Genomic DNA, 108,138 nt, shown 5'->3' with positions numbered 1-108,138 from the left:
CCGTCCGCTATCACCCCGCCGTGGTGGCGCAGAAGGCCGCCACGATGCAGCTGCTCTCCGAGGGCCGCTTCCGGCTCGGACTCGGCTCGGGCGAGAACCTCAACGAGCACGTGGTCGGCGCCGGCTGGCCGTCGCCGCAGGTCCGCCTGGAGATGCTCGAAGAGGCGGTGGACATCATCCGGGCGCTGTTCACCGGCGACAACGTCAACCATCAGGGCACCCACTTCGACGTGGCCAACGCCCGTCTGTGGGATGTGCCCGACGAGCTGCCGCCCATTGGAGTGGCGGTTTCCGGCGGACGGTCCTGCGCACTGGCCGGGCGCCTCGCCGACCTGGTCATCGCCACCGAACCCAAGGCCGATCTGATCGAGGCCTTCGACCGGCACGGCGGCAGCGGAAAACCGCGCGTCGGCCAGCTGCCCGTCTGCTACGACACCGACAAGGACGCGGCGATCGCCCGCGCGCGCGACCAGTTCCGCTGGTCGGTCGGCGGCTGGCCCGTCAACGCCGAACTGCCCGGTCCCTCCGGCTTCGCGGGCGCCACCCAGTTCGTCACCCGCGAGGACATCGCCAAGCAGATCCCGTGCGGCGACGACGTCGACGCCTTCGTGGACGCCGTACGCCCCTTCGTCGAGGCGGGCTTCACGGAGGTCGCCCTCGTCCAGGTGGGCGGCGACCAGCAACGCCCCTTCATCGACTGGGCGGAGAAGAAGCTGCTGCCCGCGCTGCGCGACCTCTGAGCGCCTCCGGGCACTTCAGACACCGCTTCCGGCAAACCACATCAGATAGCTGCCCGCACATCGGGTACCCGTGACCGCAGACCGCACGTCAGTTACCCGCGACCCCACTGGAGCACAGCGTGAACGACACACCCGACCCGGCTTCTCCCATCGCGCAGTCCGACTCACCGGACCTGGTGCAGGTGGTCCTCGGCGAGTGCTCCGCGGCCGACGCGGACGCCGTCTTCGGGGTGCTGCGGACCCACTTCCCGTCCGACCGCGGCGAGGACGCGCCCCACCGGACGGAGCAGCCACGCCCCGCCGTCTGGACCGGCGGCTTCCTCGCTTCCGGCAGTCCGGGGCCCGTCCGGGGCGTGCTGCTCGCGGGACCCGTCACCGCCGACCTGCAAGGCAGTCCGGTGGCGGTGAGCCGACTGCGTGCCACGCTCGAATCGGCCTTCGTCGTCTCGGCCAGGGGCACCGCATCCGGCGACCAGGAGGTACAGCTCCAGCTGCGCCTGACGGGCGCCGAACACGGCGAGCCGCCGCTACCGGGCCACTGAGTCAGGCCGGATCGGACGGGCCGTACCAGACCGTCGTGGCGTTGCAGAACTCGCGGATGCCGTGGCCCGCCAGCTCGCGTCCGTAGCCCGAGCGTTTGATGCCGCCGAAGGGCAGGCCGGGGTGGGAGGCGGTCATGCCGTTGAAGAAGACGCCGCCCGCCTGGAGGTCCCGTACGCAGCGTTCGATGTCGGCGTCGTCGCGCGTCCACACGTTCGAGCTGAGCCCGAACGGCGAGTCGTTGGCCAGGGTCACGGCCTCGTCCAGGTTCGCCACGCGGTAGAGCGTGGCGACCGGGCCGAACGCCTCCTCCCGGTGGATGCGCATCTGCTCGGTCACGTCGGCGAGGACGGTGGGGGAGTAGTACCAGCCGCGCTCCTGCTCCTTGGGGCGCTGGCCGCCGCACAGCGCGGTGGCGCCGCGGGCGAGCGCGTCGTCGACGAGCTCCTCCAGATCGCTGCGGCCCTGCTCGGTGGAGAGCGGACCCACGTCGGTGTCCTCGCTCGCCGGGTCGCCGACGGTCAACTCCCTCATGCCCGCGACGAATCGGTCACGGAAGGCGTCATAGACGTCCGCATGCACGATGAAGCGTTTGGCGGCGATGCAGGACTGCCCGTTGTTCTGCACGCGGGCGGTCACCGCGGTCGCGGCGGCACGCTCGATGTCGGCGCTCGGCAGCACGAGGTAGGGATCGCTGCCGCCCAGTTCCAGGACGGTCTTCTTGATCTCGTCGCCGGCGGTGGACGCCACCGAGCGTCCCGCCGGTTCGCTGCCGGTGAGGGTCGCCGCGACCACCCGCTCGTCGCGCAGGATGCCATCGACGGCGTCCGAGCCCACCAGGAGCGTCTGGAAGCAGCCCTCGGGGAACCCGGCGCGGCGGAAGAGGTCATCGAGGTAGAGGGCGGTCTGCGGCACGTTCGACGCGTGCTTGAGCAGACCGACGTTGCCCGCCATCAGGGCGGGGGCCGCGAACCGCACGACCTGCCAGAGCGGGAAGTTCCAGGGCATTACGGCGAGCACGACGCCCAGCGGGCGGTAGCGGACGATCGCACGGGCCGCGCCGGAATCCGCCACGTCGGCCTGCGCGGGCTGTTCGTCCGCGAGCAGCTCTTCGGCCCGCTCGGCGTACCAGCGCATGGCCTTGACGCACTTGGCCGCTTCGGCCCTGGCCGCCTTGACGGGCTTGCCCATCTCGGTGGTCATGGTCCGGGCGATGAACGCGGTGTCCTCTTCCAGCAGGTCGGCCGCCCGGTTCAGGAACTGGGCACGCTCGGCGAAGGTGCTGGTGCGGTACTTGCCGAACGCGGTGTGGGCCGCCGCCACACGGCGCTTGACCTCCGCTTCCTCAAGCGGCTCGAAGGTTTCGAGCGTCTCACCGGTGGCGGGATTGACCGTGGCGATGGGCATGCCGTTCCTCCTCGGGACGCCTAGCGCGACTGCGGAGGGCCGTCGTGGGGCTCCTCCCAGGAATCGGCGCGCGGCTGGGGCTGCTGCGGTGGGTTGGGACGTCGGGTGACCTGTCGCCGTCCGAAGAAGAAGAGGGCGAGCAGTACGGCGACGATCACCACGCCGATGATGAGCATCAGCGACGAGGTTCCGCTTGCGGCGAGGGGCATGTACGGCCTCCAGTAGGGCCCGAAGCCAGTGGCTCCGGGCATAGCGGACCCCGCGATTCACCCTAGAGCGACATACGCGGGGAAGCATGCGCAGGGACCTTGCGGGTGCCCGGACACGCGCGACGCACACCTCGCCGGAGGATCTTCAGCCGTCAGAGGATCTCCAGCGGCTCCTTGCGGACCGGCGCGGGGAACGCGGCGTCCAGCGCCTTGAGGTCCTCGTCGGTGAGGCTGACTTCGAGGGCGCGGTGGTTCTCCTCCACGTGGGCCGGGGTGGAGGCCTTCGGGATGGCGATGACGTCCTCGTGCCGCAGCACCCAGGCGAGCGCCACCTGAAGCGGTGTGCACCCGTGCGCCGCCGCCACGGACTCCAGGGCCTGGTTGCCGAGGAGACGTCCCTGCTCCAGCGGCGAGTAGGCCATTAGAGGCACCGAGCGTTCGCGGCACCAGGGGAAGAGGTCGTACTCGGGGCCGCGGCGGGTGAGGTTGTAGAGCACCTGGTCCGTCTGCGGGCGGGCGCCCTCGGGGAGTTCCGCCAGGTCGTCGACATCGAGGTTGCTCACGCCCCAGGTGCCGATGCTGCCGCGGCTCACCAGGCCTTCGAGGGCCTCGACGGTCTCGGAGAGCGGCACACCGCCCCGCCAGTGCAGCAGGTACAGGTCGATCCGGTCGGTGCCGAGGCGGCGCAGGCTCGCGTGACAGGCATCGACGGTGCCGCGGGCGTCGGCGTTCGACGGCAGCACCTTGCTCACCAGGAACACGTCGTCGCGGCGCCCGCGAATCGCCTCGCCGACCAGCTCCTCCGACGCGCCGCTCCCGTACATCTCGGCCGTGTCGATCAGCGTCATGCCCAGGTCCATGCCCCTGCGCAGGGCGGCGAGCTCCTCGGCGCGGCGGGCAGGATCGTCGCCCATGCGCCAGGTGCCCTGGCCCAGGGCGGGCACGCTCACGCCGGAGGGGAACGTCACCGTCTTTGCCGCTGCCATCGCGTATCCCTTCTCGTATCCCTGCGTGTGCAGGCTCGTCACGCTCGAACTTCACACGTCACGGCGCCGTCGCACAACCGATCACCACCAGTACGCGGGATAGCGCGGCGCGCTGGGACGGGCGTACGAGGCGGCCCACCCCGCGAGGACGACCACGACGACCGCCCCGGCGAGCAGGGGCACGAAGGTCGCGGGCCGGGGATGGTGCAGGACGATGACGACGGCGGTGGCGCAGGCCGGCGAGTGCGGGGTGCGCGCCACGGTCATCACGGCGAGGCCGATGCCCGCGGCCAGCGCCGCGGCCCACGGGGCGCTGCCCAGCGCGGCGAGGACCGCGTAACCCACACCGGCGCACAGCAGATGGCCCGCGATCACGCTGCGCGGCTGGGCCAGCGGCAGCCGGGGGACGCTGTGCACGATCGCCGCGGATGCCGCGAGCGGGGGTATCAGGACCGGCTCGTGAACGATGGAACCGACCGCGACCAAGGCAAGCAGCACGGCGGTGACGGCACTGACGTTGTGCAGGGCGGTGCCCGTCGGCGGCGGGGCGGGGGCGCGGCCCACGAGGCGGGGCAGGATGCGGGGACGGGCACGGGGACGTGGGCGCGGGTGGGCAGGCGCGGGCGGCGCCTCGATGATTTCGTCGGTGCTCAAGATTTCGTCGGTGCTCAAGAAAAGGGGCGTTCCGGGCTTCGGCCGGCGGGAGACCCGGACGGCAGGGTGGCAGACTCACCAAGATCCTACGAAGCCCTGTGGCACGGGTCCGTCCGGGGGCAGGGCGACGCAGGTCCTGATTCCGCGGCGGCCTACTTGAGCCTCGGCGGCCAGTCCTGGAGGGCCGCCTTCACTCCATGCGTGGCTCCGGCGAGCCGGGCGCCCACGGAAGGGCCGCTGTTGCGCTGCCGGAACGCCGTGTCCAGCTCCAGGACCGAGGCGGCGAGCACCTCCAGCCGCCGCAGCTGGGTGAGCAGTTGGGCGTGGGCCTGCTCGCCCCGGCCGGCGGCAGTCACCAGGGCACGCCACCGCAGCGTGTCCAGCTTCAGGTCCAGATCCGACTTGTCGACGAAGTCACCGTCCCCGATCGCGCGGGAGCGACGGATCGCGTCGCATCCGTGCAGCACCTGGATCGCCAGCTCGCCCTCCGGGCTGTCCAGGTCCCGCCGGGTCACGTAGCTGCGGTGCAGGCGGCGCAGCACCTGCGCCTTGGACGACATGCCGCGCACCACCGCCTTCCCCCGGCTGGGCACGGGGTCGTTCCACAGCGGCGCGTCCTCGAAGGGGGTGCCGCGCCCGTACTTGAGTCGGTGCAGATGGTTCCACCGTTCGTAGGGCAGCTCCGGGTCGGTCATCACCGGGTCCTCGTCCAGCACCCGCTCGTAGTTCGGCAGATACAGCTCCACCAGCTCGGCGAGTGCCGCCCCGGACTCGGTGGCCGCGCTCGCCGCCGACGGCACGGCGTCCTGCACCTCTGGCTCGCTCCGGTGCGCCGAGGTGTCCTCGACGGCTTCCTTGTCCAGCCGCGTCAGTACGTCGTTCGTCAGCACCTTGGCCGCCGCCGACAACTCCCGTGCCCGTACGGCATCCGGATGCTCGGCCGCCGCCCCCAGCAGGCCCGCGGTCATGCGCCGCAGCCCGCGGGTCAACTCCTCGACCTGTGCCTCGACATCACGCTCGTTCATGTGTTCCCCCTGTGTACGGCTGGGAGCAGTGTGCCAGGGGGCGACAGGGCGCCCCGCACTTCCCCGGGCTGATCGTGGGGAGGCCCTTGGCCGTCAACGCACCAGACAGGGGCGCTTGTTGTCGAACTGCCAGTCGGGGATGAGGTAGCGCATGCCGGTGGCGTCGTCGCGTGCGCCCAGGGCCTTCTGCCGGTAGAGGTCGTGGGCCGCCAGGAGACGGTCCATGTCGAGCTCGACGCCCAGGCCGGGGGCATTGGGTACGGCGATCTCCCCGCCGACGATGCGGGGCGGGGCGGTGGTGAGGCGTTCCAGGCCCTCCTGCCAGATCCAGTGGGTGTCCAGGGCGTTGTAGTCGCCGGGGGCCGCGGCCCCGCAGTGGGTGACCATGGCCAGGGAGATGTCGAAGTGGTTGTTCGAGTGGCATCCCCAGGTGAGCCCCATGGCGTCGCACAGCTGCGCCACGCGTACGGAGCCCTGCATGGTCCAGAAGTGCGGGTCCGCCAGGGGTATGGAGACCGACTGCAGGGCCAGGGCGTGGGTCAGCTGCCGCCAGTCGGTGGCGACCATGTTGGTGGCGGTCGGCAGTCCTGTGGCGCGGCGGAACTCCGCGAGGACCTCGCGGCCCGAGTAGCCGCCCTCGGCGCCGCAGGGGTCCTCGGCGTAGGCGAGCGTGCCGGTCAGGGGGGCGCACAGCTCGATCGCCTCGCGCAGGGACCAGGCACCGTTGGGGTCGAGGGTGATGCGGGCCTGGGGGAAGCGGTCCTTCAGGGCGCGTACGGCCGCTACCTCCTCCGCGCCTTCCAGGACCCCGCCCTTGAGCTTGAAGTCCCGGAATCCGTAGTGGTCGTAGGCGGCTTCGGCCTGGCGGACGATCGCCTCGGGGGAGAGGGCCTCTTCGTGCCGGATGCGGTGCCAGTCGACGGGCGATCCGGGTTCGCGGACGTAGTCGAGATCGGTGCGGTCGGGGTTGCCGACGTAGAAGAGGTAGCCGAGGACGCGGACGGAGTCGCGCTGCTGTCCGTCACCGAGCAGCGCCGCGACGGGCACCTCCAGGTGTTTGCCGAGGAGGTCGAGCAGTGCGGACTCGACGGCAGTGACGGCGTGGACGGCGGTGCGCAGGTCGAAGGTCTGGGCGCCGCGCCCGCCCGCGTCACGGTCGGCGAAACGGTCGCCGATCTCGCGCAGGACGCGCTTGTAGTCACCGATGCGGGCGCCGACGACGAGTGACTCGGCGTCGCGCAGGGTCTGCGTGATCTTCTCGCCGCCCGGCACCTCACCCAGGCCCGTGCGGCCCTCGGAGTCCTGGAGGACCACGATGTTGCGGGTGAAGTAGGGGCCGTGTGCGCCGGAGAGGTTGAGCTCCATGCAGTCCCGGCCGGCGACCGGGTAGACGCTGAACGCGGTGACGGTCGGCTGCCTGTTCATGATCAAGAATTCCTCAGGTGTGGGATGGAGGGGATGGGCGGGGTGTTTGCCGGGCGGGTCAGAGGCTGAGGACGTCCAGGGCCCACTCCGCCGCGAGGACGCCGCCGAGGCCGAGGATCGCGAGCACCGTCGTATAGGTGGTGCGGACCTTGATCGCCTCGATGACCGAGAGGTTGAAGTACTCCTTGAACAGCCAGAATCCGGGGTCGTTGACGTGGGAGAAGGCGATCGATCCGCAGGAGACGGCGAGCACGAGGATCTCGGGGTGTACGCCGCCGTCCGCCAGGAGCGGCAGTACGACGCCGGAGGCGGTGACGACGGCGACCGTGGCGGAGCCGAGGGCGATGCGCAGGATCACCGCGATCAGCCACGCGAGGATGAGCGGCGAGATGGACCAGCTGTCGGTGGTGTCCTTGATGTGGTCGGAGATGCCCCCTTCGACGAGGACGTTCTTGAAGGCGCCGCCCGCTCCGATCACCAGGAGGATCATGGCCATGGCCTGCGCAGCCGACGTACAGGAAGCGCTGACGTCGGACAGGCTGCGGCCGATGCGCGGCCCGAACGCCCAGATCGCAAGGAGGAGGGTCAGGAGCAGGGCGATGGGTGCCGAGCCGATGAAGGTGACGAAGTGCAGGAACGGGCTCGCGCCGGACGTGGCCATCTCGGTGACCGATGCACCGGCGATCAGTACGACGGGGAAGAGGGCCACGGTCAGTGACCACCCCATGCCGGGCATCTCCTCGTCGGTGAACTCGCGTTCGCTGACAAGGCCCTTGGGGATGGAGGGGTTCATCGCCCTGATGAACGGAAGCCGCGGCCACGCCAGCGCGATCAGCGCTCCGGCGGGTATCGCGATGAACAGGCCGTAGACCAGCGTCAGACCGACGGAGGCGTGGAACGTCGCGGCCACGGCGGTGGGGCCGGGATGCGGCGGCAGGAAGCTGTGCATCGTGGAGAGCGTGATGGACATCGGAAGGCCGATCCACAGCAGCTTCGCCCCGGTGACGCGTACGAGGGTGAACGCGATGGGCACGATGATGATGAAGGCGACTTCGTAGAACATGGTGACGCCGATGAGCATGGACGTGACCACCATGGCCACTTGGACCCAGCGCGGTCCGAACGCGTCCAGCATCTTGTTGGCGATGCGCTGGGCGGCACCGGAGTCCCCCATGACGCGCCCGACCATGGCGCCGAGCCCGATGACCAGCATCGTGTCGCCGATCTGGCCGCCGATGCCCTCCGAGAGGACGTCCGGGATCGTGGCCACCGGAATTCCCTGCACCAGCGCGACGCCGACGGCCACGAGGAGGAGGGCGGCGAAGCCGTTCAGTTTCAGGCGGGTCATGAGGAACAGCAGGATCAAGACGCTGACCCCGACTACGACGAGCGGCATTTCAGTTCCCCTTTGAACTGTTGGGCAAAGGCGGTGCGTCGAGCGTTCAGGCCCTGTGCCGGGCGGCCGAGACCAGATCGAGTCCGGCGTCCAGGACCTTCTCCAGGTCGGCGATGTCGTCCGGGCCGGGGTCGGTGAGGGGCGCGCGCACCGGGCCGACCGGGAGGCCGCGCAGCCGGGCGGCGGCCTTGACCAGCGAGACGGCGTATCCCGGCGCCCGGTCGCGCAGTTCGACCAGCGGGACGTAGAAGTCCCTCAGGAGCCGGTCCACCGCCGCGTCGTCCCGCTCCCGCAGCGCGGCGAAGAAGGCGTCGGCGATCTCGGGGGCGAAGGCGTGGACGGCGGAGGAGTAGGCGGGGACGCCGACGGTGGCGTAGGCGCGGGCTTGGATCTCCGCGGTGGCGGCGCCGTTGAAGAAGAGGAAGCCGTCGGGGGCGGCGAGGGTCAGGCGCTGCAGCCGGTCGAGGTCGCTGTGCCCGTCCTTGAGACCGATGACGGTGGGGATGTCGGCGACGCGGCGCAGGGCGCCGGCGCTGAAGGTGACCTGGCCGCGCTGGTAGGCGATGAGGGGCAGCCGGGTGCCGGCGGCGATGCGGCGCAGCTGTTCCACCAGGCCGTCCTGCGAGGCCTCGACCAGGTAATGGGGCATCACCAACAGGGCGTCCGCGCCCTCTTCCTCGGCGATCCGGGCGAACCGCAGCGACTGGGCCCACCCGTATCCGGTGCCCGCCACCACCGGCAGACGGCTGTCGGCGACCTCGACCGTGACCCTGACGACCGCGCGGTACTCCTCCTCGTCGAGTGAGAAGAACTCGCCGGTCCCGCAGGCGGGGAACACCGCGCCCGGCTCCGTCGCCAACTGGGCCGTCAGATATGCCCGGTAGGCCTCCACGTTGAGGCTGCCGTCACTCCCCATGCTCGTGAGCGGGAAGGACAGCACGCCGCGCGCCATGCCCTCTCGCAGCCGCTGGGCGACGTCCTGGGGCGTCGTACTGAGCTTGTTCGTGCTGAGCGCGTTCACGAATCTCATCTCTATATGCAGATGGCGTCCACGTATGAGAATGGAGGCTAGAGTCATGAACGATCAGGGGTCAATGGGTCGGCGCCGCGGATCTACGATGGGCGCATGTCGGAGAGCGGAACGGGCCGCGGGGCGGACGCGGGTGTCCGTGGGGTGAAGTCGGCGCTGCGCACCGTGGCGCTCCTCGAACTGCTCGCCGAGCGCGCCGACCGGCCCGCCCGTCTGGACGAGCTCGCCGAGGAGTTGGACGTACCGCGCAGCAGCATGTATCAGCTGCTGCGGACCCTGACCGACTGCGGCTGGGTGCGTACCGACACCACCGGATCCCTCTACGGCATCGGGATCCGCACGCTGCTGACGGGCACGAGTTACCTGGACGCCGACGTACGGGTGCGCGCCATCCGCCCGTATCTGGACGAGGCGTCGGACGCCCTGGGCGAGACGATCCACCTGGCGCGGCTCGACGGCCCGCACGTCGTCTACCTCGCGACCCGTGAGTCGCACGAGTACCTGCGCACCATCAGCCGCGTCGGCCGCCGCGTCCCCGCGCACGCCGGAGCCCTGGGAAAGGCACTGCTCGCCGAGCGCCCGGACGACGAACTCCCGCTCCCCGAAGGCGTGTTGACCGCCCGCACGCCGAGTACGCACACCGACCGCGCCGCCCTGCTCGCCGACCTGGGGCGAGTGCGTGAACGCGGCTACGCCATCGACCGCGAGGAGACGGTGACCGGGATCGCGGGCTTCGGTTTCGCCCTGCGGTACGACGCCCCGGCCGTCGACGCCATCAGCTGCTCGGTGCCCGTGGCCCGGCTCACCGATGAACACCAGGGCCGCGTCGTGTCCGTCATGCGGGAGATCCAGGCGAAGATCGAAAGCCTCCTGTCGCCCGTCTCGGGCGCTCCCGACTGGCGCTGACCGGGTCCGTCGGCTGCCTCGGTCGGTTGTCTTGACCGGCTGCCCTGACCGGCTGTCCTGACCGGTCGCCTTGATAGGTAAGCCGCCACTTGCCTATGGTGGGGGTCATGTCGGAGGATGTTTTCAAGGCGCTGGCCGACCCCACCCGTCGGCGCATCCTTGACGAGCTGGTGGAACGGGACGGGCAGACCCTGTTCGAGATATGCGCCAGGCTCGTGAGCAAGCACGGACTGGGGCTGTCACGCCAGGCCATCAGCCAGCACCTGGCGGTGCTGGAAACCGCCGGCCTCGTCCATTCGCGACGCGAAGGCCGCTACAAGTTCCACGACCTGAACACCGAACCGCTCGAGCTCATCGTGACCCGATGGCTCAGGCCCCAAGCACCGGAGCGACCCCATGAGGATCCACCTGACCAGCGTTTTCGTCGATGACCAGGAGAAGGCCCTGCGCTTCTACACCGACGTGCTCGGCTTCGTGAAGAAGCACGACGTCCCCCTCGGCGACGACCGGTGGCTGACCGTGGTCTCACCGGAGGACCCCGAAGGGACCGAGCTGCTCCTGGAGCCCTCCCACCATCCCGCGGTGCGGCCGTACACGACGGCGCTGGTCGAGGACGGCATCCCGGTGACCGCCTTCGCAGTGGACGACGTGGCCGCGGAGTTCGAGCGGCTGCGTGCGCTCGGGGTGAAGTTCACCCAGGAGCCGGTGGAGATGGGCCCGGTCACCACCGCGGTCCTCGACGACACCTGCGGCAACCTCATCCAGATCCAGCACTGAGCCGCGTCATGCGCGCGTAATTCGGTAGCGCACCGGGTCCTCGCGGACGACCATGTGCCGCATGAGCGACCGACCCGATCGATGGAGCCGGGCAACCACCTACCCCGACATGTGGGTGGACCCGGACGACGACCCCCGCAACAGCGACGGAGTCAGTCCGGACGGAGAGCTGGCGACGCTGGAGGACTTCCTGGCGGGCTACCGCATGACCCTGAAGATGAAGTGCGAGGGCCTGGACGCGGAGCAACTCGCCCGTCGGTCGGTTCCGCCGTCGACGCTGTCCCTGCTCGGCCTGCTGCGGCACCTCGCCGAGGTGGAACGGGACTGGCGCAACTGGATCAGGGACGGCGAGCCGCTGCCGAAGCTGTACGGCGAGCGCGACGCGGACTTCAACGGGGCCGTCGGCGAGCAGGATGTGGTCGACGCCGCATACGCCGACCTCGCGCGCGAACAGGCGGCATTGGACGCCGAACTGGCCGAACACCCGGACCTGGGCGAGCGTTTGGGCGAGGAAGGCTTCGCGGTCCGGGAGCTGATGGTGCACAGGATCGAGGAGTACGCCCGTCACTGCGGGCAGGCCGACCTGTTGCGGGAGTGCATCGACGGCAGGGTGGGCCAGTGACGAGCTCCGGGGGAAGCGGGCTCGGGGTGGCGGAGGCGCACCACTCGTAAACCCTTGCGGTACGCGCCCCTTGTGGGTGTCCCCGCCCACGTCCGTTGCTCGGTCGCGGCCCGTCGCATTGACGGTCGGCTACCGAGCGGTGTGTGCGTTGTGCGAAGATCCGGAGACCGTTCGACGGTTGCCGCGGCAGGCTCGCCGCGGAGGCCGACCGTCGGCAACGGCCGCATGGCCAGGCGGACTTACCGGGTGGGGAAGGCGGGAACACAGCGGTGGCCTCACAGCCATGGACTTCCGGCGTACGCGCGGCCGGCGAGAGCGGCACCGCAGCAGCCCGGGAGTTGTCGCAGCCATCGGTCCTACTGGTCGAGGACGATCCGGGCGACGCGCTCCTGGTCGAGGAACTCGTCGCCGACAGTGCTTTGAAGATGCGTCTGCATTGGGTGCGTTCCATGGCCGAGGCGCGTGAGGCAATGACCTTCGAAGTGCCGGACTGCGTGCTGCTCGACCTGCATCTGCCGGACGCCCAGGGGCTGGAAGCCGTGTCCATGGTCCGGTCCCGGGCCGATCAGGTCGCGGTCGTCGTGCTCACGGGTCTCGCCGAGGAGGAGACCGGTTCCGCCGCCGTGGCCGCCGGGGCCCAGGACTACCTCGTCAAGGGCCGCGTCGAACCGGAGCTGTTCGGCCGGGCCGTGCGCTACGCGATCCAGCGCAAGCAGGCCGAGCAGGCGGCCGTCGCGCTGCAGGCCAGCCAGATGCAGGCACAGGAGAACACCAGGCTGGAGCGCGGACTGCTGCCCAGACCGCTCCTCAACAGCGCGGGCGTGGACGTCGTCGCCCGCTACCGGCCCGGCCGCGCCCAGGCTCTGCTGGGTGGCGACTTCTACGACATCGTCCAGAGCGCGGACGGCACCGTGCACGCGCTCATAGGGGACGTCTCCGGCCATGGCCCCGATGAGGCGGCCCTCGGCGTGGCCCTGCGCATCGCCTGGCGCACGCTGGTGCTCAGCGGCGTCACCGGCTCCGAACAGGTGGGCCGGCTCGAAGAGATCATGCTGGCCGAGCGGGTGAAGCCGTACGTCTTCGCCACGCTGACGAGCCTCTCCGTGCCCGCCGGGGCACCGCACGCGCGGCTGACGCGCGCGGGCCACCCCGGGATGCTGCTGCGCACCGCGGAGGGCGGCGTCGAGTGGGTGGAGGTGGCAGGCGGTCCCGCCCTGGGCGTCGCGCCCGGTGTTCCGCTCTGGCCGGTCGAGGAGGTGACCCTGCCCCCAGGGTCGGCGCTCGTGCTGTTCACCGACGGCCTCTTCGAAGGACACATCGGCGAGGGAGGCGAGCGTCTCGGCGAACAGGGACTGCTGCACCTCGCCCGGGAGTTGGGCGCGCTGAGACCGGCGGCATTCGTCGACACGCTGATCCAGCGGGCCGAGAACCTCGCGGAGGCGCGGGGCGGCCTCGCCGACGACGTGGCCGTGGTGCACCTGCACTGGCACGGTGACGGCGAAGGGCCGACGAGAGCCGTGGCCGAAGGCCGTTACAAGAGCAGTAGCGGCGAACGCAGTATCGGAGAACAACGCCGTGGTTGAGACGACGAGCAGAGCATGGATCGGCCGCCGGCTGACCGTGCAGGGCTGGTTCCAGCTGGTCCTCGCCTTGATGGTGCTCCTGGTGGTGGCGGGCACCGTGGTCGGCGCCCGTCTGCTGGGCACGACCGCGGACGTGACCGACCAGCTGGTCGACCGCCTGGAGCCGGCCCGCACGCAGACCTACCGTCTGCAGGCCGCGCTGGTGAGCCAGGAGTCCGGCGTCCGGGGCTACGCCATCACTGCCGACCGCCAGTTCCTTGAGCCCTACGCGCGGGGCAAGCGGGACGAGGCCCGCGCCGCCGCTCAACTGCGCGAACTCATCGGGGACCAGCCCCGGCTGATGGCGGACCTCAAGGCGGTCCAGCGGGAGGCGGCGGACTGGCGGCGCGCGTACGCCGATCCGCTGGTGGACGAGGTCACGCCCGGTGAGCCGCGCGACGTAGCCGAGACGAGCGCCGAGCGCGGCAAGGAGGTCTTCGACCAGATCCGCACCGTATGGGCCGCGCAGAACGCCGACCTGGCCCAGGCCGTCGCCGACGGCAAGGCCGAGCTTGACAGCTCCCGTACGGCGCGCACCGTGATCCTCGGTGCCATGGTGGCGGTCTTCCTGCTGGCCGGTGTCGCCCTGGCGTTCCTGGTGCGCGCGCTTGTGGCCCGGCCCCTGGAAGCGCTGCGTGTCTCATCCCGACAAGTGGCGCGCGGCGATTTCGACCACGTCATCACGGTCGACGGCCCCGCGGACCTCAGGGCGGTGGCAGCAGACGTAGAGGGCATGCGGCAGCAGATCGTCGAGGAACTGGGAGCCTCGCGGCGGCAGCGGGACGCGTTGACTCAGCAGGCGGATGAACTGGACGCCCAGGCCGTGGAACTCCGCCGCTCGAACGCCGAACTGGAGCAGTTCGCCTACGTCGCATCCCACGATCTTCAGGAGCCCCTGCGCAAGGTCGCCTCCTTCTGCCAGCTCCTCGAGAAGCGGTACGGAGACACACTCGACGACCGCGCGAAGCAGTACATCGACTTCGCCGTCGACGGCGCCAAGCGCATGCAGGTCCTCATCAATGACCTGCTCACCTTCTCCCGCGTCGGGCGCCTCAACGACGCCCGGGTGCCCGTCGATCTCGACCAGGCCCTCACGAAGGCGCTCGCCAACCTGGACACCTCTGTCCGGGACACCGGCGCCCTCATCGAACGTCCTGAGGATCTCCCCGAGATCGTCGGCGATCCGACGCTCCTGACGATGCTCTGGCAGAACCTCGTCGGCAACGCCGTCAAGTTCCACCATCCCGAACGCACCCCGCGGATCCAGATCACCTGCGAGGCGGACGAGAGTTCGGGCACCTGGAGCTTCAGCGTCACCGACAACGGCATCGGCATCCCCGAGGAGTTCGCGGAGAAGGTCTTCGTGATCTTCCAGCGCCTGCACGGCCGGGATGCCTACGGGGGCACCGGCATCGGCCTGGCCCTGTGCAAGAAGATCGTCGAGCATCACGGCGGCCACATCTGGATCGACAGCGGCCATGCCGGGGGAGCTCGTCTCTGCTTCACCCTGCCGTCCGATGCCGATGCCGGTCTCGATGCCGATGCCGACACCGCCGAGGACACCGCGTCCCGTACCGAAGAGAAGGCCCTGACATGACCACCCCTTCCACCGCGCCGATCGACGTGCTCCTCGTGGAGGACGACCCGGGCGACGAGCTGATGACGCGCGAGGCGTTCGAGGACAACAAGATCAGCAACACGCTGCACGTGGTCCGGGACGGCGAGGAAGCGCTCGATTTCCTGTACCAGCGCGGCGGGCACACGGCGGCACGGCGTCCCGATCTCATCCTGCTCGACCTCAACCTCCCCAAGTACGACGGGCGTCAGGTCCTGGAAAAGATCAAGTCGGACCCGGATCTTCAGGACATACCGGTGGTGGTACTGACCACGTCGGCAGCGGAGGAGGACATCCTGCGCAGCTACCGGCTGCACGCGAACGCCTACGTCACCAAGCCGGTGGACCTGGACCAGTTCATCGCCGCCGTACGCCAGATCGACGACTTCTTCGTCCAGGTGGTACGCCTGCCGCGACGCCACGGCTGAGCGGGTGGGGCGGCGTCGAGGGGGGGAGGGGGCCTCGGTGCCAGTGTCATGGGCACCCACTAGATTCCTCGGCTGTGACTGATACTTCCTCCTACCTCGATACGACAGCGGACGCCTACGACGCCATCGCCGACGTCTACGCCGAACTCGCCCGCAACGCGTACGACGCACTGCCGCTGGACCGTGCGCTGCTCGCCGCGTTCGCCGAGCTCGCGTCGGCCAACGACGGAGGTCCCGTAGCCGAGTTGGGATGCGGCCCTGGACAGACGACGGCGCTCCTGCGGGACCTGGGTCTCGACGTCCTCGGCATCGATCTGTCGCCGGTGATGATCGATCTCGCCCGCGAGAGCTACCCTGACCTGCGGTTCGAGGTCGGTTCCATGGACGCCCTCGACCTGCCCGACGGCAAGCTGAGCGGCATCCTGTCCTGGTACTCGGTCATCCACACACCGCCCCAGGAACTGCCTCCGTACTTCGCCGAGTTCCGGCGGGTCATCGCGACGGGCGGCCATCTCCTGCTCGGCTTCTTCGAGTCGGAGGGCCTCCCGGTCACGCCGTTCGACCACAAGGTGACGACGGCCTACCGCTGGCCGATCGAGGGCCTTGCGGAGCTTGCCCGCGAGGCCGGGTTCGTCGAAGTCGGCCGGATGCTGCGTGAGCCGATCGAGGGTGAACGGTTCCGCCGCGGCCATCTCCTGATGCGCGCAGGCTCTTGATGCGCTAAGGCTCAGGCGTCGGCCGGGCGGCGCGGCTCGCGGCGCATCGACCACAAGGTCGGTCCGCCGCCCGGCAGTTGCACCTCGCCGAGCACCGTGAAGCCGAAGTGCTCGTAGACGGGGAGGTTCGAGGGCTTGGAGGATTCCAGGTAGACGGGCAGACCGTCCGCGTCGGCCTTGGCGAGGCCCGAGCGGAGGAGGGCCGCTCCGTGGCCCTGGCCCTGGGCGGCCGGGTCCGCGCCGACCACGGCCAGGTACCAGTGCGGCTCCTGCGGTCCGTGCTCGGCGGCCGCCGCCGCGGCCTCCTGGAACAGCGAAGCCCGGTCGCCGAGAATCTCCACGAGCTCCTGGATGGTCTCCGCGTCGGGAACGGCTTTGTCCTGCGCGCCCGGCGGCACCCAGTAGGCCGCGGCCGACGCGGTGTGCTCGCAGACGCCGTGGTGGACGTACTGCCGGGTGAAGAGCGTGGCGAAGTAGCGGCCGAGCCCCGCCTCGCGCGTGGTGTCGTCGGGGAAGAACCAGCGCATCATCGGGTCGTCGCCGAAAGCACGGGCCAGGTTGCGGCCGATCTGCGAGGCATCGCCGATCGTGGCCGTCTTGGGAGTGTTCGTTATCGACATACGCGTCATTCTGCACCCGATGATCTTCGACGATCGGGCAGGGGTCCTCTTGGCGCACGCGGGCAATGGGAAGCTCCGGGCGGGCAGTTCAGGGAGCGGCCGAGCGGATGTCTCGGTCGCCCAGGTCGCTCCCGATCACCGCCTCGCCGAACGCGGCGGTCAGCGCCTGCGCCATCAGGTCCGGCAGCGCGGACCGCCCGCCGTCCTCGGCCCAGCGCACCAACGCTGTATCGCCATCGGTGGCCTCGCCCCCAGGCCGTCGACGGTCGGGCAGGGGTCCTCTTGGCGCGCGGGCCAACACGCGGGCCGATGGGGCGTTCTGGGCGGGTAGTTCAGGGAGCGGCCGAGCGGTGTCTCGTGCGCCCGGGTCGCTGCCGATCACGGCCTCGCGGAACGCGGCGGTCAGCGCCTGCGCGATCAGGTCCGGGAGCGCGGACCGACCGTCGTCTTCGGCGCAGCGCACCAACGCCGTATCGCCATCGGTGGCCTCGCCCCCAGGCATTCGACGGTCGGGCAGGGGTCCTCTTGGCGCGCGGGCCAACACGCGGGCCGATGGGGTGTTCTGGGCGGGTAGTTCAGGGAGCGGCCGAGCGGGTGTCTCGCGCGCCCGGGTCGCTCCCGATCACCGCCTCGCCGAACGCGGCGGTCAGCGTCTGCGCGATCAGGTCCGGCAGCGCGGACCGCCCGTCGTCTTCGGCGCAGCGCACCAACGCCGTATCGCCATCGGTGGCCTCGCCCCCGGCCGTCGACGATCACGGGCCGGCGGGAACCGCTCGTTCGTCGTCAGGACCTCTCCCTGACCGGGGGCCGCCGCGTCCTGACCCAGGCCGCCGACGCCCGGGCGTTCGGTCCGCGGCGATAATGAACTCGCCCCCGCCCGGCGCTGTCCTTATGCTCGGCTGAGCGGGATCGCGCGGTCCCGCAGGTTGCGGAGCCGTGGCAGAGCGGCCCATTGCGATCGGCGTGGGGGAAGCCCCTCTCACGCCGACTGACGGGAGCCGGGCGGGCCTTGCCCTTCCCTGTCCGCGGGTTCGAATCCCGCCGGCGCCGCAGCCGACCCGCGCCCCTGCATGCGCGCATGGCCACCGTCTCCGCCTCCGCTGACTGGAGTTCGCATGAGCACGCCCGCCCCCGCCGCCACGGTCTTCGTCGGACCGGAACAGACCGCGGCCGTCGGGCGAGGGCAGATCAGCGTCCTGTGGTCGCTCGGCGACCGCACGAGGGATCTGGACGCCGATGTCGTCCGGCTGGCCCCGGGCGCGGGCATCGGCGAGCACACGGAGGAGGAGTTCGGGGTACTGCTCACCGTGCTGGCCGGCGCCGGTGAACTCCGCACCCCGGACACGACCTGGCAGCTCGCACCCGGCGCCCTCGCCTGGCTTCCCGCGGGCGCCCCCCGCTGCGTGGACGCGGGGGAGGAGGGGCTCGTCTACACGACCGCCCACCGCCGCCTGCCAGCCCCCGGCACCGGTCCGGCCGACGGCTCCGAAGCGGGAGAGCCGGTGTGCCTGCTCGGCCTCGTCTGCCGCGAGTGCGGGCGGCTCGCCGCCGAACGCGACGCCCGATACTGCGCCCGCTGCGGAACGCCGTTGGACGACTGACGAGTACGGGCCCACGCCCGGCGGTGGCTGTGACTTTCCGGTGGTTCTCGGCGTAAGACAGGAGCTCCTCACGATGTCCGAAACTCAGGCGGGTCACCCCGGTGCCCAGGACGTCCTGTCCGGAGACCACCGCTCCGCGCACCTCATCGCCGAGAACGTGCACTGCGTGCTCGGGGACCGGATGGTGCTCCGCGATGTCTCGCTCAAGGTGTCCCGCGGTGAGCGGGTAGGCCTGATCGGCGAGAACGGCCGGGGCAAGTCGACGCTGCTGCGCGCCCTCGCCGGTGAACTGCCGCTACAGCGGGGCCAGGTCGTACGAGCGGTCGCGGGCCAGGTGGGCTTCCTGCCGCAGCAGCCAGGGTTCCCTGCCGGAGCGACCATCGAGACCGTGCTCGCGCGGGCGACCGCCGAGTTCGCCGACATGGCCGAACGGATGCGGGACGCCGAGGAGTTGATGTCGTCGGGCGAGGACGACCTGAGCGAGGTGCTCAGCGAGTACGGCAGGCTCCAGGACGAGTTCGCGCGACGCGGCGGCTGGGAACTCGACGCCCGCGTCGGCGAGGTCCTCGACGTCTTCGGCCTCGGCGGCCTGGACCGGCGCCGACCCACGGAGACGCTCTCGGGAGGCGAGCGCTCCCGCCTGGCGCTCGCCGAGCTTGTCCTCACCGAACCCGCCGGGCTGCTCCTCGACGAGCCGACGAACCACCTCGACGACCGTGCGGTGGACTGGCTCGTCCAGTGGCTGGACCGGTACCAGGGGCCGTGCCTCATCGCCTCGCACGACCGGCAGCTGCTCGACACCGCCGTCACGGCCATCGTCGACCTGGACGGATCCCGCGGCTCGACCGTGCGCTACGGCGGCGGCTACCGCGACTACCTCGACGAGCGCGCCGCGGCCCAAGCGCGTTGGTGGCAGCAGTACCGCGACTGGCGCCAGGAACTGGCCGAGGCGCGGCGGCGGCTCGACAGGGCCGGCAGATCCGGCCGCACCTTCGGTGCGATGCGGGACAGCGACAAGCTGTCCTACAACCTCGCAGGGGGCGGCGCCCAGGCCGCCGCGTCCCGCGCGACCCGCGCGGCCCGGCAGCAATTGGCGCGGCTCCTCGACGAGGAAGTACAGCGCCCGCCCGAGCCGCTGGCCTTCCAGCCGCCTCTCCAGGCGTCGGAGAGCGCGGAGCCGCCCGACGGGGTGCTGCTCCGGGCCGAGGGCCTGGTCGTCGGCGATGTGGTGCGGGGCGTGGACCTGGAGCTCGCCCCCGGTTCGCTGCACGTGATCACCGGAGTGAACGGCGCGGGCAAATCCACGCTCCTGGCCGCCCTGGCAGGCCTACGGTCGCCCGACGCGGGGGTGGTCGTACGTGAACCGGGGCTGCGCGTCGGCTACTTGCCGCAGGAGAGCCACTACTCCCAGGAGCGGCGCGGCGTCCTTGCCACCTTCGCCGCGCACCGCGCCGTCTATGCCGACGACGCCGCGAGGGAGCTGACCCGGTTCGGCCTGTTCGGGCCCTCGGACTTCGATGTGCCGGTGAACCGTCTTTCCGTGGGCCAGTTGCGGCGCCTCGAACTCGCGCTGCTGTTCTCGCGGCGCCCGCACCTGCTGCTGCTCGACGAGCCGAGCAACCACCTCAGTCTGGCTCTCGTCGAGCAACTGCAGGAAGCGGTGGAGCAGTTCACCGGCCCGGTCGTGATGGTCACCCACGACCGGGCCCTGCGCGAACGCCATCAGAGCAGGCTGTTGGAGCTGTCCGAGGGGCGGCTGGTCCAGCGGGCCTGAGGGCGGCGCGTCCGACGTCAGCCGTCCACATCTCCGTACGTCGTGCCGACCTTTAGCCCGTCGATCCAGTTGATGACGCGCTTGTCCTTGACCTCGGCGCCGTAGGTCCCGAAGCGCGTGTCATTGCCCAGGTCGTCCCAGGTGCGGCCGGAGAACTCGGCGACCTTGGTGCCGTTGTAGAAGGCCGCCACCCACCCGGCGGAAGCGTCGGACGAGGTGTGGATGCCGAGCACGATCCGCTTGTACTTACTGGTCGTGACGGGCGTGGACCACTTCAGGGTCCACTTCTCGCCGACCTCGATGTGGAACAGCTTGAGGACCCCGCCCTCGACCTTCATCAACACCGGGTAGTTCTGCTGGTGTTGGTCGTTGGTGCCGTACGACTTCCACTGGAAGATCGTGCCCGCGTCCGGGGTGTTGGTGGAGGTGTCCCAGCCGATCCAGTACGTCGAGTTGTTCTTGAAGGTGTACCGCGAACCGCCGACGCTGATCCCATGGGCTTCGCAACGCTCAAGACCGAGCGGCTTGTTGAACTTGAAGACCTGGCCGCGGCCGTCGTCGTTGTCCTGCGCGGAGACGCCGCCGGGGGAGTCGCACAGCGTCGAGGAGAACACGCCGGTCCCGCCGGACGCGTCCCCGTCCCAGATGACGGAGGCATCGGCGGGTGCGGCGGTGAGCAGGACCAGGGAGGAGGCGGCGGCCGTGAGCGTGCCGGTTCGTTTGCGCATGTGGGGGCTCCTTGCGAGTGGGGGGGAGGGGCTCGCGGGGCTGTGTGTCACCCGTGCTACGGGTGGAGAGTAAGCGGTTTCTAGCACGGGCTCGGCTGAACGCTCAAGGGGGAAGCGTCAGTTGAGCGCTTCGACGTAGAAACCGGTATCTGTCGCAAGCCGGTCCGTCGGGGGTGGTGACGCCACGCCATCGCGCATCTAACATCCGATGTACCCGCCCCCATCCCTCCCTCATGTCACGAAATGCGCCCGTGTGGGCTCTGGAGGTCGGATGAATCAACAGGGGCAGTCGTAGAGGAGATTCGTGATGCGCAAGGTGATCGGCGTCATGCTCGCACTCCTGCTCGCCGTCGCCGCCGACGTCGGAGCAGCCGCCGCAAGCCCTCCCACAGCGGTCGCCACACAGGCGGACCGGCCAGGCGGGCCCCGCACCCAAGGCATTCCCGGCGAGATCGAGCCCAGTGACGACAAGGACCTCGCGGCCTGGCAGCGGCTCCAGTACGGGATGTTCATCCACTGGGGCCTGTTCTCCGAACTGGGAGGCGTGTGGCAGGGCAAACCGGTCACCAAGGGCTACAGCGAACAGATCCAGATGTGGGCCGACATCTCCGAGGAGGAGTACCTCGAAGTGGCCAAGCGGTTCAGGCCCGACCGGTTCGACCCCGCGGAGATCTGCTCCCTCGCGAAGCAGGCCGGGATGCGCTACGTGGTCATCACCAGCAAGCATCATGACGGCTTCTCCATGTTCGACACCGACACCACCGGCTACGACGTCGTCGACGCGACCCCGTACGGCAAGGACCCGCTGAAGGCGCTTGCCCACGAATGCCGCAGCCAGGGACTGAAGTTCGGCTTCTACTTCTCACTCGTCGACTGGCACCAGGGCCACGACTTCGACGGCAACAACAACAATCCCATCCCCGCATCGATGGAACCCGTCATCGAGGGGCAGCTCCGCGAGCTGATGACCGGGTACGGGGACATCGCCGAGGTGTGGTTCGACATGTCCTCGCCCACCGCCGCCCAGAGCGAGAAATTCGCCGGAATCGTCCGCGAACTCCAGCCGAAGGCCGCGGTCAACAGCCGCGTGTGGAACAACAAGGGCGACTTCCGAACCCTCGGCGACAACGAAATCCCCGCGGTCGCGCTCGACGGCGCCTGGCAGACACCCGCGTCGATCTACCACGAGACCTGGGGCTACCGCAGCTGGCAGAAGCGCGAGGATCTGCCCGGCAAGATCAGGGACTTGGTCGGCGGTCTTACCGGCGTGCGCGCCCGCGGCGGCAACTACCTCCTCAACATCGGCCCGCGCGGCGACGGTTCGGTCGTGGAGTTCGAGGCCGACGTCCTGCGCGGTATGGGCGACTGGCTCAGGCGCCACCCGGGCGCCGTACTCGGGGCGTCGGCCACGCGCTTCGGCGGGCAGCCGTGGGGCGAGGTCACCGTCAACGGCCGCGACCTGTTCCTGCACGTGACCCAGTGGCCGAAGTCCGGTGAACTCCGGCTGCCGGGCCTGGCCACCTCCGTACGCGATGTCCGCGAGGACGGCTCGAAGGACCGGCTCGACCGGCGCTGGGACGGGGGCGACCTCGTCGTGACGCTGCCCGACCGCCCGCACGACGACGTGCTCCCCGTAGTGAAGGTCGAACTCGGCGGTGAACTCCGGATCATCCCGGAGCGCACGGTCGCCCTCGGCCAAGACGCGGCCGCCGTCCTGGACCCCGCCGACATCGAGCACGGCTACAGCTACGCCGACAGCGGCAGCTACTACAGCACCCGCAGGACCACAGTGCGGCACACCGCCCACCTCACCGCCGACCGCGCCGAAAGGCTGACGGTGGAGGTCCGCGGAGAGGCGCGGCCCGAGGCGCTCTACCGGGTCCAGGTCGGCAAGCACTCCCGGCTGGTGAAGGGCGCGGAACTGACCCGCCGCGCCGTGGGCCCCTTCTCCGTACCCGGCGACAAGGTGTCCCCCGTGACCATCACGCTGGCTGCCCCGGAGCACGCGGGGGAGGAACTGGGCCTGCGCATCGATGAGTTGCGGGTCGCGCCCAGGTGAGGATCAGCCGAGGACGAGCGGGAGTTTCGCGGCCAAGCCGCCCAGTTCGCCCTTCTCCGCGTCGGTCGGGGCGCGCCGCCCGGTGCCGACCAGCAGCGCGTCCGTGTCGGAGAACGACGCGGGGAAGGCGGCGCCGGCGATCTTCTCCAGCATCTCCCGGCTCCGGGCGAGCCCCTCGGCGGGCGGTCCGGCCACGTCCGGGAGGTGCGCGATCAGGTCGAGGTGGTGCAGCGTCCATTCCATGACGTACGTGGTGAGGTAGTCGCCCGTGGTGAGGACCTCGTCGCGGGTGCTTACCCGGGCGCCGGGGTCGGCGAGTCCGGCGGCGCGGCCCGCGGCCGAACCGACGTCGTCGAGGTGGAACTTGAGCAGCCACGGCTCCTCGTACGCGGCGGCGAGCCGGACGGTCAGCGCGTCGAGCGGGTCCTCGCCGGTCGGCGGCGCCGCGGTGACGTCCCAGTAGGTCAGCGCGTCGCGGGTCGGCTCCGCGTCGGCGGGGGTCGCGAGGGTGATCAGGACGTCCTGGGAGTCGATGACCAGGTGGCACACCAGGTCCCGTACAAGCCAGCCGGTGCAGCCGGACGGCTGCGCGAAGGCCTCGTCGGGGAGTTCGGCGACCGCCGTGCGCAAGGCCGTCCAAGAGTGTGAGAAGAGATCCACAGCGCCAAGGTAGTGCGGTGCCGCTAAGGGGGACAAGCACACAGGAGGGTCTGCTGGTCCCGCCGACTACGGCACCAGCTTCCGGGGGCGGGCAGCACCAGCTCCCGCCGCGCGGCCCTGCGCCGAGTGCTACTCCAGCGCCGTGGCCCGGATCGCGGAGATGTCGAACTGCAGCCGGACCTTCTCGCTCACCATGGCGCCGCCCGTCTCCAGACGCTGGTTGTAGACCAGGCCCCAGTCGGTGCGGTCGATGGTGGTGGTGCCGTCGAAGCCGGCCCTCTCGAAGCCGAACGGGTCCACGACCGAGCCGAGGTAGTCGAGCTGGAGCTCCACGGGTCGGGCGACGCCGCGGATGGTCAGCTCCCCGGCCATCCGGAAGGTCTCCCCGCCCTCATGGACCGTGGAGGTGCTGCGGAACGACATCTCCGGGTGGCGGCGCGCGTCGAAGAAGTCGCCGCCGACGAGGTGGGCGTCCCGCTGTTCCACGCCCGTGTCGACGCTGTCGACCCGGATGACGATCTCGGCCCGCGATTCGGAGGGCCGGGCACCGTCGAAGTACAGCGTGCTGTCGTAGTCCCCGAAGGCACCTCGCACCGTCGTGACCATCGCGTGCCGCACGGAGAATCCGATGCGGCTGTGCGGGCGGTCGATGGTCCACTCCCCGGTCAGCGCGCGGAGTGCCGGGTCGAGTGCGGCACCGGCGGCTGCCGAGAAGGGCGTGCTGCGGCCGACCGCCGGTATCGGCTCGAGGGTCGGGGTCTGGCGACGGCTGAAGATACCCATGATGTCGCGTCGTCTCCTTCGGATTTGATCACTCCGTGTTATCACGCCGACGGCAGGCGCCACCCAGCAAGATGGGCGGTCTCGTCCGGGTTCGACGCCGCGGACTGCAAAGATGCACAAGATCGGCACGGATGTGGATGCACGGTTGGGTCGCCTGGCATCACGCACCGTCACCTCAGTGCCCGAATTGCGCGCCGGTCGGATATTGCCGGGCCGCTCGACGGGACTCAAGGGAACTCAACGGGCTCAACGGGACTGGCGGCTGAGGCTGGCGTCGGCATTCAAAAGGCGCATACTTGAAATAATTCTGAGGGTCGGAGGCGAAATGATCGCACTCGGAATCATCCTGCTCATCATCGGCCTATTGGCCGGGATCTCCATCCTGTGGACCATCGGCGTCATCCTCGTCGTCGTAGGCGTGGTCCTGTGGCTTCTCGGTTCTGTCGGTCACGCGGTGGGCGGGCGAAAGCATTACTGGTAGGCGCAAGGGCGTCGGCCGCCCCTCGCAAGCGCGATCATCCTGGCGTTTGCACGGGTAACGGCTTTCCTTGACGTGCCCCCCCGGGTCCCCGGGCCCTCTCGCGGCCCGAGGTCCGCATGCGGACGGCTCCTCCGGGTAGCAGGCTGAACTCGATCACCTGCTGGACGGAACGGAGTCGGTGCATGGCCGGCAAGGGCGGAGGGCAGCGGACGGAAACCGCGGCCCAGGGGTGGTTCGACCGTGTGCGCCAATGGTGGCGGCGGGCCTGGGAAACACCGGGCTACGAGCGCCACACCCTGCTTCTGGTCCTCAAGAGCACGTTGGCGGCGACTCTGGCCTGGGTGGTGTCGTACTACGCGCTCGACGCGCCGTCACCGGCGTTCGCGCCGTTCTCCGCGGTGCTCATCATGCAGGTGACGGTGTACCAGTCGCTGCTGCAGTCGCTGCGCTACCTGGGGGCGGTGGCGGTCGGCGTGGCCATGGTGGCGGGCCTGGGGTTCCTGGGCGGCCCCGACCTGCTCACCTTCGTACTGGTCGCGCTGGTGGGTCTGTCCATCGGACGGTGGCCCCCGCTCGGTGCGCAAGGACCGCAGGTCGCCACCGCGGCGTTCTTCGCCTTCTCCACCTATGCCGCCGCCACCTCCGCCACCGAGAAGATCACGCAGCTCGGGCAGATCATCCTGCTGGTCCTCATCGGCTGCGCCATCGGCGTCGTCGTCAACATCACGGTGGCCCCGCCGATGCGCTACCGCAGCGCCGAGTACGGGATCCGCTCGCTGTCCACCGCTCTGGGCGAGCTGGTGAGCGACATGCATCCGGTGCTGCGCGAGGGCGAGTTGGACGAGGAGCGCTGCCGGCAGTGGCGCAGGCGTGCCGAGCAGACCGGAGGCCTGATCACGCAGGCGCGGGAGGGTTTCCGTACGGCCGAGGAGAGCCTCTACTTCAACCCTCGCCGACTGCTGGGCAGGCACCGGGGCCGGGCCTCGTTCGAGGGGTACGGAGCGGTGCTCGGAGCCCTCGAACGCTCGCTGTACCAAGTGGCGTCACTGACGCGGAGCCTGCACCAGTGGCAGGAAGAGGAAGGGAGCCGGCACGACGACCGGGCCTTCCTCGAAAGCTACGCCGACTTCCTCGAATCCCTCGCGAACATCGGCCAGGTGCTCGGCGAGCTGGACGAGGACTCCCTCACCGAGCAGGCCCGCCAGCTGTGCCGGCTGGCCGATGAGGCCCAGGGCTGCTGCCGGAACGTGACCGACGGAGTGAGCCGGGCCGGCCTTCCGCTGGCCGACCCGGCCCGTCCGTACGGGGTCCTTGTCGTGGAGTCCACGCGGCTCATGGAGGAGTTCCAGCACGCCTGCGACGTGCTCCAACGGCACGTCGACCAAGAGGCGTGACTGGGCCCTGCGGTCAGTGGTGGCCGTGGGCGCTTGAGGAAGCCCCGCCGAAGAGCCGCGCGAGGGCGCGGAAGGGAAGCGTGACCACCGTGGCAATGGCTCCACCGATGGCTCGGAGTACATCTGCAATGGCCTTCAGCATGACGGACCTCCTGAGAACGTCTTCACTTGCTTACTTGCTCACTTGCTCGTCGTCAGTAGTTCGTTAACTGCTGCACAGCTTGTCGACTACCGGTTTCCCTGTGAGCGGCGACGAAAACATGGAGCCCTTGCACGCGATTCCGTATCGCAGGTGCTTGATTAGGTTTGATCCAATCGGGAACGCCTCCCAGGGGATACGCCCCCCGCCGCTGACGAATGGAGCTCACGTATGCGCGCGCTGTCCTTGGTATGCACCCTGAATTCCTCGCCCACCTCATCCAGCAGCCACACACTCTCCGATCAGGTCATGGCCGAATTCGAAAAGCTGGGCGTCGAGGTCGAGACGGTCCGGGTGGCCGACCACGACATCCACGCCGGTGTCGCCGTCGACCTGGGCAGTGGTGACGCCTGGCCCGCCCTGCGCGAGAAAGTGCTTGGCGCCGACATCCTGCTGCTGGCCACGCCGATCTGGCTGGGCCACCCGTCGAGCGTCTGCCAGCGGGTTCTTGAGCGTCTGAACGCGGACATGTCGGAGACCGACGACGCGGGCCGGCCCCTGATGTACGGGAAGGTCGCGGCGGTGGCCGTGGTCGGCAACGAGGACGGCGCGCACAACGTGAGCGCGGACGTCTTCCAGGCCTGCAACGACCTCGGCTTCTCGCTGGCGCCCCACGCGGTCACGTACTGGGTGGGAGAGGCGAAACAGGGCACCGACTACCAGGACCTGGACGAGACCCCCGAGGCCGTCGCCTCCGCCACGCACGCCCTCGCCGTCAACGCCTTCCACCTGGCCGAGCTGCTCGGCCGACAGCCCTACCCGGCACCCTGACGTCCTTCACCGGACGACGGACGACATACGGCATACGGCAAGGCCCAAGTGGGGCAGGCGTCGGAGGGACAGGAGATGACCACGAGGACGGGTGCCCGTAGATGGACGTGAGTGCTGCGGACGTCGGCTACGCCTGCATGGGGATCGGCGCCCTGCTCGCCGCGGTGCTGCCCAGACTGGTGGCGCGACAGCCGATGTCGATGCCGATGGTCTTCCTGGCCGTCGGCTTCCTCGTCTACCTGCTGCCGACCGGGCTTCCCGACCTCGACCCCTATCAGCACAGGGCGTGGCTGGAGCACCTCACCGAGGTCTGCGTCATCGTGGCCCTGATGGGCGCGGGTCTCGCGATCAACCGGCCGTTCGGCCGACGCTCCTGGGCCACCGCATGGCGCCTCCTGGGCATCACGATGCCCCTCACTGTCGTGGTCACCGCCCTCGTCGCCTGGGGCCTCGTGGGCTGGCCGCCGGCCGTCGCCCTGCTCCTGGGCGCCGTGCTCGCCCCCACCGACCCCGTGCTGGCGGCGGAGGTACGGGTCGGTGAGCCGACCGACGCCGAGAACGACGAGGACGAGGTGCGCTTCGCCCTCACCGGGGAAGCAGGCCTCAACGACGGACTCGCCTTCCCGCTGGTCCTGGCTGCCCTCGCCATGTTCGCGGCCTCGGAGACGGGCTGGTCCGGCGCCTGGGTGGGCCACTGGCTGTGGAGCGACGTGATCGTACGCGTCACGGTCGGGGTGGCGGTCGGCCTGCTGGTCGGCCGACTGCTCGGCTGGATGTTCTTCCGGGCCGGCTGGGAAGCGCTCCGGCTTTCCGAGCACAGGGAAGGGTTCGTCGCGCTTGCGGCGACCTTCATCTCGTACGGCCTCACGGAAGTGCTGCACGGCTACGGCTTCCTCGCCGTGTTCACGACGGCCTGCGCGATCCGGGCCGCCGAACGCGCTCACGGCTACCAACGGGTGATGCACGCCTTCATGGAGCAGGTGGAGAGGCTCCTCACGGCCGGTGTGCTGCTCCTCATCGGCGGGTTCATCGCCTGCGGCGGGCTTTCCGCACTCTCCTGGGGCAGCGCGGTGACGGCTGTCCTGGTGCTGCTCGTGATCCGCCCGCTCACCGGCTGGATCGCCCAGCTGCGGGGGAGGACGACGCCGAGGGAACGCGTGGTGACCTCCTTCTTCGGCATCAGGGGGATCGGGTCCGTCTTCTACCTCGCGTACGCGCTGGGAGAGGGGGATCTCAAGGCGTTCCAGGAGGAGTTGTGGGCGGTGGTGACGTTCATCGTCCTGCTCTCGGTGATGCTGCACGGGGCCGCGGCCTCGCCCGTGCTCAGACGCCTGGACAGAGTGGGCTACCGCTGACGCCGTGGCGTGACGTGGTGGGGCGTGGCGGGGGAGCGGTGCCTATTCGCCCTGCCCACGGGCACTCGGGTGGCGACAGGATGCCGACCAAGGGGAAATCATGGAGATTTCGGGCCTCATCAGTGCTGTGGTGATCGGAATTGTCATCGGGATTCTGGGGCGAATCGTCGTTCCCGGACGACAGCGCATCGGCATTCTCTGGACACTCGTCGTCGGCATTGTGGCGGCGTTGGTCGGGACGGCCATCGCGGCGGGTCTGGACGTGGCGAACACCGACGGCGTGGACTGGATCGAATGGCTCATCCAGATCGCCCTCGCGGCGCTGGGCGTTGCCGCGCTGAGCAAGGTGAAGCTGCGCTGAGCAGGGGAAGGTGCGCTGAGCAAGGTGAGGCTGCGCCGAGCGTCGATGCGGAGCAGGTCGGCATGCTTCTTCCCGTTCAGGCCTCGACGCCCGCTCCCTCCCAGGGGCTTGGGCCGGTGCCATCGAGCCAGGCGTGCAGGTCTTCGCCGTTCACGCACACGATGCCGCACTGTTGCGCGTACTCGAGGGCGGGAGTGGTGAAGTCGCTCGTCGTGACGAGCGCCGCGATGTCGGCGTCGTGGACGGTGAAGCATGTCCCGCCGAAGCGCTGGAGGTCCTGTGAGCCGACCTTGTTGTCGTCACCGTAACGCTTGCACTGGATGACGACGCGGAGCCCCTCGGAGGTGACCGCCATGACGTCCGCGCCCAAGTCGCGGGCGCCTCCCACCACTTCCACCTCCCGGCAGTCGTCGCGGGCGCACAGGTCGGCTATGGCGTGCTCGAAACCGTAGGGGTCGAGTTCGGCGTAGTCGTCCGCAGTGTCGAGGACGGCGGTGGCCTCCTCACCCTCCTCACCTTCTTCGCCGTCCAACTCCCGTGCGGCGGAGGCCCTTTCGGCGGCCTCTTCCAGCGCCTCGGCGGCACGACGCGCGTACCTCGCGGCGGAGAAGCGGCGCCATCTGGCGCGGCACAGGGGCGCGGCCGCGATGCCCACCACGATGAGGGAGCCGGCCCACACCGGGCGGCTTTCGACGATGCTCGCCGCGGTGCGGACCACGAACACCAGGACGCACAGGATGATCGCCAGCAGGGCGAAGAACAAGGCGGTCGCGCGCAGATCGAAGCGCCGCCCATGGTCCATGCGTCGAACCGGGCGCGAAGGTGCGGTCATTGGACTCCCTTACGGAGGGCGACTACGAAGATCACTTGTCTCCGGGTGCCCAAGATCAACGACCTCAAGATCGCTCACCGTAATGACTTCGGGTGCGCTCCGCATGCCGTCGGCAGGAGTCACTCCTAGTCTGGTGTTCTCGGGGCTGTCACGGAGGTACCGCATGCCCCGACCCGTCTGGTCCGGCGCGATCTCTTTCGGCCTGGTCACGATCCCGATCAAGGTTCTGCCTGCCACCGAGAACCACAGCATCAGCTTTCACCAGTACCACCTCGAGGACATGGGCCGGGTCCGCACGCGGAAGATCTGTGACCTTGACGGCAAGCAGCTCACGAACGCCGAGATCGGCAAGGGCTTCGAGGTCAGCAAGGACACGATCGTCGCGGTCACCGACGACGAGCTCGACGAGATGCCGCTCCCGACCGCGAAGGCGATTGAGATCGCCGGATTCGTGCCCTATGAATCGATCGATCCGATCCGGATCGGCGAGGGGTACTACCTCCAGGCCGACGGGCAGGTGGCGAACAAGCCCTACACGCTCCTTCGCAAGGCCCTCGAACGGAACAGCAAGGCCGCCGTCGCCAAGTTCGCGTGGCACGGGCGTGAGCGGCTCGGCCTGCTGCGCGTGCAGGACGACGTGATCCTGCTGCACGCCATGAAGTGGGACGACGAAGTCCGTGATCCCGAGGAGCTGGCTCCCAAGGCGATGGACCTGGACGACGACGAGATCGACCGGGCGATCCTCCTCATCGATTCCATGACCACGGACGGCATCGCCGACCAGGACTGGGCCACGGACCGCTACACCGCAGCCCTTGAGCAGGTCATCGAGGCGAAGGCTGAGGGGAAGCAGCCGCCCAAGCCGGACGAGGAGGAGGCGCGGGGCGGGCAGGTTCTCGACCTGATGGACGCGCTGCAGGAGTCCGTACAGAAGGCCAAGTCGGCCCGCGGCGAGACCGGCAAGGACGCCACCGTCCACGAGATGCCGCGGAAGAAGACGGCGGCCAAAAAGGCCGCGAAGAAGACGACGGCCAAGACGTCCGCGGCGAAGAAGACCGCGGGCAAGAAGACGGCCGGTACAAAGTCGACTGCCAAGAAGACGGCCGAAAAGAAGACAGCCGCGAGGAAGCCGCGGCGCACCGCCTGAGTCGTCCGGCCGGGAACCCGAGAGGCCGCGCGTCGCGGCTTGCTGCGCCTGTGGAGTTGCCCGCCCCGATGGTTGCGGATCCGCAATTTTTATTGCAAGGGGGCAAGGCGCTGCTGATGCTGTCGGTACATCACCGGCGTCGAATCGCGCATCGAAGCACGCATCGAAGAGCGCATCGAATCGCGCTCGGCACGCCGGCCGACGAAGGGGCAACCCCGATGGATTCCACCCGAAGCCCACGACCCATGGCCGATGCCGCAGACGCGGGCGCAGATGCGGACGCGGAGCTGTTCTGGGAGCGGCACTACCGCTCCCGGCGCCCCGGCGCCGCACGCGTCAACCCGCTGCTCGCCGAGACCGCCTCACCTCTGTTCCCCGGCGCCGCGCTGGATCTGGGCTGCGGCGCGGGCGGCGACGCCATCTGGCTCGCCCAGCGGGGCTGGCAGGTCACCGCCGTGGACATCTCTACCACCGCCGTCGAACGGGTACGGGAACGCGCCGGTGAGCTCGGCCTCGCGGAACGGGTCTCCACCGAACAGCACGATCTGGCCGACAGCTTCCCGGCAGGGCACTTCGATCTCGTATCCGCCCAGTACTTCCACACCCCGCTCCGGCTGTCCCGCAGCCGAGTCCTGCGCACCGCGGCGAAGGCCCTGCGGCCCGGTGGTCTCCTGCTGATCGTCGACCACGGCTCCACCGCGCCCTGGTCCTGGAACCAGGACCCCGACGTCCACTACCCCACACCCACCGAGACCGCCGCCGAGCTCGATCTCGACCCGGCGCACTGGTCCGTCCTGCGCGCCGACATGCCGCACCGCCGGGCGACCGGCCCCGCCGGTGAGACCGCCGTCATCGACAACGTCCTGCTCGTCCAGCTGACCTCCGGGACCGCCGGATGACCGCCGGACGTCGCGACACCGGGCCTCCGCGGACCGGCGCCGACGAGAAGGCCACCTTGCGGGGTTTCCTCGACTATCTGCGGCACTCGGTCGCGGACAAGGTCGTGGGCGTGCCGGAACCGGAGGTCCGGGCCGGCGGAGTGCCCTCGGGCACCAGCCTTCTCGGGCTGGTCAAGCATCTGGCGTGCGTCGAACGGTTCTACTTCCTTGGTGAGGAGGTCGGCGACTGGCCGGCGAGCATGCGGCCGTCCGCGGAGGACTCCGTGGACCGCGTGCTCGCCGACTACCGGACGACGGTCGAGCGAGCGAACCACGTCATCGACGCCTGCGCGGACCTGGCACTTCCCGCCCCGCGAGCTCCCCGCCGAGGAGCCGCGCCATCGATGCGATGGGTCCTGGTGCACATGATTGAAGAGACCGGCCGGCACGCCGGCCACGCCGACATCCTCCGCGAGCGGATCGACGGATCCACCGGCCGCTGACTCCTCAGACCATCTCCGGTTGGGGTTCCGGTTGCTGCGCAGGAGCGGCCTTCGGCTCCCACAGTTTGGTCGTCCGCACATAGCCCTGGACCACGGAGATCATCGCCAGGACGAGAAGCGGTCCGAACACCCACGGGTGTTTGGCCATGTGCATCGGCAAAAAGCGGTACGACACGAGGAGAAGCGCGAAAACCGTCGTGCCGTAAGCGACCAGCTGGATTCCCGCCCGGTCCCAGCCGCGGTCGAGCGAGCGCAGCGCCGCGTCGATCGTGAACGCGAAGACCACACCGGCGATGATGTCCACGCCGTAGTGGTAGCCGAATCCAAGCGTCGCGCCGAGCGTGGCTATCAGCCAGAAGACGCCCGCGTATCGCAGAAGCCGTGGGCCCTTGCGGGAATGAATGAAGATCGTGGTCGCCCACGCCGTGTGCAGGCTCGGCATGCAGTTGCGCGGCGTGATCTCGTCGAACGGCATCGACTGCGGGGTGCTGATCGGCGGCACCGTGTGCGGCCAGAGGTTGGCCAGCGCCCACTGCTCGCCACCGGTACCGAAGGCGCCGTCCCCGTAGGTGAAGATCGGTCCGACCACCGGGAAGATCATGTAGATGGCAGGACCCAGCAGGCCGATGACCAGAAACGTACGCACCAGATGGTGGCCGGGGAAGCGGCGCTCGACCGCCACATTGCGCAACTGGTACAGCGCGACGATGACCGCGGCCACCGCGAGCTGGATGTAGACGTAGTCGAGAACATGCGCGCCGACCGGGCCGGTCGCCGAGACCATCCTCCCCACCAGCCACGAGGGGTTGCCCAGCGCGTGATCGGCGGTGGCCACGTACTGATCGAGCACCGCGGGGCGGGTCTTGGACGTGATGAGCAGCCAGGTGTCGCCCGTCTTGCGGCCGGCCACGAGGAGCAGACTGAGCCCGACGCCCTTCAGCAGCAGGACACGTTCCTTGCCGGTGCGGCGTGTGATGGCTATGACCGCACAGCCCAAGATCACCCACAACGCGCCGTTGCCGAACATCATGTCGGCGTCGAGGGCCCACCGCACCAGGAAGAAGACGACGTCGATCCCGACCGCGACCCCCACCGCGATGAACCGTTGCCGCCAGGTGAACACCACCATCATCAACGCCATGCCGGCGTACAGCAGCGGCCCCGACTTAGGGGCGAAGATCACCTCGCGCGCCTGGTTGGTGATGGGCCCGGCCACGCCGTAGTGGCGCGCGGCCATCTCCAGCGCGACGAGGAATCCGAGGCCCACCACGGCCGCCGCGGTCCACAGCATCGCCCGTGGCCGTCGCCATGCCGTGAGTACCGCTCTGAAGTTTATTCGCGAAGAATTTCGTGACGCTATAGGTATCAATTGTTTTGGCCGATTTGTTAGTTGTGGTTAATAGCTCACTCTTCGTGCTAGATGGCGCGGTTTTCAGGTGATGTATGAGCGATCAGGGCACTCGTCGTGAGTTCGATCATGTTAGCGGAGCGTTGCGGATGAGTTTCGCCCCGCGGAACACTTCGTCGGCTCTGGCTACAAGTACACAAAGCTGGGCGGCGTCTTGGTCTATACCAGCAACCCCGGCCCCAGTATCCTCATGCGTGGCCAGTAGCACACCGCTCCCACCCAGGCTTTGCCGCCTCCAGGAGGATCACGGTGAAAGTTCGCACGAGAAGCTCGGCGATCATCGGCACCCTCTGCCTCGTCGCTTCCCTCGCCTTGGCCACCGCGTCCGCCGACGAGCCCGCCTCCCCGCGGCAGGCTCCGGCGGTCGCGCTCAAGAAGGTGACCACGGCCACGAATCCGACCGCCGGGACCGCAGGACCCGGCGGCACGGTCTGGTTGGCCGAACGAGCGGGAACCGTACGGGTCTTGGACCGCCACGGGCTCGGCAAGCCCGTCCTCGACATATCCAAAGAGACCAACACCGACGGCGAACGCGGGCTGTTGGGCATCGCGTTCGACAAGAAGTTCGCGCACTTCTACATCTCGTACACGAACCTCGAAGGCACCAGCACCGTGGACGAGTTCGCCGTGCGGCACGGCAAGATCCGGCCCGACAGCCGGCGCACCGTCCTCACCCAGACGCAGCCCTATCCGAACCACAACGGCGGCGACATCAAGATCGGCCCCGACGGCTACCTCTACATCGCGTTCGGCGACGGCGGCGCGGGCGGTGACCCGCACGGCAACGGTCAGAACCTCGACACACTGCTCGGCAAGCTGCTGCGGATCGACCCGAGAGGCGGCAAGCCGTACGCGATCCCGCCGGACAACCCGTTCGTGGGCGACCCGAAGGCGAAGGACGAGATCTGGGCGTACGGGCTGCGCAACCCGTGGCGGTTCTCCTTCGACGCGGGCACGGGCGACCTGCTGATCGGTGACGTCGGGCAGAGCGCCTGGGAGGAGATCGACTGGGCCCCGGCGAACAGCAAGGGCGGCGAGAACTACGGCTGGTCCCAGATGGAGGGCACCCACCCCTTCCGGGACGGCACGGAGCCCGCGAACCACGTGCCGCCTGTCCACGAGTACGACCGCAACGGCCTGGGCTGCTCGGTGACCGGCGGATACGTCTACCGAGGCAAGGCGATCCCGGACCTCAAGGGCCAGTACGTGTTCAGCGACTACTGCGACGGCACCGTCCGCGCCCTGCGGATGCAGAACGGCAAGGTGACCGGCGTGAGCGACCTCGGCGTCAACGGCGGCGAGGTCGTCTCCTTCGTGCAGGGCGGCAATGACGAGCTGTACGTGCTCGACATAGGCGGCAGCGTCTACCGCATCGCCCCGGCGTAACGACTGCCGGTGTCGGCGGGGCCGCGGCCCCACCGACACCATGCACGCGAGGCGATGAGTGAGGTCCCCCGGCTGACCGTGCGCTGCGGCCGTGGCACTGGTGGCAGAGTGGAAGAGATTGTTCCGTCGCCGCCCAGGGAAGGTAGTCCCCCGCATGCGCCTGCTGCTCATACGCCATGGCCAGACCCCGTCCAACCTCAAGCACCTCCTGGACACCGGGGTACCGGGCCCGGGGCTGACGCCGCTGGGGCAGGACCAGGCGGCCGCGGTGCCGGAGGCATTGGCGGCGGAGAAGATCGATGCCCTGTACGTCTCCACCCTGCTGCGCACCCAGTTGACCGCCGCGCCCCTGGCCGCCGCGACCGGCCTGGAGGCCCGGATCCGGGACGGGATCCGCGAGCTGGCCGCCGGGGACCTGGAGATGCGGGGCGACGAGGAGGCCGCCGCCGTCTACATGGGCACCGCCTTCGCCTGGGCCGGGGGCGAGACCGAACGCCGGATGCCCGGGGGCGAGAATGGCGTGGAGGCCCTGGGCCGCTTCGACGCCGTCGTCGCCGAGGCGGCCGCGACGGGAGCGGAGACGGTGGCGATGGTCAGCCACGGCGCCGTGATCCGTACATGGGTGGCGGCCCGCGCGGACAACGTCGACGTGGCGTACGCGTCGGGTCACCCGCTGCGCAACACGGGCGTGGTGATCCTCGACGGCTCGCCCGACGAGGGCTGGCGGGCCCTGGTGTGGGAGGGGCGCCCGCTCGGCCCGGAGGGGGAGTCGCCCGAGGACAGCGGTCCGGCGGGAGAGGTCACCGTTCCGGTGGCGTGAGGCACATAGGAGCCTCGCGAACGAGGCGTCCTGCCGTTCAGACGATTGCCGGTGCGGGAGCGGGCAGGTACGGAGTGATGTTGCGCCAGGCGCGCTCGACGTACTCCTCCTTCTCGCCGACCGGGGCGACGTAGTGCAGCGCGCTCTCGGCGGCGTCGTTGCCCTCGAGGCGGGCGATGATCCAGGCCGCGAGGTAGTGCGAGGCCAGACAGCCGCCGGCGGTGGCGATGTTGTCCTTGGCGTAGAAGGGCTGGTTGAGCACCTCGACGCCCGCGGCGACGACCCAGGGCTTGGTGGTCAGGTCGGTGCAGGCGGGGACGTCGTCGAGCAGGCCGAGCTTGGCCAGTACGAGCGCGCCGGAGCACTGTGCCGCGATGAGTTGGCGCGAGGGGTCCAGGCGGCGAAGGACGTTCATGATCGCCGGGTCTTCGACCACCTCGCGGGTGGCGATGCCGCTGCCGACGATGACGGCATCGGCGGCGCACGCCTCCTCAAGGGAGGACATCTGCTCGATGACCACCCCGTTCATCGAGGTCACCTTGGCGCTGGGGGTGGCGATGGTGACGCGCCAGTCGTCGGTCTTGATGCGGTTGAGCACACCGAGCGCGATCAGGGAGTCGAGTTCGTTGTAGCCCTCGAAAGTGAGGATGGCGATGTGCACGGCGGCTGTCCTTCCGGTGAGTGGATCCGGGCGAGTGGGGCCGGTTTAGTGGATCTTGACCGTAAGGACCCGTGAACAGGACAGTCAAAGAATTGTCATGCATACAATCCGGTGCATGGCAGCCTCGCGATACAAAAAGCTGGTCGACGCGCTCGCGTCCGACATCCGGACCGGGCGGCTCGCCGCGGGCGCGCGTCTGCCGACACACCGCGCCCTCGCCGCCCGTGAGGGCATCGCCCTGGTGACCGCGACTCGGGTGTACGCCGAGCTGGAAACGATGGGTCTGGTGAGCCGGGAACAGGGTCGCGGGACGTTCGTGCGCGACATCGCGGTTCCCGCCGGTCACGGCATCGATCAGCAGGTCGTCGCCACGGACGCGGTCGACCTCAACTTCAACTACCCATCGCTGCCCGGGCAAGCCGATCTCCTGCGGCAGGCCCTGCGAGAGGTGGCCACCTCGGGGGATCTCGACTCGCTGCTGCGCTACCAACCACACCGAGGGCGCCCCCAGGACCGAGCCTCGATCGCACGGCACCTGAGGCGCCGGGGAATCACCACCGATGCGGAGCGGGTCCTCGTCGTCAACGGTGCGCAGCACGGCCTGGCCATCAGCGTCATGGCCGCGCTCGACGCCGGCGACGTCGTCGCGGTCGACGCACTCACCTACCCGGGTTTCAAGGTCCTCGCGCATGCCTCTCATCTCGACCTGGCGCCCATCCCCGTAACCGCCGACGGGCCGGATCTCGATGCCCTCGAGAAGCTGTGCGCCACCCGCCCCGTGCGCGCGATCTACACCATGCCCACCTTGCACAACCCTCTGGGCTGGGTCATGCCGGCGACGGACCGGACGCGCCTGATCGAGATCGCTCGACAGCACGGCCCGCTCATCATCGAGGACGCCTCCTACGCCTACCTGGCCGAGGACCCTCCACCACCTCTGGTCGCGAGCGCGCCGGACATCACTGTCTACGTCTCGGGACTGTCCAAGAGCGTTGCCACCGGCCTGCGGGTCGGCTTCGTCGTCGCTCCGCCATCCGCGGTGCCCTCGCTCGAACGCGCCATCAGGGCGACCACCTGGAACACCCCGGCCCTCACCACCGCGATCGCCTGCCGCTGGCTCGACGACGGCACGGTGGACCACTTGGAAGCGCAGAAGCGAGAGGACGCCAAGGCCCGCCAAGCACTCGCCCGACGAGAGCTGGCGGGCCTGCCGCTCGTCGGCCACCCCTCGTCCTACTTCACCTGGCTGTCGCTGCCCGACGACGCACGCGCCGATCGCCTGACCGCCACGCTCGCGCGTCAGCACATCTCGGTGTCCACGGCCGAACCGTTCACCACCTCGGTGCACACACCGCAGGCGATCCGCCTCGCTCTGGGCTCGACCGATATGGACAGTCTCCGGTCGACGCTGCGAACAGTGCGACGCGTCGCTGTCGAGGACGCCTACATGTGAACTCCTCCCCGATCAGCCGTGCTCACGCGGCCGACGCGGACCGGCTGACGTCAGAATCGCCGCGCGGCCCATACGGAGCGTTCGGTGCGGACCGCCAGGTCGCCGCGGCGCAGGATGCTGAGCGGGCTCTCGGTGTCGAGCAGTTGGTCGAGCGAGCCGAGGTCCTCGGCGGGAAGGGCGTGGGCGGCGCCGGCGCGAAGCCGCTTCAGGCTGCTGAGCGCGTAGCGGCCGACCGCCGTGCTGCGGGAGCCGTCGACGTTCACGGTGATGAGGCGCTCGCCCTCGACGGCGAACCCGGCGGCTGCCAGCTTGGGGCCCCAGTCGGCGCCGCGGTGCGACACGTGCTCGGCTTCGTGGTGCGCGAGGGCGGCGTGGCAGCGCTCCTCGAGGCCGGGCCGGTCCGCCGGAGCGTCGGCGGGCAGGAAGCGCGGGAAGCCGGCCAGCTCGACGACGGCGAACAGGCCGCCGGGCGCGAGCAATTCGTGGACCTTGCGCAGGGCGCGGTCGGGGTCGGCCATGTGGTGCATCGACGCCGACGCCCACACCAGCTCGGGCCGACCGAGGTCGGGCCAGTCCGCGTCGAGATCGGCCGACACCGCGCGCACCCGGTCGGCCACCCCGAGCTCTTCGGCCTTCGCCCGGAGGCGGTGCAGGTGGTCGGCCGACGCGTCCACGGCGGTGACCTGTGCCTCGGGGAAGCGCGCGAGTAGGGCGAACGTACCCGCCCCGGTCCCGCATCCCAGGTCCACGACGTGGCGCGGCGCCTTCTCGACGGGCAGCCATGCGGTGATGGACGCGATGTGCTCGGAGAGCACCTCCGCGTCCAGATCGAGGAGCTCCGCCTGGTTGCCGGCGTCCGGCTCATGGCGGGGGTGGTGGTCGGTGTCGTGGTGGCCTGTGTGCGAGGAAGCGTGGGTCATGCCGGCGACGCTAGGTCGGTCATGGTGCCGCGGCACCATGAATCCCGGGGCGCGCAAGAAGATGGCCCGCTGCACTGCCGCAGGCGCAACCAACGGCTCTGCCGCGGGCCCAGTCGACTGGAGGTCGCATCACCTCACTGGCTTGCCTGGCCGCTCTCGTCCTTGCCCTCGCGCTGATGTCCGCGGCGGGCGTCGCGGTCGAAGATGCCGAGGATCTCGCACGGCCCGCCCTCGGCGCCGATGGCGTGCGGGAGCATCGTGGGGAACTCCGCGGCCTGGTTGGTCTCCACGCGCAAGCGCCGGTTGCCCAGCAGCAGGACCGCGGTGCCGGACAGCACGACGAGCCATTCGCGGCCGGGGTGCGCGCGCATGCGTGAGGGGCTGTCGGGCGGCGGGTTCGTCATCCGCTGGCGTACGACGCTCATGCCGGGCTCCGCCTTGATCGGCCAGCGCATGAGTCCATGGGCCGCGTCGATCGCCGGGCTGGTGATGACATCGTCGGTGGCCGTCTCGACGAGCTGGTCCAGGGAGGTGTCCAGGGCCCGGGCGAGGGTGACGAGCTGGTCCAGAGCCAGGCGGCGCCGGCCGTTCTCGATGCGGCTGAGCGTGGACTGGCTGAGCGAGGCGCGGGTGGCCAGTTCTTCCAGGGACCAGCCCTGCGCCACCCGCAGGGCCCGGATCCGTTTGCGTACCAGGCTGTCCATCTCGCCATTGTCTTGCGTCATAGGCAACATCGTATGCCTTGCTCGCAAAGCGTGCCTATCGTCGTGAACGCATCCCCGAACCGATGGGGACTCGCGTGAAGGACATGAAGGAAAGGGTGCGACGCCATGACTGAGACCTCTGTGGCCCCCATGGGCACTGCGACTTCCGTGGCCGGTGCCGCGTACGCGACCGACGAACTGCCGGGGGAGACCGTCGATGCCGTGGTGATCGGCGGCGGCGCCGCGGGCCTGAACGGCGCGCTGATGCTCGCCCGCTCCCGCCGCGCGGTCGTCGTGATCGACAGCGGCACCCCGCGCAACGCCCCCGCCGACGGCGTGCACGGCCTGCTCGGCCTGGACGGCACCCCGCCGGCCGAACTGCTGCGGAGGGGGCGCGAAGAGGTGCGCCGCTACGGCGGCCTCGTCGTGAACGGGGAAGTGGCCTCCGCCGCCCCGGCCGCCCCCTCCGCCGAGGGAGATCCGCGCTTCACGGTCACTCTCACCGACGGCAGCGCTCTGTCGGCGCGCCGCCTGCTCGTTGCCACCGGACTGCGCGACGTCCTGCCCGACGTCCGCGGGCTCGCCGAGCACTGGGGGCACGGGGTGGTGCACTGCCCGTACTGCCACGGCTGGGAGGTGCGCGACGAGCCCATCGGGATCCTCGCCGTCGGCCCCGCCTCCGTCCACCACGCGTTGCTGTTCCGTCAGTTGACCGACGACCTCGTCTACTTCACCCGCGGCACCGATCTCGACGAGGACACCCGCGCGCGCTTCACCGCTCGCGGCATCCGCGTCGTCGACACCCCGGTGACCGAGGTCGTCACCGCGGAGGAGGGCGGCATCGCGGGCGTACGCCTGAGCGACGGACGGCTGGAACCCCGGAGTGTCCTGGCCGTCGCCACCTCCATGCAGGCCCGCACCGAAGGCCTGGAGCAACTGCGGCTGCCGATGCGGGACTTGCCCGGCGGGATGGGCCGCCACTTCGCCACCGGCATGGCGGGCACCACCGAAGTGCCGGGGGTGTGGGTGGCCGGCAACGCCACCGACCTGGCCGCCCAGGTCGGCGCCTCCGCCGCGGCCGGGGCGCTCGCGGGCGCCCGCATGAACGCCGACCTGGCCGCCGCCGACACCGAGGCGGCCCTCGCCGCCGGGCCTGGGGCGCACAGCGGCGGACAAAGCGGAGAAAGGGCCGGGGTGTTGAGGCGGGTCAACATGGCGCCGCAGTAAAGAGCACAAGACAGGGAGCGGGGCTCCACCGTAGGAAATCCCAACTGAAGGAGTGATCTATGTGCTCGCAGGAGTGACGCTCCTTGCTGGGGCGCCGGGAGTGTTGTGACCATCGCCGGATGAACGGACAGAAGCGGAAGGCCGAGTTGGATGGCGTCGCCGAGACGACGCTATGGACGTTGCACCACCGCGCTCTGGCCGCGAAGGACCCTGGCTCGGCACTGCGGGACCCGAAGGCGATCGAGGTGATCGACGCCGTCGATTACCCCTTCGAGGGGCGGTTCGGCACCGGCAACTGGGGCTACGCCCAAGGGATGGCGGTACGGGCGCGCTGTTACGACCGCGAGGTGCGACGTTTCCTCAGGGACCATCCGGACGGCACGGTCGTCTCGCTCGGGGAGGGTCTGGAGACGCAGTTCTGGCGGGTGGACAACGGCAGGGTGCGCTGGCTCGGGGTCGACCTGCCCGAGGTCGCGGCGCTGCGCCGGCGGCTGCTGCCGGACGCGCCACGCCACCGCACACTGCCCTGTTCGGCCACCGACACACGGTGGATGGACGAGGTCGACGCCTCGCGCGGGGTGCTGATCATCGCCCAGGGGATGCTGATGTATCTCCCGCGCGATGTGGTGCACCGCCTCATCGAGGGGTGCGCCGCCCGATTCCCCGGAGCGGAGCTGGTCTTCGACACCCCGCCTGCCTGGATGGCCGCCCGCACCGTGCGGGGTCGGTGGAAGTACCCCGCGGGGTACCGTCCGCCGCCGATGCTCTGGGGGATGACACCGGCGGAACAGCGGAAGCTGCGCGCGGTGCACCCGAACATCTCCGCCGTGCGAGCGGTTCGCGAACCACGGGGCCGGGGCTTCCTCTGCGGGTGGGTCCTGCCCCTGGCCAACTTTCTTCCTGCGATCCGTGCGCGGAAACCACTCTGGGTCACGCGCGTGTCGTTCGGCCTGACGAAACATCACCAAGGAGTCAACAGATGACGGATCGCCTGGAAGCCGAGCGGGAGACGGCCCACCTGTGGCCTCCGCGAGAATCGCGGGCGCGGGTCGACGAGCGGCCGCCGCGCGTGTCGGAGCAGCGTGCGGTTCTCATCGAAGGCACCACGCTGCGACTGCGGGAGTTCCTGCCCAGCGATGTCGAGGGGGTGCTCGGCATCTTCGGCGACCCCCGTACGACCCGCGAGTTCGGCATGCCGCCCTTTCGGCGCTCCGACGCCGCGGCGCTGGTCGAGCAGGCCAGGGCGGGTGCCCGGCGAACTCCTCGAACGCACTACCGCCTTGGCGTCAGCGAGATCGCCACGGGCGAGCTGATCGGCTCGGCGAAGCTGATCGTCGAGGACCAGTCCGGCGAGGGCGGGATGGTACGCGTCGGCTACCGCAGCGCGGAGGTGGGGCTGGCTCTGCGCGCCGACCGGGTGAGCGTCGGCCACAGCGTCGAGATCGGCTTCCTGCTCGGCATCCTGGGCTTCGACCGGCTCGGCCTGCACCGCGTCTGGTCGGGATTCATGCCGTCGAACGTCGCCGCGCAGCGGGCCATCGAGAAGGCCGGAATGGTGCGGGAGGGGCGGCTGCGCCACTACGGCCATGTGGACGGGGTGTGGCACGACATCGTTCAGTACTCGATTCTCGAGGACGACTGGAAGGCTCTGCGCGGCCGCTGAACGCGGCGCACCGAGCGGTCGCCGCACGGCGTCGACGACCGCCCGTTCGTACGCCGCGACGAGTTCCTCTGCCCAGCTTGTGTCCCCGTACGAACGTCGGTGATAGTCACCCTCTTAGCCTGAGGTGGTGATCAGTGACGTGCCGATGAACCTTCGCACCAGTCTTGCCCGTGTTCTCGAGGACTTCAGCCCTGCCTTGCTCGATCTCGTACACGGCAGCCCCGAGCTGACCGAGCCGGGTGAGCTGACCGACGAGGTCGGCGGGGTCGGCGGGGTCGTCATCCACGACCCGGGGGACGTGGTCGCGTACCCGCCGCGTGCCATGGTGCTCGGCGTCGGTGTCTACGGGACGGCGGAGACCGCCCGGCTCATGCGTGAGCTGGGCGAGCACGGTGCGGCCGCCCTGGTGGTGCGCGGCCCGGTGGAGCGGGACGAGGCGCTGGCCGCGGCGTCGGAGGCCTCGGGGGTGGCCCTGATCAGCTTGACGCGGGGCGCGTCGTGGTCGCAGCTGACGGAGCTCCTGCGGACGCTGCTCACCGAGGGGGATGTCGGTGACGCGGGGGTGGAGTCGCTCGGAGGTGTCCCTTCCGGTGATCTGTTCGCGCTGGCCAACGCCGTCGCGACGCTGCTGGACGCGCCGATCACGATCGAGGACCGTCGCCAGCGCATCCTGGCCTTCTCGGGCCGTCAGGACGAGGCGGACCAGTCGCGCGTCGCCACGATCCTGGCCCGCCAGGTGCCGGACGGGTATCTGCGGATCCTGGAGAGCCGCGGAGTCTTCAGCGAGCTGTACCGCAGCGACCGCCCCGTGCACATCGCCCCGGCCACGGTCGAGGAAGGGGAGACGGCGATCCCGCGGGTGGCCGTCGCGGTGCGCGCCGGGGACGAGTTCCTGGGTTCGGTGTGGGCCGCGGTCGAGGAGCCGTTGACCCCCGATCGTGAGCAAGCGTTCCAGGACGCGGCGAAGCTCGTCGCACTGCACCTGCTGCGACACCGGGCGGGCGCCGACGCACGGAACCGGCTCAGGGCCGATCTCGTGAGCACGGTCCTCGAGGGCGGTACGGGCGCGGTGGACGCCCTGGACCGGCTCGGCCTGGTGAAGGAGCCCACGGTGGTGATGGCCATGGGCCTCGCCGGGGAGAAGGGGGATCATGCCCAGCTGACGGCGGAACGGCAGCGGCTGACCAGCGCCCTGGGTATCCACCTCAACGCGGTGCAGCCACGGTCGGCTCTCGCGCTCCTCGGCGACGTGGCCTACGCCGTCGTTCCGGTGCCCGCGGACCCGGTGGCAGGGCGCGAACGGGCGGTGCAGATCGCGGCCAACTTCCTGGAGCGGGCCGGCAAGCGGGCGCAGGTGGCGATCGGCATCGGGTCGGTGGCGACCGACCCGTCGGCGCTCGGCCGCTCACGCACCAGGGCGGACCGCGCGCTGCGTGTCCTGATGAGCGACCTGGGCAGCAGGCGGGTGGCCTCGATCGGCGACGTATACATCGACGCGCTGCTCCTGGACCTGCGCGACCTGGCCGCGGTGCAGGGGGACGAGCTGCTCAGCCCGGTGGCCCGCCTCGTCGAGTACGACACCAGGCATCGCTCACACCTGGTCGAGACGCTGCGCGCGTGGCTCGACGCGTTCGGCGACATCATCGCCGCGTCGGCGAGCGTCTTCGTCCACCCCAACACCTTCCGCTACCGCATCCGGCGGGTCGCCGAGGTGGCCCAGGTCGATCTCCAGGACCCCTCCGTGCGTTTCGCCCTCATGCTGCAACTGCGGTTGATGCCTCCCGCAGGCACGGTCACGCAGGAGTGAGGGCCGCCTCCGTGCCGTCCGTGCCATCCTTGCCGGTCGGCCCCTACAGCTGGATCCACTCCTTGGCCGTGGTCACCCGGTCCAGGATCTCGTCGACCGGCTCGACACCGAGCCCCGGCCCGGTGGGGACGTCGAGATGACCGTCGGCGAGTTCGAAGGGCTCGGTGACGTCCGTGGCGAAGTAGCGGCTCGAACCGGACGTGTCACCGGGCAGGGTGAAGCCGGGCAGTGCGGCCAGCGCGACGTTGGCGGCGCGGCCGATTCCGGTCTCCAGCATGCCCCCGCACCACACGGGGACACCGTGGGCCACGCACAGGTCATGGATGGCCTTGGCCTCCAGATAGCCGCCGACCCGGCCCGGCTTGATGTTGATGATCGAGCCGGCGCCCAGGGTGATGGCCGCGGCGGCATCCTCGGCGGACTCGATGGACTCGTCCAGGCATACGGGCGTACGCAACTGCTTGGCGAGCGCGGCGTGCTGGACCAGGTCGTCGTCGGCCAGTGGCTGCTCGATGAGCAGGAGATCGAAGGCGTCGAGCTTGGCGAGCTGACGGGCGTCGGCCAGGGTGTAGGCGGCATTGGCGTCCACCTGGAGCAGCAGGTCGTCACCGAACCGCTCCCGCACCGCGCGGACCGGCGCGATGTCCCAGCCCGGTTCGATCTTGAGCTTGATGCGTACGTAGCCTTCGCCGATGAAACCGCCGACCGCGTCGAGGAGTTCGGGGACCGAGTCCATGATGCCGACCGAGACACCGCACGGAACGCGCTCGTGCTCGGCGCCGAGGAAGGACCCGAAGGACTGGCCGGCCGCGCGCAGTTGGGCGTCGAGTACGGCGGTCTCCAGCGCCGCCTTGGCCATCTTGTGGCCCTTGAACGGCTTCATGGCGCGCTTGACCGCGTGAGCGTCCGCCACGGCGGGCAGGGCCGGGATCAGGAAGCGGCGCAGCACGTCGGCCGCCCCGTCGACGTATTCGGAGCAGTAGCGCGGTTCGGACATGGCGACGCACTCGCCCCAGCCCTCGCTGTCGGGCGTGACCACGCGGACGAGCAGGACGTCGCGTGCGGTCTCGACGCCGAAAGAGGTCCGGAACGGCGCCCGCAGGGGCATCGCGATCCGGCGCAGTTCAATTCCGTTGATCTTCATGCTGTTCGGCTCCTGGGGGAGGGCTTTGGGGGTCACGCGGAGGCGGCGCGCGTGATGACGTAGGAACTCCGGTCGTGGAAGCCGGTGACGCGAGCGCCATCGGCGAGGAGACCGCCGAGCACTTCGCGCATCGCAAGGCGCCACGCCTTGGCCGCGCCCGGGTCGGTGCGCCGCAGCCCCTCGATGTCCGGCGGAACCTCGACCAGCAGGGTGGCGGCGGTGGCGGCGTCACTGCCGCCGACGACCGGCAGGCCGTCGCGCACGGACAGCGCGGACGCGGCATTGTCGGGGACCGCCACGGGAACGGGGCGTGACGCCGCGGCGGCGATGGCCGCGGCATCGTTCAACTCCCAGGCGATGAGCGCCCGGTCGGTGTCGTCGCCGCCGTTGATCACGTCATCCATGGCCCCGTAGAAGCTGGGGAGGTACTCCACAGGGCGTCCGCCCAGCTTGGTCAGATTGAAGTAGGCGTTGCGCCGCACCAGAGGGTCGTAGGTCCACGTGATCCGCCGCAGCCCGCGGGCCAGGGCCCACTGGCGCTGGTGGAGCTTGAGGGCCAGGCCCGCTCGTCGGCCGGGCAGCGCACCGGTGACGTGCGAGTGCAGGGCCTCTCCGGCCGGGGCAGCGAAGAAGGCGACGGACGCGCCGACGAGTTGACCTTCTTCGAAGGCCCCGGCGACGTAGTTGCCCGCGTGGGAGAGCGCCCGCATCTGCTCGACACCCATGGGGGAGGCGCCGGGGGAGCTGCCCCAGATCTTCTCGAACAGAGCGTTCGCGCCCTCCAGTTCGCTCAGGTCGTGCAGCTCCTGTACGACGAGGCCGTGCGGTGAGGTCGCTTCCTGTACGTCGAGGGCGCTCACCGGGCGACCTCCTCGACGAGGGCGGCGAGCAGCCGGGCGCGCGGGACCATCTCGGCGACGACCAAGTGTTCGTGATCGGCGTGCGCCCCGCCGCCGACAGCACCCAGGCCGTCGAGGGTGGGGCAGCCGAGCCCGGCGGTGAAGTTCCCGTCGGACGCACCGCCGACCGCCGCCGAGGACAACGGGCCCAGGCCGAGCTGCGCGGCGAGGCGCTGGGCCCGCTCGAACAGGCCGGCCGAGGAAGTCGCTTCCAGCGGGGGCCGGTTGGGGCCGCCCTGTACGACGACGCGCGCTCCCGGCACGGTGGGCTTCAGCGCACGCATCGCCTCGTCCACCCGTTCCTGCGCGCTGAGCGTCGGGACACGGACGTCCACCGATACGCGCGCCTGCGCAGGCACCGTATTGGTCGTCGTGCCGGCACTGACCACCGTGGGGACCGCGGTGGTGCGCCAGTCCTGCGGGGCGCCGATGTTGATCTCTTCGGCCAGCGCGTCGAGGGCGAGGGTCAGATGCGCGGCCTCCACCGCCGCGTTGATGCCCTTCTCCGGTTCCAGGCCGGAGTGGGCGGCCTTGCCGTGCACCACCAACTCGTAGGCGGAGGTGCCCTTGCGGGCCGTTTTCAGACCGCCGCCGTCCGCCGACGCCTCCAGGACGAAGGTCGCGGCGCACTGCCGCGCCGCCTCCTCGATCAGCGGCCGCGACGCGTCCGAACCGACCTCCTCGTCGCCCGTCACCAGGACACAGACCCCCTCCAGGGAGGGCAGCGAGGCCAGGGCGTGGAACATCTGCACAAGACCGGCCTTCATGTCGAAGATCCCCGGACCGCGCGCGATGCCGTCGGTCACCGACCACGGATGAGGGGCCAGCGAGCCCATCGGCCACACCGTGTCGTGATGCCCGAGCAGCAGCACCCGGGGTGTGCCGAACGACCATCGCAGGTGCGTGACGCCGTCGACGACGATGCGTTCGGGCGGGACGCCCAGGTGACGGGTTCCCTGCGCGGCCACGACGTCGGCGCTGCGCGCCACCGCGTCCAGGTCGGAGGAGAAGGACTCGCAGACCACCAGTTCCTCGAGGTCCGCGAGCATCGCGGGAAGGCTGGGCGTCGGCCGCCCGGGTGTCGTGCCGCTCATCGGGTCCTCCCCAGCTGCTCGCGGAAGAGGCGCTGCACGTTGCCGCCCAGGATCGCGCGAATGATCGTCTCGTCAAGGCCCCGCTCGGCCATGAGCAGGTCGTTGTGCGTGTCGGCGACGACCGTTCGGCTGTGTAGATCTTCGGTCACCTTCGACTCCTCCTCGGATACATACCCGCGACGCTAAGCGACGCCGAAGGCGCAGAGTTCGTCGAGAAGACCCAACATCAACACTGTCCTCCGTATCGTCGGACAAGGGGCCCGTGGGCCCCGCCTCAGCCCTCGTAACCGATGGCCTTGCTGTTGCGCCGGAAGTCCGACCAGGCAGGTGCGGAGCACGCGCCGCAGTCGGCGCCGAAGAACTCGCCGCGCGCCTCTTGGTCGCCCATCAGGAAGTAGCGGAACCAGGCCGTGATCGGGCCCCGGAACCCGCCTCCGTCCCCTGCGGGGGTCACGTGTGACGCCCCCGCCAACTCACCGTAGACGGCGGGGACATGGTCGGCGTTCTCGTAGCGGGGAATCACCAGGAGCTCGGGGACGACCACGAGATCGTGCTCGCCGCCGAGGATGAACAGGGGGCCCTTGAGGTCGCCGATTCTGCCCTGGGGGCCCGGCTCGACGGGGGCGGTCACGTCGACACGTGGGTCGGCACCGGCGTTGATCGCTCCGCCGCCGCCCTGCGAGTGCCCCGACGCACCGACCTTCTCCAGGTCGACCTTGCCGTAGTAGGGACTTCCGGGGTCCGCGTCAGCCTTCTTCACCACGTCCAGACCGTTGAGCATCGCGCTGCCGGAGCCCGACTGCGTGGTGTTCGCGGCGACCACGATGAACCCGTGGGAAGCGAGGTGCTTCAGGAGCCCGTCGTAGACGACCGGGGTCACGAACGAGCCGTTGCCCCAGATGATCACCGGGTGTTTCGAGCAGCCCCTGCTGCCGAGTTCGGTGGGGCGCAGGATGGTGTGACTCGGCCCGGCGCGTTCCTTGGTCACGGCGAAGGGGCCGTCGTCGGCCCAGCGGCCGCCGACCGACGGACAGCTGTCGGCCGTGCGGGCGGCCGTTCCCTGGCCGCCGCCGTTGTTCGGCTGCGCGAGTCCTTGGCCCGTGAGCGCGGACGCCGACAGCGCGAGCGACGCGGCCAGTACGGCGGCGGACCGCCGTACCCTCTGTTTCCTCGGCATGGGGATCTCCTGTCGTGGGGCGCCGGCCGTCACGGACGCGTCGCGGCCTGGGCGACGGCCGTCCCGAAGGCGGCCATGCCACGGGCGTTGGGGTGCAGCGGCGCCGCGACGCTGGTGGGCACCAGACCCTCGATGTAGCGCTCGGACGGCGCCGCGCAGGTGTCGTGCCCGGCGCTGACGGCAGCGGTATCGACGTACGTGGCGTCGTGAGCCCGGCTCTGCTCCGCGAGGACGCCGTTGAGCTGGTTCACGCGGGCCTGGAGGTAGTTGGCGTCCTTGTCCCAGAGGGGCTGGGTGGGCCAGCAGCCGTCCTTGCGGATGTAGGTGGCGTAGCCGGCGACGACGATCCGGGCGTTGGGGGCGCGACGCTGCACCTCGTCGAGGGCCTTGCCGAAGGTGGCGCTCCAGGCGTCGATGGCCTTCGCGGTGGGGTCGCCGTTGGCCGCGGCGGTGTCGGCGCAGGAGATGCCCGCCGGCTTCGGCAGGAGGTTGACGCAGCCGAGCGCCTTGCTGACGAGACTGACGTCGTTGCCGCCGATCGTGAGGGTCACCAGGTCGGTGCTCGGCTTCAGGGCCTCGTACTGGGGCGGCAGCAGGCCGAACTGGCGGCCGGAGAAGTCGCTCACCTTCGCGCCCGAGCAGCTGACGTCGGTGAGCCGCGCGCCCAACGCCTCGGCGACGACGGCCGGATAGTTCCGTCCGGAGCGCAGACAGGACCACTGGCTCTGGTCGGGGATGAGGGGACCCGCCGCGAACGAATCGCCGATGGCGACGTACTCCAGCTCCTCCTCGGCCTGCGCGGACGCCGCGCCGGCCGGAGACACTCCGAGGACGCAGGCGGACAGGGCGGCGGCCATGACCGCGGTGGTGCGGGCGCGTGTGGGGCGCACGGGCTCTCCTGTGTGGGGTGTACCGGGGGTAACGGACGCCCTTATGATCCGGGCCATCGACGCCTTGGTGTTCTAGGCGCGCAACCAGACTTTCCGAGGGGTCATTTGTGACCGGTGACAAAAGCGTCAGCCGCTTCCTGATCGCCGACGTACCGAGGCTGGCCGCGACCGTCACCCGGCGCATCGCGGACGACCTGCCGGTCTACGGGCGGCTGCCCGCCGAGGAACTCCACGGGGACGTCCGGGCCATCGTCGACATGACGATCCGAGCCTTCGCCGACGTGCTGCGCACGGAACGCATGCCGCCCCCGGAGTTCCTGGAGACGGTGCGCCGCTCGGCGGCCAAGCGCGCGGAGGAACGCCTCCCCGTGGAGGCGGTCGTCAGCGCCTACCACTACGGGGCCCGCATCTGCGTGGACGAGATGACGGCGACGGCCGAACCGCACGACCTGATCGAGGCCCACCGGCTCCTGCTCGACTGCCTGCGGGAGATCACGGCCGCCGTCACCTCGGGCTACGTGGAGGAGAGCCAGTCGCTGATAGGGGAGCGCGACGCGGCCCGTCACACCGTCCTGTCCGCCCTGCTCGACGGCAGAGGCCCCCAACTCGACTCCGCCCACCTGGGGATACGCCTCCCGCCGTGCTATCTGGTGCTCGCCTTCACCATCGGGCGCCACCCCGACGAGGACCGCGAGGACGTGGATGCCACCGTGGCATCACGGCGCAAGATCAGACGCCTGCGTACGGAGCTGGACCGCGCCCTCGGCCACCCCGTCCTCTCCCGGCTGTCCGCCGACGAGGGCCTCGCGCTCATCCCGTCCGACACGGCGCCGGACCGCGCGGCCGACACCGACCGGGCCCGGCTGGAGCGGCTGACGGCATCCCTCATCACCGTCAGCGGAGTGCCCCTGGTCGCGGGCGTCGCCGCCAGCACCCCGGCCGACGTCCCGCACGCCGTCCGCCTCGCCACCGAGCTCCGCGACACCGCGACGGGCACGGGACGACCGCCGGGCGTCTATCCCCTGACCGCGCTGCTCCTCGACTACCAGCTCACCCGCGCCAGCCCCGCCCGCGCCCACCTGGCCGCGCTGCTGACCCCCTTGGCGGAAGGTCCGGACCTGCCGGCGACCCTGCGGACGTACTTCGCGTCGAACCTGGACCGCCGCGAGACGGCGGCACGCCTGCATGTGCACCCCAACACCGTCGACTACCGCCTGCGCCGCATCGCCACCCTGACGGGCCTCGACCTCGCCGCACACACCGACCTGCTGACGCTGCGGGCGGCACTGAGCGCGTACGACGCGGCGGGGTCCGTCTGACGGGCAGACGCGGACGTACGAGAGGGGCAGAATCCCGAATCGTGATGATCACCGCGCGCGAACTGAACCGAGCCACCCTCAGCCGCCAACTGCTCCTTGAACGTGAGCCACTGACCGTCCAGGAAGGCATGCGGCGCGTGGTCGCGCTCCAGGCGCAGCAGCCGGTCTCGCCGTACCTCGCCCTGTGGAACCGGCTCTCCGGTTTCACCGCTGCCGACCTCGACGCCGCGTTCACCGAGCGTTCGCTGATCAAAGCGACCCTGATGCGGATCACGCTGCACGTCGTGCACGCCGAGGACTATCCCGCCCTCCGCGCGGCGATGCAGCCCACGCTGTACGCCTCCCGGCTCGGCTTCCGCTTCGCCGCCTCGGGGCTGACTCCGGCGGACGCCGACGAACTGGTGCCGGAGCTCCTGGACTTCGCCGACCGTCCGCGTACCTCGGCTCAGATGCAGGCGTGGGTGGAGGAGCGGCTCGGCGCGGAGAAGAAGGAGGGGGCGTGGTGGGGGCTGAAGGCGTACGCGCCGTTGCACCATGCCCCGACGGAGGCGCCCTGGTCCTTCGGTCTCCGGCCGTCCTTCGTCGCGGCCCGAAGCGCAGCCGTGCCGACGGGCCGGGAGGCGGACCCGCAGGCGCTACGGACCTTGATCCTGCGCTATCTGGGAGGGTTCGGGCCCGCGTCGGTCGCGGACGTGGCGCAGTTCGCCATGGTGCAGAGGGCGCCCGTGCGCGCGGCGCTCCTTGCCCTGGGGGACACCGTCGAGCAGCTCCAGGGACCGGACGGGGAGGTGCGGTTCGACCTTCCGGGCGCTTCTCGGCCGCCCGCGGAAACCCCCGCTCCCGCCCGGCTCATGGCCATGTGGGACAGCATCCTCCTGGCGTACGCCGACCGCGGCCGGGTGATACCCCCGGCCTACCGGCCATGGGTGATCCGGCGCAATGGTGACGTACTGCCCACCTTGCTGGTGGACGGTCAGGTCGCCGGTGTGTGGCGTCTGCTGGAGGACGGCATCGAGGCCACGGCCTTTCACCCCCTGCCTCCCGCGGCTTGGGACGAACTCGCCAAGGAGGCCCAGTCCCTGACGGCCTTCATCGGCGACCGGGAGGCAGCGGTCTACAGTCGATATCACCACTGGTGGGCGAAGCTTCCCGGGGCTGAGGCTGAGGCCGAGGTGCGGATGCTGTAGCCGGTGCCGCCCGGTCCGCCGCGGCTACTACGGTGCGGGCCCCGGCCCCTGGTTGCAGGGGCCGGGGGGATCACAGAAGGTCGGGCTCAGGCCTGGTGAATCTTCCAGTCCGCGACGTTGGAACTGCGGTTGAAGTAGGCGTTGGTGCAGAGGTCGAGCTTGCCGCCCGTGACAGGGCTGTGGCTGTTGGTCTCCAGGAAGCCGCCGTTGTCGCCGTACATGTTCCACAGGTGGACCACGTCACCGGCCCGGACGTGCTGGTCGGCGGGCGTGGAGGCCTGGGCGAAGATCCGCCAGCGGCCGGTGCCCGCGGCGCGGTCCTTGGACTGGGAGGTGGACACGTCGTACTTGCCGCCGGAGGTCTTCTGTCCGTCGCTGGCGTGGCCGTTGGTGTCCAGGTAACCGCCGTCGCCGCCGTAGAGGTTGCGCAGGTAGATCACGTCGCCGCTCGCGACCGGCTGCCCGGCTGCCTTACCGGAGGCGGAGAGAACCTCCCAGGTCCCCGTGCCCTTGCCGCGGGTGGGGGTGTCGGCGGTCGCCACGTTGTACTTGGCGCCGGTGGCGGAGTTGTGGCCGTTGGTGTCGAGGTAGCCGCCTTGCCAGCCGTTGTAGCCGTTCTGCAGGTGGATCTGGTCGCCGTACTTGAGCTCGTTCGCCATGGGACTTCCCCTCAGTGGACGATGCTGCAGGCAGCTCCCGCCGTGCCGGCCTCGGCCCAACTCCCGGCGGGAACACCAGACATCCTGGCAATACGGCCCGCATACGGCACCCAATACGCAAACCTGACGAAAACTCGTGCGCCCCGCTTTCAGCCATGAAGTGGACACGCCCTGCTCAGCGTCCCCGCCGCGAGCACGGCATCACATCCGGACGGATGGACACGGTGGCCGAGTTCATCAACCCCTTCACCCTGCTTGCCCCGGGCCGGGCCCGGCGTACGGGGTGAACCGCGCGGGCGCGTGATCGATGGGCAGGCCGGGTCGCCAGGCGGTGAGGATTTGGGCGCTGCACTATCGCCGGGCTGGTCGGCGGGTTCGCCGTGCCACGCCGTGACGACGGCGCCCACGGTGATCCGAACGACCTCGCCGACGTGATCGACGAGCGTGCCCAGCAGAGTCACGCACTCGGCGTGTGCGACAAGCCCTGACTCCTCGGCGAGTTCGCGCACAACCGCTTCGTGCGACGACTCTCCCGGCTCGTCGGTGCCCCCGGGAAGCTCCCAGGTCCCACACCGATGCCGCCCCAGCAGCAGACCTCGCTCACCGAGCACGACGGCACCGACGCCGAGCGCGGCGTGGGGTGTCGGAGGCTGGTCGGTCCTCCCACAGCTGCGGGGACAGGACCCACATGAGGGTGGGGATGGGTTCCTCGTCGCGCAGGCGAATGAACTCCTGGCGCGGTGCCACCTCGCTGGAGGGCCCGTGGCCGTCGTGGCCGGTGTGGAGGGCCGAGAAGACGAGCGGCGCGCCGTCGGCCAGCGCGTGACGCAGTGCCGGCAACAGGAGGTGAGGGTCGATGCAGCCGAAGGTGCGCAGTCCGTAGGCGGCGTCGTACGGCGCCGCGTGGCGCAGGTGCTCGACGACGTCGGCGCACACGAAGCGGACGCCCGGCTCTGCCCCGTGAGCGTTCAGCGCGCGCCGGTGCTGCGTGGGGGACAGGTCGACGCCGTCCACGAGGGCGCCGTGGGCGCGGGCCAGGTGGACGGCGTGGTGGCCGGAACCCGATCCGATGTCGAGCACGCGTCTGCCCCGGAGGTCCCCGAGGACCTCGGCTCCGGGACCGACGCCGGGCCAGAACCCCCAGTCGATGCGGTCCGGCACGGGCGGTGAGTAACCGTGGTCCAGCTGCCGTTGCCCGTAGAGGGTCCAGCTGTGTTCGTTCGCCCGGGGCGTTGTCATGAAGGGCTCTCCTTCAGGTCATCGGGTTCTGCGGGTGTTCCACTGCGGCAGTTGCTCGAAGAGGGCGACGGCCTCGCTGTTCCAGTGCCGGTGCCAGGAGCCGGCTTCGGTTGTTGCGGCGTGGGCGTAGTGGTCGATGGCCTTCTGCAGGCGGGTGTGGACGTCGTGGCGGTGGGCGATGTCGCGGATACGGTCGATGGTCCGGGGCGTGGCCTCGGGGTTGCCGAGAGCCGCTTTGACGGCGTCGTGATCGTCGCCGCCCGTGAGGGCAAGGAGCTCGCGGGTGAGGTAGGTGTGGCGGCCGGCCCGCAGGTCGGCGCCCCTGGGTTTGCCGGTGACGTCGGGGTCGCCGAAGAGGTCCAGGTAGTCATCACGCATCTGGCCGCTGAGGCCTGCCAGTCGGGCATAGCGACGCAGGCTTTCCTCATGTTCCGCCAGGTCCTGGCCCGCGGCCAGCAGGCCGAGGCGCAAGGGGCCGAGGATGGAGTAGCGAGAGGTCTTGTACTCGCACACCGTCTCCAGCAACCCCTCGTCGGCAGAGGAGTCCACATCACGTTCGAGGTCGAGGACCTGGCCGATGACGGTGTCGGTCGTCACCCCGAACTGGACGTCGAGCATGGCCTGCTTGCGGTCGGCGGGCATGTCGGCGTCGAACAGGACGCGCAGGGCCAGGAAACCGGCGAGATCACCCACCATCATGGCCAGACCCAGCGCGGCCTGAGGGTGGTCCGGGAGGTCTTCGCGGCATGCGTAGTACGTCGAGAGGCCACCGCGTCGCATCGGTGAGTCGTCCATGATGTCGTCGAGGATGAGCGCGTGGCTGTGCAGCAGTTCGAGACTCAGCGCGGCTTCCGCGAGACCCGGTACCTCTTCGCGCGTGACGAGGCCGGCCGCCTCGTGGAGCAGGGTGATCCGGATCCGCTTCCCGCCGCGCAGCGACAACTGCGCAAGCAGTTCCAGACATCGGGGCGGGAAGCGGCCGAGCTGCGCACCGTTGAGGTCATGCGCGAGCTCAGCGAAGTATTTCTCGAAGGACGCTTCGAACCGCTGCTGGTGACCGGCGGCACGCTCCAAGGCGCTGAGGGCGTGGCTGTTCATAGATGTTCGGGCCGACCTTCCTGGATGGCTCCATGGGTACTCCGTTGAGCCATTGTGGCTATGCGCGCGCCTCGTCCGGTTCTTCGGTGGGTCCCGCAGCCGCGGCTTCCTGTCGAGGTTCCTGCCGAGGCCGAGTTCGCGCGCCCCATCGTTCGAGCGAGGGGCCGACGGCGCCGACAGCGGCGAAGAACGCCCCGAGGAGCAGCCAGCCGGCCGTGCCGAGGCCGAGTACGACGGTGGTGAGGATGGCGGGTGCAAGCGCCTGGCCCGCGCTGAAGCCGAGCCCGAGGAGCCCTTGGTACTGGCCTTGGGCGTGGTCCGGTGCCAGGCCGAAGCCGAGGGCGAAGCCTGCCGAGGACTCCCATATCTCCCCGAGGCTGTGGACGAAGATCGCTGCGACCACGAGGCCGGCGGCCGCCCACACGGGAGTGTGCGCGGTCAGTGCCATCATCGGACAGCTGACGAGGAAGAGCAGCCCTGCCGTGCGGAAGGCTCTGCCGCCGTCGCGAGGGGTTTCGATGCGGGACCCGATTCTGGTCTGCAACAGGACGCAGACTCCGGCGTTGACCGCGAACACCGCGGCCACGGTCCAGCGCGGTGCGTCCGTGTGCTGCGAGATCCAGATCGGCAGAAGCAGGGACACCGCCGAGTACTGAAGCCCCATGGCACCGTAGAGGGCCGCGAAGGCCACGAACGGGCGGTCGGTGAGAGCGATCCAGCGCTGCTGCCGCGACGGAGGCGGCAGTGCTCTGTAGTGGGGGAGCAGGACCAAGAGGAGGGCGCACAGCGCGAAGCTGGCCGCGTTGCCCAGAATCAGCACGGTGTAGGCGGTACGAGTGTTCGCGGCGACCGCGAATCCGGCACCCACGGTTCCCAGGACGACGCCCAGATTGACGTAGGTACGGAGCTTTGCCCTGAACAGCGCCGGGCGGTCGGTGCCGACCCGGACCACGAGGGCTCCCCAGGCCGCGCCGCCGACCGCTGCGGCAAGCTGGTCGACGGTGGCGATGAGGGTGAGGGCACCCCAGCTCTCGACAAGCACGAGAGCGGACATCGCCACCGCTTGAACTGCCAGAGCGAGCATCATGATCGTACGAGGCCCACGTCGATCGGCGAGGTGACCTCCCGGTATCCCCGCGAGGAGGCCGATCAACCCGGCGACGGTGAGGGCGGCACCCACCTGCGCTGCCGGCAGACCCACGACCAGCGTGAAGTAGAGCGCCGACGCCGCGTTGAAGAGTCCGTTGCCGACTCGGTTCACGAAGCTGGCCAGGATCAGTACACGCTCTGACCTGCCGGTCCCCGCGATGTGAGCTATTCGGCCCGGCGATCTCCCCTTGATCATGGGCGCAGGCTAGCAGCGGCCGAACAAACCGTCAGTGGTGCGAAGTTACGTCAACGGGGCGCCCTCACCTCCGCGTACGTGAGCCGTGCCGGTCCCGCTAGGCGGGCAGTCCTTGCACGAATCCGGCGACCAGCTTCGCCACCGCCTGCGGTGCCTCCATGTTCATGGGGTGGGTGGCGTCGATCCGGTGGACGCGGACCGTTGGCCGGGTGCGGGAGATCACGGCCAGTTCGTCCGTGACTCCTTGGGCGAACCGCGCGCTGAATTCGGCGAACCACTCCATGCCGGGCGCCGGCGGCAGCTGCCGGCCGGCCTGTACAAGGAGCAGCGGGCGGTCGACCCCTTCCAGCCATGCCGTGACACCGTGTGCGGAGAGCCTGTGGAGTTCGTCCACGATCTCCATCGCCTCCGCCCGTTCGGGCAACGTCTGCCACGTGCCGTCGGGCAACGGGCGTGCGGCCGCGCGGGCGGCGGCCTCCGCATGGTCGGCGGGGATCTCGAACCGGGTTGCGGCGGCGACCTTCTGCTCGACGTACTCGGGTGGAGCGACGGCACCGGCCGACGCAAGGAGCCCCTCGCTCACGCGTTCCGCGCCGGGGTATTCGCGTGCCCACCAGAAGCCGTCGAGGTTCACGGCGCCGCGGGCGCGGGCGCGGTCCGGGTTCACCCGTGCGTACTCGACCGCGACAATCCCGCCGAGGGAATGGCCCACCACCACGGCCTCCGGCACGCCCCGCGCGTCGAGCGTTTCCGCGAGGTCCCGCACCACCGTGGGGACGGTCCAGGGGGAGATACGAGGAGAGCGGCCGTGGCCGGGAAGGTCGACGCCGAGAACGCGGTGCCCGGCGGTGAGAAGTGCGGCAGCGGCGTCCCAGTCCGTGAGCGACCGTGAGAAACCGTGCAGGAGAACCAGTTGAGGGCCATCGCCCCCGTAGTCATGGGCATGTAGGAGTGTCATTGGGGGTCACTGTAAGAGCTGTGCGGCGCTTCGGACACCGAATTAAAGATCTTCGCCGAGTAAGAGCCGAACGTGAACTGCCGGGTCTTGTCACGTGAGTGGCTATACGTCCGCGCTGCGCGGGCCCACGGTGGGTCCCTCCTACCCGCACTACTGGCACTACTGGCACGGAGGGACACAGCAATGGATTCAGCAATGAAACGAAGACGATTTGTGGCAGGGACCATCGGCGCCCTCTCGGGGATCACGCTCGCTTCGGGCCCCGCCCGGGCCGACGCGCCGACACCCCGTGCACAAGGCTGGCAGCCCGTCCCGGCACCCGGCAGCACCCCGGCCGCGCAACTGCGCCGCATCACCGCCGCCGGACCCCAACTGGCCTGGGCCGTCGGCGAGGAAGGCCTTGCCGGGCCGTCACGAGGGCGGGCACTGGCCATGGTCTGGAACGGCAGCGCCTGGTCGAAGACCGATCTGTCGCATCTGAACTACACCGGCCGGCTGAGCGACGTCGCCGGCACCTGCTCCACCGTGGCGTGGAGCGTCGGCCTGCCCACCGGGAACGCGAGCCCGCTGCTGCGCTGGGACGGGACCACCTGGCGCGAGGCGTCGTTCCCGGGCAGGGGCGAAGCGGGCGTCAGGCTCGAATCGGTGACGGTCGGCCCCGACCGGCGCGTGTGGATCTGTGGCAGCCGGGACGGCGCGGCCCGCCTGCTGGTCGGCGACGGGCAACGGTGGCAATGGCTGGAGCCGCTGCCCGTCGCGAGCGCCAACCTGTACCGGATCGTGCTGCGCACGCCCGACGAGGTCTGGGTGAGCGGCGATCAGGCATCGGGCGGTGGATGGTCCGGGCTCGTGGCTCGCTGGAACGGGTCGTGGACGGTGCTGCCCCCGATCGCGGGCGCCCGCCTTGGCATCGGCGACCTGCACGCCGCCGCTCCGGACGACGTATGGGCGGTAGGCACCGAGGCCGGTGTCGGCGGCCCGCCGGGACGTCCCGGCAACCCCGCCCTGGCCCACTGGGACGGTACGGCTTGGGCGCGGGTGCAACCGGGCTTCACCGTCGGGTCGTTGAGCGGCATCGCGGCCGACGCACAGGGCCGCGCCGCATGGATATCGGGCTGGAACTACCAGGACCAGAGCCGCAGCACCTACCTGCGCCGGGACGGCAGCACCTGGTCCGTGGTCCGAGGCCCGGCGGGAGCGGCACCGGCCCCGTACCTGAACGACGTGACACCCATCCCGGGCACAGCCGGATTCTGGTCGGCGGGCATGACGAGCCCCACCCCGGCCCCTCCGACCGAGGCCTACACGGAACGCTTCACCGCCTGACGCCGAAGGGCTAGGGCATGCCTGGGGAGCCGTCCCCCGGGTCATGCCTCCTTTCGATCCTGTGCTGTTGCGCCAGCAGCCCGTCCACGCCGAGGAGTTGGAGGATCTGCCGCACGGCCTTGGACGGGTGGAGCACGACGAGAGAGCCGCCCGCTGCCCGGCACCGTTCGTGATGCGACAGCAATACGTTGACGCCGGAGGAGTCGATGAAGGTGACGTCGGCGAGATCCAGCTCGACGCTCTTGTCCAGCAAGGGCTCCAGTTCGGTTCTCAGGGACGGCGCGCTGTCCATGTCCAAGTCCCCGCACACACGCATGAGTACGGGTTCGAGGCCCAAGACCGCGTCTACATGCAGCGGTTGGGGCGAGGCGGGAGCCATGCTTCGTGGTCTCCTCAGGTGCGTGGATCGGCTGAGCGGGATACTCGTTCGTCGCATGAATATGCCCCGAAATGCAGCGCCGCACGCACGGCATAAGTGGAACGCTGCTTGCAGGAACACCCCGGGTGGAGTCGGTGCCGCGCTGGGGTGGGCAGACCGCCGGATCATAAGGGTCTGCGCGGGCCCCGCCTGGAGTGCTCCCTCCTCGAGAGGCGGGGCCCGCTCCTCGGCCAAGTGCGCAGGAGCGCGGGAGGTCTCCTGGTCGGTGCGGCACTTGGGAGGCCGTCTCGCTGGCAATGCCTGCCCTCGTCACCCGGAGGTAGGCGGACCAGATCGCGTCAAGCAGAGGTGAAGGGTCCGTGCCGCTCAGGGCGGCGGGGGCCAGGCAGAGTCCGGCGGCTAGGCTGATTCTCATGCGTGAGGGACAGGAGGCCGAGGTGGGCGAGACGGTGTTGGCCGAGGTGATGGCCGAGCTTGCCGAGCTCGAGGACCCGAAGGCACGCGCCGTGAACGAGAAGCGCGGTGACGATCACGGCGTGAACCTCAGCAAGCTGCGTGCGCTCGCGAAGCGGCTGAAGACCCAGCAGGAGCTCGCGTACCGCCTCTGGGAGACGGGCGACACGGCGGCGCGACTCCTTGCGCTCCTGATCTGCCGCCCGAAGGCGTTCGAGCGTGACGAGCTGGACGCCATGCTGCGCGAGGCGCGCGCACCCAAGGTGCACGACTGGCTCGTGAACTACGTCGTGAAGAAGAACCCGCACGCGGAAGAGCTGCGCCTGGCCTGGTCCGCCGATCCGGACCCTGTGGTCGCGAGCGCCGGCTGGGCGCTGACCACCGAACGCGTGGCGAAGAAGCCCGAGGGCCTCGACCTCGCGGCGCTGCTCGATGTCGTCGAGGCGGAGATGAAAGACGCCCCGGACCGCTTGCAGTGGGCGATGAACCACTGCCTGGCTCAGATCGGTATCGAGCACGCCGAGCACCGTGCCCGGGCCATCGACATCGGCGAGCGCCTAGAGGTGCTCAAGGACTATCCGACGCCTGCGGGCTGCACGTCTCCGTTCGCGCCCACCTGGATCTCCGAGATGGTGCGACGACAGAACGCGCGGTAGGACGGCGGCTCCCGGACGACGGCTCCCGGTACGGCGTCTCAGGCCGGCGCGGGGCCGTCGGCGAAGTGGGGCAGCACCATCTCGACCAGTGCGTCGACGTCGGCATCCACCATCGGCTCGCCGGTCATGCCCATCCGGTGGAGCAGGACTCCGACGACGACGTCGATGAAGAACAGGACCCGGTTCTCCGGCTCGCCTAGCGCTTCCTGGAGCGCGATGCGGTACGGGTCCTGCAACCGCGTGGACAGGATCTCGCGCAGGGCCGGGTCGCTGACGGCGTCACTGAACACGCCGGCGAACGCGTCACCCACCCCGGGCTCGCCGATCTTCCCCGCGATCCAGCGGACGGTCGAGGACATGAGCTCGGCGCGGCTGGCGCCCTCGAGCGGCGCCGGGCCGAACGCGTCGAGGAGGCAGTCCACGATCAGCGCGCCCTTCGACGGCCAGCGCCGGTAGACCGTCGACTTCGCGACACCGGCCGCGGCGGCGATGCGCTCGACGGTGGCCTGCGCGTAGCCCAGTTCCCGCACCGTGCTCAACGTGGCGGCGAAGACCGCGGCGTTGACGCCGGCGCGGGGGCGGCCGGGTGGCCTTGCGGATGTGGTCGAAGCCATACCCACACGGTACCGGGTTTCGCTACCTTAGGTTTCGATACCTCAAGTCGCGTAACTCTCTCGACAAGGAGAAGAAGGCATGAGCGAGGGAACTGCCACCGAGCGGCTGCCGGAGCCGGAGGGCACTGTCGAGCGGCCGCCGGAGCCGGACTGGCCGACGTTGACGGCCGAGGAACTGCTCGCCAACCGCGAGGCGGAGAACCGCTTCCGGGCGTCCGCCCCCGCACGGGTGTTCCTCGGGGATCCGGATCCCGGCGCCACCATCGAGTGGCAGGAGGTGGCGCTGCCGGGCCGCGAGCTCCCGGTCCGCGTGTACCGGCCGTCAGCCCAGCGCGGAGGCGGGGCCGACCTGCCCCTCGTGCTGCACGTTCACGGGGGCGGCTTCGTGGGCACGGCGGTGCAGTGCGACTGGGCGAACAGCCACGTGGCCGCCGAGCTGCCCGCAGTCGTCGTCTCGGTCGAGCACCGACTCCTCGCCCCGGGCACTCCGCTGTCGGCGGCCGTCGACGACGGCTGGGACGTGCTCCGGCACGTGGTGCGGCACGCCGCGCAGTGGGGCGTCGACCCGGCGCGGACCGCCGTCTTCGGCGAGAGCTGCGGCGCGTTGATCAGCGCCCTCGCGGCGATCAGGTCCAGGGAGGCCGGCCTGCCGCTCAAGGCCCAGGTGCTGGTCAACCCCGCGGTCGACGTGTCCGAGACGATGTTCGACTACGCCTCGATCGCCGAGTACGGGTACAGCCCGACCCGCGCCGAGCCGCAACTGCGCTTCTTCCAGCAGCTCGCCGTTCCACCAGGAACCGACGCTCGTGCGCTCTCACCGCTGTACGCCGACGACCTGAGCGGGCTCGCCCCGGCGCTCGTGGTGGTGCCGACCCAGGACGCGGTGGCCGATCACGGCCGCGGCTACGCCGAACGACTGGAGGCGGCCGGGACACCGGTACGGCTCACCGAGTACCCCGGAGCGCGGCACGCGTTCCTCAGCCTGCCGGGCGTGGAGCGCCAGGCCGGGGCCGCGCGGACGGAGATCATCGAGTTCCTCCGAACCGCCCTCGCCATCTGATCCGGAAGGAAACAACGCAGTGAAGCGCATTGGCATCATCGGAGTGGGCGAGATCGGCCGGGCCATCGTGACGGGCCTGTGCGACGGGGTTGAGGAGTCGCCAGAGGTGTTCCTCTCCCCACGGGGAGCCGGCACGGCCGCGGAGCTGTCCTCGCGGTACGAGGGCGTACAGGTCTGCGCCGACAACCAGGAGGTGGTGGACCGCTCCGAGATGGTGATCATCGCCGTACGCGGCAAGGACCGGCACGAAGCACTGGCCGGCCTGCGGGTGGACGGCGACAGGACGGTGATCAACGTGATGTCCGGCGTCGCCAACGACGATCTCCGCCGGATACTGGCGACCGACGCCGCATTGGTGCGCGCCATCCCCCTGCCCGCCGCACGCGAACGCCGCTCCGTCACGGTGACGTTCCCGTCCCACCCTCTGGTGGACGAGCTCTTCGAACGGCTGGGCGGGGCGCAGCCGGTCGCGGACGAGGAGGCCTTCAACGTCTTCTCCGCGCTGACGGGGACGCTGACCACCCACTACTCGTACCTCGCCACGCTCACGTCGTGGGCCGTCGGTCACGGCATCGCATCCGACGACGCCGACCGCTACGTCCGCGGACTCTTCCAGGGCGTGGGCCGCGCCCTGGACGACGAGACCCGCTCCCTGCACCAGCTCGCCGCCGACCACGAGACGCCGAACGGAAACAACGAACGCATCCGCACCACGTGGTTCGGCCCGGCCAACTCCGAAGCCCTCAACAAGGCCTTGGACGGCCTACTCGGCGATCTGAATTAGCCCGGGGCCCGGGGCCCGGGCGGGCGGATACGTACGCAAGAACGCGGCCGGCGCAACTCACCCCGCTCGCGCGACGCGCGTACGTATCCGCTCCGGCGGCCCGTGCTTCAGACGCGTTCCAGGACGACTACCGGGATCTCCCGGTCGGTCTTGCGCTGGTAGTCGTCATAGGCCGGCCAGGTGGCGGCCATGGTCCGCCACATGTCCGGCTTCTCGTCCGGGCTTGCCGTACGCGCACGGGCGGTGTAGCGGTCGCCCTTCACCTGCACCTGGACCTCGGGGTTCGCCTCGATGTTGCGGTACCACAGGGGCGGCTGGTCGGCTCCGCCGTTGGAGGCAACCACGAGCACGTCGTCACCGTACGGCTGGTAGATCAGCGGAGTGCTGCGCTGCTCGCCACTCTTGCGGCCGATGGTGGTGAGGATCAGCACCGTGGTGTTCTGCCAGTCGTGGCCTTCCGCGCCGTCAGTCGCCACGTAGCGCTCGACGTGCTCTTTACCGAACAGCATCTGCCGTCTCCTTCGTGTATGCGTGGGGTTGTGCGGGTTCTGCCTGTACCGACCAACTCTTCATGGTCACTCTGCGGTTTCCCAGTTGAACACGCATCAATAGCCCCCGAACGGCCAGAACACGCCCACCTCGCCGTCGCCACGGCGATCACACCCAAGTCCTCGACCGAGTCCTCGACCGAGTCGAGGCCGGCCTGTGCGGCACGGCGAGGATGTCGCCCCCGTCCCGAAGGCGCCCCCGCAGCGACAGTGAAGTCGCCCCTTCTACCCCCTCTCTCCTGTCTGAAGACACCGCGGGGAGAACTTCAGGCGTATGGACGGCTCGCGGGGGCAGAGCGGTTGCCGCCCCCAAAACCCCGCCCCTCAGGCCTCGTTGTGCGGAGCATGGATGACGACTTGAGGGATCCGCTTCCCGATCCGGCCCAAGGCCAAGGCCAACTGCTCACCGGTGCCTACTGGTTGGACTCTCCCGTACATGTGGGAGATGAATGCATCTGGTGCACCCAGTTGATGCGGAAAGACACGACGACCGCGGTGAATTCACCGCGTGATTCGGGGTTGTTGAATATTGACTTTCGCCCGGCTCAGTGAACATGGGAGTCGTGTCGGTGGCCGATTGAGGCCGAAGGCCCGACGGTTAGCGGTGGCTTGAACATCCCGAGCGGGTACCAGTCATTGTGCGTCTGCCCGGCACGAGACACCCGTGTTGCGCAGGGGAATGTAGTCGGCCTCTGGTGCGTGTGGGTCGGTGACGTGGCGCTCTGGTGGTGCGCGTGTGGCAGGTGCGGTCATCTGATGCTGAGTTCTGAGAGTCCATCGCGTGGCAGGGAATCTCATACAACCGAATTCCCCCCTATCGCCGTCGCCTGACGCCGGGTCAGTCTTGTCCGGCACTGCTCAAGGCATCGGCAAGGCCCGACCGGGCCTCGGCGTATTTCCCCGAAATTGCGCGTGAGCTGACCGTGGACGAGAAGCCGGGTAACCACTGGGGGCGCCGACGCCGGCCCCGGTCACCACCATGCGCGGCCCATTCGAATGTTCCGGAGACAAGGAGCCAGAATGACCAATCCCGTGGTGCCCAGGGACAACGCGGATCCGGAATGGACCGGCGTCCGGACCCTCGGCCACGCGAACCGCTTCGGCTGGTGGGACTCCGAGTTCCGCTACGACGGCCGGATGCGCGTCCCGATGGGCGTGAAGATCAAGGAGGTCCGGTACTCCTTCCGCGGCGACGGCAACCTCGACGTGCCCGCCACGGAAGTCAACCGGGGCCAGAGCGGCGTCGACCAGCAGTACGAGGTCATCGAGCACGCCCGACTCGACGGCTTCGACGTGATCACCTTCACGCTCCGCGGCGACCTCGACGTCGACAAGAACCCACGCCCCGCCAACTCCAGCCTCAAGTACCGGATCAATGTGGCGGTCACGCTCGACAACGGCGAAGTCCGCACCGCCTCGCCGGAGATCGACGTACTCGCCTCGGACTGGGACAAGAACGACGCCCCCAACGTCGGCCGTCCCTTCGTCCGCCTGCCGTTCGACAACAACTGGGGCGGATCACCGAACAGCCAGGCCGGCTTCGGCTACGTCTCCGACAACGGCAACATCCCCGGCGACAAGTTCATCATCGACCTGATCAACCCGCGCGAGGGTCAGCAGGGCGTCCCGAGCAACCACAGTGACAGCGTGTACTACCAGCTGGTGCACGAGGACGGTACGCCCTCCCTCGAAACCCCGGTCCCGCAGCTGTGGAAGGCCAACGGCCACACGGGCCGCGGCGACCTGAGCCAGAAGACGATGCTGCCCCCGATCGACCTCCGCCAGAAGGGCGACAGGCCGGGCTACTACCGCTTCCTGGTCTGGCCCCAGGCCAGTAACTACGACGGTTCCGTGAGCAACCTCAGCTGGGACCCCACCAAGATCGAGGACGCCTTCCAGCTCGGCAGCGTGTACTACCGCTACACCGCGTCCGGCGGCATCACCCCGGAACCCCAGGCCCAGTTCCTGGTGTCTCCGGGAAACCCCGTGACACTGCCGCGCACGGGTGAGACCAAGTACCCCGGTGTGGAAGTCCGGGCCACCGGGGACGGCAAGGTCCCTCCGCAGACGGTCAGTGTGACCCTCCCTCTGGACAAGGGTCTGCGGTTCACCGGCCGGCTGGTCGTCGGCGTCATGCAGGGCTCGCAATGGGTGGAGTTCGAGCACCCCGACGGGACCGTGTCGGCGGACGGGCGGGTGCTCACCGTCAAGAACGTCGACCTGGCGTTGTCGGGCAACGGCTCGAAGTCCGCGGTCCTCGTCGAGACGCAGGCCTCGTCCGGCGCCATGCTCGGCGACACGAGCCTGAGCTTCCTCGTGGGCGGCCCGCCCGCCATCTCCTCCTCGCTCATCCGCATCACCGACAGGTAGGCCCGGTGCCTGTCGGGCCGGTCCCGGCGGAGCCGCTCACGTGATTCATCCCGCCCGCGGGGCAGGGCAGGGGCCTGGCCGCACGTTCACCGAGGCTCCCGATGCCCTGTGGGCGGGGCACGCGAAATGTACGAGACCCACCCCGACCAGCGCCCGACCAGAGGGAGTTCAAGCACGTGGACACGGTGGCCCCCCGCCCGCACAGACTGGCCGCGACCCACAGCTCACGATCCATGTCCATCGCGGCCCGGGTGTACGGATATCCGCCGGCCCACAACGCCGGCTCCGAGTGGATGCTCCACTCGATGCTCCGCCCCCTGGCCGAGCGTGGCCACCAGGTGACGGTCTGGCTCTCGCACCCAGGGAGCATCGAGAAGAGCTACGAGATCGACGGGGTGCGCGTCGTCCCTTACCAGGAAGGGATCGGTTTCGCGGCCCACGCCCAGACGGCGGACGTACTCCTGTCGCACTTCGAGAACGTTCCGCTCGTGACCGGTCTCGCCGCCGCCCGCAGGATCCCGGTGGTGGTGATCTGCCACGACAACTTCGCCACGAGCTTCCACAACGCGGCGGGCGCCGACCTCGTCGTCTACAACAGCGAGTGGATACGTCGGGACGGCGAGATCTTCTTCGCGCGCTACCCCGAGGAGTTCCTGCCCAAGCGAACGGTCGTGGTCCGCCCTCCCGTGCTGGCGGAGGAGTACCGCACCGAGCCCGGCGACTGCGCGGCCCTGGTCAATCTCAACCCCGACAAGGGCGGCGAGCTCTTCTGGCAGATGGCCGCGTGGACGCCGGAGTGGAAGTTCCTCGGCGTCCGCGGCGCCTACGGGCAGCAGATCATGCCGCCGCCCCGGCTGCCCAACTGCGAAGTCGTGGACGGCGTGCCCGGGCAGCAGATGCGCGAGCACGTCTACGGCCGGGCGCGCGTCATGCTGATGCCCAGCCTGTACGAGTCCTGGGGGCGGGTGGCGATCGAAGCGTTCGCGTCCGGCATCCCGGTGATCGCCCATCCCACCCCCGGCCTTGTCGAGTCCATGGGCGAAGCCGGCATCTTCGCCTACCGCGACGACGTCAACGCCTGGATCCACGCCCTGATGTCCCTGAAGGACCCCAGGAACTGGGCCCGCGCCTCCCACCGGGCGAAGGCCCGCTCCAGGGAGCTGAGCGCCGCCCCGGACCTCGACAACTGGTGCGACGCGGTCGAGTCACTCTGGGACGCGAGCCGACGCAAGTCCTCGCGGGTCCGCACCCTCGGCACCCTCGACCTGGGCGTCGAACGCCACGCGTGATCTCGCTCGCGGCCTCGGCGGGGCCGTCGTCGCAGGCCCGGTCATCAGGCGCGGCCTTCGACGACGAGGTCGCCGGCTTCGGTGAGACGGGCGGTGTCGCCGGTCCTGTAGAAACCGTCGGGGGTGAAGGCGCGGGTGTTCTTGTCGGACGCTTTGTAGTAGCCGAGCAGGGTGTAGGGGCCGCGCGTCCACAGTTGACCGGGAGTGCCCGCCGGTACGTCGTTGCCGTCCGGGTCGGTGATGCGGATCTCGTCGCCGGGTGAGAGGGGACGACCCTGCGTGTGATGGACGACGTCGTCGGTGTCGGTGAGGCGGGTGAGGGAGAGCAGCCCCTCAGCCATGCCGAAGACCTGCTGGAGGCGGCAGCCGAAGGCTGGTTGGATGCGGGCCGCGAGTTCGGGGTGGAGCTGGGCGCCGCCGATCTGGATGAGGCGCAGGCTGGAGAGGTCGTACCGGCCGCCGGGGAGGGAGTCCAGCCACAGTTGCGCGTCGGCGGGCGTGAGCGAGGTGACGGTGACCTTCTCGGTCTCGATCACGCGGAGGGCGTCGGCGGGGTCAGGGTCGTCGACGAGCACGACGGTGCCACCGGCGGCGAAGGTGCCGACGATCCCCGGACAGCCGAAGACGAAGTTGGACGCGGCCGGAAGGGCCGCGAGGTACACGTCCTCGGGGCCGAGGCCGATGAGTTCGGCGGCGGCCCGGGTCTGGTACGCGTAGTCGTTGTGAGTGCGCGGGACCAGATCGGGCACGGTCGTGGCTCTGTCCGACGGCAAGAAGAACGCGACGTCGTTGGGGTCGTACGTGCGGTCCGGGTCGCGCGGAGCGTCCAGGGAGCTGAGGGGAAAGAACAGGCATCCGCTGGGGGCTGTGGCGAAGCCGCCTCCACTGCCGTCGGGGCCGTCGAGAGTGAAGGCGCGGCGCAGACGAGGATTGTCGTCGCTGACATCCGAGGCCATCTTGGCGTGGTCGAAGCCACGGTGGACGCCGGGACCTATGTAGGCAGCGGCTTCGGTGACATGGGCGAGATGCCCGATCTCGTCGGCGCGGTGAGAGGTGGGCACCGGCACCGGGAGGGCACCGGCACGCATGAGGGCGTAGGCGGCGATGACGAACTCGGGCACGTTCGGGAGCTGGACGATGACCCGGTCGCCCGCGCGGACGCCCCGGAGTGAGAGCCCGGCAGCCACGCGGTCGACGCGGCGGTTCAGTTCACGGTAGGTGAGGCGGCGTTCGCCGTGGACGAGGGCGGTGCGGGTGGCGTACGTGAGGGCGTGCTCGGCGAGGAGCTGGGGCAGAGCGGCTCCCCGGTAGTACCCGTGGTCGTAGTAGCGGCCGATGGTCTCGGGCAGGCGCGGGGTGCAGCCGTTCAGCATGGTCCAGACTCCTTCCGGGCCGCGTGGCGATGTGGATCACGGCGGCTCAGACTTGCACGCCGGATGCGGAAGCGACAACCAGCATTTGTTCCCTGGACTGCCTCAGGCGGGGACGGCCTCTTGGCCGGCTTCGTCAAAGGGGGGATAGCTCTCGCTGCCCGTTCGCTCGGCCGCCTCGATATAGACGGCCAGAGCGTCGCGGGACTGAGCGATCCTGTCCAGCTGATCCTCCAGCCGCCGCAGCCGCGACCGCATCGCGGCCAGCAGTTCGGAACACCCGGGCAGCTCCGGCGCTTCGCCGACCGCACAGGGCAGTACGTACGCGATGTCCTCGGAGGACAGCCCGGCACCCAGCAGGTGCCGGATCTGCTTCACCCGCAGCACGGCGTTCTCGTCGTAGTCACGGTAGCCGTTCGCCCTGCGGTCCGCCTCCAGCAGGCCCTGGGCCTCGTAGTAGCGCAACTGGTGGGCATTGACGCCCGTACGACGAGTCAGTTCACCGATTCGCATCGAACCTCACTTGACCTTCATACCGGTATCAACGTTGACGATGCTGCCATGAACAACAACACCGCAGCACCCGTGTCAGTCATCGGACTCGGACTGATGGGCCAGGCCCTCGCCGGCGCGTTCCTGAAGGCCGGCCACCCCACAACCGTATGGAACCGCACGACCTCCAAGGCCGACCAACTGGTGGCACAGGGCGCCCACTTGGCGCCGACGGTCGGCGACGTGCTCAAGGCGAGCCCCTTGACGATCATCTGCGTCACCGAGTACCACGCCATGCGTGAGTTGCTCGACGCGAGCGATATCACCCTGGACGGAACGACGTTGATCAACCTGACCTCGGGCGACTCGGCGCAGGCCCGGGAAGCCGCCCGTTGGGCCGAGCAGCGCGGCGCCCGCTACCTGGACGGCGCCATCATGGCGGTCCCGTCGGGGATCGGGACCGCCGAGGCGGTGATTCTGCACAGCGGGCCGCAGTCGGACTTCGATGCGCACAAGTCGACACTCGACGCGCTCGGTACCGCCACCTACCTCGGTGCGGATCACGGTCTCGCGTCCCTGTACGACGGAGCAGGACTGGTCATGATGTGGAGCATCCTGAACGCCTGGCTTCAGGGCACTGCCATGCTCAGGTCGGTCGGCGTCGACGCCGCGACGTACGCTCCGTTCGCGAAGCAGATCGCTGCCGGTGTGGCCGAGTGGCTGCCGGGGCACGCCGAGCAGATCGACAACGGCTCCTTCCCTGCCGAGGTGTCGACTCTGGAGACCGATGTGCGGGCGATGGCGCACTTGATCGAGGAGAGCGAGGCGGCGGGTGTCAATGCCGAACTCCCGCGCCTGATCAAGGAGATGGCCGACCGGGCGATCGCGGCCGGGCACGGAGGGGAGCAATATCCCGTACTGATCGAAGAGTTCAGCAAGCCCCGAGCCGACTGACCGATTCCGCCCCCCATCCCGGAAGCGCGCTCGGCCGCTACTGGTCGGAGGCGAGGGCCAGTTGGTGGAGGTCCTCCAGCGCGCCGACGAGCACGGTGTGCTGGTGCCACTTGATCCAGATGCCGACAGCGCGGCCGGTGGTGTGCAGGGTCTGGAGCTGCGCCTGGGTGAAGCCGATCAGGGGGCGGGCATGGTGGGAGGAGATGACGCCGTGAACAGTGTCCTGGTCGTCGACGAGCGGGACACTGTGGCAGGCGCGGCTGCCGGCCATGAGGATCACCCGGCGCGTCTCGTCGTCGAAACCGGCCGATGAGGCCACGTCCTTGACGGTGACCTGGTGGCTGGCGGCGGCGGCCCGTGAGCATGAGGTGTTGCCGTCGACGAACGCGAAGAAGTCGGTGAACTGCCGGGGCAGGCCCGTGTGTTTCGCCATCCGCAGAACACCGTCCTCGAGCAGCTGCACGTTCCCCATGTCCGTACCGGTGACGGTCAAGACGCGATGCAGGGCGGCGCCGAGGACCTCGCCCTGGTTGGTCGCGTTGAGCGTGCCTGCTTCGAGCGCGGTCAGGTCGGGTATCGGATGCTGCTCCCGTCTGCTGAACCACACCTTGGCGCCCGGTGCCGGTCCTGGCGTCCGGGCCACCGCGGCAGCCAGTTGGTGCAGCTTGATGTTGGCCCGCTGTGAGGCTTGGCGCAGCAGCGTGAACGCCGCCTCGGCGTTCGCCAGTCGATACCGTTCGACCAGGACACCCTCGGCCATGGCGATCCGGGGGCGCGCACGTGCTTGGACCTCCAGCTCGGACACCTGCTCGCGCAGCTGCTCGGCGGTGGCTCTCAGCTCTTCCGTCTCGCCCTTCGGGGAGGAGAGGTCCCGGTCTTGAGGCGAGGGCTGGTCCTGGGACGAGGGCTGGTCCTCGGGTTGCGGCGCAGACGGAATGTTCGTCACGTTGTCTCCCATGGCGGCTTCCAGCTCCGTCGTCCTCGTCGATCAATGAGCAGCGGCCGCGGCGTCGCTGACGCCGCCCACCCCGGCTCCGTCCGCCGGAGGGGCCCGCTGCTCACACACCAGGGTGACCTTAACCCGACGTGTGCACGGTGTGACGACCGCCCTGAGACTCAGGCGCATCGAGCCCCGCACTCCGGGACTTGGGGTGCGGGGCTCGGGGTTCGGGACGCGGGTGGGGGCAGGGATCAGGCGCCGCGCTGCTGGACGTCTTCCTGCGCGTCCTCGTTCGGGGTCAGCGCGTCTGCCGCTTCGCCGTCCTGGTCGCGCCGATCGCCGTCGTCCCCCACGTGGGTCTCGGCTTCTTCCACCTCGTGGAGAACCTCGCCGGCGGCGGTCTCGGGGTGCTCCTCGTCGTGCGAGGGCTGGTGCTTGGGGCTGGGGTTACTCATGCGTCTCCTTGCTTGCGTGCTGCGGTTGCACCTGCACCTGTGGCTGAGCCTGTGGCCGTCGGTCAGCGGCCGAGGGCCTTGGCCAGTTCCTGCTTGCTCATCGACGAACGGCCGTCGATGCCGCGCTTCTTCGCCTCCGCGTACAGCTGGTCCTTCGTCGGCCCCTGGGCGCCCCGGTGGGAGCGCTCGCCGCCGCGTTGCGAAGCGGACTTCTTGTCCTTGGTGGACGTCTTGCTCGCCGTTTTCGACTCGCCGGAGCGGGCCCGTTCCTTGTTCACGGTGCGTGCGGCGATCTCCTTCGCACGGCCCTCGGAGGTGCCGCGCTTCTCGGCGCCCTCCTTGATGTGCTCGTACTGACGCTCACGCTTGGCGCTGGAACCTTGCGGCATGACGTACTCCTTCCCGATCGGTGCGGTCCGCGCGACCGCACGCGCTGTGCGATGACCTTCCGCGTACCCCCGCGTACCCTCTGGTCGGCGCTCTTCACGCGAGCGACGCGGTCGACTCGACCGAACGGATGAGTGGATGAACGGCAGAGATCGTGGCGACCAGGACGCATCACGACGCATCACAAGGTGCGGCGGCTTCCCGTCGTCGACGGACACCGGCTCGTCGGCATGGTGGCTCTCGCCGACGCCCCGATCGTCGTGGGGCGGGCCCGGTACTCGTGAACACGTGAGCCGGCAGCTGTCACGGCAAGGCCGACTGGAGCCGCATCACCGACAATACGGCCCCAGCCTCCGCCCTCCAGGCGCGGCGGCGAGGCATCTCCCGCACCCTCGCACCGCCGGGGGCACCTCACGCGAGGGCCGATCGAGGGGGAGCCTCGGTCCCTCGCGTCCCCGGACGCTGCCGCACTCGGGCGGCGGCACCGGACACTCCCAGCCTCCCACTACGAGCGCGGCCTGTCCCCATGCCTGCACATACCCGGACGGAGCCCCTCCTCGACCGGAGCTCCGGGCGCCTGCCCGACAGGGCGCCGCTCCCGTCACGCGGGAGGCCGGACCTGCTCGCGTACCCCTTCAGGATCGGGGCTGACGTGCGGCTGTTCGCCAGCGCGGGGCATCGTCATCGGGGACGTCCGGCGAGGCGAAGTGGAACGGCACGCCGAGGTGGTCGGCCAGTGCCCGGCCGGCCTCGGTGGCAGCACCCGCGGGGGAGCGGCCAGGGCGGTGGTGAATGGTCGCCAAGTGGCCTTCCCCGTAGGGGTCGTCCAAGATCGCGACCAGCTCCACGAACCAGTCGTGCACGGTATCGCCGTCCCAGAGAGCCTCGACCGCAGCCACGCGGCCGGGGACAGCCCCGGCACGGGCTGCGAGCGAGGGGGGGTCGAGCGGATCGGGCTGCCTGCGCCGCACCCGGTCGCCAAGAGCCTCGTAGCGCGAGTGAACGACCAACTCCGCGTCGTGCAGCCCCAACCCCAGCGGACGCAGGGCCTCCCATACAGATCTGACTGCTGCTGTCCGGCGGTCGCGCAGCACATCCGCGTCGACCTCGCGGCGGGTCCGTTCCTCCAGGCAGGACCACCAGCCACTCATGGGGCCACGATTCTCTCGACGATTTTCATCAGCCGGTCCCCGGCCCGATCGATGCTTCCGTTCTGCGTGCTGACCTGCGCGCCTTCGAGTACGAAGGTGATCTCGGCCGCGGCCTGTTCGGGATCGGGCAGCCCGGCCTCGGCGCACATGCCGACCAGCCTGCGGGTCTGGTGTGCCTTGTGCTCCTCGATCACCTGCCGTGCGGGATGGCCGCGGTCCGGCAGTTCGGCGAGGGAGTTGATGAACGGGCAGCCCCGGTGCGAGATCGCCGGCAACCCCTCGGCGATGAAGCGGGCCAGGCCCAGGATCTGCTCCCTCGGCCGGCCGGGGTGTTCTGCCTCGACCCGTTCGAAGGCCGCCTGGTAGTCGGCAGCGACGATGCGCAGCCACTCCGCGACCAGTGCGTCCTTGGTCTCGAAGTGCCGGTAGATCGCCATCTTGGTGGTCTCGGCCCTCTCGGCGATCGCCTGGACCCCCACCCGCCGGATCCCCTCGCTCTGGAAGAGCTCTTCCGCCGCGTCGAGGATGCGCTCGCGAGGCGGCAGTTTCGCCACCCTGCTCGGCCTGCTGGCGGTCGATGCCATGACTACTCCGTGACGTCCGGTCAGTTGGGGGCTCTGTTCGGGGGCGCTGTGAGGGGCCTGCGATCCCTGTTACGGTACCAGTCCGTTCCGAGCGATACCGATCGGTATCATCAGGCACTCGACGGTATCGTTTCTTCCGCTGGGAGTGACAGTGAGAGTTTCCGAGTACGTGAACTTCGACGCGGTCGGGCTGGCGCGTCTTGTGGCCACAGGCGAGGTGACCCCCGCCGAACTGGAAGCAGCCGCCCGCGAGGCCGCGCAGGCGGTCGGGCCGCAGATCAACGCCATCGCGGAGACCTGGCCGGCCGATGAGGAGCCCATCCGTGAGCCAATCCGCGGCAGCGCACCGCTGGCCGGAGTCCCTTTCCTGGTCAAGGACATCGGAGTCTCCATGGCGGGGCGGCGCATGGAACTGGGCAGCCGGCTCGCGGCCGGCAACGTCGCCCGCGCCGACTCCTCCCTGATGCGTCGCTTCCGCCGCGCCGGCCTCGTGACGTTCGGACGCACCGCGACACCGGAGATGGCCTACAGCATCACGACGGAACCAGTGCTGTACGGGGCGGTCCGCAACCCGTGGGACCTGGAGCGGAGCGCGGGTGGTTCCAGCGGGGGCGCGGCCGCGGCTGTCGCGGCCGGGGTGGTCCCGATCGCCCACGCCACCGACGCCGCGGGCTCGCTCCGCATCCCCGCGGCCTACAACGGCCTCTTCGGTCTGAAGCCCACCCGCGGCCGGGTCTCCATGGGTCCCGACGTCGACGAAGTCTTCAGCGGCCTCGGCGTGCACGGCAGCGTCAGCCGCACAGTGCGTGACAGCGCCGCGCTGCTCGACCAGATACGTGGGCCGGAACCGGGTGACCCCTACTTCGCGACGGAGCCGCCCCGTCCGTACGCGGAGGAAGTCGCCCGCCACCCGGGCTCGTTGAGGATCGGTGTCCTCGCCGAGGCATGGGGCGGGCGCCGCACGGCGACACCAGTGGCCGACGCTCTCTCCCGCACCGTGCGTCTGCTGGAATCCCTCGGCCACCGGGTGGAGGAGGTCAAGGTCGGCCTCGGGGCCGACTGGGAGGAATTCGTCCTGGCCAACGCCCGTCTGATGACGGCGAATCTCACGGCCTTGGTCGACGAGCTGGCTGCCGCCTTCGACCGGCCCGTCGACACCTCGACCCTTGAGCCGGAGACCCTCGCCGGCTACCACTACGGGCAGCGGGTCAGTGGCACCCAATTCGTGAGTGCTCTCGCGATCCGGAACCGCGTCGCTCGAAGCCTGGCACGGTACTTCGACGCTCACGACGTCCTGCTCACCCCGACATTGCCGGAACTTCCCATGACCCTGGGTGCCTACGCCGAGGGCGGAGAGGCGCTGGACGGCCTCGGCTGGATCGACCGGCTCAACGACCGCTCGCCGTTCACCATGGCGTTCAATGTGGCGGGCACGCCCGCCATGTCCGTGCCGGTGACGGCCGACGCCGAGACGGGGCTCCCGGTCGGTATGCAGTTCGCCGCCGGATACGGGCTCGAAGGCCGCCTCTTCCGCCTCGCCGGGCAACTCGAACAGGCAAGTCCCTGGTCGGGCCGAACGCCCGCGGTGTGGGCAGGGGATCGGACGGGCAGCTGAGGCGATGGTTGCCCATTCCGCGCGAGTACGGCACAAAAGTCCGCCGAACCGCCTTGCCCCGCTGATGCAAGCGGCGCATCCGCACCGCGGAAGGCACGCGACACGTTGACCCCCGAGGTTGCACGGTGTTCGCTCACCTCCGGTGCACCTGGTCATGACCGATCGACTCAGTGGCTGATGGCGATGGCCGGGGTGTCCGGTGCGAGCGGGGGAGCCCCAAGGGGGAGCAGCGCACCGCGAACAGCGCACGGGGAACGACACGCTCTGCCACGCCCCGCCCTTTCCGAGCGCGCCCGGACGGCACACGGAGACCGCTGTCGACACAGGAGGAACCGATGACCGTTCATCAGCGCGCGACGGCCGCAAGCGCCGCGCTGGCCGCTCTCTGCGCCGTGACCGTACTGTCACCCGCCGGTGCGTCCGCGGCCCCCACCGCCGCGCCGCACACCGAGCGGGTGAGCGTCGGCCCGGAAGGAGCCGAGGGCAACGCCGCTTCCACGAACCCGGCCATCAGTGCCGACGGCCGCTACGTCGCGTTCGTCTCGGCGTCCCGGAACCTGGTCGCGAACGACACCAACGGCACGCCCGACGCCTTCGTCCGCGATCTGCGCACCGGAAAGACGGAGCGCGTCAGCGTCAAGAGCAACGGAAAGGCGAGCCACGGCGTCGTACGGGAGGTCTCGCTCAGTCCCGACGGGCGGTATGTGGTCTTCACCTCCACAGCAGACGATCTCGTACGCGGTGATCCGAACGACCTCGACGACGTCTTCCTGCACGACCGGAGCACCGGCAAAACTCAACGGATCAGCCCCACGGGCGCGGCCTACGACGGGCTTCGCAGTCACCTGACGTACGACCCGGTGGTCAGCGGTGACGGCCGTTACGTCGCCTACGCGTCGGGTGCCGAGGACCTCGTGGCGGGGGACGCCAACAAGCGGGACGACGTCTTCCTCTACGACCGCAAGAAGAAGACGACGGAGCTCGCGCAGCTCACCAACGCGGGCGGGCAGGGTGAAGGCGACGCGTTCGCCCCCGCGTTCGCGGGTGACGCCGGCGGCCGGTATCTCGCCTTCACCTCCAACGCCTCGAACCTGGCCGACGTGGAAGACCACAACTCCGCGACCGACATCTTCCTGCGCGACCGCGAGAAGGGAACGACGGAACTGATCACCGTTCCGCACGCCTACAACCGCAAGACCCCGTCCTGGGGCGCCGTCCTCAGCGGTGACGCCCGCTATGTGGCGTTCACATCGGCATCCAGGGTGCTCCGCCCGGAGGGACCGCCTCCGACCGGCTCGCGCAACGTCTTCCTCTACGACCGCGAGACCAAGCGCATGCGGTTGGTCAGCGCCGCCCCCGACGGCACGCCCGCCAACGGGGAGAGCGGCGACGTCTCGCTGAGCCGTGATGGGCGCTACGCGGTGTTCACCTCCGCCGCCTCCAATCTCGCCCCGGACGAGGACGGCGACAGCAGCGCGGACGTCTTCCTGCGGGACATGGAGACGGGGGAGGTACGGCTCATCAGCGGCGAGAGCGAGCCGGTGTCCGAGGACACCGCACCCGGGCCGCGGACCGGCGTCAGCGAGGACGGCGGCGCGGTGGTGTTCGACTCACCGGCCGGAAACCTCGTCCCCGGCGACACCAACAGCGCGGCCGATGTGTTCCTGCGCCGGCTGCGCTGACGCGCTGACGGATCACTGCTCGGCGCGGTGAGGGCCCCGGCCCCGCATACGTCCCGGCGTCCTAGCGCAGCACGGCCGACAGCAGGTCCGTGCCGAGTGCCGTCATCGCGGGCACGTTGAGGGTGTAGTGGATGTAGCGGCCCCGCCGCTGGGCTGTCAGCAGATCGGCGCGGCGCAGAACGGCGAGGTGGCGCGAGACCTCAGGGGGCGTCAACTCCCAGGTGTGGGCCAGCTCGCCGGTGGTGTGCGGGCCGCGGGCCAGGGTGCGCAGGAGGCGTAGCCGTACCGGATGGGAGAGCGCCTCAAGGCGTAGGCCGACCGTCTCCAGAGACACCGGCTCCGGCGGGTTCGGCTCGGCCACCGGGTACTGCACCACCGGCTGCCAGCCGGGCGCGTGGACCACCACCAGGTGGGGGCTGCCGAAGACGCTGGGGATGAAGGTGACTCCGGTGCCGTGGGCGGCGGTCGACTTGTCCTGCAGCTTGTCCACGGTGATGCAGTCGCCGTCCGGCGCCAGCGCTATCGCCCCGGAGACCGATGCGAGTGCCGCGCCGATGCCCTGGTGCTTCAACAGGTCGTTCTTCAGGCGGAGATCGGTGGCGAGCCGCGCGGCGACGCCGGTCCAGGCGGCGTCGAAGAAGGCCTCGGCGCACTGTTCGAGGGTGTGGCGCACCCGCGCCCGTACGGCGGCCGGGTCCGCGAGGAGCCGTTCCGCGAAGGCCTCTTGCCGTGCCCCGCGGGCCTGGGCCAGGTCCAGGGCCCGCTCACGCGCAGCCGCGTCGGTGAGCGGGGAGGGCGCGGAGAGGGGGATCCGGTTGCTGCCGCACGTGGTGACGAGCGCGGCGGTCACATACCTTTCGTCGTCGATCCGGTCCACGTCGTCCAATTCCTGGGCGAGGGTCTGCCGAGGGCGGGCGGGGAGCAGGAAGTCGGCCTGGGAGGAACGCCAGAGGAACTCCGCCTCCTGCAACCGTTCGGCCAGCTCCGGTCGCAGCCGGGCCCGGACGTCCGCGACCCAGTCGGCCAGATGCGGGTGGTGCCCGGGGGCTGCCAGCGCATGCAGCATCGCGGTCAGTTCGGCCAGCGGAGAGGCGGCGAACCGCAGCCGGTCGGACGGCAGGCCGCTGATGTCGATGCGCAACGTCATCCCTTCATCATCGCTGGTCGGATCGTCGGTGAAGGCGTCGGTTGACGGTCTCCGTCAACCGACGGGCGCCTCCGGTCGGCCGACCGCACGGTGAGCTCCATGCCAACGACCACCAAGATCCGGCCCCGCGCCCTCGTCCATGCCTCCGGAGGCCCCCGCTACGCCGTCGCCCTGACCGTGGACGCGCTCGGCACCGGCCTGCTGCGCCCCTTCCTGCTGCTGTACGGAGTGACGGTGCTGCGCCTGTCGGCGCCGCTGACCGGCATCGCGATGACGGTCGGTGTCGTGGCGAGTCTGGTGTGCATGCCCGCGCTCGGCCGCTGGCTCGACCGGGGCGCGCGCAGCACGGCCGTGGCGGCGTCGATGCTGGTGAGGGTTGCGGGCACGGCGTTCCTGCTGGCCGCCCCGGCGGGGAACGTCTGGCTGTTCGGAACGGCGGCGCTCTTCCTCGGCATCGGCAACCAGGCCTGGCCCGCCGCCCACGCCGCCCTGGTGGCCACGGTCTCCCACGGCCGGGAACGGGACGCGGCGCTCGCGGCGGGCCGCGCCCTGCGCAACGCCGGCATGGGTGTCGGCGCGCTCGTCGCCACCGCGTGCCTGGCGGGCGGAGCCTTGGCGTTGCAGGTCCTCGCCGCCGTCACGGGCCTCAGCTACATCGCCGCGGCCGTCCTGGCCTGGTCGGTCCGCGTGCACGCGGATCCCGCCGCGGACGCGGCCCGGGAACAGGACGGCGACGAGCCCGCGACCGGTATGCGCGCCCTGCTCGCCGCCAACGTGATCTACGTCTTCTGCCTCAACGTCCCTGAGATCGCGCTGCCGTTGGTCCTGGTGACCCAGCTGCACGCTTCCCCGGTGTGGTCCGCGGGCATCTTCGTGGCCAACACGGTGCTGGTGGTCACTCTCCAGGTGCCGGTCACCGTCCTGCTGTCCCGCTACCCCCGGCGGACCGTGCTGGCCCTTGCCGGTGTGGTCCTCGCCGTGTCGTATCTCGGCTTCCTCGCCGCCGCCTCGCTGGACCGCGGTTGGGCCGCTCCCGCCATCGCCGCGGTGTCCGTGGTCTGCACCCTCGGCGAGATCATCTACGCCGGCAGCGCCACCGCGCTGGTCACCGCTCTCGCTCCGGCGCGCGTCCTGGGCCGGGCCCTCGCCCGTTTCCAGCTCTCCACCGGCTTCGGTCTCGCCGTCTCTCCGGCAGTGATCACCGCCCTCGCGCCTCACGGTGCGGCCGCCCTGTGGGGCAGCCTCGCCGCCGCCACGCTGCTGTCCGCGTCCGCCGTCGCCCTCTGAACCGGGCCGTGATGGTGGGGGTGCCCGCCTTTCTATCTCCAACCTGCGTTGTTCCTAGAATGGCCGGGTGGAGGACATCGATGCGATCGCGGTGCTGCAGGATCCGGTGCGGCGCCGACTGTACGAGTACGTGGCGGCGCAAGGCCGTGAAGTGGGCCGCAACGAGGCTGCCGAGGCGGCCGGGGTGGCGCGCACGCTGGCTGCGCACCATCTGGACAAGCTGGCGGACGCCGGGCTGCTGGAGAGCGGCAGTCGCCGCCTGACGGGCCGCTCGGGGCCGGGGGCGGGCCGTCCCGCCAAGGTGTATACGCGGTCGCGGGCCGAGCGGACTGTGTCGCTGCCCGCCCGCGACTACCGCACCGCCGCCGAGTTGCTCGCCGAGGCTGCCGAGCAGGCCGGTCTCGACGCCGGGCTCTGCGCGGCCGCGCGCCGCAGGGGCGAGGCTCTGCGCGGTGCGGCGGCGCCCTGCGGAGACCTCGAAGAGGCCATGGAGATGCTGGCCGCGCGCGGTTATGAACCGCACGTGGAAGACGACAGTGTCGTCCGTATGCGCAACTGCCCCTTTCATGCCGTGGCCGAGCGCTTCCCGCCGCTCGTCTGCGGAATGAACCTCGCCCTGCTGGAAGGGCTGTTGGGCGCGGAAGGCCCTGTCCGCGCTCGCATGGACGCCCGGCCGGGGGAGTGCTGCGTGGTGCTCGAATCTTCTAAAAACAATATTGATTGACATAGAAAAGCGGGCTGTGCTGGGATGAGGCCATGACCGCATCCGCCGCGCACGGCGCCCACACCCACCACCTCGCCGAGCTCAACATCGCCACGCTCCTCCACCCCATCGACGACCCGCGCATCGCGCCGTTCGTCGAGTTGCTCGATCCGGTCAACGCCGCCGCCGACGACGCACCCGGCTTCGTGTGGCGGCTCGTGGAGGAAGGGGCGGCCGACGCCACCGGCCTGCGCCCGGCGGGCGAGGACGTCATCGTGAACCTGTCGGTGTGGCAGACCCAGGAGGCGCTGTGGGACTTCGCCTACCGCAGCGGGCACTTGGAAGTGATGCGCCGGCGCCGCGAGTGGTTCGAGCGGCACGTCGAGGCGCACATGGTCCTCTGGTGGGTCCCCGCCGGCCATCTCCCGACCGTCGGCGAGGCCCTGGAGCGGTTGGCGGACCTACAGGAGCACGGGCCGTCCCCGCGCGCGTTCACGTTCGCCTCCTCCTACACCGCGGCCGAGGTGAGTCTCGCGTCGCCGCGTCGTCCGCATGCCGAGAGCTTTCCCGGCTGACGGCGGCCCGGGTCCGGGCGGCGTGCTGCCCGGACCCGGATCCCTGCTAGTCGCGGGTGAGCAGACCGGTGCGGAGGGTGGCGAGGGTCGCCGACAGGAGTCGTGAGACGTGCATCTGCGAGAGACCCAGAGCGGCGCCGATCTGCGCCTGCGTCATTTCTTGGCCGAAGCGCATCTCGATGATGCGCCGTTCGCGTTCGCCGAGTTCGGCCAGGAGCGGGGCCAGGGCGTGCAGGTCCTCGAACACCTCGATGGCCGGGTCCTCCTCGCCCATGACGTCGGAAAGCGAGCGTCCGGTGGTGTGGGGCCCGCTCTCCTCTCCCTCGCTGCGCGGGCTGTCCAGCGATCCGGCGGCGTAGCCGTTGGCGGCCACGATCACCTCCAGGACCTGTTCCTCGGTCACCGCGAGGTCCGCGGCGAGCTCCGCGACCGTTGGTTCGCGGCCGAGCTTCGAGGACAACCGCTCCTGGGACTTGAGCAGTTGGAGACGTAGCTCCTGCAGTCTGCGCGGTACGTGCACGGCCCAGCTCGTGTCCCGGAAGTGGCGCTTGATCTCCCCGAGGATGTAGGGGACGGCGAAGGAGACGAACTCGAAGCCGCGGCTGGTGTCGAACCGGTCGATCGCCTTGATCAGACCCACGATTCCGACCTGGACGATGTCCTCCAACTGGCCGTTGCCGCGGTTGCGGTAGCGGCCTGCCACGTAGTGCACCAGGGAGAGGTTCATCTCGATCAGCGTGTTGCGCGTGTACAGGTAGGCGGGGGAGTCCTCCTCAAGTGTCCCGAGCTGTTCGAAGAAGAGCTTCGACAGCTCCCGGGCGTCCTTCGGCGCGACCTGGTCGGCCTCCTCGATCCACGGCAGCCCGCCGCTCCCTCCCCGCGCCGGTCCGCTCGGCTCAGCGGCGTCGTCCACGTCCGGCGCCTGCAGAAACATCGTCTGACCCCTCACTCTCTCGTCACTCTCGTTCTGCATCGCTCAGCTCGCGACGACCGTGAAGGGGTTGCCTTCCCGGTCCGCCAGCACGGCCTCGCCTCGGCCGCGGGGCCCCTGGGGCGGTGAGATGACGCGTCCACCCCACCCGGTGGCCGCCACGGCGGCCATGCCGACGTCGGCCACGCGAAAGCACGGATGCCAACCGGACGTCGCGGCGTCCCTGAGCGCGGCGACCGTGCGCAGCCCGTCGCGCACCTCGATCTGACCGTGGGTGTACTCCACCTCGCAGCTGTCGCCCGACGTACCGGCCCAGCCCAGTACGTCCCCGTAGAAGTAGGCGGCCGCGAAGATGTCCCGGGTGTGCAGTTCGAGCCGGGCGATTGGGCCCGCGCCCACCCGCCAACGCTGGTCGGGAGCCCGCTGACGCAGGCCGAACACCGCTTCCTGTGGGCCCGCCGCCACGGCGAGCCGCCCGGTCTCGGTGGTCAGCGGACCTACGGCGACGGTGGCGCCGCGCTCACGCAGCCGGCCCACCGTGGTGTCCACCTCATCGACACCGAAGTACGGGATCCATCCCGCGGAGACGCCCAGGTCGCACGTGGCCTGGCTGAGGGTTCCCACCGGCGCTCCGGCCCGCAGCGCCAGAAATCGCGCCCTGCCCGGCGCGCCCAGCAGCGGGACATGACACCACCCGAGGACCCGGGCGTAGAACTCCTTGGCGGCCTGGGCATCACCGGAGGCCAGGCTCAACCAGCACGGAGCGCCGCGCACCCTGTCCGAAGCACCCGGCGGCAGGCTCCTGCCCGGCAGGGCAGGCCGCCGCTCACCGGCCGGCGGGACCAGGCGCAGCCCTCCGGCCCGCCGGAACGGCCTGACGCCGCTCCACACGCGCCCCGCCTCCCGGCCCTGACCCCTGACGCGCGGAGCGGGCCTCTCTCGCCGTAGCTGCTCACGCTCGTCGCTCACACCGATGTCTTTTGGCATAGCGCCCTCTCCCCATCTGGTTCCGGCGGTCCTCGCCAGTGGTTCCGCAGAGGGCGGGCGCCATACCGGGACCTTCCTCACCCATCCCGGGGACCAAGGCCCTGTCCTGACCGGTGCCAAAGCCCCGTTCCCGTCCGTTGCCGGGTGGCATGCGAGGCAGGGGGAGCTCGGCCAGGGATGACGGACGATCGAAGGAGACCTACCTGATGCGCACCATCAGGCACTTGCGCCGCATGCTGTACGAGGCTGTGTGCCTCTCCAAGAACATCGACGGCCGTTCACCGACGGACAGCGGCGGGTGACGTCAGCCTCCCCGCTCACGGCTGCGTGGACGGCGGCACGAGGCCCGCTGTCAGGCGGGCTGTCTCTCGCCCGATGGCCGCTACGGAAGGGTCGTTCGCCGGTAGACACCGTCGCGCGGTGGGCTCGTGCACGCAGCCAAGGACCCCGGCATGGTCGGTGACCGGCTCGGACAGCTCGGAGTCCCAGCCGTGTGCGAGCAGGGCTTCGTGCAGTTCACGCGAGGAATCGACCGGCACGACCTCGTCCGTGGTGCCGTGCACGAGCCGTACGGGTATCGGAGTCACCGCCCGGCCGACTGCTTGGAGGGGCACGGTGCCCGTGGTGCGTGCCGGGCGCCGGTAGCCGCCCGCGATGCCCACCACCGCGGCGGGCCGCCAGCCGCCGAAGAGTTCCGGCCGCAGAGCCACACCCATCGCGGCGCAAGCCCCCGCCGACCACCCTGCCAACACCAACTGGCCGGGCCCGTCGATGAGTTCGCGTACGTAGTCGCGGCCGAACCGCAAGGCGTCGGTGAGATGTTCCCGGCCGCCGTCGGGCCGGTCCGAACGCCAGTCGGGGACAAGGACGGTGGGACCCGACCGGGCGATCTCCTGGGCCAGTGAGCCCATCACGTCCCGCTCATCGGGCCCCATCCCGTGCCAGAGCAGCACGCACCGGTCGTCCTGCTGCCCGGAGGCGTAGATGTCGAGGAGTTTGCCGTCGCCGCCGGTGGCGTACCGCACGGTCCGGGTCGTGATCGTCAAGTCCGTTCCTCAAGTCCGTTCCTCCCGCGGCGTTATTCAAGAAAAGTCGCGCGGCGATGTCGAGAACTCGTGTCCGGCTCCGTCCCCGTGGTGAACGCGACCACAATAGGTCGCATCAGCCCGAGGAGAACACCATGGCCAAGTACCTGCTGCTCAAGCACTACCGTGGCGCCCCGAGTGCGGTCAACGACGTGCCCATGGAGCGCTGGACGCCCGAGGAGATCTCGGCCCACGTGAAGTACATGAACGACTTCGCGGCCCGGCTGGAGGAGACCGGCGAGTTCGTCGACGGCCAGGCGCTCGCCCCCGAGGGGACGTTCGTCCGGTACGACGGAGAAGGCCGCCCGCCGGTCACCGACGGCCCCTTCGCCGAGACCAAGGACCTCATCGCGGGCTGGATGGTGATCGACGTCGACGACTACGACCGCGCCCTCGCACTCGCCGGGGAACTGTCGGCCGCCCCCGGGGCAGGCGGCAAGCCGATCCACGAGTGGCTCGAGATCCGCCCGTTCCTGGGCGCGAAGCACACCGTCACGGAGTGACGCCGGAGATGGATGAAGCCCGGCTTCGGAGTCTGACACCGAGCGTGCTCGGAATCCTCGTCCGCCGCGGAGCCGACTTCGCGGCGGCCGAGGACGCCGTACAGGACGCCCTGGTCGAGGCGGTCCGCGTCTGGCCGGACGACTCGCCCCGGGACCCGAAGGGCTGGCTGGTCACGGTGGCCTGGCGCAAGTTCCTCGACATGACCCGGGCGGACACCGCACGCCGCCGGCGTGAGGATCTCGTCGACGAGGAGCCCGCGCCCGGACCCGCCCCCGCCGTGGACGACACACTCCAGCTCTACTTCCTGTGCGCCCACCCGAAGCTGACGCCGTCCTCCGCGGTCGCGCTCACCCTGCGCGCCGTCGGCGGCCTCACCACCCGCCAGATCGCCCAGGCCTACCTGGTCCCCGAGGCGACCATGGCGCAACGCATCAGCCGGGCCAAGCGCACCGTCTCCGACGTGCGGTTCGACACGCCCGGAGACGTCGCCACCGTGCTGCGCGTCCTCTACCTGGTCTTCAACGAGGGCTACTCCGGTGACGTCGACCTCGCCGCCGAGGCCATCCGGCTCACCCGGCAGCTCGCGGCCGCGATCGACCACCCGGAGGTGGCGGGCCTGCTCGCCCTCATGCTGATCCACCACGCCCGGCGCGCCGCACGGACCGCGCCCGACGGCAGCCTGGTGCCGCTCGCCGAGCAGGACCGCAGCCGGTGGGACACCGAGGCGATCGCCGAGGGCATCGGGATCCTGCACGGGGCCCTCGCCCGTGACCGCCTCGGCGAGTTCCAGGCCCAGGCCGCCGTCGCGGCACTCCACGCCGACGCGCCCACCGCCGAGGAGACCGACTGGGTGCAGATCGTCGAGTGGTACGACGAGCTCGTACGCCTGACCGACAGCCCGGTCGTGCGGCTCAACCGCGCGGTGGCCGTCGGCGAGGCCGACGGACCGCGCGCCGGTCTGGCGGAGCTCGCGGCCCTGGACGACGCGCTGCCCCGCCACGCCGCCGTGGCGGCGTACCTCCACGAGCGCGACGGTGATCCGGCGACGGCGGCACGGCTGTACGCCGAGGCGGCCCGGAAGGCGCCCAACCTTCCCGAACGCGACCACCTGACGCGCCAGGCCGCCCGGCTCAACGCGGCCGCGGAGTTCAGGGCCCCCCGCGCTCCCTGACGACATCGGCCGGACTCTTGTCGTCCCGCAGCCCCTGGAAGCGGGGGTGGCGCAGCATGCCGTCGCGTGTCCACTCGGTGAAGGCGACCTGGGCCACGAGGCGCGGCTGGGCCCAGTGTGCGGTCCGCTCCGGGACCGCGTCCGCGAACGGCGATTTCGGCACCTGGAGTTCGCCGAGTCGGCGTCGCAGGGACATCAGGGTGCGCGCGTCGAACCCGGTGCCGACCTTGCCCGCGTAACGCAGCCGCCCGTCCTCGTAGTAGCCGATGAGCAGCGCGCCGATGCCCGTCCGGCTGCCCGTGGGCTCGGTGAACCCGCCCACCACGAACTCCTGGCCCCGGGAGCACTTCAGCTTGAGCCAGTCGCCCGAGCGGCGCGCCTGGTAGACGCTCTCGGCCCGTTTGGCGATGAGGCCCTCCCAGCCGCGCCGGCACGCGTCGGCGAGGAGTTCGGGCCCGCCTTCGTTGCGATGGGTGTTGAACCGCAACGGCGCGGCGAACGCGAGGGAGCGCCGCAGCAGGGACTTGCGGGTGCGCAGCGGCAGCCGCCGTACGTCCATGCCGTCCAGGCGCAGCAGATCGAAGACGTAGTACGTCACCGCGACCTTGGTCGCCGCGACGTCGGCGGGCCTGGTGAGCCCCATGCGCTGCTGGAGCAGCGCGAAGTCGGTCCTGCCGCGTGAGTAGGCGACGATCTCTCCGTCGACCGTGAAGTCCGCGCAGTCCTGTCCCGCGAGCGCGTCGACGATCTCCGGGTACGTGGCGTCGAGCCGTCGCCCCGACCGGGACCGGAGCGTCAGCGTGCCGTTCTCGCGCACCGCCAGTGCCCGGACGCCGTCCAGTTTCCGCTCGAAGATCCAGCCGTCCGGGAAGTGACGCAGGGTGGTGAGCGTCGCCAGCATCGGAGAGGCCGCGAGTTCGACGCCCGGTGCCGCCTCGCGGGTGCGGCCGACAAGGCCGGGCGGCAGCGTGTCGAGGAGGCCGGTCATCCCCGCTCACCGCCGTTGGAATGCCATGTCGGCGCGTCCGGAGCCTCCGCGACCTGGCGCAGCGTACGGCCGCTGCGTGCCGACCGCGCCCGCCGTGGATCGGGGGTGCCGCCACCCGAATGGTGCCCGGTCCGTACCAGCAGCCAGGTCGGCTTCGCGGAGGACCTTCCGCTCTTCTCCTCACGGCTGTGGAAGCGGGTGAGCGCGTACTCCCCGCGCAGTTTCTCGCCCCGCAGATCGAACGTGGCGTGACCGTTCTCCAGGGCCTGCCCGAACGGCACCGGCCGGTTCCGCTTGTCGTGGCTGGTCGGGCGGTACGTGCCGCGGTCCCAGACGATGACGGTCCCGCCGCCGTACTCGTCCCGAGGGATCACCCCCTCGAAGTCCCGGTACTCCAGGGGGTGGTCCTCGGTGGGGATGGCGAGCCGCTTGTCGTGCGGGTCGGTGGAGGGCCCCTTGGGGACAGACCAGGACTTCAGTACGCCGTCGACCTCCAGGCGGAAGTCGAAGTGCACCGTGCTCGCGTCGTGGATCTGGACCACGAACGTGGGCTCATCGGCCGGAGTCCGCCCGGCCTCGTCCCGCGTCCCGCGCTCGCCGCGCGGTTCGCTCGTCCTGTCGAAGTGCCGCTTGTCCCGGTAGGTCCGCAGCCCGTCCTTGTCGCTCACCTCAGGTCCCTTCTGCCGACTGGTCCGGAGGCCCCGTACAGGCTATGCACCCCCGATCCCACCCGCACGGCGAGCGACCGGCGCCGGCACTCCCCGGGGACCGGAATGTGTGGGACCGCGGCCCGCGGGACACCCGGTGCACCGATGACTCGCGTTCGCGCAGGTCGTACGCCGTGAGCGGCGTCAGGCGTTCGCGCCCCGGAGCGGTGCGGAGCAAGCTGGAGAGAGTGGCCCCGAGGAAGGAAGAGCACCGATGGGTGACACCCCGCAGGACCCGACGACGAAGCACCCCCGGCCGGAGTTCGCACAGCAGGACCAGGAGCCGCCGGGCTGGACGGGACCGATGGACCCGCCCCCCGACCACGGCGAGGAGTCCTACGTGGGGAGCGGGCTGCTGCAGAACCGGGCGGCGGTCGTGACCGGCGGTGACTCCGGCATCGGCCGGGCCGTCGCTCTCGCCTACGCACGCGAGGGCGCGGACGTCCTGTTCACCTACCTGCCCACGGAGGCGGAGGACGCCCAGGAAACGGCCCGCCTCGTCGACAAGGCGGGGCGCCGCGGTCTCGCCGTGCCGTGCGACATCCGGGAGGAGGAGCAGTGCCGCCGCCTCGTGGAGCGAGCCGTGGCGGAGTTCGGGCGCATCGATGTCCTGGTCAACAACGCGGCGTATCAAATGTCCCAGCCGCAGGGCATCGGGGACATTTCCACGGAGCAGTTCGACCGCGTCGTGCGCACGAATCTGTACGGCATGTTCTGGCTGTGCAAGATGGCCGTGCCGCACATTCCCTCGGGCGGGTCCATCATCAACACCACGTCGGTGCAGGCCTACAAGCCGAGCCCGCACCTGCTCGACTACGCCATGACCAAGGGCGCCATCGTCACGTTCACCCAGGGCCTCGCGCAGATGCTGGTCGAGAACGGCATCCGGGTCAACGCCGTCGCTCCGGGACCGGTGTGGACGCCGCTGATCCCGGCCACGCTGCCGGACACCAAGGAGTTCGGCAAGCAGGCCCCGATGGGCCGCCCCGCCCAGCCCGCCGAGATGGCGCCCGCGTATGTGTTCCTGGCCTCGGAACACGCGAGCTTCATCACCGCGGAGGTCATGAACGCCACCGGAGGCACGCCGCTCCCGTGACTGGACCGGGGGAGTGGAGAGGCAGCGCAAGCATCGGTGCGAAGGAGGCGGCGACGTGAGCTCCACCGTTGACCTACAGGTCGGGCGACGCAAGATCGAGGTGAAGCGGGCCGAGAAGGAGCTGTTCCCGCAGGACGGCATCACCAAGGCCGATCTCGCCGAGCACTACCGGCGTGTGGCACCGCGCATGCTGCCCGAACTGCGCGGCAGGCCGCTGATGCTGGAGCGGATGCCGGACGGGATCGACGGAGACCGCTTCTACCAGAAGGAGGTCTCCGACTACTTCCCCGACTGGATCAACCGCGCCACGGTGGCCAAGGAGGGCGGCGAGGTGACGCATGTGGTCTGTGACGACACGGCGACCCTGGTCTATCTGGCGGGCCAGGCATGCATCACCCCCCACCGCTGGCTGAGCCGCGCCGACCGGCCGCGCCGCCCCGACCGCCTGGTCTTCGACCTCGACCCGCCCGCCGACGACTTCGAGCCCGTACGCGGTGCGGCACACCGCCTGCGCGATCTGCTCGACGAGCTGGACCTTCCGTCGGGCCTGATGACCACGGGCTCACGCGGTCTGCACGTCGTCGTCCCGCTGAACCGGCGCGACGACGCCGACGACGTGCTCGCGTTCGCCCGCGCCGCCGCACAGGCGCTGGCGGCGCGGCACGAGAAGGAGCTGACGACCGAGCCCCGCAAGGACGCACGCAAGGGGCGGCTGTATCTGGATGTCGCGCGCAACGGCTACGCCCAGACCGTGGTCGCTCCGTTCGCCGTCCGCTCCAGGCCGGGCGCCCCGGTGGCCGTGCCGCTGAGCTGGGACGAGCTGGACGCACCCGGGCTGACCGCCCGCCGCTGGACAGTGACCGACCTCGGCGACCGCCTCGACAAGGACCCCTGGGCGGGACTCGCCCGTCACGCGCGCGGCGTGACCGCGGCCGCCCGGCGCCTGCGAGAACGTACGTAGGCCTGACGGCCCCCTCACGGGAGACCCGCAGGGGGCCGAGCGCCACCGCTACTGGAGGAGACCCCGATGCGCGCACTCACCTGGCACGGCAAGCGAGACGTCCGTGTCGAGACAGTCCCCGACCCCGTGCTCAAGGACCCGACCGACGTCATCGTGCGGGTGACGTCCACCGGCGTCTGTGGATCCGACCTGCATCTGTACGAGGTCCTGGGCCCCTATATCGATCCCGGCGACATCCTGGGTCACGAACCGATGGGGATCGTCGAGGAAGTCGGCCCGGACGTCACCGAACTGTCGGCGGGCGACCGAGTGGTGGTGCCGTTCAACATCTCCTGCGGGCACTGCTTCATGTGCGACCGGGGTCTGCAGTCGCAGTGCGAGACGACCCAGGTCAAGGAGCGCGGCACGGGCGCCGCCCTCTTCGGATACACCAAGCTCTACGGTCAGGTGCCCGGCGGGCAGGCGGAACTCCTGAGGGTGCCGTTCGGCAACACCCTGCCCATCAAGGTGCCCACGGGCCCGCCGGACGACCGGTTCGTCTTCCTCTCCGACGTGCTCCCCACCGCCTGGCAGGCGGTGGAGTACGCCGACATCCCGCCCGGCGGCACGGTGACCGTCCTGGGACTCGGACCGATCGGCGCCATGGCAGCGCGCATCGCACTTCACCGGGGCGCGAGCCTCGTCGTCGGCGTCGACCTGGTGCCCGAGCGGCTGAGCCGCGCCTACGGTGACGGCGTCAAGGCCCTGGACCTGCGCCGCTACGGCAAGGACCTCGGCAACGCGATCCGTGACCTGACGGACGGGCGCGGCACGGACGCCGTCATCGACGCCGTGGGAATGGAGGCACACGGCGCGCCTCTGGCCAAGGCGGCCCATTGGGGTGTGGGCCTGCTGCCGAACGCCGTGGCCGAAAAGCTCATGGACCGCGCCGGCGTCGACCGCCTCGGCGCCCTCCACGCGGCGATCGACATCGTCCGGCGCGGAGGCACCGTCTCCATCTCCGGTGTCTACGGCGGTGCGGTCGACCCCATGCCGCTCCTGACCATGTTCGACAAGCAGATCCAGCTCCGCATGGGGCAGGCCAACGTCAGGCACTGGGTGGACGACATCCTGCCGCTCCTCACCGACGAGGACCCGCTCGGAGTCGACGACTTCGCCACTCACCACATGACCCTGGAAGACGGTCCCAAGGCGTACCAGATGTTCCAGGACAAGGAAGACGGGATGATCAAGACGCTGCTCAAGCCCTGAGCCGCCTGGGCCGGGGGCCGTCCGCGATCTCGCCCCGGCGGCTTCTCACCGTGGGCAGCTTCTCACCGTGCCGGTTTGGAGTTCACCACGAAGCGCGCCCCGTCCGGATCGCTCAGGATCGCCTCCGTCGCACCCGCCGCGCCCTGGAGGACACTGCCGCCGTGGGCTCGCGCGGCCCGGGCGCAGGCATCCACGTCGTCGACCGTGAAGTGGATCTGCCAGTGGGGCCGGATCTCCGGATCGGGCGCGGATTCCACCGCGCCCGAGTGGATGCGGGCCACGATGTCGCCCTGGCTGCGCAGGACGACCCTCTCGTCCTCGTAGTGGACCTCGCAGCAGCCCGAGACCGAGGACGCCCAGCCGAGCACCTCCGCGTAGAAGATGGCCGCGTCGAAAGCATCCCGGGTGTAGAGCTCCACGAAGACCGGGGCCGCGCTGCGCCATTCCTCCCAGTCGGCCACCAGCTCGCCCTCCCAGATGCCGAAGACCGCTCCCTCGCGGTCGGCCAGCAGAGCCGCACGCCCCGGAGGGAACGAGATGGGCCCCACGGCGGTCGTCCCCCCGCGCTCCTGGCTGCGGGCCACGGTCTCGTTCGCGTCGGAGGCGGCGAAGAAGGGGGTCCATGCGACGGCCGTCCGCCCGATGGCCTCCACGGCGGAGACTCCCGCCACCGGCACTCCATTCACACTCGCAAATCTGTACTGGTCGCCCAGCTTTCCGATGCGCCAGTCCCATCCCAGTACCGCGTGGTAGAACTCCTCCGCGGCCGTTAGATCACGCGTGGTCAAGCTGACCCAACAGGGTGCGCCGAAGACCGAGCTGCTGACTACGTTGTGGCTTGCAGGTGCCTTATTGCTGTTCATCTTCGTACCGTTCTGAGGTCGATGGACGCCCCACCCCCTTCGGACTACTGGCGCCCGACCCTGTGGGCCGGAAGACGACCCGCGTCAGCGGCCCGCGCCCGTGATCCCTTCGGCTCCATCATCCCCACCGCCGGGCCTCACGTCGCGCTGTGTTGCTGGCTTCGGGCGGACGTCTCGGTGAACCCGTCCACCGGCGGGAGCGATTTCTCCCCAGATGGGGTACATGAGTGCTATGAGCACTCACAGCTATACCGTTCTGGCCATCGAGGGCGGCGGCGCGCTGATCTTCATTATCGTCGGCATCGCTGTGGTCGTCGGACTGCTCGCCATGTTCGTCAGCGGACGGCGCCGCGCGGCCCGCCGCACCGAGCCCACCACACCCGCCTACGACGCCGACCCCGCCAGCGGTGAAGCCCAGCGCGGCACCACCTGGCAGACCCCCGACGACGACCCCGAGCAGGGACACCCTCACCCCTGAGCGCGCCGCGACGAGGACACCTGGCGCCGGGCCTCGCGGCGGCGCAGCATCGCCGTGCGCTGCACCTCGTCGGTGCCGCCCCACACGCCTGACTGCTGGCGGGTGTCCAGGGCCCACTCCAGGCATTCCGCGCGCACCGGGCAGCGTGCGCACACCTCCTTGGCGCGCAGGGTCTGCGTCGCACCGGCGCCCAGGGCGCTCACGGGGAAGAAGAGTTCGGGATCCTCCTCCGTGCACGCCGCTTCCTGCCTCCACCACTTCATTGCCCGTACTCCCGTCCTGACGACGTGACTTCGAGATGTCCTCGGGTGGTCCGAGTGACCGGCCGGGCGGGTCTGTAAACCGGGTCGGCAGTGCTCGCTGGGGCCGAAGGGGCGGTTTCGGCCTCCTCGGCCGACCTTGACGGTGCGGTCCGACGGAGGGTTCTCTCGCTGGAGATGAGGTGCGGGAGCGTCCTTCACCAGGAGGGGAGACACCACCGTCATGCCATCTCAGCGAGGACTCGGTGTGGCCGTCATAGGCACCGGAAAGATGGGCGCGGACCACGTACGCCGGCTCCATGAGGTCATCAGCGGGGCGCGGGTGGCGGCCGTCGCCGACATCGAGGCGGAGCGTGCGAAGTCCCTGGCCGCCACGATCGACGGGTGCACGGCCTACACCGAACCGGCGGCCGCCATGGCCTCGGGAGAGGTGGATGCCGTACTGATCGCCTCTCCCGGCCCCGCCCACGAGGCGGCCCTGACCGAAGCCCTCGGTCGCGACCTGCCGGTGCTGTGCGAGAAGCCGATGGCTCCGGACACGGCCTCTTCCCTGCGCGTCATGGAGGCGGAGCGGCGGCTCGGACACCGGCGTATCCAGGTGGGCTTCATGCGGCGCTACGACGCCGAGTACGTCAGGCTCAAAGGGCTCCTCGACAGCGGTGAGTTGGGCAGGGCGCTGATGCTGCACCAACGCCACCGCAACCTGGCCATGCCGCCGGGATTCACCGACGAGATGCTCATCACCAGCTCCGTCGCCCACGAGGTGGACGCGGCCCGCTGGCTGCTCGACCAGGAGATCGCGGCGGTCACCGTGCACAAGCCGACGGCGTCGTCGCTCGCCCCGGCGGGCATGAACGACCCTCAGTTCGTCCTCCTCGAGACCACGTCGGGCGCGCTCGTCGACGTCGAGATCTTCGGTCACTGCGGTTACGGCTACCAGGTCCAGGCCGAGGCGGTCTGTGAGCGGGGCACCGTACGCATCGGGGACGAACAAGGGCCCCGGGTGAGCACCGACGGCCGCTGGGGAGGGCACGTCCCGCCGGACTACGTCGAGCGTTTCGAGGACGCCTACGACCGCGAGGTGCAGGCCTGGGTGGACGCCACCCGCAGGGGCGAGGTCACAGGCCCGAGCGCCTGGGACGGCTATGCGGCGGCGGCCGTGTGCGAGGCGGGCGTGGTGTCCCAGCGGGAGGGCGGGCGCGTCGAGGTCGAGCTGGTCGAGCGGCCTGACTTCTACGGGTAGACCGTGCGGCGAGACGGAGCGGGCGGCACCGGATCGGTGCCGCCCGCTCGGTGTCGTGGCCGAAGCGCCTTCGCGGGGCGCCTACGGGCGGACCGTGAGCACCAGCTTCCCCGTGACGCGGCCCGTCTCGCCCTGCGCGTGCGCCTTCGCGGCGTCGGCGAGCGGATACGTGTCCGAGACGTGGACCCGCAGCTGTCCGGACTCGGCGAGGGCCGCGATCGCCGCCATGCCCGCCTGGTCGTGCTCCACCAGCATGTCCGTGGCCCGAACGCCCAACTCGGCCGCGCGCTCGGCTACTTCGCCGAAGTTGCCCGGCAGGATCGACACCAGCATGCCGCCCGGCCGCAGCACCTCCAGGGAGCGCAGCCGGTCCTCGCCGCCCAGCGGGTCGAGGACCACGTCGATGTCACGGGCCTCCTTCACGAAGTCCGCGGAGCGGTAGTCGATGACTTCGTCCGCGCCCAGGCAGCGCACGAAGTCATGCTTGGCGGCCGAGGCCGTGCCGATGACGTACGCGCCACGCGCCTTGGCGATCTGCACCGCCACATGGCCCACGCCACCGGCCGCCGCGTGCACCAACACCCGCTGGCCCGGCTGCACTTGGGCGTTGTCGACCAGGGCCTGCCAGGCGGTCAGCGCGACCAGCGGCAGGGCGCCCGCCTCGACGTGGCTCAATCCCGCGGGCCTTCGTACGAAGGCGCGGGTGGGTCCGGTCACGTACTCGGCGTGCGAACCGGCCCCGTACGGGTAGGGCAGCATGCCGAACACCTCGTCGCCCGGCTTGAACAGCGAGACGCCGATGCCGACCGCCTCGACGACGCCCGACACGTCCCAGCCGAGCGTGAACGGCGGCTCGCCCAGGAAGGCGCCGAACCTGCGGTGCTTCCAGTCGGTCGGGTTCACGCCCGCCGCGTGCACGGCCACGAGCACCTGCCCGACGCCGGGCTCGGGGCGAGCGACCTCGATCTCTTTCAGTACGTCGGGGTCGCCCAGGACGTCCTGGCTGATGGCCTTGGTGTTGTTGTTGGTCATGAATACAGCGTGCGGCAAGGTCTTGACCTGGGCAATGGCAAGATTGCCATTAAGCGATAGGATCGTGCCATGGCTTCGATGGAATTCCTCGCCGATCGCCCGCACCGCGTGGTCGTCCTCGCTCTCGACGGCGTCTACCCCTTCGAGCTCGGCATCCCGAACAGGGTCTTCCCGCTGGTCCCCGGGGCTTACGAGGTGGTGACCTGCGCGGCGACGGAGGACCGCACGGTGGCCACCGACGCCGATTTCACCATCACCGTCGGACACGGCCCCGAGGCGCTGGAGAGCGCGGACACGGTGGTGCTGCCGCCCTACTCCCTGCGGCTCATCGCCGCCGAGCTGTCGGAGCCGGTGTGCGCCGCGCTCGCCCGAATCAGGCCCGGCACGCGGTTCGTGTCCATCTGTACGGGGGCGTTCACGCTCGCCGCGGCCGGCATGCTGGACGGGCGGCCCGCGACGACGCACTGGGCGCTCGCGGACCACTTCCGGAAGCTGTTCCCCCAAGTCGACCTGGATCCCGACGTGTTGTTCGTTGACGACGGCGACGTGCTCACCTCGGCGGGGGCCGCCTCCGGGGTCGACGCGTGCCTGCACGTGGTGCGCTCCGACCACGGCAGCGCGGTCGCCAACCGGGTCGCCCGGCACTGCGTCGTGCCCCCGTGGCGAGAGGGCGGCCAGGCCCAGTACATCGAACAGCCGATCCCGGACGAGGGCGCCGCCGGCACCGGAGCCACCCGTACCTGGGCCCTGGAACACCTCGACCGGCCGCTCGCCCTGCGGGAGTTGGCCGCGCACGCCCGGATGAGCCCGCGCACCTTCGCCCGCCGCTTCCAGGAGGAGACGGGCACGAGCCCCGGCCGTTGGCTGATCCAGCAGCGTGTGCACCGGGCCCGGCATCTGCTGGAGTCCAGCGACCTGTCGGTCGACCGGATCGCCGCGGAGGTCGGTTTCGCCACCGGCACGTCGCTGCGGCAGCACTTGCAGGCGGCCATCGGGGTCTCGCCGCAGGTGTACCGGAAGACGTTTCAGGCGGGGGTGGCGGCGGGCGGCGCGTAGGCGGTGCGGCCGGGCAGCGGGGTCGGCCCTTCGGCTCGGAGTGCCGGCGCGGGCGGCACGGAGCACCCTGGAGACATGCAGACCGCGCCGATAATCGTCCACGCGCTCTCGCCTACGGGCGGGCGCAGAGTGACGGCGCGCGGAGAGATCCTCGGCCTCGCGCACTCGGACGCGGACGTCATCGAGTTCCTGCGCCGGGCCGGACTGCCGGACGCGGAAGTGCTGCTCGACGACCCGGCGTGGGTGAAGTGGCGCGGCGGTCGTGCCCACCACTACGAAGCGGCATAGCGCGTCGAGGCGCTGACCAGGGCTTATCGCAGTCGATCAATGCCGGGACGGGTACATGTAACGGCCAGCCGCCGGGGGCGGGGTTGCACTGGAATGGTTACTGCACGCAAAGGTGCGTGCACCGACAGTAAGGATCGACCATGGGTAAGCGTCAGTCTCCCCGGGACAAGCGCCGCGCCGTCCGCGACCAGGAGCGCAGCAAGCAGCAGCCCCGTAGGCAGGGCGAGCAGAGCGACGTCGAGAGGGTCGAGGAGCACCGGCGCTCCGAGCCCGGCGGCAAGCCGGGCGGCGACATGGACTTCTAGGCTGCCGAGCCTGACCGAGGCGCCTCACCTGCCCCCTGACGGGGCGGGTGGGGCGCCTCAGTCCATGATCCCGACGTCGTAGAAGAAGCGGTAGCGGTCCGGGTCGTCCGGCAGGAACCAGTGGAAGCCCTCCAGGAGGAAGACCGCGACCAGGTTCACCGCGATCACCAGTGCGAGGAAGCCGAGCACGGCCCGACCGGCCATCCTGTACATCCCAGACGCGGGCACCGTGGTGTCGGCCGTGGAGTGGGCGAAGGCCATCACGATGCCGATCGCCACCACCGAGGCCATGAAGAGGATCCAGGCCCAGACGTACATGTGCAGACCGAGCACGGGGGATCCGTAGCCCTTGTCGCCCGGCAGGATGTGCAGCATCGTCTGCCGCCAGGACGCGAAGGCGCCGCACATCACGGCGACCAGAGCGAGACCCCAGCCCATCATGTAGTCGCGGCCCGTGACCGTGCCGGTCATGCCGCGACGCACGATGTACGCGGCCCCGAGCGCGGCGAGCAGCATGAACATGCGCTGCACCATGCACAGCGGGCAGGGGTAGTCCCAGGAGATGAACTGCACGCCGAGCCCGCCGCAGACGACACCGGTCCAGCCGACGGCGAAGAAGCAGGCGAACCAGTACTGGACCCTGCCGAGCACGCTGAAGCGCTCGGTGCCCGGCAGCGGGGCCGTCAGCGCGCTCATCAGTAGCTCAACCCCAACTTGAGGCTGCTGGTGATGTGATGGGCGAGCAGGAGGATCGTGAGCACGAGCATGATCCACCAGCCGCCGAGCAGCACGGCCCGTGACCGCTGCCGGTGAAGCGCGTACAGGGTGGCCAGAAGGCCGCCGAAGATGAGGGTGTCCATGGCCGCGGAAGGTATCCGGGGCGACGGCCGCACAGCCGCAGGACGATCGGGACGCGCCACCGGGTCCACGGGAAGGGACCAACCTGCCGCCTCCGCCGCTACAGTCCCGCCATGGGGTGGGGCAGGGGAGTGCGCAGGGCGCGGAGGTGCGGCTGGTGTGGGGCGCCGGTGGAGCAGACGGGGCGTTGGCGCAGGCGCCGTTACTGCTGCCGTAGCCATCGTCGAAAGGCCAGCCTGTTGTCCTGGGTGTGGGATCTTCTTGACGGGCTGACGGGCTGACGGGCTGACGGGCTGACGGGGTGACGGGGTGACGGGCTGACGGGCTGACGGGCTGACGGGCTGACGGGCTGACCGGCAGGTAGGCTGCCCGTTCGCTGAGGTGGGACTAGGGGGAGCGATCATTCGCGGCGTTGCGGGAATCAAGGGCAAGGCAGTGGTGGCCGGCATGGTGCTGGCCGTTGTGCTCACCGCTGCCGGGTGCGGCACAGACTCCGCGCCGGGCGGCTCACGAGGCACGGGCTCCGCCGGATCCGCAGGCAAGGACGACCGGCCGAAGAGCCCCGCGGGCTCCCTCACTTGGGAGTTCGAGCACATCGCGGACTACAGCGGAAAGCTCGCCGACGTCGCCGTCCTGGCCGAGGACGACATCTGGGCGGTCGGCACCGAGAACAACGGCGAGTCCAACGCCCACCTGCTGCACTACGACGGCACGAAGTGGAAGCGCGAGCCCCTCCCCGAAGCCCTCGGCGACAGCGCCTACGCGCCATTGCTCGAAGAGGTCGGAGAGGAAGCACTGTGGCTGCGGCCGCAGGGCTCCGAAGACGGCGCCGCCGTGCAACGCTGGGCCCAGTGGGACGGCACCCGCTGGTCCGCGGTAGCAAGCCCCCCGCCGGGCAACGTCGGGGACTTCGAAGCCGCGGGCCCGGACGACATCTGGGCCCTCGACAGCGAGCGGACCGCCCAGCACTGGGACGGCACCCGCTGGACCACGACCCGGCTGCCGTACGGAGCCTCCGACCTCGCCGTGGTGGGCCCGGCCGACGTCTGGGCGGTCGGCAGCCGCTCCACCGGTCCCGGCACCCAACTCGAAGGCTCCGATGACGGGTACAGCCAGCCCGCCTCGATGCACTGGGACGGCACCTCCTGGAAGGCGGTGGACACTCCGCAGGCCCGCTTCGAGGAGCCCCTGCCGCCGGAACCCAGCGCAGGCCTCGGCCAGGTCTTCGCGCTCGACAGCGGTGAAGTGCGCGCGTACGGCAGCAACTCCTTCAACCACGGCGAGGTCGAGAACGAACCCGCGGACGAGTTCATCCAGCTGCGCTGGGACGGCTCGAAGTGGGTCGAGCAGAAGGACGCGCCCGGCGGATGCGCGCTGCGCACCCCGGTGGGCCAGGACGACAAGGGCCTGTTCCTCGACGGCAACTGGTACATGACCGACGACGGACGGTGCGTGAAGATCAAGCGCCATCGCCTGCCCCTGTCGACAGGCGCCCGCAAGGGGTCGAACCAGTCGCTGTGGCTGGAGGAGATCCACCGCGTGCCGGGCACCGACGAGTGGCTGGGCGCCGGGCACGTCCAGGTCAACCAGTCGGGAGACCCCTTCGGCGCGCCCGTCGTCGTACGCCTGGAGCGAGAAGGCTGACCCTCCGGTCCTACGCCTCGGCCCCGTACGTCCCGTACTCCGGAAGTCCCGTCGATTCGTAGACGTGGATCGCCAGACCTCCCGGAGTCGTCTCGTTGCTCAGGAGCCGCAAACCGAGAGGCGCACCGCCGTCCGGGAGCAGGCGGCGGCCCGTGCCCACGACCACGGGCGCGATCGCGAGGCGCAGTTCGTCGACCAGGCCGGCGGCCAGCAGGGACTGGCCGAGGCGGCCGCTGCCGTGGATCTGCAGCTCGCGGCCGGGCTGCCGCTTGAGCTCGGCGACCTGGGCGGGGATGTCGCCGGACAGGATCGTGGTCGGGTCCCACTCGGCCGTCGTCAGGCTGTGCGAGGCAACGTACTTCGGAAGACCGTTCAAGATGGCGGCGAACGGGTGCTCGGTCATCTTCGGCCAGTCCCGCGCGAAGTTCAGATACGTACGGCGGCCGAAGAGGAACGCGTCCGCCCGACCGAGCCAGCTACCGGCCAGCCGTTCGAACTCCGCGTCCAGGTGCGGCACGAACCAGCCGCCCCGGGTGAACCCGTCACTGGTGTCCTCGTCCGGCGCTCCCGGCCCCTGATAGACGCCGTCAAGGGACAGGAACTCCTGCAGTACCAACCTCATCGCGCACCACTTTCTCGACCGGGGGACGACTTTCTCGACCGGGGGACGTGTCCGCCCCTCCCACTCTTCAGACATCGTGTCGCACGCGTACTCATCGGTCCTGGCGCTGCCGATCCGTGTTCCGGGCAGAGATTTCGGCGTGGTGGAGCCGGGGACGGGGTAGCGCTTCCTTCCTCAGGTCCAAGGGCCATACTGGTCGGGCCCCAACCACTCACAGAACGACTCCATGGCCAAGAAAAGCAGCTCCACGACCACCGCCCCCGACACCGCGTGGCTGGGGCGCGGGCGCCACCTCGGGCCCGAGCCCGAGCAGGACGTCCGGCGCAACCTGATCGCCCTCAAGGCGGCCGGGGTGCTCGACGACTTCCTGGACCTCGACCCCGTCGAAGCGGCCCGCTCCACCGTCCTGCACCCGCGGGACGAGTCCGCAGACCCCGGCCCGTCGGCCCGACGCCTCTTCGAGGCCCGCTGGCGCGTGGCCGACGACGTCACGGTCCGCGCGCAGCTGACGCTGTACGACCCCGAGACCCGCCGCAAGGAAGCCGATGGCGTCACCTGGGTCATCGCCGCCGAGGCGGAACGGGCATGGGAAGCGCGCTGGCCCTCGCCCGCCCTCATGTTCTGGCCCGACAGCGACCGTGTCCCCTGGGACCACGACACGGTGCCGGGCGTGCGCCTGCGGACGACGAACCACCTGCCGAAGGACGACGACGAGCTGCGCCACCGGCTGCGGGACTGCACCCGGCAGAGCTGGTTCATCCACCTCGTGGTGCACGAGGCGATGACGCCGGACGCGATCGGGCAGCGGCCGGTCTCGACGTTCCTGCCGCCGAGCCTGCGGCACCGGGTGATCGAGCACCGGGGCACGCCGGAGCAGGCGCAGATCGCCGACTTCGCGATGAAGCGGGAGCTGAGCGTGCGGATGCCGCGCGGCGGCGCCGTCATCCTGCCCACGGCGCCGCAGACCGAGGGGTACGACGCGGAGCGCTTCACGGTGCGCAGCGTCTTCCTGGACGGCTCGGAACCCACCGAACTCCTGGACAGGATCAAGGAGTTCGCCGCGCTGCCGCGTCCGCTGCCTGTCGAGGCCGAGCGGACACTGACCCGGCTGCGCCAGGGCTGGCACCTGCTCACCCCGGACGAGGAGCTGACCCACGCCCAGGGCATGGTCACGAAGTACGCCGAGGCCCTTGAGGCCATGACGAACTCCCGTGACCTGTACCAGCAGGCGGCCGAGGCGGCGCAGGCCGCGCTGGCCGAGGTGACCGGTGGCGACGGCGTGCCCCGGTCTTCCGCGCCGGGTCACGTCAAGGCGGACGGCTCGCCGCTGAGCGCCCTGACTAAGGCGTTCGGCCGCTTCCGGGATCCGAACAAGTAGGCGCACTGGTCGCGGCGTTGGCGTATCGGCGGGCCAAGTGTGCGAAGGCGGCCTTGAGTTCAGGCGGGCCGACGACCTCGATGTCGGCGTCGAACCCGCCGATGGCCGCGGCCAGACCGGGCCATGACCACGAGCCGAGGACGAGTCGGCAGCGGTCCGGGCCGAGTTCCTCGACGACCCCCTCGCGGCTGTAGCGGGACACGGCGGCCGCGGGCAGGTCGAGGATCACCTCGCCGCGGCAGGGCAAGCCCGAGCCGTCGAAGCCCTGGAACCTGCCCGCGACGAAGGCGGCCACCTCGCCGCCGGGCACTTCGCGCGGGGTGAAGCGGGGCCCCGTCGGGGTGCGCGGGGTGATCCGGTCCGCGCGGAAGGTGCGCCAGTCCTCGCGGTCGAGGTCCCAGGCGACCAGATACCAGCGCGAGCCCCAGGTGACGAGGTGGTGGGGCTGCACCCGGCGCGGAGGAGGATCGGCTCGACCGTCGTCGGTGGCCGCGGGCGGGGAGACGGGGGCGTAGTCGAAGCGCAGCTCCTCGCGGGCGTGCACGGCGGCGCTGAGTGCCATGAGCACCGTGCCGGAGACCTGTGGGTTCGGCGAGGCGGAGGGCCGCTCGACGGCGGTCACTTGGAGGGTGTCGATGCGGCGGCGGAGCCGGGCGGGCATGACCTGCCGGACCGTGGTCAGCGCACGCGCCGCGGCTTCCTCGATGCCGGCGCCGGTGGTGGTGGCGATCTGGAGGGCGACGGCGAGGGCGACGGCCTGTTCGTCGTCGAACAGCAGCGGGGGCAGTTCCGTGCCCGCGTCGAGGCGGTAGCCCCCGTCGGGCCCCTTGACGGCCACGACGGGGTAGCCGAGCTCGCGAAGGCGGTCGACGTCACGGCGTACGGTGCGCGGGCTGACGCCAAGACGCTCGGCCAGCAGCGCGCCTGGCCAGTCCCGGCGCGCCTGGAGCAGCGAGAGCAGCGAGAGCAGGCGCCCTGAGGTCTTCGGCATGACTCCATGTTGCCAAGAGAAGCGGCCACAACCTGACCGCTTCTCTTGCGAAGGTCGTACCTGCCGGACACGGAGCACGACCGGAAGGCCCGATCACTGTGACAACCGCACCCACGCCGCCCACCTCGGCACTCGACGCCGAGCGCATCGACCTGCTCGCCGGGCTCGCGACAGCGCGATCGGCCCTGACCAACATGGTGCGTGGGATCGGGGACATGGCTGCGCTTCGCCGTCGACGGCCCGGCGGCGATGCGCTACGACCTGCCCGACGGTGTCACCTGGGACGACCTCGCCGCTGGTACCGCCCGCGAGTTCCCGCGGTGGGCGATCGACCACCAGAACGGCTTCCGGATGCTGCCCGGCGAGACGCTGGCCGCAATCCTCGCGCGCTACGAGGAAGTCGCCGCCCGCACGCTGCCGGAGGCCCCCTGGCACGAGCCGGGAGCCGTACGCAGCGTGCGCGGGGTGCTGATGCACGTCATCGCCGAGACCGCCCAGCACGCCGGCCACGCGGACATCCTGCGCGAGGCGCTCGACGGCCGGAAGCCGAGCTGAGCGACCCGCGGGTCCAGCATGAAACTGCACAACGCCGTAGGAGGCCTCCTATGACCGTTCTCGACAACCGGGCGCTCAACCGCGCGACGCTCGCCCGGCAGCTGCTCCTCGATCGCGCCGACGTACCGACCCTCGACGCCGTCGCGCACCTCGGCGGTCTCCAGGCGCAGGAACCGCAGGAGCCGTTCTTCGGCCTCTGGTCGCGGCTGCGGGCGTTCGACCCGGCGGAACTCTCTGACCATCTCGTCCGGCGGCGCGTGGTGCGCACCCACCTCATGCGCCGCACCGTCCACCTCGTCACCGCTGATGACGCCCTGGCCTGGCGCGCCCGCCACGACACGATGCTGCGCCAACGGGTCCTCGGGGTCTACCGCGGCGAACTCGACGGGACGGACCTCGACGAGCTCGCGGCAGCGGGCCGGGAGGTCATGGCCGACGGTGAGCCGCGCTCGATGACTCAGCTCGCGCGTGCACTCGCCGAGCGCTGGCCGGAGCCGGGGCCACGGGCGCTGGGGGAGATGCTGATGGCCGTCGTCCCGATGGTGCAGATGCCGCCGCGCGGGCTCTGGCGCACGAAGGCGGGAGTGCGCAACGCCCCGCTGTCGTCCTGGCTGGAGCGCGACGTCGACCTTCTGCCCCCGGACGGCTCCGATCCCGTGGGTCAGGCGCTGCTGCGCCGCTATCTGGCCGCGTTCGGTCCCGCCGCATCGGCCGACCTGCGCGCCTGGTGCGGTCTCGCCGGTCTGCCCGCCGCCGTCACCGCCCTGCGCGGGGAGCTGATCACCTTCCGGGACGAGCGGGGCCGGGAACTGCTCGACCTTCCCGAGGCACCGCGCCCGGACCCCGACACGCCTGCCCCGGTGCGGTTCCTGCCGGCGTTCGACAACGCGATCCTCGGCTATCAGGACCGCACCCGGATCATCGACGACGCCCACCGCGGCCTGTCGGTCGCAGGCGCCCGCGTCGTCCTGGTCGACGGCCGGGTCGCCGCCACCTGGACGGTTGAGGCAGACACGGTGACGGTCACCCCGCTGGGCCGTCTTCCCCGCGCCGACCGCGCAGCGGTCACCGAGGAGGGGCGGGCGCTCGCGGCGTTCCTCTCCGACGGCGAGAGCGACCGCGTACGGATCTCGGCTTCCGGCTCGCCGCAGTGAGGGCGGTGTCGTGAACTCCTTGGTCACCAAATGGTTCCTCAGTCACCGGAAAGTGCGTTCTTCCACGTCAGCGGCCACTCTCCTAGGGTTTCCCAGTAACCACCGGAGACCAAGGAGACAGACAGCATGGCCATCACTCTGGTAGATCCCGACGGGTTGCCGAAGATCGACGCCTACCGGCAGGTGTCGGTCGCGACGGGTTCGAAGCTGGTGTTCCTCGCCGGGCAGGTCGCCTGGGACGCCGAGGGAGTCACGGTGGGCGAAGGCGACCTCGCCGCGCAGGTCGAGCAGTGTTACCTCAACGTCGCCACCGCCCTCGCCGGGGTCGGCGCTTCCTTCGACGACGTGGCGAAGCTGACCGTGTACGTCGTCGACTGGACGCCGGACAAGATGCCTCTCTTCGCAGAGGGCGTCGCACGGGCGTCCGCGAAGTTGGGGGTCACGCCGGTACCGCCGGGCACGCTGGTGGGCGTCGCGGCGCTGGACGTCCCCGAACATCTGGTGGAGGTCGAGGCCACCGCGGTCATCGAGGAGAAGAGCTGTTGATGACCTTCCGGCAGCACATGGCGGAGATGTCCGCCCGCACCCTGGCGGAGTTTCCCGAAGAGGCGACCGCCGACATCTACGCGGTCACGTTCCGGATCGACAGCGTCGACCAGGACCCGAGGTTCCCGTACCTGGCGATCGGCTACACCACCGAGGCCGAGGCGGCTCGGCAGCTCGCGGAGACGAACGGGTCGGAGCCCTGGGAGACCCGCTGGAACTACGCCTACTTCCCGCCGTCGGGGCTGGAAGGCGTCCGCGTCATCGGCCACGACCCCGCACACGACCCGGCCGGCGCCGATCTGCACAGGCAAGAAGCGGTGGCCGAAGACCTCTGGTACGAGGAGGAGGGCGACCTCACCGAGGAGGAGCAGGACGAACGCGGCGAAGCGCTCGCGGAACAGTTCCACGAACTCTGCGTCGACGTCGCGCGCCGACTCCACGAGGACGGTCACCTCGTCAGCGCTTTCGGACGGCCCCTGCCGGTGATCCTCTACGACATGTTCGACCCCGACGAGATGTTCGCCCTGACCCGGGCCGCCAACCCGCCCGGACTGGTCACGGAGTTCCTGAGCGAGGACCCGCAGGAACAGCCACAGGCCTGAAGCGTGGGCTCGTCGTCACGCGGACGCGTGGGGCCTCAGCCAGATGCCCGCCAGCGGTGGAAGAGTCAACGCGATGGATGCGGCGAAGCCGTGCCCGGCCTGAGGCTCCAGCCGGACCGGGGCGTCGTTCCCGACTCCGCTGCCGCCGTAGCGCGACGCGTCGGTGTTGAGGATCTCCTCCCAGGCTTCGCCCGCCTCGGGGGGCACCCCGAGCCGGTAGTCGTGGCGGACCACCGGCGAGAAGTTGAAGACGGCCATGAGCGGGCTGCCGTCGGAGGCGTGGCGGAGGAAGGCGAAGACATTGTCCTCGGCGGCGTCGGTGGTGATCCAGGTGAAGCCGGACGGGGAGGTGTCCCGCTCCCACAGGGACGGCGTCACGACGTAGTGCTGGTTCAGATCGGCTACGAGATGCTGGACCGCCCGGTGTTCCAGGTGCGCCGGGTGATTCTCGTCGAGCACCCACCACTGAGGCCCTTCGCGCTCCGACCACTCCGCTCCCTGGGCGAACTCCTGGCCCATGAAGAGGAGTTGCTTGCCGGGGTGGGCCCACATGAAGGCCAGGTAGGCGCGGTGGTTGGCACGCCGCTGCCACCAGTCGCCCGGCATCTTGTCGACCAACGCCCGTTTTCCGTGCACGACTTCGTCGTGGGAGAGAGGCAGGACGTAGTTCTCGCTGTAGGCGTACACCATCGAGAACGTCATCTCGTCGTGGTGGTACTTGCGGTGCACGGGCTCGTGGGAGATGTAGGCCAGGGAGTCGTGGGACCAGCCCATGTTCCACTTGAGCCCGAACCCCAGGCCCCCGAGTCCGGCCGCCGAGGGGTGGTCCGTGGCCCGGGTGACCCCGTCCCAGGCCGTGGACTCCTCGGCGATGGTGACGACGCCCGGACAGCGGCGGTAGACGGTGGCGTTCATCTCCTGGAGGAAGGCGACGGCGTCGAGGTTCTCGCGGCCCCCGTGGATGTTCGGGGACCATTCGCCGTCCTCGCGTGAGTAGTCGAGGTAGAGCATCGAGGCGACGGCGTCGACGCGGAGCCCGTCGATGTGGAACTCCTCGCACCAGTAAGTGGCGTTCGCGACAAGGAAGTTACGGACCTCCTTGCGGCCGTAGTCGAAGATCAGCGTGCCCCAGTCGGGGTGCTCGGCCTGCCGGGGATCCTGCGGCTCGTACAGGTGTGGGCCGTCGAACGCGGCCAGGGCCCAGTCGTCGCGCGGGAAATGGCCGGGGACCCAGTCCAGGAGGACGCCGATTCCGGCCTGGTGCAGCGTGTCGATCAGGTACTTGAAGTCGTCGGGAGATCCGAAGCGTGCCGTGGGGGCGTAGAAGCCGGTGACCTGATAGCCCCACGAGCCGCCGAAGGGGTGCTCGGCCACGGGCATCAGCTCGACATGAGTGAAGCCCAACCCCCGTACATAGTCCGTCAGTTCCGTTGCCAGTTCGCGGTAGGTGGATCCCTGTCTCCACGAGCCGAGGTGAACCTCGTACACGGACATGGGAGCTTCGTGGACGGGGCGGTCGGCCCGGTGCTCCATCCATCGGGCGTCGCCCCACACGTGATGGCTGCTCGTCACGACGGAGGCCGTCGCCGGCGGTGTCTGCGTGTGGCGCGCCATCGGGTCCGCGCGCTGCGTACGGGAGCCGTCACCTCGCGTGATCTCGAATTTGTACATCGCCCCTTCGCCCAGGCCGGGCACGAAGAGCTCCCACACGCCCGATGACCCGAGTGACCGCATGGGCAGCGCGGTTCCGTCCCAGTGGCAGAAGTCGCCGCAGATCCGCACGCCCACCGCGTTGGGAGCCCACACGGCGAAGCGTGTGCCCTGGACCCCTTGCTGCTCTCCCACATGCGCGCCGAGCGCCGTCCAGAGTTGCTCGTGGCGGCCTTCGGAGATGAGGTGCAGATCCAGCTCGCCCAGGGTGGGAAGGAAGCGGTACGGGTCCTCCACCTCAAGGACGGCCTCGGGGTAGTGCACCCGCAGCCTGTAGGACGCGGATCCCTCGGCCACCGGAATGCCGCCCGAGAACAGGCCGTCGCCCTCGTCGTGCAGCTCCCACGTGAGGCCGTCCAGCACGACGGACACCGCCTTCGCGCCGGGCCGCAGGCAGCGCAGATGTACGCCGTGGGGCACGGGATGCGCACCGAGTACGGCGTGCGGGTCGTGATGTGCGCCGCGCAACAGCCGGTCCCGGTCGGCGGCGGCCAGTGGGGGTACCGCGCACGCACCGCGGACGGCTGTGGTTGCCGCGGTCACTGTGGCGGTCGCTGTGGCGGTTGTTGCGGCGGGGGACACGTCGGTGACGGCCATGTGTGCTGCTCCTCGAACCGGCGGGCGGTCAGTGGTGGCGGGCGAGACGTGCGACGGCCCGCAGGGGGACGGTGATCCAGTCAGGGCGGTGCGTCGCTTCGTAGAGGACTTCGTAGACGGCCCGGTCGGCCTCGTGCGCGTGCAGAAGCACCGGGATGTCCTGCGGATCGAAGAGGCCGGTCGCGCCGTATCCGTCGCAGAAGGCTGTACGGCAGCGCGCCGCCCACTCCGGCCTGGCCCCCTGCTCGACGTGGGCGGCGTAGTCGAAGGAACGCAGCATGCCGGCGATGTCGTGGATCGGAGAGCGGTCGGCGCGCCGTTCCGCCAGGGGTTTGGCGGGCTCGCCCTCGAAGTCGACGACATGCCACCGGCCGTCGGCCCGCAGCACCTGACCCAGATGGAGATCGCCGTGGATGCGCTGCAGGTGCAGACCGCCGTCCGCGGTGGCGAGCTTGATGAAGACCTCCCGCAGGCCCGGCACGTGCGAGCGCAGCGCTGGAACGGTGGCCGCCGCGTGCAGCAGCCGGTGCGTCATCTGGTCGGCCAGGCGTGTGTGGTGCTCCGCGGTCGGCTCGCCCACGGGGAACGATTCGGCGAGCGCCACGTGCAACTCGCCCGTCAACCGGCCCAGTTCCCGGGCCTGATCGGAGAAGTCGCCATGGGCCAGGGCCGATTGCAGGGCCAGGGTCCAGCCGTCCGTCGCCCCGCGGAGGAAGCGCTGCACGACGCCGAGCGTGCCCCAGAACGGCTCGGAGGTGTGGAACCAGGCGACGGGCGCGGGCACGCGCGTGTATCCGTGCCGGGCAAGGACGCCGGGAATCTCCAGGTCGGGGTTGATGCCGGGCTGCACCCTGCGGAACAGCTTCAGGATGATCTCATCGCCGTACACGATGGACGTGTTCGACTGCTCGGCCTCCAGGACGTGCGGCATGAGGCCCGCGGGAACCGCGGAGCGCGGGAACGACTCGAAGCGGAGCGCTCCCGTGACGCCGCCGCGCCGTATCCGGTCGAGGAGCAGGATCGTGGCCCGGGGGTCGTACAGAGCGTCGTAGACCAGGAGGTCCTGGCCCTGGGAACCCTCCATCCGGCCCAGGAGGCAGCCGTGCAGGCGGGGCGGCAGATCGGTGACGGCGCCCAGCAGCAACTGGTAACAGGCGGAGTCCTGGGGGAGCCCGTCCTGCTCGACCCGCACCAGCAGGTGAAAGACGTCGGGGGCCAGCTCCGTCGCGGCCGTCACGGAGACGCCGGTGACGGCACGCTCCCGGTGGGCGAACCATCTTTGCCGTGGCAGCCAGCGGCTCAACAAGGCCGCCAGCGTCGGGCTTGCGATGGGATGAGGTTCGGTGTCGTACGACAGCAGCAGAGGCGAAGACATCAGCATCACGTCCGATCACTTTTTGGAACGCACGGTCCGGGGCGCTCTTTCGCAGAGTCGGAACCAGTAGGAGCCGTGTCCGGCGAGGGTGAGGAGATAGGGAAGTTCGCCGATGGCGGGGAAGCGGACTCCGCCGATGAGTTCGACGGGGTTGCGGCCGTCGTAGGCCCGGAGGTCGAGCTCGGTGGGCTGCGCGAAGCGGGAGAAGTTGTGCACGCACAGGACCAGGTCGTCGTTGTACTCGCGCAGGAAGGCGAGGACGGCGCTGTTGGAGGAGGCGAGTTCGAGGTAGGAGCCGAGGCCGAAGGCGGGGTTCTGTTTGCGGATCTCGATCATCCGGCGGGTCCAGTGGAGCAGGGAGGACGGGGATGACATGGAGGCTTCGACGTTGGTGACCTGGTAGCCGTAGACCGGATCCATGATCGTCGGGAGGTAGAGCCTTCCTGGATCGCACGACGAAAAGCCCGCGTTGCGGTCGGGTGTCCACTGCATGGGGGTGCGGACCGCGTCGCGGTCGCCGAGCCAGATGTTGTCGCCCATGCCGATCTCGTCGCCGTAGTAGAGGATCGGCGAGCCGGGGAGGGACAGCAGCAGGGCGGTGAACAGTTCGATCTGGTTGCGGTCGTTGTCCAGGAGGGTGGCAAGCCGCCGCCGGATGCCGATGTTGGCGCGCATGCGCGGATCTTTGGCGTATTCCGCGTACATGTAGTCGCGTTCTTCGTCGGTGACCATTTCGAGGGTGAGCTCGTCGTGGTTGCGCAGGAAGATGCCCCATTG

Annotated in this window: 115 protein-coding genes, 1 tRNA gene and 2 pseudogenes (1 of these 118 only partly in view); 60 read left to right on the top strand and 58 right to left on the bottom strand. The window is 70.2% G+C overall.

Going from position 1 to position 108,138, the window contains the following annotated elements; genetic code table 11:
* Both ACWGI2_RS39490 and ACWGI2_RS39485 read left to right on the top strand, forming a co-directional pair.
* Window positions 1-740, top strand: the 3' portion of a protein-coding gene (locus tag ACWGI2_RS39490) for an LLM class F420-dependent oxidoreductase (protein ID WP_453398806.1). 226 nt of this gene lie to the left of the window's left edge; 740 of the gene's 966 nt are visible here — the last part of the coding sequence; its start codon lies beyond the left edge, outside the window; its stop codon occupies window positions 738-740.
* Window positions 741-859: 119 nt separating this feature from the next.
* The gene (locus ACWGI2_RS39485) at window positions 860-1,282 is read left to right on the top strand and encodes a hypothetical protein (protein ID WP_453700761.1); all 423 of its coding nucleotides are present in this window, start codon (window positions 860-862) and stop codon (window positions 1,280-1,282) included.
* 1 nt (window position 1,283) lies between these two features.
* Here the strand turns inward: ACWGI2_RS39485 and ACWGI2_RS39480 are convergent, their stop codons facing one another.
* From ACWGI2_RS39480 to ACWGI2_RS39445, 8 genes are all read right to left on the bottom strand, one after another.
* Complete coding sequence (locus ACWGI2_RS39480) at window positions 1,284-2,687, bottom strand: NADP-dependent succinic semialdehyde dehydrogenase (RefSeq protein WP_453700759.1); 1,404 nt, start codon at window positions 2,685-2,687, stop codon at window positions 1,284-1,286.
* A 20-nt stretch (window positions 2,688-2,707) separates the two neighbouring features.
* Entirely contained in the window at window positions 2,708-2,896 is a 189-nt protein-coding gene (locus tag ACWGI2_RS39475) for a DUF6479 family protein (protein WP_160509471.1), read from the bottom strand.
* A 152-nt stretch (window positions 2,897-3,048) separates the two neighbouring features.
* Complete coding sequence (locus ACWGI2_RS39470; protein ID WP_453700795.1) at window positions 3,049-3,882, bottom strand: aldo/keto reductase; 834 nt, start codon at window positions 3,880-3,882, stop codon at window positions 3,049-3,051.
* 81 nt (window positions 3,883-3,963) lie between these two features.
* Complete coding sequence (locus ACWGI2_RS39465; RefSeq protein ID WP_453700758.1) at window positions 3,964-4,536, bottom strand: HPP family protein; 573 nt, start codon at window positions 4,534-4,536, stop codon at window positions 3,964-3,966.
* A 152-nt stretch (window positions 4,537-4,688) separates the two neighbouring features.
* Window positions 4,689-5,561 (bottom strand): hypothetical protein, encoded by an 873-nt coding sequence (locus tag ACWGI2_RS39460; RefSeq protein WP_453700756.1) that lies wholly within the window; start codon window positions 5,559-5,561, stop codon window positions 4,689-4,691.
* A gap of 93 nt (window positions 5,562-5,654) precedes the next feature.
* Entirely contained in the window at window positions 5,655-6,986 is a 1,332-nt protein-coding gene (locus tag ACWGI2_RS39455) for an enolase C-terminal domain-like protein (RefSeq protein WP_453700755.1), read from the bottom strand.
* Between the two features lie 58 nt (window positions 6,987-7,044).
* On the bottom strand, window positions 7,045-8,382 hold the full coding sequence (locus ACWGI2_RS39450) for a gluconate:H+ symporter (protein ID WP_453700754.1): 1,338 nt from the start codon (window positions 8,380-8,382) through the stop codon (window positions 7,045-7,047).
* A gap of 46 nt (window positions 8,383-8,428) precedes the next feature.
* The gene (locus ACWGI2_RS39445) at window positions 8,429-9,334 is read right to left on the bottom strand and encodes a 5-dehydro-4-deoxyglucarate dehydratase (protein ID WP_453700794.1); all 906 of its coding nucleotides are present in this window, start codon (window positions 9,332-9,334) and stop codon (window positions 8,429-8,431) included.
* 174 nt (window positions 9,335-9,508) lie between these two features.
* Here ACWGI2_RS39445 and ACWGI2_RS39440 point away from each other — a divergent pair, with 174 nt between their 5' ends.
* From ACWGI2_RS39440 to ACWGI2_RS39405, 8 genes are all read left to right on the top strand, one after another.
* Window positions 9,509-10,318 (top strand): IclR family transcriptional regulator, encoded by an 810-nt coding sequence (locus ACWGI2_RS39440; RefSeq protein WP_453700752.1) that lies wholly within the window; start codon window positions 9,509-9,511, stop codon window positions 10,316-10,318.
* A gap of 107 nt (window positions 10,319-10,425) precedes the next feature.
* Window positions 10,426-10,749, top strand: a complete 324-nt coding sequence (locus tag ACWGI2_RS39435) for an ArsR/SmtB family transcription factor (RefSeq protein WP_453398798.1) — start codon at window positions 10,426-10,428, stop codon at window positions 10,747-10,749.
* Window positions 10,715-11,095 carry a VOC family protein gene (locus ACWGI2_RS39430; RefSeq protein WP_453398797.1) on the top strand — a complete coding sequence of 127 codons (381 nt, stop codon included), beginning with the start codon at window positions 10,715-10,717 and terminating at the stop codon, window positions 11,093-11,095. The genes ACWGI2_RS39435 and ACWGI2_RS39430 overlap by 35 nt, the downstream gene beginning before the upstream one ends.
* Before the next feature lie 61 nt (window positions 11,096-11,156).
* Window positions 11,157-11,717, top strand: a complete 561-nt coding sequence (locus ACWGI2_RS39425; protein WP_453700750.1) for a mycothiol transferase — start codon at window positions 11,157-11,159, stop codon at window positions 11,715-11,717.
* A 338-nt stretch (window positions 11,718-12,055) separates the two neighbouring features.
* Window positions 12,056-13,300 carry a PP2C family protein-serine/threonine phosphatase gene (locus ACWGI2_RS39420; RefSeq protein WP_453700793.1) on the top strand — a complete coding sequence of 415 codons (1,245 nt, stop codon included), beginning with the start codon at window positions 12,056-12,058 and terminating at the stop codon, window positions 13,298-13,300.
* Between the two features lie 70 nt (window positions 13,301-13,370).
* Window positions 13,371-14,936: a sensor histidine kinase gene (locus ACWGI2_RS39415; RefSeq protein WP_453700792.1), complete on the top strand. Its 1,566-nt coding sequence runs from the start codon at window positions 13,371-13,373 to the stop codon at window positions 14,934-14,936.
* Window positions 14,933-15,382, top strand: coding sequence for a response regulator (locus ACWGI2_RS39410; RefSeq protein WP_453398795.1), 450 nt, complete (start codon window positions 14,933-14,935; stop codon window positions 15,380-15,382). Before ACWGI2_RS39415 ends, ACWGI2_RS39410 begins: the two co-directional genes overlap by 4 nt.
* 74 nt (window positions 15,383-15,456) lie before the next feature.
* A complete protein-coding gene (locus ACWGI2_RS39405) occupies window positions 15,457-16,098 on the top strand; it encodes a class I SAM-dependent DNA methyltransferase (protein ID WP_453700748.1) in 642 nt (213 codons plus the stop codon).
* A gap of 11 nt (window positions 16,099-16,109) precedes the next feature.
* Here the strand turns inward: ACWGI2_RS39405 and ACWGI2_RS39400 are convergent, their stop codons facing one another.
* The 3 genes from ACWGI2_RS39400 to ACWGI2_RS39390 form a co-directional block, all read right to left on the bottom strand.
* Window positions 16,110-16,727, bottom strand: coding sequence for a GNAT family N-acetyltransferase (locus tag ACWGI2_RS39400; protein ID WP_453700746.1), 618 nt, complete (start codon window positions 16,725-16,727; stop codon window positions 16,110-16,112).
* Between the two features lie 79 nt (window positions 16,728-16,806).
* The gene (locus ACWGI2_RS39395; RefSeq protein WP_453700744.1) at window positions 16,807-17,220 is read right to left on the bottom strand and encodes a hypothetical protein; all 414 of its coding nucleotides are present in this window, start codon (window positions 17,218-17,220) and stop codon (window positions 16,807-16,809) included.
* Window positions 17,221-17,293: 73 nt separating this feature from the next.
* A complete protein-coding gene (locus tag ACWGI2_RS39390) occupies window positions 17,294-17,425 on the bottom strand; it encodes a hypothetical protein (RefSeq protein WP_453700742.1) in 132 nt (43 codons plus the stop codon).
* 223 nt (window positions 17,426-17,648) lie between these two features.
* On the opposite strand from ACWGI2_RS39390, the gene ACWGI2_RS39385 reads away from it, so the two are divergent.
* The 3 genes from ACWGI2_RS39385 to ACWGI2_RS39375 all read left to right on the top strand — a co-directional run bounded on the left by ACWGI2_RS39385 (window position 17,649) and on the right by ACWGI2_RS39375 (window position 20,093).
* Window positions 17,649-17,768 (top strand) — tRNA-OTHER (locus ACWGI2_RS39385).
* Window positions 17,769-17,833: 65 nt separating this feature from the next.
* Window positions 17,834-18,319, top strand: a complete 486-nt coding sequence (locus ACWGI2_RS39380) for a cupin domain-containing protein (RefSeq protein ID WP_453700740.1) — start codon at window positions 17,834-17,836, stop codon at window positions 18,317-18,319.
* 73 nt (window positions 18,320-18,392) lie between these two features.
* On the top strand, window positions 18,393-20,093 hold the full coding sequence (locus tag ACWGI2_RS39375) for an ABC-F family ATP-binding cassette domain-containing protein (RefSeq protein ID WP_453700739.1): 1,701 nt from the start codon (window positions 18,393-18,395) through the stop codon (window positions 20,091-20,093).
* Window positions 20,094-20,110: 17 nt separating this feature from the next.
* Here ACWGI2_RS39375 and ACWGI2_RS39370 read toward each other — a convergent pair whose 3' ends face one another.
* Window positions 20,111-20,821 (bottom strand): heparin lyase I family protein, encoded by a 711-nt coding sequence (locus ACWGI2_RS39370; protein ID WP_453700738.1) that lies wholly within the window; start codon window positions 20,819-20,821, stop codon window positions 20,111-20,113.
* A gap of 307 nt (window positions 20,822-21,128) precedes the next feature.
* On the opposite strand from ACWGI2_RS39370, the gene ACWGI2_RS39365 reads away from it, so the two are divergent.
* Window positions 21,129-22,880, top strand: a complete 1,752-nt coding sequence (locus ACWGI2_RS39365) for an alpha-L-fucosidase (RefSeq protein WP_453700736.1) — start codon at window positions 21,129-21,131, stop codon at window positions 22,878-22,880.
* A gap of 3 nt (window positions 22,881-22,883) precedes the next feature.
* On the opposite strand, the gene ACWGI2_RS39360 is transcribed toward ACWGI2_RS39365, so the two are convergent.
* Window positions 22,884-23,540, bottom strand: coding sequence for a maleylpyruvate isomerase N-terminal domain-containing protein (locus ACWGI2_RS39360; protein ID WP_453700734.1), 657 nt, complete (start codon window positions 23,538-23,540; stop codon window positions 22,884-22,886).
* Window positions 23,541-23,669: 129 nt separating this feature from the next.
* Complete coding sequence (locus ACWGI2_RS39355; protein ID WP_160509488.1) at window positions 23,670-24,323, bottom strand: YceI family protein; 654 nt, start codon at window positions 24,321-24,323, stop codon at window positions 23,670-23,672.
* A gap of 325 nt (window positions 24,324-24,648) precedes the next feature.
* Between ACWGI2_RS39355 and ACWGI2_RS39350 the strand changes: the two genes are divergently transcribed.
* A complete protein-coding gene (locus ACWGI2_RS39350) occupies window positions 24,649-24,804 on the top strand; it encodes a DUF6131 family protein (RefSeq protein ID WP_453398786.1) in 156 nt (51 codons plus the stop codon).
* A 182-nt stretch (window positions 24,805-24,986) separates the two neighbouring features.
* Window positions 24,987-26,198, top strand: coding sequence for an FUSC family protein (locus ACWGI2_RS39345; protein WP_453700733.1), 1,212 nt, complete (start codon window positions 24,987-24,989; stop codon window positions 26,196-26,198).
* Between the two features lie 13 nt (window positions 26,199-26,211).
* Here the strand turns inward: ACWGI2_RS39345 and ACWGI2_RS39340 are convergent, their stop codons facing one another.
* Window positions 26,212-26,340 (bottom strand): LPFR motif small protein, encoded by a 129-nt coding sequence (locus ACWGI2_RS39340; RefSeq protein ID WP_272902850.1) that lies wholly within the window; start codon window positions 26,338-26,340, stop codon window positions 26,212-26,214.
* A 228-nt stretch (window positions 26,341-26,568) separates the two neighbouring features.
* Here ACWGI2_RS39340 and ACWGI2_RS39335 point away from each other — a divergent pair, with 228 nt between their 5' ends.
* From ACWGI2_RS39335 to ACWGI2_RS39325, 3 genes are all read left to right on the top strand, one after another.
* Window positions 26,569-27,168 carry a flavodoxin family protein gene (locus ACWGI2_RS39335; protein ID WP_453700731.1) on the top strand — a complete coding sequence of 200 codons (600 nt, stop codon included), beginning with the start codon at window positions 26,569-26,571 and terminating at the stop codon, window positions 27,166-27,168.
* A gap of 101 nt (window positions 27,169-27,269) precedes the next feature.
* Complete coding sequence (locus tag ACWGI2_RS39330) at window positions 27,270-28,523, top strand: cation:proton antiporter (RefSeq protein WP_453700729.1); 1,254 nt, start codon at window positions 27,270-27,272, stop codon at window positions 28,521-28,523.
* Window positions 28,524-28,623: 100 nt separating this feature from the next.
* The gene (locus ACWGI2_RS39325; RefSeq protein WP_453700728.1) at window positions 28,624-28,884 is read left to right on the top strand and encodes a GlsB/YeaQ/YmgE family stress response membrane protein; all 261 of its coding nucleotides are present in this window, start codon (window positions 28,624-28,626) and stop codon (window positions 28,882-28,884) included.
* Between the two features lie 76 nt (window positions 28,885-28,960).
* Here ACWGI2_RS39325 and ACWGI2_RS39320 read toward each other — a convergent pair whose 3' ends face one another.
* Entirely contained in the window at window positions 28,961-29,716 is a 756-nt protein-coding gene (locus tag ACWGI2_RS39320; protein WP_453700727.1) for a restriction endonuclease, read from the bottom strand.
* A gap of 163 nt (window positions 29,717-29,879) precedes the next feature.
* On the opposite strand from ACWGI2_RS39320, the gene ku reads away from it, so the two are divergent.
* The 3 genes from ku to ACWGI2_RS39305 all read left to right on the top strand — a co-directional run bounded on the left by ku (window position 29,880) and on the right by ACWGI2_RS39305 (window position 32,244).
* The gene (gene ku, locus ACWGI2_RS39315) at window positions 29,880-30,863 is read left to right on the top strand and encodes a non-homologous end joining protein Ku (protein ID WP_453700725.1); all 984 of its coding nucleotides are present in this window, start codon (window positions 29,880-29,882) and stop codon (window positions 30,861-30,863) included.
* A gap of 245 nt (window positions 30,864-31,108) precedes the next feature.
* A complete protein-coding gene (locus ACWGI2_RS39310; RefSeq protein ID WP_453700724.1) occupies window positions 31,109-31,762 on the top strand; it encodes an SAM-dependent methyltransferase in 654 nt (217 codons plus the stop codon).
* On the top strand, window positions 31,759-32,244 hold the full coding sequence (locus ACWGI2_RS39305; RefSeq protein ID WP_453700722.1) for a DinB family protein: 486 nt from the start codon (window positions 31,759-31,761) through the stop codon (window positions 32,242-32,244). Before ACWGI2_RS39310 ends, ACWGI2_RS39305 begins: the two co-directional genes overlap by 4 nt.
* Before the next feature lie 4 nt (window positions 32,245-32,248).
* Here ACWGI2_RS39305 and ACWGI2_RS39300 read toward each other — a convergent pair whose 3' ends face one another.
* A complete protein-coding gene (locus ACWGI2_RS39300; protein WP_453700720.1) occupies window positions 32,249-33,535 on the bottom strand; it encodes a phosphatase PAP2 family protein in 1,287 nt (428 codons plus the stop codon).
* A gap of 366 nt (window positions 33,536-33,901) precedes the next feature.
* Here ACWGI2_RS39300 and ACWGI2_RS39295 point away from each other — a divergent pair, with 366 nt between their 5' ends.
* Together ACWGI2_RS39295 and ACWGI2_RS39290 are read left to right on the top strand one after the other, a co-directional pair.
* Window positions 33,902-35,038: a PQQ-dependent sugar dehydrogenase gene (locus tag ACWGI2_RS39295; protein WP_453700719.1), complete on the top strand. Its 1,137-nt coding sequence runs from the start codon at window positions 33,902-33,904 to the stop codon at window positions 35,036-35,038.
* A gap of 154 nt (window positions 35,039-35,192) precedes the next feature.
* Window positions 35,193-35,858: a histidine phosphatase family protein gene (locus ACWGI2_RS39290; RefSeq protein ID WP_453700717.1), complete on the top strand. Its 666-nt coding sequence runs from the start codon at window positions 35,193-35,195 to the stop codon at window positions 35,856-35,858.
* 37 nt (window positions 35,859-35,895) lie between these two features.
* Here the strand turns inward: ACWGI2_RS39290 and ACWGI2_RS39285 are convergent, their stop codons facing one another.
* Complete coding sequence (locus ACWGI2_RS39285; RefSeq protein WP_453700715.1) at window positions 35,896-36,519, bottom strand: DJ-1/PfpI family protein; 624 nt, start codon at window positions 36,517-36,519, stop codon at window positions 35,896-35,898.
* 115 nt (window positions 36,520-36,634) lie between these two features.
* Between ACWGI2_RS39285 and ACWGI2_RS39280 the strand changes: the two genes are divergently transcribed.
* The gene (locus ACWGI2_RS39280) at window positions 36,635-37,972 is read left to right on the top strand and encodes an aminotransferase-like domain-containing protein (RefSeq protein WP_453700713.1); all 1,338 of its coding nucleotides are present in this window, start codon (window positions 36,635-36,637) and stop codon (window positions 37,970-37,972) included.
* A gap of 50 nt (window positions 37,973-38,022) precedes the next feature.
* On the opposite strand, the gene ACWGI2_RS39275 is transcribed toward ACWGI2_RS39280, so the two are convergent.
* Both ACWGI2_RS39275 and ACWGI2_RS39270 read right to left on the bottom strand, forming a co-directional pair.
* Complete coding sequence (locus ACWGI2_RS39275; protein WP_453700712.1) at window positions 38,023-38,892, bottom strand: class I SAM-dependent methyltransferase; 870 nt, start codon at window positions 38,890-38,892, stop codon at window positions 38,023-38,025.
* A gap of 134 nt (window positions 38,893-39,026) precedes the next feature.
* Window positions 39,027-39,617 (bottom strand): helix-turn-helix domain-containing protein, encoded by a 591-nt coding sequence (locus ACWGI2_RS39270; protein ID WP_160509501.1) that lies wholly within the window; start codon window positions 39,615-39,617, stop codon window positions 39,027-39,029.
* A gap of 129 nt (window positions 39,618-39,746) precedes the next feature.
* Between ACWGI2_RS39270 and ACWGI2_RS39265 the strand changes: the two genes are divergently transcribed.
* The 4 genes from ACWGI2_RS39265 to ACWGI2_RS39250 all read left to right on the top strand — a co-directional run bounded on the left by ACWGI2_RS39265 (window position 39,747) and on the right by ACWGI2_RS39250 (window position 44,293).
* Entirely contained in the window at window positions 39,747-40,823 is a 1,077-nt protein-coding gene (locus ACWGI2_RS39265; protein ID WP_453700790.1) for an NAD(P)/FAD-dependent oxidoreductase, read from the top strand.
* A 119-nt stretch (window positions 40,824-40,942) separates the two neighbouring features.
* Window positions 40,943-41,806, top strand: a complete 864-nt coding sequence (locus ACWGI2_RS39260; protein WP_453700711.1) for a class I SAM-dependent methyltransferase — start codon at window positions 40,943-40,945, stop codon at window positions 41,804-41,806.
* Complete coding sequence (locus ACWGI2_RS39255; protein ID WP_453398770.1) at window positions 41,803-42,486, top strand: GNAT family N-acetyltransferase; 684 nt, start codon at window positions 41,803-41,805, stop codon at window positions 42,484-42,486. The genes ACWGI2_RS39260 and ACWGI2_RS39255 overlap by 4 nt, the downstream gene beginning before the upstream one ends.
* 127 nt (window positions 42,487-42,613) lie before the next feature.
* On the top strand, window positions 42,614-44,293 hold the full coding sequence (locus ACWGI2_RS39250) for a PucR family transcriptional regulator (RefSeq protein WP_453700710.1): 1,680 nt from the start codon (window positions 42,614-42,616) through the stop codon (window positions 44,291-44,293).
* 43 nt (window positions 44,294-44,336) lie between these two features.
* On the opposite strand, the gene menC is transcribed toward ACWGI2_RS39250, so the two are convergent.
* From menC to ACWGI2_RS39220, 6 genes are all read right to left on the bottom strand, one after another.
* The gene (menC, locus tag ACWGI2_RS39245; protein ID WP_453700708.1) at window positions 44,337-45,437 is read right to left on the bottom strand and encodes an o-succinylbenzoate synthase; all 1,101 of its coding nucleotides are present in this window, start codon (window positions 45,435-45,437) and stop codon (window positions 44,337-44,339) included.
* Window positions 45,438-45,469: 32 nt separating this feature from the next.
* Entirely contained in the window at window positions 45,470-46,297 is an 828-nt protein-coding gene (locus tag ACWGI2_RS39240) for a GNAT family N-acetyltransferase (RefSeq protein ID WP_453700706.1), read from the bottom strand.
* Complete coding sequence (locus ACWGI2_RS39235; protein ID WP_453700789.1) at window positions 46,294-47,385, bottom strand: M20 family metallopeptidase; 1,092 nt, start codon at window positions 47,383-47,385, stop codon at window positions 46,294-46,296. The genes ACWGI2_RS39240 and ACWGI2_RS39235 overlap by 4 nt, the downstream gene beginning before the upstream one ends.
* A 41-nt stretch (window positions 47,386-47,426) precedes the next feature.
* On the bottom strand, window positions 47,427-47,579 hold the full coding sequence (locus ACWGI2_RS39230) for a hypothetical protein (protein ID WP_453700705.1): 153 nt from the start codon (window positions 47,577-47,579) through the stop codon (window positions 47,427-47,429).
* A gap of 125 nt (window positions 47,580-47,704) precedes the next feature.
* Window positions 47,705-48,607: a poly(ethylene terephthalate) hydrolase family protein gene (locus ACWGI2_RS39225; RefSeq protein ID WP_453700704.1), complete on the bottom strand. Its 903-nt coding sequence runs from the start codon at window positions 48,605-48,607 to the stop codon at window positions 47,705-47,707.
* A 29-nt stretch (window positions 48,608-48,636) separates the two neighbouring features.
* A complete protein-coding gene (locus tag ACWGI2_RS39220) occupies window positions 48,637-49,497 on the bottom strand; it encodes an SGNH/GDSL hydrolase family protein (RefSeq protein WP_453700702.1) in 861 nt (286 codons plus the stop codon).
* A 107-nt stretch (window positions 49,498-49,604) separates the two neighbouring features.
* On the opposite strand from ACWGI2_RS39220, the gene ACWGI2_RS39215 reads away from it, so the two are divergent.
* Window positions 49,605-50,816, top strand: a complete 1,212-nt coding sequence (locus tag ACWGI2_RS39215; RefSeq protein WP_453700700.1) for a PucR family transcriptional regulator — start codon at window positions 49,605-49,607, stop codon at window positions 50,814-50,816.
* 41 nt (window positions 50,817-50,857) lie between these two features.
* On the top strand, window positions 50,858-52,003 hold the full coding sequence (locus ACWGI2_RS39210; RefSeq protein ID WP_453700698.1) for a winged helix DNA-binding domain-containing protein: 1,146 nt from the start codon (window positions 50,858-50,860) through the stop codon (window positions 52,001-52,003).
* Window positions 52,004-52,089: 86 nt separating this feature from the next.
* Here the strand turns inward: ACWGI2_RS39210 and ACWGI2_RS39205 are convergent, their stop codons facing one another.
* The gene (locus ACWGI2_RS39205; RefSeq protein WP_453398761.1) at window positions 52,090-52,662 is read right to left on the bottom strand and encodes a hypothetical protein; all 573 of its coding nucleotides are present in this window, start codon (window positions 52,660-52,662) and stop codon (window positions 52,090-52,092) included.
* A gap of 155 nt (window positions 52,663-52,817) precedes the next feature.
* On the opposite strand from ACWGI2_RS39205, the gene ACWGI2_RS39200 reads away from it, so the two are divergent.
* Complete coding sequence (locus ACWGI2_RS39200; protein WP_453700798.1) at window positions 52,818-52,949, top strand: hypothetical protein; 132 nt, start codon at window positions 52,818-52,820, stop codon at window positions 52,947-52,949.
* Between the two features lie 135 nt (window positions 52,950-53,084).
* Here ACWGI2_RS39200 and ACWGI2_RS39195 read toward each other — a convergent pair.
* The 5 genes and pseudogenes from ACWGI2_RS39195 to ACWGI2_RS39175 all read right to left on the bottom strand — a co-directional run.
* Window positions 53,085-53,273, bottom strand: a pseudogene (locus tag ACWGI2_RS39195) (NUDIX domain-containing protein); the annotation flags it as partial.
* Window positions 53,263-53,901 (bottom strand): methyltransferase domain-containing protein, encoded by a 639-nt coding sequence (locus tag ACWGI2_RS39190; protein WP_453700696.1) that lies wholly within the window; start codon window positions 53,899-53,901, stop codon window positions 53,263-53,265. The pseudogene ACWGI2_RS39195 and the gene ACWGI2_RS39190, both read right to left, overlap by 11 nt.
* An 18-nt stretch (window positions 53,902-53,919) precedes the next feature.
* Complete coding sequence (locus ACWGI2_RS39185) at window positions 53,920-54,999, bottom strand: polyprenyl synthetase family protein (RefSeq protein WP_453700695.1); 1,080 nt, start codon at window positions 54,997-54,999, stop codon at window positions 53,920-53,922.
* Window positions 55,000-55,057: 58 nt separating this feature from the next.
* Complete coding sequence (locus tag ACWGI2_RS39180; RefSeq protein ID WP_453700693.1) at window positions 55,058-56,344, bottom strand: MFS transporter; 1,287 nt, start codon at window positions 56,342-56,344, stop codon at window positions 55,058-55,060.
* A 97-nt stretch (window positions 56,345-56,441) separates the two neighbouring features.
* A complete protein-coding gene (locus ACWGI2_RS39175; protein ID WP_453700691.1) occupies window positions 56,442-57,302 on the bottom strand; it encodes an alpha/beta fold hydrolase in 861 nt (286 codons plus the stop codon).
* Between the two features lie 213 nt (window positions 57,303-57,515).
* Between ACWGI2_RS39175 and ACWGI2_RS39170 the strand changes: the two genes are divergently transcribed.
* Window positions 57,516-58,628, top strand: coding sequence for a hypothetical protein (locus tag ACWGI2_RS39170; RefSeq protein ID WP_453700689.1), 1,113 nt, complete (start codon window positions 57,516-57,518; stop codon window positions 58,626-58,628).
* 10 nt (window positions 58,629-58,638) lie between these two features.
* Here the strand turns inward: ACWGI2_RS39170 and ACWGI2_RS39165 are convergent, their stop codons facing one another.
* Entirely contained in the window at window positions 58,639-58,944 is a 306-nt protein-coding gene (locus tag ACWGI2_RS39165) for an STAS domain-containing protein (protein ID WP_453700788.1), read from the bottom strand.
* A 476-nt stretch (window positions 58,945-59,420) separates the two neighbouring features.
* Here ACWGI2_RS39165 and ACWGI2_RS39160 point away from each other — a divergent pair, with 476 nt between their 5' ends.
* A complete protein-coding gene (locus ACWGI2_RS39160; protein WP_453700687.1) occupies window positions 59,421-60,116 on the top strand; it encodes a DNA alkylation repair protein in 696 nt (231 codons plus the stop codon).
* Window positions 60,117-60,154: 38 nt separating this feature from the next.
* Here ACWGI2_RS39160 and ACWGI2_RS39155 read toward each other — a convergent pair whose 3' ends face one another.
* A complete protein-coding gene (locus tag ACWGI2_RS39155) occupies window positions 60,155-60,730 on the bottom strand; it encodes a TetR/AcrR family transcriptional regulator (RefSeq protein ID WP_453700685.1) in 576 nt (191 codons plus the stop codon).
* A gap of 79 nt (window positions 60,731-60,809) precedes the next feature.
* Here ACWGI2_RS39155 and ACWGI2_RS39150 point away from each other — a divergent pair, with 79 nt between their 5' ends.
* On the top strand, window positions 60,810-61,790 hold the full coding sequence (locus ACWGI2_RS39150) for an alpha/beta hydrolase (protein ID WP_453700683.1): 981 nt from the start codon (window positions 60,810-60,812) through the stop codon (window positions 61,788-61,790).
* A gap of 19 nt (window positions 61,791-61,809) precedes the next feature.
* A complete protein-coding gene (locus tag ACWGI2_RS39145; RefSeq protein WP_453700681.1) occupies window positions 61,810-62,574 on the top strand; it encodes an NAD(P)-binding domain-containing protein in 765 nt (254 codons plus the stop codon).
* 107 nt (window positions 62,575-62,681) lie between these two features.
* Here the strand turns inward: ACWGI2_RS39145 and ACWGI2_RS39140 are convergent, their stop codons facing one another.
* Window positions 62,682-63,083: a nitroreductase family deazaflavin-dependent oxidoreductase gene (locus tag ACWGI2_RS39140; RefSeq protein WP_160509518.1), complete on the bottom strand. Its 402-nt coding sequence runs from the start codon at window positions 63,081-63,083 to the stop codon at window positions 62,682-62,684.
* Between the two features lie 1,059 nt (window positions 63,084-64,142).
* Here ACWGI2_RS39140 and ACWGI2_RS39135 point away from each other — a divergent pair.
* Window positions 64,143-65,492: a hypothetical protein gene (locus tag ACWGI2_RS39135; RefSeq protein WP_453700679.1), complete on the top strand. Its 1,350-nt coding sequence runs from the start codon at window positions 64,143-64,145 to the stop codon at window positions 65,490-65,492.
* 233 nt (window positions 65,493-65,725) lie between these two features.
* Window positions 65,726-66,781 carry a glycosyltransferase family 4 protein gene (locus ACWGI2_RS39130; RefSeq protein ID WP_453700677.1) on the top strand — a complete coding sequence of 352 codons (1,056 nt, stop codon included), beginning with the start codon at window positions 65,726-65,728 and terminating at the stop codon, window positions 66,779-66,781.
* 44 nt (window positions 66,782-66,825) lie between these two features.
* Here ACWGI2_RS39130 and ACWGI2_RS39125 read toward each other — a convergent pair whose 3' ends face one another.
* Together ACWGI2_RS39125 and ACWGI2_RS39120 are read right to left on the bottom strand one after the other, a co-directional pair.
* Complete coding sequence (locus ACWGI2_RS39125; protein WP_453700675.1) at window positions 66,826-68,154, bottom strand: (2,3-dihydroxybenzoyl)adenylate synthase; 1,329 nt, start codon at window positions 68,152-68,154, stop codon at window positions 66,826-66,828.
* A 102-nt stretch (window positions 68,155-68,256) separates the two neighbouring features.
* Window positions 68,257-68,664 carry a MerR family transcriptional regulator gene (locus tag ACWGI2_RS39120; protein ID WP_453700673.1) on the bottom strand — a complete coding sequence of 136 codons (408 nt, stop codon included), beginning with the start codon at window positions 68,662-68,664 and terminating at the stop codon, window positions 68,257-68,259.
* Window positions 68,665-68,712: 48 nt separating this feature from the next.
* Between ACWGI2_RS39120 and ACWGI2_RS39115 the strand changes: the two genes are divergently transcribed.
* Window positions 68,713-69,597: an NAD(P)-dependent oxidoreductase gene (locus ACWGI2_RS39115; RefSeq protein ID WP_453700671.1), complete on the top strand. Its 885-nt coding sequence runs from the start codon at window positions 68,713-68,715 to the stop codon at window positions 69,595-69,597.
* A 37-nt stretch (window positions 69,598-69,634) separates the two neighbouring features.
* On the opposite strand, the gene ACWGI2_RS39110 is transcribed toward ACWGI2_RS39115, so the two are convergent.
* From ACWGI2_RS39110 to ACWGI2_RS39090, 5 genes are all read right to left on the bottom strand, one after another.
* Window positions 69,635-70,555 carry an ANTAR domain-containing protein gene (locus tag ACWGI2_RS39110; protein WP_453700669.1) on the bottom strand — a complete coding sequence of 307 codons (921 nt, stop codon included), beginning with the start codon at window positions 70,553-70,555 and terminating at the stop codon, window positions 69,635-69,637.
* 233 nt (window positions 70,556-70,788) lie between these two features.
* Window positions 70,789-70,992 carry a hypothetical protein gene (locus ACWGI2_RS39105; RefSeq protein ID WP_453700667.1) on the bottom strand — a complete coding sequence of 68 codons (204 nt, stop codon included), beginning with the start codon at window positions 70,990-70,992 and terminating at the stop codon, window positions 70,789-70,791.
* Window positions 70,993-71,054: 62 nt separating this feature from the next.
* Window positions 71,055-71,381, bottom strand: coding sequence for a plasmid stabilization protein (locus tag ACWGI2_RS39100; RefSeq protein ID WP_453398744.1), 327 nt, complete (start codon window positions 71,379-71,381; stop codon window positions 71,055-71,057).
* Window positions 71,382-72,014: 633 nt separating this feature from the next.
* Window positions 72,015-72,530 carry a hypothetical protein gene (locus ACWGI2_RS39095; RefSeq protein ID WP_453700665.1) on the bottom strand — a complete coding sequence of 172 codons (516 nt, stop codon included), beginning with the start codon at window positions 72,528-72,530 and terminating at the stop codon, window positions 72,015-72,017.
* The gene (locus ACWGI2_RS39090) at window positions 72,527-73,114 is read right to left on the bottom strand and encodes a TetR/AcrR family transcriptional regulator (protein ID WP_453700663.1); all 588 of its coding nucleotides are present in this window, start codon (window positions 73,112-73,114) and stop codon (window positions 72,527-72,529) included. The genes ACWGI2_RS39095 and ACWGI2_RS39090 overlap by 4 nt, the downstream gene beginning before the upstream one ends.
* A 151-nt stretch (window positions 73,115-73,265) precedes the next feature.
* On the opposite strand from ACWGI2_RS39090, the gene ACWGI2_RS39085 reads away from it, so the two are divergent.
* Window positions 73,266-74,729: an amidase gene (locus ACWGI2_RS39085; RefSeq protein WP_453700662.1), complete on the top strand. Its 1,464-nt coding sequence runs from the start codon at window positions 73,266-73,268 to the stop codon at window positions 74,727-74,729.
* Window positions 74,730-75,064: 335 nt separating this feature from the next.
* Window positions 75,065-76,411, top strand: coding sequence for a TolB family protein (locus tag ACWGI2_RS39080; protein WP_453700660.1), 1,347 nt, complete (start codon window positions 75,065-75,067; stop codon window positions 76,409-76,411).
* Between the two features lie 61 nt (window positions 76,412-76,472).
* Here ACWGI2_RS39080 and ACWGI2_RS39075 read toward each other — a convergent pair whose 3' ends face one another.
* Window positions 76,473-77,558, bottom strand: coding sequence for a DUF5937 family protein (locus tag ACWGI2_RS39075; RefSeq protein ID WP_453700658.1), 1,086 nt, complete (start codon window positions 77,556-77,558; stop codon window positions 76,473-76,475).
* A gap of 99 nt (window positions 77,559-77,657) precedes the next feature.
* Here ACWGI2_RS39075 and ACWGI2_RS39070 point away from each other — a divergent pair, with 99 nt between their 5' ends.
* The 3 genes from ACWGI2_RS39070 to ACWGI2_RS39060 all read left to right on the top strand — a co-directional run bounded on the left by ACWGI2_RS39070 (window position 77,658) and on the right by ACWGI2_RS39060 (window position 80,123).
* On the top strand, window positions 77,658-78,845 hold the full coding sequence (locus tag ACWGI2_RS39070) for an MFS transporter (RefSeq protein ID WP_453700657.1): 1,188 nt from the start codon (window positions 77,658-77,660) through the stop codon (window positions 78,843-78,845).
* 67 nt (window positions 78,846-78,912) lie between these two features.
* The gene (locus tag ACWGI2_RS39065; RefSeq protein WP_453700655.1) at window positions 78,913-79,569 is read left to right on the top strand and encodes a helix-turn-helix transcriptional regulator; all 657 of its coding nucleotides are present in this window, start codon (window positions 78,913-78,915) and stop codon (window positions 79,567-79,569) included.
* 32 nt (window positions 79,570-79,601) lie between these two features.
* A complete protein-coding gene (locus tag ACWGI2_RS39060; RefSeq protein ID WP_453700654.1) occupies window positions 79,602-80,123 on the top strand; it encodes a DUF3291 domain-containing protein in 522 nt (173 codons plus the stop codon).
* Between the two features lie 46 nt (window positions 80,124-80,169).
* Here the strand turns inward: ACWGI2_RS39060 and ACWGI2_RS39055 are convergent, their stop codons facing one another.
* The 3 genes from ACWGI2_RS39055 to ACWGI2_RS39045 all read right to left on the bottom strand — a co-directional run bounded on the left by ACWGI2_RS39055 (window position 80,170) and on the right by ACWGI2_RS39045 (window position 83,087).
* Window positions 80,170-81,057, bottom strand: coding sequence for a SigB/SigF/SigG family RNA polymerase sigma factor (locus ACWGI2_RS39055; RefSeq protein ID WP_453700653.1), 888 nt, complete (start codon window positions 81,055-81,057; stop codon window positions 80,170-80,172).
* Between the two features lie 42 nt (window positions 81,058-81,099).
* Window positions 81,100-82,041: a VOC family protein gene (locus ACWGI2_RS39050; protein WP_453700652.1), complete on the bottom strand. Its 942-nt coding sequence runs from the start codon at window positions 82,039-82,041 to the stop codon at window positions 81,100-81,102.
* A gap of 317 nt (window positions 82,042-82,358) precedes the next feature.
* Window positions 82,359-83,087, bottom strand: coding sequence for an alpha/beta hydrolase (locus ACWGI2_RS39045; RefSeq protein WP_453398733.1), 729 nt, complete (start codon window positions 83,085-83,087; stop codon window positions 82,359-82,361).
* A 134-nt stretch (window positions 83,088-83,221) separates the two neighbouring features.
* On the opposite strand from ACWGI2_RS39045, the gene ACWGI2_RS39040 reads away from it, so the two are divergent.
* Together ACWGI2_RS39040 and ACWGI2_RS39035 are read left to right on the top strand one after the other, a co-directional pair.
* On the top strand, window positions 83,222-83,629 hold the full coding sequence (locus ACWGI2_RS39040) for a YciI family protein (protein WP_453398732.1): 408 nt from the start codon (window positions 83,222-83,224) through the stop codon (window positions 83,627-83,629).
* 8 nt (window positions 83,630-83,637) lie between these two features.
* Complete coding sequence (locus ACWGI2_RS39035) at window positions 83,638-84,801, top strand: RNA polymerase sigma factor (protein ID WP_453700650.1); 1,164 nt, start codon at window positions 83,638-83,640, stop codon at window positions 84,799-84,801.
* Here ACWGI2_RS39035 and ligD (ACWGI2_RS39030) read toward each other — a convergent pair.
* Window positions 84,779-85,789 carry a non-homologous end-joining DNA ligase gene (gene ligD / locus ACWGI2_RS39030; RefSeq protein ID WP_453700649.1) on the bottom strand — a complete coding sequence of 337 codons (1,011 nt, stop codon included), beginning with the start codon at window positions 85,787-85,789 and terminating at the stop codon, window positions 84,779-84,781. The two genes, ACWGI2_RS39035 and ligD (ACWGI2_RS39030), sit on opposite strands and share 23 nt — an antisense overlap.
* Window positions 85,786-86,457 carry a DNA polymerase ligase N-terminal domain-containing protein gene (locus ACWGI2_RS39025; protein WP_453700648.1) on the bottom strand — a complete coding sequence of 224 codons (672 nt, stop codon included), beginning with the start codon at window positions 86,455-86,457 and terminating at the stop codon, window positions 85,786-85,788. The genes ligD (ACWGI2_RS39030) and ACWGI2_RS39025 overlap by 4 nt, the downstream gene beginning before the upstream one ends.
* A 253-nt stretch (window positions 86,458-86,710) precedes the next feature.
* Here ACWGI2_RS39025 and ACWGI2_RS39020 point away from each other — a divergent pair, with 253 nt between their 5' ends.
* From ACWGI2_RS39020 to ACWGI2_RS39010, 3 genes are all read left to right on the top strand, one after another.
* The gene (locus ACWGI2_RS39020) at window positions 86,711-87,592 is read left to right on the top strand and encodes an SDR family oxidoreductase (protein WP_453700647.1); all 882 of its coding nucleotides are present in this window, start codon (window positions 86,711-86,713) and stop codon (window positions 87,590-87,592) included.
* Between the two features lie 55 nt (window positions 87,593-87,647).
* Complete coding sequence (ligD, locus tag ACWGI2_RS39015) at window positions 87,648-88,553, top strand: non-homologous end-joining DNA ligase (protein ID WP_453700645.1); 906 nt, start codon at window positions 87,648-87,650, stop codon at window positions 88,551-88,553.
* A 66-nt stretch (window positions 88,554-88,619) separates the two neighbouring features.
* Complete coding sequence (locus ACWGI2_RS39010) at window positions 88,620-89,804, top strand: zinc-dependent alcohol dehydrogenase (protein WP_453700643.1); 1,185 nt, start codon at window positions 88,620-88,622, stop codon at window positions 89,802-89,804.
* Window positions 89,805-89,866: 62 nt separating this feature from the next.
* Here the strand turns inward: ACWGI2_RS39010 and ACWGI2_RS39005 are convergent, their stop codons facing one another.
* Window positions 89,867-90,667, bottom strand: a complete 801-nt coding sequence (locus ACWGI2_RS39005) for a VOC family protein (RefSeq protein WP_453700642.1) — start codon at window positions 90,665-90,667, stop codon at window positions 89,867-89,869.
* A 232-nt stretch (window positions 90,668-90,899) separates the two neighbouring features.
* On the opposite strand from ACWGI2_RS39005, the gene ACWGI2_RS39000 reads away from it, so the two are divergent.
* On the top strand, window positions 90,900-91,145 hold the full coding sequence (locus ACWGI2_RS39000; RefSeq protein WP_453398724.1) for a DUF6479 family protein: 246 nt from the start codon (window positions 90,900-90,902) through the stop codon (window positions 91,143-91,145).
* Here ACWGI2_RS39000 and ACWGI2_RS38995 read toward each other — a convergent pair.
* Window positions 91,136-91,408 carry a WhiB family transcriptional regulator gene (locus tag ACWGI2_RS38995; RefSeq protein ID WP_453398723.1) on the bottom strand — a complete coding sequence of 91 codons (273 nt, stop codon included), beginning with the start codon at window positions 91,406-91,408 and terminating at the stop codon, window positions 91,136-91,138. The two genes, ACWGI2_RS39000 and ACWGI2_RS38995, sit on opposite strands and share 10 nt — an antisense overlap.
* A 220-nt stretch (window positions 91,409-91,628) precedes the next feature.
* Here ACWGI2_RS38995 and ACWGI2_RS38990 point away from each other — a divergent pair, with 220 nt between their 5' ends.
* Window positions 91,629-92,648, top strand: a complete 1,020-nt coding sequence (locus ACWGI2_RS38990) for a Gfo/Idh/MocA family protein (RefSeq protein WP_453700640.1) — start codon at window positions 91,629-91,631, stop codon at window positions 92,646-92,648.
* 81 nt (window positions 92,649-92,729) lie between these two features.
* On the opposite strand, the gene ACWGI2_RS38985 is transcribed toward ACWGI2_RS38990, so the two are convergent.
* Entirely contained in the window at window positions 92,730-93,680 is a 951-nt protein-coding gene (locus ACWGI2_RS38985; RefSeq protein ID WP_453700639.1) for an NADP-dependent oxidoreductase, read from the bottom strand.
* A 69-nt stretch (window positions 93,681-93,749) separates the two neighbouring features.
* On the opposite strand from ACWGI2_RS38985, the gene ACWGI2_RS38980 reads away from it, so the two are divergent.
* The 3 genes from ACWGI2_RS38980 to ACWGI2_RS38970 all read left to right on the top strand — a co-directional run bounded on the left by ACWGI2_RS38980 (window position 93,750) and on the right by ACWGI2_RS38970 (window position 95,329).
* Window positions 93,750-94,736: a GlxA family transcriptional regulator gene (locus ACWGI2_RS38980; protein ID WP_453700637.1), complete on the top strand. Its 987-nt coding sequence runs from the start codon at window positions 93,750-93,752 to the stop codon at window positions 94,734-94,736.
* A 75-nt stretch (window positions 94,737-94,811) separates the two neighbouring features.
* Window positions 94,812-95,024, top strand: a complete 213-nt coding sequence (locus tag ACWGI2_RS38975; protein ID WP_160509546.1) for a hypothetical protein — start codon at window positions 94,812-94,814, stop codon at window positions 95,022-95,024.
* A gap of 140 nt (window positions 95,025-95,164) precedes the next feature.
* Window positions 95,165-95,329 (top strand): hypothetical protein, encoded by a 165-nt coding sequence (locus tag ACWGI2_RS38970; protein WP_453398718.1) that lies wholly within the window; start codon window positions 95,165-95,167, stop codon window positions 95,327-95,329.
* A gap of 57 nt (window positions 95,330-95,386) precedes the next feature.
* Here ACWGI2_RS38970 and ACWGI2_RS38965 read toward each other — a convergent pair whose 3' ends face one another.
* Window positions 95,387-96,025 carry a disulfide bond formation protein B gene (locus ACWGI2_RS38965; RefSeq protein ID WP_453700636.1) on the bottom strand — a complete coding sequence of 213 codons (639 nt, stop codon included), beginning with the start codon at window positions 96,023-96,025 and terminating at the stop codon, window positions 95,387-95,389.
* On the bottom strand, window positions 96,025-96,189 hold the full coding sequence (locus ACWGI2_RS38960) for a DUF5993 family protein (RefSeq protein WP_202121475.1): 165 nt from the start codon (window positions 96,187-96,189) through the stop codon (window positions 96,025-96,027). The genes ACWGI2_RS38965 and ACWGI2_RS38960 overlap by 1 nt, the downstream gene beginning before the upstream one ends.
* 445 nt (window positions 96,190-96,634) lie before the next feature.
* Between ACWGI2_RS38960 and ACWGI2_RS38955 the strand changes: the two genes are divergently transcribed.
* Window positions 96,635-97,831: a hypothetical protein gene (locus ACWGI2_RS38955; protein ID WP_453700634.1), complete on the top strand. Its 1,197-nt coding sequence runs from the start codon at window positions 96,635-96,637 to the stop codon at window positions 97,829-97,831.
* A 10-nt stretch (window positions 97,832-97,841) separates the two neighbouring features.
* Here ACWGI2_RS38955 and ACWGI2_RS38950 read toward each other — a convergent pair whose 3' ends face one another.
* Window positions 97,842-98,453 (bottom strand): dihydrofolate reductase family protein, encoded by a 612-nt coding sequence (locus tag ACWGI2_RS38950; protein ID WP_453700632.1) that lies wholly within the window; start codon window positions 98,451-98,453, stop codon window positions 97,842-97,844.
* Between the two features lie 226 nt (window positions 98,454-98,679).
* On the opposite strand from ACWGI2_RS38950, the gene ACWGI2_RS38945 reads away from it, so the two are divergent.
* Window positions 98,680-99,831 carry a hypothetical protein gene (locus ACWGI2_RS38945; protein ID WP_453700631.1) on the top strand — a complete coding sequence of 384 codons (1,152 nt, stop codon included), beginning with the start codon at window positions 98,680-98,682 and terminating at the stop codon, window positions 99,829-99,831.
* Here the strand turns inward: ACWGI2_RS38945 and ACWGI2_RS38940 are convergent.
* Entirely contained in the window at window positions 99,794-100,822 is a 1,029-nt protein-coding gene (locus ACWGI2_RS38940) for a helix-turn-helix transcriptional regulator (protein ID WP_453700629.1), read from the bottom strand. The two genes, ACWGI2_RS38945 and ACWGI2_RS38940, sit on opposite strands and share 38 nt — an antisense overlap.
* 92 nt (window positions 100,823-100,914) lie before the next feature.
* Here ACWGI2_RS38940 and ACWGI2_RS38935 point away from each other — a divergent pair.
* The 4 genes and pseudogenes from ACWGI2_RS38935 to ACWGI2_RS38920 all read left to right on the top strand — a co-directional run bounded on the left by ACWGI2_RS38935 (window position 100,915) and on the right by ACWGI2_RS38920 (window position 103,679).
* Window positions 100,915-101,377 (top strand): annotated as a pseudogene (locus tag ACWGI2_RS38935) (mycothiol transferase).
* A 50-nt stretch (window positions 101,378-101,427) separates the two neighbouring features.
* Window positions 101,428-102,531 (top strand): winged helix DNA-binding domain-containing protein, encoded by a 1,104-nt coding sequence (locus ACWGI2_RS38930; RefSeq protein ID WP_453700628.1) that lies wholly within the window; start codon window positions 101,428-101,430, stop codon window positions 102,529-102,531.
* 126 nt (window positions 102,532-102,657) lie between these two features.
* Entirely contained in the window at window positions 102,658-103,077 is a 420-nt protein-coding gene (locus ACWGI2_RS38925; protein WP_453700627.1) for a RidA family protein, read from the top strand.
* Entirely contained in the window at window positions 103,077-103,679 is a 603-nt protein-coding gene (locus ACWGI2_RS38920; protein ID WP_453700626.1) for a hypothetical protein, read from the top strand. The genes ACWGI2_RS38925 and ACWGI2_RS38920 overlap by 1 nt, the downstream gene beginning before the upstream one ends.
* Before the next feature lie 15 nt (window positions 103,680-103,694).
* On the opposite strand, the gene glgB is transcribed toward ACWGI2_RS38920, so the two are convergent.
* From glgB to ACWGI2_RS38905, 3 genes are all read right to left on the bottom strand, one after another.
* Entirely contained in the window at window positions 103,695-105,986 is a 2,292-nt protein-coding gene (gene glgB, locus ACWGI2_RS38915) for a 1,4-alpha-glucan branching protein GlgB (protein WP_453700625.1), read from the bottom strand.
* 28 nt (window positions 105,987-106,014) lie between these two features.
* On the bottom strand, window positions 106,015-107,367 hold the full coding sequence (locus ACWGI2_RS38910) for a maltokinase N-terminal cap-like domain-containing protein (protein WP_453398708.1): 1,353 nt from the start codon (window positions 107,365-107,367) through the stop codon (window positions 106,015-106,017).
* A gap of 9 nt (window positions 107,368-107,376) precedes the next feature.
* Window positions 107,377-108,138, bottom strand: a 762-nt coding sequence (locus tag ACWGI2_RS38905) for an alpha-glucosidase C-terminal domain-containing protein (RefSeq protein WP_453700623.1), incomplete at its 5' end; no start/stop codon positions are given.

The sequence above is a fragment of the Streptomyces sp. NPDC054866 genome, assembly GCF_053610745.1.
Note: the sequence above shows the minus strand (reverse complement) of the source record. Positions and strands in the feature narration are given on the sequence as shown.

Excerpts from the sequence above, each read along its gene's own strand:
- ACWGI2_RS39000 (WP_453398724.1), top strand. The coding sequence starts at position 90,900 with ATGAGCACTCACAGCTATACCGTTCTGGCCATCGAGGGCGGCGGCGCG.
- ACWGI2_RS39365 (WP_453700736.1), top strand. The coding sequence starts at position 21,129 with ATGCGCAAGGTGATCGGCGTCATGCTCGCACTCCTGCTCGCCGTCGCC.
- ACWGI2_RS38910 (WP_453398708.1), bottom strand. The coding sequence starts at position 107,367 with ATGCTGATGTCTTCGCCTCTGCTGCTGTCGTACGACACCGAACCTCAT.
- ACWGI2_RS39320 (WP_453700727.1), bottom strand. The coding sequence starts at position 29,716 with ATGACCGCACCTTCGCGCCCGGTTCGACGCATGGACCATGGGCGGCGC.
- ACWGI2_RS39095 (WP_453700665.1), bottom strand. The coding sequence starts at position 72,530 with ATGAGTGGCTGGTGGTCCTGCCTGGAGGAACGGACCCGCCGCGAGGTC.
- ACWGI2_RS39225 (WP_453700704.1), bottom strand. The coding sequence starts at position 48,607 with ATGCCGAGGAAACAGAGGGTACGGCGGTCCGCCGCCGTACTGGCCGCG.
- ACWGI2_RS39255 (WP_453398770.1), top strand. The coding sequence starts at position 41,803 with ATGACGGATCGCCTGGAAGCCGAGCGGGAGACGGCCCACCTGTGGCCT.
- ACWGI2_RS39005 (WP_453700642.1), bottom strand. The coding sequence starts at position 90,667 with ATGAACAGCAATAAGGCACCTGCAAGCCACAACGTAGTCAGCAGCTCG.
- ACWGI2_RS39280 (WP_453700713.1), top strand. The coding sequence starts at position 36,635 with ATGGCAGCCTCGCGATACAAAAAGCTGGTCGACGCGCTCGCGTCCGAC.
- ACWGI2_RS39470 (WP_453700795.1), bottom strand. The coding sequence starts at position 3,882 with ATGGCAGCGGCAAAGACGGTGACGTTCCCCTCCGGCGTGAGCGTGCCC.
- ACWGI2_RS39380 (WP_453700740.1), top strand. The coding sequence starts at position 17,834 with ATGAGCACGCCCGCCCCCGCCGCCACGGTCTTCGTCGGACCGGAACAG.
- ACWGI2_RS39075 (WP_453700658.1), bottom strand. The coding sequence starts at position 77,558 with ATGACGTTGCGCATCGACATCAGCGGCCTGCCGTCCGACCGGCTGCGG.
- ACWGI2_RS39310 (WP_453700724.1), top strand. The coding sequence starts at position 31,109 with ATGGCCGATGCCGCAGACGCGGGCGCAGATGCGGACGCGGAGCTGTTC.
- ACWGI2_RS39040 (WP_453398732.1), top strand. The coding sequence starts at position 83,222 with ATGGCCAAGTACCTGCTGCTCAAGCACTACCGTGGCGCCCCGAGTGCG.
- ACWGI2_RS39175 (WP_453700691.1), bottom strand. The coding sequence starts at position 57,302 with ATGACACTCCTACATGCCCATGACTACGGGGGCGATGGCCCTCAACTG.
- ACWGI2_RS39475 (WP_160509471.1), bottom strand. The coding sequence starts at position 2,896 with ATGCCCCTCGCCGCAAGCGGAACCTCGTCGCTGATGCTCATCATCGGC.
- ACWGI2_RS39395 (WP_453700744.1), bottom strand. The coding sequence starts at position 17,220 with ATGCCTGGGGGCGAGGCCACCGATGGCGATACGGCGTTGGTGCGCTGC.
- ACWGI2_RS39020 (WP_453700647.1), top strand. The coding sequence starts at position 86,711 with ATGGGTGACACCCCGCAGGACCCGACGACGAAGCACCCCCGGCCGGAG.
- ACWGI2_RS38930 (WP_453700628.1), top strand. The coding sequence starts at position 101,428 with ATGACCGTTCTCGACAACCGGGCGCTCAACCGCGCGACGCTCGCCCGG.
- ACWGI2_RS38950 (WP_453700632.1), bottom strand. The coding sequence starts at position 98,453 with ATGAGGTTGGTACTGCAGGAGTTCCTGTCCCTTGACGGCGTCTATCAG.
- ACWGI2_RS38970 (WP_453398718.1), top strand. The coding sequence starts at position 95,165 with ATGGGTAAGCGTCAGTCTCCCCGGGACAAGCGCCGCGCCGTCCGCGAC.
- ACWGI2_RS39110 (WP_453700669.1), bottom strand. The coding sequence starts at position 70,555 with ATGGGAGACAACGTGACGAACATTCCGTCTGCGCCGCAACCCGAGGAC.
- ACWGI2_RS39300 (WP_453700720.1), bottom strand. The coding sequence starts at position 33,535 with ATGCTGTGGACCGCGGCGGCCGTGGTGGGCCTCGGATTCCTCGTCGCG.
- ACWGI2_RS39370 (WP_453700738.1), bottom strand. The coding sequence starts at position 20,821 with ATGCGCAAACGAACCGGCACGCTCACGGCCGCCGCCTCCTCCCTGGTC.
- ACWGI2_RS38995 (WP_453398723.1), bottom strand. The coding sequence starts at position 91,408 with ATGAAGTGGTGGAGGCAGGAAGCGGCGTGCACGGAGGAGGATCCCGAA.
- ACWGI2_RS39350 (WP_453398786.1), top strand. The coding sequence starts at position 24,649 with ATGATCGCACTCGGAATCATCCTGCTCATCATCGGCCTATTGGCCGGG.
- ACWGI2_RS39130 (WP_453700677.1), top strand. The coding sequence starts at position 65,726 with ATGTCCATCGCGGCCCGGGTGTACGGATATCCGCCGGCCCACAACGCC.
- ACWGI2_RS39080 (WP_453700660.1), top strand. The coding sequence starts at position 75,065 with ATGACCGTTCATCAGCGCGCGACGGCCGCAAGCGCCGCGCTGGCCGCT.
- ACWGI2_RS39125 (WP_453700675.1), bottom strand. The coding sequence starts at position 68,154 with ATGCTGAACGGCTGCACCCCGCGCCTGCCCGAGACCATCGGCCGCTAC.
- ACWGI2_RS39430 (WP_453398797.1), top strand. The coding sequence starts at position 10,715 with ATGAGGATCCACCTGACCAGCGTTTTCGTCGATGACCAGGAGAAGGCC.
- ACWGI2_RS38940 (WP_453700629.1), bottom strand. The coding sequence starts at position 100,822 with ATGCCGAAGACCTCAGGGCGCCTGCTCTCGCTGCTCTCGCTGCTCCAG.
- ACWGI2_RS39270 (WP_160509501.1), bottom strand. The coding sequence starts at position 39,617 with ATGACGCAAGACAATGGCGAGATGGACAGCCTGGTACGCAAACGGATC.
- ACWGI2_RS39260 (WP_453700711.1), top strand. The coding sequence starts at position 40,943 with ATGAACGGACAGAAGCGGAAGGCCGAGTTGGATGGCGTCGCCGAGACG.
- menC (WP_453700708.1), bottom strand. The coding sequence starts at position 45,437 with ATGAAGATCAACGGAATTGAACTGCGCCGGATCGCGATGCCCCTGCGG.
- ACWGI2_RS38920 (WP_453700626.1), top strand. The coding sequence starts at position 103,077 with ATGACCTTCCGGCAGCACATGGCGGAGATGTCCGCCCGCACCCTGGCG.
- ACWGI2_RS39335 (WP_453700731.1), top strand. The coding sequence starts at position 26,569 with ATGCGCGCGCTGTCCTTGGTATGCACCCTGAATTCCTCGCCCACCTCA.
- ACWGI2_RS38965 (WP_453700636.1), bottom strand. The coding sequence starts at position 96,025 with ATGAGCGCGCTGACGGCCCCGCTGCCGGGCACCGAGCGCTTCAGCGTG.
- ACWGI2_RS39455 (WP_453700755.1), bottom strand. The coding sequence starts at position 6,986 with ATGAACAGGCAGCCGACCGTCACCGCGTTCAGCGTCTACCCGGTCGCC.
- ACWGI2_RS39345 (WP_453700733.1), top strand. The coding sequence starts at position 24,987 with ATGGCCGGCAAGGGCGGAGGGCAGCGGACGGAAACCGCGGCCCAGGGG.
- ACWGI2_RS39120 (WP_453700673.1), bottom strand. The coding sequence starts at position 68,664 with ATGCGAATCGGTGAACTGACTCGTCGTACGGGCGTCAATGCCCACCAG.
- ACWGI2_RS39135 (WP_453700679.1), top strand. The coding sequence starts at position 64,143 with ATGACCAATCCCGTGGTGCCCAGGGACAACGCGGATCCGGAATGGACC.
- ACWGI2_RS39055 (WP_453700653.1), bottom strand. The coding sequence starts at position 81,057 with ATGTTTCTGCAGGCGCCGGACGTGGACGACGCCGCTGAGCCGAGCGGA.
- ACWGI2_RS39070 (WP_453700657.1), top strand. The coding sequence starts at position 77,658 with ATGCCAACGACCACCAAGATCCGGCCCCGCGCCCTCGTCCATGCCTCC.
- ACWGI2_RS39305 (WP_453700722.1), top strand. The coding sequence starts at position 31,759 with ATGACCGCCGGACGTCGCGACACCGGGCCTCCGCGGACCGGCGCCGAC.
- ACWGI2_RS39050 (WP_453700652.1), bottom strand. The coding sequence starts at position 82,041 with ATGCCAAAAGACATCGGTGTGAGCGACGAGCGTGAGCAGCTACGGCGA.
- ACWGI2_RS39160 (WP_453700687.1), top strand. The coding sequence starts at position 59,421 with ATGCGTGAGGGACAGGAGGCCGAGGTGGGCGAGACGGTGTTGGCCGAG.
- ACWGI2_RS39190 (WP_453700696.1), bottom strand. The coding sequence starts at position 53,901 with ATGACAACGCCCCGGGCGAACGAACACAGCTGGACCCTCTACGGGCAA.
- ACWGI2_RS39355 (WP_160509488.1), bottom strand. The coding sequence starts at position 24,323 with ATGGGTATCTTCAGCCGTCGCCAGACCCCGACCCTCGAGCCGATACCG.
- ACWGI2_RS39155 (WP_453700685.1), bottom strand. The coding sequence starts at position 60,730 with ATGGCTTCGACCACATCCGCAAGGCCACCCGGCCGCCCCCGCGCCGGC.
- ACWGI2_RS39275 (WP_453700712.1), bottom strand. The coding sequence starts at position 38,892 with ATGACCCACGCTTCCTCGCACACAGGCCACCACGACACCGACCACCAC.
- ACWGI2_RS38975 (WP_160509546.1), top strand. The coding sequence starts at position 94,812 with ATGCAGACCGCGCCGATAATCGTCCACGCGCTCTCGCCTACGGGCGGG.
- ACWGI2_RS39440 (WP_453700752.1), top strand. The coding sequence starts at position 9,509 with ATGTCGGAGAGCGGAACGGGCCGCGGGGCGGACGCGGGTGTCCGTGGG.
- ACWGI2_RS39265 (WP_453700790.1), top strand. The coding sequence starts at position 39,747 with ATGGGCACTGCGACTTCCGTGGCCGGTGCCGCGTACGCGACCGACGAA.
- ACWGI2_RS38945 (WP_453700631.1), top strand. The coding sequence starts at position 98,680 with ATGGCCAAGAAAAGCAGCTCCACGACCACCGCCCCCGACACCGCGTGG.
- ligD (WP_453700649.1), bottom strand. The coding sequence starts at position 85,789 with ATGACCGGCCTCCTCGACACGCTGCCGCCCGGCCTTGTCGGCCGCACC.
- ACWGI2_RS38990 (WP_453700640.1), top strand. The coding sequence starts at position 91,629 with ATGCCATCTCAGCGAGGACTCGGTGTGGCCGTCATAGGCACCGGAAAG.
- ACWGI2_RS39140 (WP_160509518.1), bottom strand. The coding sequence starts at position 63,083 with ATGCTGTTCGGTAAAGAGCACGTCGAGCGCTACGTGGCGACTGACGGC.
- ACWGI2_RS38980 (WP_453700637.1), top strand. The coding sequence starts at position 93,750 with ATGGCTTCGATGGAATTCCTCGCCGATCGCCCGCACCGCGTGGTCGTC.
- ACWGI2_RS39330 (WP_453700729.1), top strand. The coding sequence starts at position 27,270 with ATGGACGTGAGTGCTGCGGACGTCGGCTACGCCTGCATGGGGATCGGC.
- ACWGI2_RS38985 (WP_453700639.1), bottom strand. The coding sequence starts at position 93,680 with ATGACCAACAACAACACCAAGGCCATCAGCCAGGACGTCCTGGGCGAC.
- ACWGI2_RS39165 (WP_453700788.1), bottom strand. The coding sequence starts at position 58,944 with ATGCGTGTGTGCGGGGACTTGGACATGGACAGCGCGCCGTCCCTGAGA.
- ACWGI2_RS39415 (WP_453700792.1), top strand. The coding sequence starts at position 13,371 with ATGGTGCTCCTGGTGGTGGCGGGCACCGTGGTCGGCGCCCGTCTGCTG.
- ACWGI2_RS39105 (WP_453700667.1), bottom strand. The coding sequence starts at position 70,992 with ATGAGTAACCCCAGCCCCAAGCACCAGCCCTCGCACGACGAGGAGCAC.
- ACWGI2_RS39450 (WP_453700754.1), bottom strand. The coding sequence starts at position 8,382 with ATGCCGCTCGTCGTAGTCGGGGTCAGCGTCTTGATCCTGCTGTTCCTC.
- ACWGI2_RS39185 (WP_453700695.1), bottom strand. The coding sequence starts at position 54,999 with ATGAACAGCCACGCCCTCAGCGCCTTGGAGCGTGCCGCCGGTCACCAG.
- ACWGI2_RS39035 (WP_453700650.1), top strand. The coding sequence starts at position 83,638 with ATGGATGAAGCCCGGCTTCGGAGTCTGACACCGAGCGTGCTCGGAATC.
- ACWGI2_RS39400 (WP_453700746.1), bottom strand. The coding sequence starts at position 16,727 with ATGACGCGTATGTCGATAACGAACACTCCCAAGACGGCCACGATCGGC.
- ACWGI2_RS39290 (WP_453700717.1), top strand. The coding sequence starts at position 35,193 with ATGCGCCTGCTGCTCATACGCCATGGCCAGACCCCGTCCAACCTCAAG.
- ACWGI2_RS39100 (WP_453398744.1), bottom strand. The coding sequence starts at position 71,381 with ATGCCGCAAGGTTCCAGCGCCAAGCGTGAGCGTCAGTACGAGCACATC.
- ACWGI2_RS39010 (WP_453700643.1), top strand. The coding sequence starts at position 88,620 with ATGCGCGCACTCACCTGGCACGGCAAGCGAGACGTCCGTGTCGAGACA.
- ACWGI2_RS39205 (WP_453398761.1), bottom strand. The coding sequence starts at position 52,662 with ATGGCGAACGAGCTCAAGTACGGCGACCAGATCCACCTGCAGAACGGC.
- glgB (WP_453700625.1), bottom strand. The coding sequence starts at position 105,986 with ATGGCCGTCACCGACGTGTCCCCCGCCGCAACAACCGCCACAGCGACC.
- ACWGI2_RS39150 (WP_453700683.1), top strand. The coding sequence starts at position 60,810 with ATGAGCGAGGGAACTGCCACCGAGCGGCTGCCGGAGCCGGAGGGCACT.
- ACWGI2_RS38960 (WP_202121475.1), bottom strand. The coding sequence starts at position 96,189 with ATGGACACCCTCATCTTCGGCGGCCTTCTGGCCACCCTGTACGCGCTT.
- ACWGI2_RS39435 (WP_453398798.1), top strand. The coding sequence starts at position 10,426 with ATGTCGGAGGATGTTTTCAAGGCGCTGGCCGACCCCACCCGTCGGCGC.
- ACWGI2_RS39060 (WP_453700654.1), top strand. The coding sequence starts at position 79,602 with ATGACCGCATCCGCCGCGCACGGCGCCCACACCCACCACCTCGCCGAG.
- ACWGI2_RS39235 (WP_453700789.1), bottom strand. The coding sequence starts at position 47,385 with ATGCTCGCGGACCTCGAGGAACTGGTGGTCTGCGAGTCCTTCTCCTCC.
- ACWGI2_RS38955 (WP_453700634.1), top strand. The coding sequence starts at position 96,635 with ATGGTGCTGGCCGTTGTGCTCACCGCTGCCGGGTGCGGCACAGACTCC.
- ACWGI2_RS39325 (WP_453700728.1), top strand. The coding sequence starts at position 28,624 with ATGGAGATTTCGGGCCTCATCAGTGCTGTGGTGATCGGAATTGTCATC.
- ACWGI2_RS39090 (WP_453700663.1), bottom strand. The coding sequence starts at position 73,114 with ATGGCATCGACCGCCAGCAGGCCGAGCAGGGTGGCGAAACTGCCGCCT.
- ACWGI2_RS39115 (WP_453700671.1), top strand. The coding sequence starts at position 68,713 with ATGAACAACAACACCGCAGCACCCGTGTCAGTCATCGGACTCGGACTG.
- ACWGI2_RS38925 (WP_453700627.1), top strand. The coding sequence starts at position 102,658 with ATGGCCATCACTCTGGTAGATCCCGACGGGTTGCCGAAGATCGACGCC.
- ku (WP_453700725.1), top strand. The coding sequence starts at position 29,880 with ATGCCCCGACCCGTCTGGTCCGGCGCGATCTCTTTCGGCCTGGTCACG.
- ACWGI2_RS39460 (WP_453700756.1), bottom strand. The coding sequence starts at position 5,561 with ATGAACGAGCGTGATGTCGAGGCACAGGTCGAGGAGTTGACCCGCGGG.
- ACWGI2_RS39425 (WP_453700750.1), top strand. The coding sequence starts at position 11,157 with ATGAGCGACCGACCCGATCGATGGAGCCGGGCAACCACCTACCCCGAC.
- ACWGI2_RS39480 (WP_453700759.1), bottom strand. The coding sequence starts at position 2,687 with ATGCCCATCGCCACGGTCAATCCCGCCACCGGTGAGACGCTCGAAACC.
- ACWGI2_RS39180 (WP_453700693.1), bottom strand. The coding sequence starts at position 56,344 with ATGATCAAGGGGAGATCGCCGGGCCGAATAGCTCACATCGCGGGGACC.
- ACWGI2_RS39375 (WP_453700739.1), top strand. The coding sequence starts at position 18,393 with ATGTCCGAAACTCAGGCGGGTCACCCCGGTGCCCAGGACGTCCTGTCC.
- ACWGI2_RS39410 (WP_453398795.1), top strand. The coding sequence starts at position 14,933 with ATGACCACCCCTTCCACCGCGCCGATCGACGTGCTCCTCGTGGAGGAC.
- ACWGI2_RS39200 (WP_453700798.1), top strand. The coding sequence starts at position 52,818 with ATGAAGTGGACACGCCCTGCTCAGCGTCCCCGCCGCGAGCACGGCATC.
- ACWGI2_RS39340 (WP_272902850.1), bottom strand. The coding sequence starts at position 26,340 with ATGCTGAAGGCCATTGCAGATGTACTCCGAGCCATCGGTGGAGCCATT.
- ACWGI2_RS39445 (WP_453700794.1), bottom strand. The coding sequence starts at position 9,334 with ATGGCGCGCGGCGTGCTGTCCTTCCCGCTCACGAGCATGGGGAGTGAC.